The sequence below is a fragment of the Thalassobius sp. Cn5-15 genome (assembly GCF_022347685.1).
GTDB lineage: Bacteria > Pseudomonadota > Alphaproteobacteria > Rhodobacterales > Rhodobacteraceae > Thalassobius.
This window is the reverse complement of the sequence record NZ_JAKRGF010000006.1, coordinates 110822-222913: the sequence shown is the minus strand read 5'-3', so window position 1 is coordinate 222913 and position 112092 is coordinate 110822. Positions and strand designations below refer to the sequence as shown.

Sequence of the window (112092 nt, the reverse complement as noted above, 5' to 3'; positions counted from 1 at the left end):
CGTATGCCTGAAAGTCACCAAAGTATTTGGTGATTGCTGCGGTCAGCGTGGTTTTGCCGTGGTCAACGTGGCCGATGGTGCCGATGTTAACGTGCGGTTTGGAACGCTCAAACTTTTCCTTTGCCATGATGGCCTCCTAGTCTGTCATGAAAGGCTGAACAACCAGCCTTCAAATCTGGAAAGGGGGGACCGAAACAGGCCGGTCCCCCAAATTTCTTAGGCGTATTTCGCCTGGATTTCTTCACTGATGTTCGACGGCACCGGATCGTAGTGCGAGAACTGCATGGTGAACTGGGCACGGCCGGACGACATCGAACGCAGGGTGTTGATGTAGCCGAACATGTTCGCCAGCGGCACGTTTGCGTCGATCGCAATTGCGTGGCCGCGCGGCTCTTGACCAGATACCTGGCCACGACGCGAAGTCAGATCGCCGATGATACCGCCGGTGTATTCTTCGGGGGTGATCACTTCGACCTTCATGATCGGTTCCAGCAGCTTAGCGCCTGCCTTCTTCATGCCTTCGCGCATACACATACGTGCTGCGATTTCAAAGGCCAGAACCGAGGAGTCAACATCGTGGAATTTACCGTCGATCAGGGCAACCTTGAAGTCGATTACGGGGAAGCCAGCCAGCGGGCCGCTATCCATAACCGAGGTAATGCCTTTTTCAACACCCGGGATGTATTCCTTGGGAACCGCACCACCAACGATGCGGGATTCGAAGGAGTAACCTTCGCCAGCTTCGGTTGGGGTGATGATCATCTTCACCTCACCGAACTGACCCGAACCACCGGACTGTTTCTTGTGCGTGTAGCTGTGCTCCACCTCGTGCGAGATGGTTTCACGGTAGGCCACCTGCGGCGCACCGATGTTTGCTTCAACTTTGAATTCACGCTTCAGACGGTCAACCAGGATGTCCAGGTGAAGTTCGCCCATGCCTTTCATGATGGTCTGGCCCGATTCCAGGTCAGTTTCCACACGGAAGGAGGGGTCTTCGGCTGCCAGACGTGCCAGACCTTGCGACATTTTTTCTTGGTCGCCTTTGGTCTTCGGCTCAACCGCGATCTCGATAACCGGATCGGGGAAGGTCATGGTTTCCAGAACAACCGGATCTTTGGCGTCGCAGAGGGTGTCACCGGTGGTGGTGTCTTTCAGACCCGCCAGCGCGATGATGTCGCCTGCAAATGCCTCTTCGATCTCCTCACGGTTGTTGGAGTGCATCATCATCATACGACCGACGCGCTCTTTCTTACCTTTGGTGGAGTTCTGGATGCTGTCGCCCTTGTTCAGAACGCCCGAGTAGATACGGGTGAAGGTCAGCGAGCCAACGAAGGGGTCGTTCATGATTTTGAACGCCAGGCCGGAGAACGCCATGTCGTCGTCTGCACGACGGGCAATGTTACGCTCTTCGTTTTCGTCACCAGGTGCGAAGCCCATGTAATCAACAACGTCCAGCGGGCTGGGCAGGTAGTCGATTACAGCGTTCAGCAGCGGCTGAACACCTTTGTTTTTGAACGCCGAACCGCCCAGTACCGGAACGAAGTCCAGTGCCAGAGTACCCTTACGCAGCAGTTTACGCAGGGTTGCGACGTCGGGCTCTTCACCTTCCAGGTAGGCTTCCATGGCAGCTTCGTCTTGCTCAACGGCCGCTTCGACCATCTTTTCGCGCCACTCGTTCGCCATGTCCTGCAGCTCAGGACGGATCTCAGCGTGGATCCAGGATGCACCCAGATCTTCGCCCTGCCACAGCCACTCTTTCATGGTGACCAGGTCCAGCAGACCTTCCAACTCGGTTTCTGCACCGATCGGAATGCCAACCGGAACAGCACGTGCGCCGGTGCGTTCTTCGATCATGTTAACGCAGTTGAAGAAGTCTGCGCCGATCTTGTCCATTTTGTTGACGAAAACCATCCGCGGAACCTTGTAGCGGTCAGCCTGACGCCACACGGTTTCGGTTTGGGGTTCAACGCCAGCGTTGGCGTCCAGAACACAGACAGCACCGTCGAGAACCGCCAGCGAACGCTCAACTTCGATGGTGAAGTCAACGTGGCCGGGGGTGTCGATGATGTTCATCCGGTGCTTGGGCGAGTCAGCAGTCTGACCATCTTCGGTGCGTTCCCAGAAAGTGGTGGTCGCAGCCGAGGTGATGGTGATGCCGCGTTCCTGCTCCTGCTCCATCCAGTCCATGGTGGCTGCACCATCGTGCACCTCACCAATGTTGTGGGATTTACCAGTGTAATACAGGATACGCTCCGAGCAGGTGGTCTTACCTGCGTCGATGTGCGCCATGATACCGAAGTTACGGTATAGGTCGAGCGAATATTCGCGTGCCATTGGTCTAAAGCCTCTGTGGAATTACCAGCGATAATGGCTGAACGCTTTGTTCGCGTCTGCCATCTTGTGAGTATCTTCGCGCTTTTTAACAGCGGCACCACGGGATTGAACGGCATCCAGCAATTCGCCGGCCAGACGTTCTTCCATGGTGTTTTCGTTGCGGGCGCGGCTCGCGGAGATCAGCCAGCGGATGGCCAGAGCTTCGCGGCGCTCGGGGCGCACTTCAACGGGAACCTGGTAGGTTGCACCACCAACACGACGCGAACGAACTTCGACGGCCGGTTTGATGTTGTCCAGTGCTTCGTGGAACACTTCGACGGGGGCGCGTTTGATCTTACCTTCAACGCGGTCCAGCGCGTTGTAGACGATCTTTTCCGCAACCGACTTTTTACCGTCGATCATCAGGTTGTTCATGAATTTGGACAGTACGCGATCGCCATACTTGGCGTCGGGCAATACTTCGCGCTTCTCAGCAGCGTGACGACGAGACATTCTTCGATCTCCTTACTTCGGACGCTTGGCGCCGTATTTCGAACGACGTTGCTTACGGTCTTTAACGCCCTGGGTATCCAGAACACCACGCAGGATGTGGTAACGCACACCCGGAAGGTCTTTTACACGGCCGCCGCGGATCAGAACCACGGAGTGTTCCTGAAGGTTGTGGCTTTCACCGGGGATGTAAGAGATCACTTCGAAGCCGTTGGTCAGGCGAACCTTCGCAACTTTACGCATAGCCGAGTTCGGCTTCTTCGGAGTGGTGGTATATACACGGGTGCAGACGCCACGTTTTTGCGGGCACTGCTCCAGGTGCATAGATTTGGAGCGCTTGACTTTGGGCTGACGCGGTTTGCGGATCAGCTGTTGAATCGTTGGCATAGGGTCACTTTCCCGTTTGCTTCACAATGTTTATCCAAGGCGACTGCCCTGAACGATGACTGCTTGCGCAACACAAGAGTTGCATAGCGCAAAATCCGCGATGTTCCCGTACCGAGGCGAACAACGCGGTGAGTTTTCCAGAGGTCGCAAGCTTCAAAATAGCTCAGGACTTGGCCTTCTCAGTTGTGGATTCGGCATTAGGGTCTTGCCCAGATCAGCCGGATAATGGGGCGTATAGGGGGAGTCGCGCCCTTTGTCAACAAGGGCCCGGTGCCCGCGCCAGCGTGGCAAGCTTCAACGCCGGGTCCGTGCGATTTTGCCCTCGCGGTAAAGCATGAATACACCGCTCATAACCACGATTGTTGCCCCCATCAGCGTCAGCGCATCCGGCCATTCACCAAACAGCACCCAACCAAGGATCAGCGCCCATATCAAGCTGGTATAACGAAACGGCGCAACAAAGGAAATCTCCCCCACCCGCATCACCATGACCGAAAAACTATACCCGCCAAGGATCATCAAAGCCGCCATTGCGGTGATCCCCCAACTGGCAGACCCCATCGGTACCCATGCAGTCGGCAGGCTGGCCAAACCGAAAAACGCCATCACTCCTGCCGCGCTGAGGAAGGTGACCAACATCGAAGGTACCGCCGGCGACAAGCGCCGTGTCACCAGATCGCGCACGGTCACGCAGCCTACAGCGGCCAGAACATAGAGGGAGCTTTGGTCAAATCCGTCGGTGCCCGGCTGCACGATCAGCAGTACACCAACAAAGCCGATCAGAATAGCGCCCAGCCGCTGCCAGCCGATGGGCTCGCGCAGAAAGACAGCCGCCGCGAGTGTCACCGTCAGTGGCAGCGACTGCAGGATCGCGGTCACATTGGCGATCGGCGCTGCGAAGAGTGCGGTGAGGAAGAAATAGGCCGCCGCCACCTCAGCCGCGACACGCGACGCGATCAACGCCCAGTCCCCTGCCCCAAGGCGCGCCCGAAAAGCACCGACACGACCTGCCCAGATGCCGGTCATCACCGACACCATCAGCCCGCGCAGGAACAACAACTGGAACAGCGGCACCGAACCAGCCAGCGACTTCATCAGCGCATCATTGAAGGTAAAGCCGGCCATCGCCGCCATCATCAACAGCGCACCACGGGTGTTATCAGACAGAGGGTTATTCGCTTGGCTCATCCCGCGACCCTGCGCCAGCCCCCCGCGCAAGTCAAACCCGCAAAGCTACGGGCGCACACGCCTTTCAATGATCCTGCACATCGTCCCGCCAGCAGTGGTCCTTACATATCTCGGGCCGCAGCGTCGGCCAGAAACAGATCCGCAATCATAAAGGTCGCCGCCGTCCCACGCACCAACACCCTGTCGCCAGTATCGGTGCAGTCCAGCCAGCCACCACGCTCTGACGCCTGATAAGCCAGCAGATCATTGCGGCCCAACTCCCCTGCCCAGTAAGGCACCAGTGTGGAATGGTTCGATCCTGTCACCGGATCCTCGGGGATGCCAGCGCCGGGCACAAAGTAGCGCGATACAAAGTCTGCCTTTGATCCCGCTGCCGCGCGTGCTGTGATCACCACACCGATATGCCCCAATTTGGCGATGGCATTCAGATCCGGCTCGAAGGCGGTCACAGCCTCCGCGCTCTCCAGCACAAAGAACAGGTTTTCAAAATTACGGAACATCAGCTGCGGTGGCGCTTCAAAAATCTCCGCAATCTCCTCTGGCAGTTGATCGAGAGGTTCTGGCGCAAAACGAGGCAGATCCAGCTGATAGCCATTATCTGCCTCGATCACCGTGATCTCGCCCACTGCGGTCTGAAACCGCAGTGGGCCAGTTACATCCCGATGTGCGAACAACACATGCGCTGCCGCCAGCGTGGCATGACCGCAAAAATCCACCTCTTGCGTGGGCGTAAACCAGCGCAGCGCCCACAGGACACTCCCGTCCCCGGCCGCTTTCGGATAGGCAAACGCGGTTTCAGCCAGATTGTTCTCTGCCGCGATGTTCTGCATCAGGGGCACACTCATCGGGGCGTCCAACAACAGAACCGCCGCTGGATTGCCCGCAAAGAGCTGATCGGCGAAGGCATCCACCTGATACATTTTCATGACTAACGTCCTTTTCAACGTTCAAAACTTGCGGCCACCCAAACAAAAAGCCCCCCGCAATGCGAGGGGCTTTCTGTGTTTCATCAGACCCGTCGGGTCCACGACTTATTCGTCGCGGCTCTCGGGGGTGTTGAAGGCATCTGCCGCGCCCATATCGTCGATGGTCGGCGCAGCCAGTGCAGCGGCGGCTTCGGCCTCTTCACGACGGGCTTCCAGCACCACGTTGTCACGCGAACGCGCGATGCGACGGACACGATCGGTGGCGCCACCAGTACCGGCCGGGATCAGACGACCGACAAGGATGTTCTCCTTGAGGCCAACCAGACGGTCGCGTTTGCCCTGAACCGAAGCTTCGGTCAGCACGCGGGTGGTTTCCTGGAACGAGGCTGCCGACATGAACGAACGAGTCTGCAGCGACGCTTTGGTGATACCCAAAAGGATCGGACCACCGGATGCCGGACGACCGCCGCGGGCGATGGCCTTTTCGTTGGCCTCGTCCAGTTCAGTCTTTTCGACGTGTTCGCCTTTCAGCAGGGTGGTGTCACCGCTGTCCGAAATTTCCCACTTCTTCAGCATCTGGCGCACAATCACTTCGATGTGCTTGTCGTTGATCTTCACGCCCTGCAGTCGGTAAACCTCCTGCACCTCGTTGATCATGTAGTCAGCAAGTGCGCCAACGCCCATGATCGCGAGGATGTCGTGCGGCGCCGGGTTGCCGTCCATGATGTAGTCACCCTTCTGAACGAAGTCACCTTCCTGAACAGGAATGTGCTTGCCCTTGGGCACCATGTATTCGACGGGCTCACGACCCTCTTCGGCAGCTTCGATGGTGATACGACGCTTGTTCTTGTAGTCGCGGCCAAAGCGCACGTAACCATCGATTTCGGCGATGATTGCGTGATCTTTCGGACGACGGGCTTCAAACAGTTCCGCAACGCGCGGCAGACCACCGGTAATATCCTTGGTCTTGGCGCCTTCACGCGGGATACGCGCAACAACGTCACCTGCTTTGATCTCTTGACCGTCGTCGACCGACAGAATGGCGTCAACCGACATCGGGTGGGTCAGCGGGTGGCCCTGTGCGTTACGCACCGGATCGCCGTCACCGTCCACCAGAATGATTTCCGGCTTCAGCTCATTGCCTTTTGGTGCCGCACGCCAGTCGATCACGATCTTCTGGGTCATACCGGTGGCCTCATCCGTTACATCGCGAACTGCGATGCCGCTGACGAGGTCCACATACTTGGCGGTACCGTCTTTCTCGGCGATGATCGGCAGGGTGAAGGGGTCCCATTCGAACAGTTTGTCACCGCGGGCAACTTTCTGGCCTTCGGCCACGAACAGTTTGGTGCCGTAGCCCAGCTTGTGGCTGGCGCGCTCTTCACCGTTGTCCATGATCTTCAGCTTCATGTTCCGGCCGATGACCAGAACTTCGCCGTTGACGTTGGTCAGGATCTGCGGGTTCTCAAACTCGATCTCGCCTTCTTGGCTTGCCTCCAGGAAGGACTGCTGACCACCCTGTGCCACGCCGCCGATGTGGAAGGTCCGCATCGTCAGCTGTGTACCAGGTTCACCGATCGACTGTGCCGCGATGATGCCGACGGCCTCGCCCACGTTCACAGATGTACCACGCGCAAGGTCACGACCGTAGCAGGTGGCACAGACACCGTCGTCGCTTTCACAGGTCAGCGGGCTACGGATCTGAGCAGTCTGCACACCGGCCTCTTCGATGGCGTCTGCCATACGTTCGTCGACCAGAACACCACGGGCTGCAATCACTTCGTCGGTGCCCGGCTTCATCACGTCTTCAGCGACGATCCGGCCCAGCATACGCTCGCCGATGGAAGAGACAACTTCACCGTCATTCACTGCCGGTTCAACAGTGATGGCGTTTTCAGTGCCACAGTCTTTGTCACGAACGATACAGTCCTGTGCCACGTCAACCAGACGACGGGTCAGATAACCCGAGTTTGCCGTCTTAAGCGCGGTATCAGACAGACCCTTACGAGCACCGTGAGTCGAGTTGAAGTACTCAAGAACGGTCAGGCCTTCTTTAAAGTTCGAGATAACAGGCGTTTCAATAATGTCGCCGTTCGGCTTGGCCATCAGGCCGCGCATCCCACCCAGCTGACGCATCTGCGTCACCGAGCCACGCGCACCGGAGTGTGCCATCATGTAAACCGAGTTCGGTTCCATTTCAGCACCCGCGTCATCGTGACGAGTGGCGGAGATGGTCGACATCATCGCTTCGGTCAGCTTGTCGTTACACTTCGACCAGCTATCGACAACTTTGTTGTACTTTTCGCCCTGCGTGATCAGACCGTCCATGTACTGCTGTTCAAAGTCTTTTACCTGATCGCGTGTCTCATCAACGATGGTCCACTTGTTTTCAGGGATAACCATGTCGTCCTTACCGAACGAAATACCAGCCTTGAACGCTTCTTTGAAGCCGATCGACATGATCTGGTCACAGAAGATGACCGACTCTTTCTGACCGCAGTAACGGTAGACGGTGTCGATGACCTGCTGCACTTCTTTCTTACGCAGCAGACGGTTCACCAGTTCGAACGGTGCTTTGGCATTCTGCGGCAGCAGAGCACCCAGACGCACACGACCCGGAGTGGTTTCAAAGATCTGTTGCACTTCCATGCCGTTTTCGTCGATCTGAGGCACACGGGCCTTGATCTTGGTGTGCAAGTGAACTTCACCGGCGTCCAGCGCATACTGCACCTCATCAATCGAGGAGAAGACCATGCCTTCGCCCTTCATGCCATCACGCGCGATGGTGAGGTAGTAGAGACCCAAAATCATATCCTGCGAAGGAACGATGATCGGGGCGCCGTTTGCAGGCGACAGAACGTTGTTGGTGGACATCATCAGGACGCGCGCTTCCAGCTGCGCTTCCAGCGACAGCGGTACGTGAACCGCCATCTGGTCACCGTCAAAGTCCGCGTTAAACGCCGAACACACAAGCGGGTGCAGCTGGATCGCTTTACCTTCGATCAGCGTGGGTTCAAACGCCTGAATGCCAAGACGGTGAAGCGTCGGGGCGCGGTTCAGCAGCACGGGGTGTTCGCGGATCACCTCATCGAGGATATCCCACACCTCAGGACGCTCTTTCTCCACCAGCTTTTTAGCCTGTTTCACGGTCGAGGACAAACCACGCGCCTCAAGGCGCGAATAGATGAAGGGCTTGAACAGTTCCAGCGCCATCTTCTTGGGCAGACCACACTGGTGCAGCTTCAGTTCAGGACCGGTCACAATCACCGAACGGCCGGAGAAGTCGACGCGCTTACCCAAAAGGTTCTGACGGAAGCGACCCTGCTTACCTTTCAGCATGTCGCTGAGCGATTTCAGCGGACGCTTGTTGGCACCGGTAATGACACGACCACGACGGCCGTTGTCGAACAGCGCGTCTACAGATTCCTGCAGCATACGCTTTTCGTTACGCACGATGATGTCCGGCGCACGCAGTTCGATCAGACGTTTCAGACGGTTGTTCCGGTTGATCACACGACGATAAAGGTCGTTGAGGTCGGAGGTCGCAAAACGGCCGCCATCCAGCGGAACAAGCGGACGCAATTCCGGCGGAATCACTGGTACAACTGTCATGATCATCCACTCAGGACGGTTGCCCGACTCGAGGAATGCTTCGACAACCTTCAGACGCTTGATGATCTTCTTGGGCTTCAGTTCACCGGTCGCTTCGGCCAGTTCGGCGCGCAGCGTTTCGGCTTCAGATTCCAGATCAATCGCGGACAGCATCTCGCGGATGGCTTCAGCACCGATGTTGGCGGTGAAGGCGTCCATACCGTATGCGTCCTGCGCATCCATGTACTCTTCTTCGGACATCATCTGACCGTATTGCAGGTCAGTCAGACCCGGTTCGATGACGACGTAGTTTTCAAAGTACAGAACACGTTCCAGATCACGCAGCGTCATATCCAGCATCAGACCGATGCGGGACGGCAGCGATTTCAGGAACCAGATATGTGCAACAGGCGCGGCCAGTTCGATGTGGCCCATACGCTCGCGGCGCACTTTCTGGAGGGTAACTTCAACACCACATTTTTCGCAGACAACGCCGCGATACTTCATGCGCTTATATTTGCCGCACAGGCATTCGTAGTCTTTGATCGGGCCAAAGATACGCGCGCAGAACAGACCGTCGCGCTCAGGCTTGAAGGTCCGGTAGTTGATGGTTTCGGGTTTTTTGATCTCACCGTAGGACCACGACAGGATACGTTCGGGCGAAGCCAGCGAAACGCGGATCTCGTCAAAGACCTTGGACGGGGTCAGCGGGTTGAACGGGTTGTTCGTCAGTTCCTGGTTCATTTTGATACCTCAAATCTTGCGGAAGGGGGGGATGGGGGAGAAGGGCGCGCGGCCCTTACTCCTCTTCCTCCGCATCCAGGAGTTCCATATTCAGGCCGAGGCCACGGACTTCTTTCACCAGAACGTTGAACGATTCCGGGATGCCCGCCTCAAAGTTATCCTCGCCCTTGACGATGCTTTCGTAGACCTTGGTCCGGCCTGCCACGTCATCCGACTTCACAGTCAGCATTTCCTGCAGGGTGTAAGCCGCGCCGTACGCTTCCAGCGCCCAAACTTCCATCTCACCGAAACGCTGACCACCGAACTGCGCCTTACCACCCAGCGGCTGCTGCGTAACAAGCGAGTACGGACCAGTCGAACGTGCGTGGATTTTGTCATCCACAAGGTGGTGCAGTTTCAGCAGGTATTTCACACCTACAGTCACCGGACGGGCGAACTGTTCACCGGTGCGACCGTCGAACAGGATCGACTGACCCGATTCCGAGAAGCCAGCACGCAGCAGCGCGTCGTTCACGTCCAGTTCCTTGGCGCCGTCGAAGACCGGGGTGGCGATCGGCACACCGCGGGTCACGTTACCGGCTGCTTCCAGCAGATCGGTTTCGTCCAGGTCGGCCAGGCCTTCCTGATAGACGTTGTCGCCATAGGCGTGCTGCATCGCTTCGCGTACGGGGGTCAGATCGCCAGTGCGGCGGTAGTCCTGCAGAGCGTCGTCGATTTTCAGACCCAGACCGCGTGCGGCCCAACCCATGTGGGTTTCAAGGATCTGACCAACGTTCATACGCGAAGGCACACCCAGCGGGTTCAGACAGAAATCAACCGGCGTACCGTCGGCGAGGAAGGGCATGTCTTCCATCGGAACAACGCGCGAAATCACACCTTTGTTCCCGTGGCGACCCGCCATCTTATCGCCCGGCTGCAGCTTACGCTTCACCGCGATGAAGACTTTGACCATCTTCATCACACCCGGCGGCAGGTCGTCACCACGACGGACCTTCTCGACCTTGTCCTCAAAACGGGCGTCCAGCGCACGTTTCTGGGCTTCGTACTGTTCGTGCAGGGCCTCAACGATCTGCGCGTCACCCTCTTCTTCGAGGGCCAGCTGCCACCACTGACCACGGGTCAGCATTTCCAGCGTGTCTTCGGAGATGACGGAGGATGCTTTGACGCCTTTCGGACCCTTCACGGCAACCTTGCCGATCAGCATATCGCGCAGACGGGCGTAGATGTTGCGATCCAGGATCGCCAGCTCGTCGTCGCGGTCACGGGCCAGACGCTCAACCTCTTCACGCTCGATCTGAAGGGCACGTTCGTCCTTCTCTACGCCGTGACGGTTGAACACACGCACTTCAACAACGGTACCAAAGTCACCCGGTTTCACGCGCAGCGAAGTGTCGCGCACGTCGGATGCTTTTTCACCAAAGATGGCGCGCAGCAGTTTCTCTTCCGGAGTCATCGGCGATTCACCTTTGGGGGTGATCTTACCGACCAGAATATCGCCCGGTTCAACGTCCGCACCAATGTAAACGATGCCAGCCTCGTCGAGGTTGCGCAGCGCTTCTTCACCGACGTTGGGGATGTCGCGGGTGATCTCTTCCGGACCCAGTTTGGTGTCACGGGCGGCAACTTCGAATTCCTCGATGTGGATCGAGGTAAAGACGTCGTCACGCGCGATACGTTCGGAAATCAGGATCGAGTCTTCGTAGTTGTAGCCGTTCCAAGGCATGAACGCGACGATCACGTTTTTACCCAGCGCCAGCTCACCGATATCGGTGGACGGGCCGTCTGCCACAACTTCGCCTTTGGTGACACGCTGACCTACTTTCACCAGCGGACGCTGGTTGATGCAGGTGTTCTGGTTCGAACGCTGGAATTTGCGCATGCGGTAGATGTCTACGCCTGCGTCGCCCAGCTCCAGATCCTCGGTTGCGCGGATAACGATACGCTGGGCATCGACCTGATCGATGATACCGGCACGTTTCGCCATGATCGCAGCGCCAGAGTCACGGGCCACAACTTCCTCAATACCGGTACCAACCAGCGGCGCCTCAGCGCGCAGCAGCGGAACCGCCTGACGTTGCATGTTCGAACCCATCAGTGCGCGGTTCGCGTCGTCGTTTTCAAGGAAGGGGATCAGCGATGCCGCGACCGAAACCAACTGTTTCGGGCTCACGTCGATCAGATCCACGTTGTCGCGCGGTGCGAGCGTGTAGTCACCCGCCTGACGGGTCGAAACCAGTTCATTCTGGAAACGGCCGTCTGCGTCGAGCGAGGCGTTCGCCTGCGCAACGGTGTGGCGCATTTCCTCGGTCGCGGACATGTAGTGAACCTCATCGGTCACGATGCCTTCGTTCACGACGCGGTACGGGGTTTCAATGAAACCGTATTTGTTCACACGTGCGAAAGTCGCCAGCGAGTTGATCAGACCAATGTTTGGACCTTCCGGCGTTTCAATTGGACACATACGACCGTAGTGCGTTGCGTGAACGTCGCGCACCTCAAAGCCGGCACGTTCGCGGGTCAGACCGCCCGGGCCAAGCGCCGAGAGACGGCGTTTGTGGGTCACTTCGGACAGCGGGTTGGTTTGGTCCATGAACTGCGACAGCTGCGAGGAGCCGAAGAATTCACGTACAGCTGCTGCTGCCGGTTTGGCGTTGATCAGATCCTGCGGCATCACAGTGTCGATCTCGACCGAGGACATACGCTCTTTGATTGCGCGTTCCATACGCAGCAGACCAACGCGGTACTGGTTTTCCATCAGTTCGCCGACCGAGCGCACACGACGGTTACCGAGGTGGTCGATATCGTCGATGTCGCCACGGCCATCGCGCAGGTCAACCAGCGCTTTGATGCAGGAGACGATGTCTTCTTTGCGCAGGGTGCGCTGGGTGTCTTCGGCATCCAAAGCCAGACGCATGTTCATCTTCACGCGACCAACGGCCGACAGGTCGTAACGCTCGCTGTCGAAGAACAGGGTATCGAACAGGTTCGACGCGGCCTCAACGGTCGGCGGCTCACCCGGACGCATAACGCGGTAGATGTCCATCAACGCGGTGTCGCGGGACATGTTTTTGTCCTGCGCCACAGTGTTGCGCATGTAGGGACCAACGTTGACGTTGTCGATGTCCAGAACCGGAATGTCGGTGATGCCCGCGTCCAGCAGTTCCTGCAGGGAGCCACCGGTCACTTCACCGTCTTTGTCGTAGTCCAGGGTCAGTTCATCACCGGCTTCGACGTAGATCGCGCCGGTTTCTTCGTTGATGATGTCCTTGGCGACAAATTTACCAACGATGTGGTTGAAGGGCACCAGCAGTTCGGTGATCTTACCTTCATCGATGATCTTCTTGACCGCGCGCGGGGTCACTTTCTTGCCTGCTTCGGCGATAACTTCGCCGGTCGCTGCGTCAACCAGATCATAGGTCGGGCGGGTGCCGCGCACACGCTCGGGGAAGAACTTGGTGACCCAGCCCTTCTGACCTTTTTCCAGTTTGAAATCAACAGTGTCGTAATAGGCATCCATGATGCCTTCCTGGTCCAGACCCAGCGCATATAGCAGGGTGGTCACAGGCAGCTTACGACGACGGTCGATCCGCGCAAACACGATATCCTTGGCGTCAAATTCAAAGTCCAGCCACGAGCCGCGGTAGGGAATGATGCGGCAGGCGAAGAGCAGCTTGCCCGAGCTGTGCGTCTTGCCTTTGTCGTGATCAAAGAACACGCCCGGCGAACGGTGCATCTGCGAAACGATCACGCGCTCGGTGCCGTTCACGATGAATGTGCCGTTCGGCGTCATCAAAGGCATATCGCCCATGAAGACATCCTGTTCTTTGATGTCCTTCACCGACTTCGCGCCGGTATCTTCATCGATATCAAACACGATCAGGCGCAGGGTTACCTTGAGCGGAGCGCTGTAGGTCATGTCGCGCTGCATGCACTCTTCGACATCGTATTTCGGGGTTTCCAGTTCGTACTTCACGAATTCCAGAATGGAGGTTTCGTTAAAGTCCTTGATCGGGAAAACCGACTGGAACACGCCCATGATGCCTTCGCCGTCAGTCGGCAGGTCGGCATCACCGGAGCGTAGGAAAAGATCATATGAGGATTTTTGAACCTCGATCAGGTTCGGCATCTCCAGCACTTCGCGGATTTTGCCGTAATATTTACGAAGACGTTTCTGGCCAAGAAAGCTTTGAGCCATGGTCTATGTCACCTTTCGAAATCTCGTCCACAATCTACCGTCGGGCCCCGGTAAATCGCGTCAGTGACGGCGTGGACCAGATCCATTCTCGACCGCCGTCCCACCGGGGTCTCTCGATCCGAAATCCTGCCTTGGGAAACCTCTTGCAGCGCGCAGTCGCGGCCAGAAGAGGCTTGCCAAGCCGGGGCTTCATCTGTGTCAGATGTGTTTCCGTCCTATTTTGCTGTGAAATGTATGTGTTTTGAGCCTAGATACCCTGCCGCCTTATCTACCAAATCCACATAGGACAAAAAGCGGCCTCGAATCGCTCGAAACCGCATGAAGCTTCCGGATAGTCAAAATTGCCCACACTGACAACCCCATTGGACTTGACAAATATCATATAAATAAAATGCTCTGACCCACGTTACTCAAAAAACGTCTGATCCCCAAACAAAAACAGGCGCCCCAGAGGGACGCCTGTCAGCAATTGGGTCAGACCCGAATTACTTCAGTTCGATCTCAGCACCAGCTGCTTCCAGCTTGGCTTTGATGTCTTCTGCTTCAGCTTTGTCTACGCCTTCTTTGACGGCTTTGCCGCCGGCTTCAACCAGCTCTTTTGCTTCTTTGAGGCCCAGGCCGGTGATGCCGCGGACTTCTTTGATGACGTTGATCTTTTTGTCGCCAGCGGACTTCAGGATCACGTCAAATTCGGTTTTTTCTTCTGCTGCTGCGCCGCCTTCTGCGGGGCCAGCCATGACAACTGCGCCGCCAGCTGCGGGCTCGATGCCGTACTCATCCTTCAGGATGGTTTTCAGTTCTTGTGCTTCCAGCAGGGTCAGACCCACGATGCTTTCTGCAAGTGCTTTCAGATCAGCCATTGTACTGTTTCCGTATGTTTAAGTGTGTTCCAACGTGCGAGCTTTGCCCCACGCAGATCATTAGGTTGCTTACGCGGCTTCTGCCTTGTCTTCGATGGTAGACAGAATGCCCGCGATATCCGAGGCAGGTGCGCCAATCGCGCCAGCGATGTTCGAAGCAGGTGCGCCCAGCATGCCTGCGATGGTAGCAATAAGCTCCTCGCGGGACGGCATTTTGGACACGGCTTCAACGCCAGCAACGTCAAGAGCGTTCTCACCCATGGCGCCGCCGAGGATCTCGAATTTCGAGTTGTCCTTGGCGAACCCAGCGGCAACCTTAGCGGCTGCTACCGGATCTTCCGAGTAGGTCAGAACGGTCATACCCGTCAGGTATTCACCCATGCTTTCACAGGGCTTACCCTCAAGGGCGATCTTGGCGAGCCTGTTCTTGGCAACGCGGACCGAGGCATCTGCCTCACGTGCGCGTGCGCGCAAGTCCTGCATCTCAGCAACCGTGAGACCTGCGTAGTGGGCTACGACCACAACGCCAGAGCTGTCAAAGATCTGGCCGAGCTCTTCGACCAACTTCTCTTTTTGTGCTCTATCCACAGTTTCACTCCAAATTTGGGGGTTACCCCCCGGCTCTTTTCTGCCGAACAAAGTCCGACACTCAGGTCCTTTTTACGGGGCTGCGCCAACATCACCCGAAGGAAAGCCTTCGGCTAATCTTTGTCGTTTTCCCGTCTCAGGAGGGAAATTAAGACCTCAGTATTGAGGTCACCCACCGTCTTGGACGAAACGCACGAGGCGCACGACGAATCGCGCGCTATCAGCGTGAGTGCGGTTTAGTGGCAAAGCCCCTGCGGCGCAAGGGGCTAAAGCAGACGCGTCGCGACAGCGTGTCAAACCAGCGGCAACGGCGCGCAAGCGGCAGGTCAGTCGGCGAAGCTGAAGGTGTCTGGCAACCCCAATGCGCGCGCGTTTTGGGTGCGGATCACCGCGCGTTTCAGGTCAGTGGTAGAGATGTCTTCGGTGCGCGGCAGATAGACCACATCACACAGATCCGCCAGCTCATCAAACTTGCCAGCCCAGTCATCGCCCATCGCAAAGACATCAACGTTGTATTTCACCACATCATCACGTTTCTGCGCCCAGTCATATTCCGGGATCACCTGATCAACGTAACGGCACGCCTCCAGCACTTCGACGCGATGCTCATAGGGAACAACGGTTTTCTTGCCCTTGACCGCATTAAATTCATCGGTGGAACAAGCGACAATCAACCGGTCTCCCATCTTGGCCAGACGCTGCAACAGACGCACGTGCCCGAAATGGAACAAATCAAAAGTGCCGTAAGTTAGGATAGTGCGCAATTGCCGCTGATCGCTCATGTGACAGCTCCGAGAAAGGTTTTAAAACGCCGGGCAGCACCCGCCCATGGAAACTTGAGATAGGGGTCAGACTCACGCCAGCTGGCATCATAGTTCACGGCCAGCATCTTCTCTGGCTCAGCAGGCGCAGGTCGTCCGGAAATATCGCAGGTATGCAGGGGCAGCACATCTGCCGCTGTCAGATCGGCGCAGTTGTGCCACACATCGAACTGCCTAATCACCCCATTTACCCCATGCAGTGCAGCCATAGCCATCAACCGGATCTCTTCAATCCGGGCGACACGATCCCATTTTTTCAGGCCTTTGGCTCGCTCACGCAGCGCGACTGTATCCACCTGCGACACCTCTCACTCGGTTCTGTTGTATCAGAACTCTGCCTCACAATCGGTTAAGCTTACCGAAAAAATAACAAATTCTCAAAACTAATATCACGTAACAGTCGCTCATTCCCCTATGCAACAAACAAAAAGGGCGCGCCGTTAGGCACGCCCCCTAAATTTCAGTCCGATCAGAAAGATCAGTTGCTGTTCGCGCTGTCGATGTTCAGCGAAACGCCCGGACCCATGGTCGAAGAGATTGCGATCTTCTTCATGTAGGCGCCTTTGGCGCCTGCGGGTTTGGCTTTCTGAACCGCTTCAACGAAGGCACGGATGTTTTCCACCAGCTTGGCTTCGTCGAAGGATGCTTTGCCGACGCCTGCATGTACAACACCGGCCTTCTCGACCTTGAACTGTACTTCGCCGCCTTTGGCTGCTTCCACGGCCGCTTTCACGTCCATGGTCACGGTGCCAACCTTGGGGTTCGGCATCAGGTTGCGCGGGCCCAGGATTTTACCCAGACGACCCACAACCGGCATCATGTCCGGGGTTGCAATGCAGCGATCAAATTCGATGGTGCCGCCCTGAATGGTTTCCATCAGGTCTTCGGCGCCAACGATGTCTGCGCCAGCGGCCTGAGCTTCTTCAGCTTTCGGACCACGTGCGAAAACAGCGACGCGAACGGATTTACCGGTGCCGTTGGGCAGGCCAACAACGCCACGAACCATCTGGTCTGCGTGACGGGGGTCAACACCCAGGTTAACGGCGATTTCAACGGTCTCGTCGAATTTGGCGTTTGCGTTGGATTTAACCAGTGCAACAGCTTCTTCAACGGTCAGGTCGGATTTGCCAGCGAAGGCTTCACGCGCAGCGGCGGTACGTTTTCCCAGCTTTGCCATCTTACTTCACCTCGATGCCCATGGAGCGGGCGGAGCCCAGGATGATCTGCATTGCCGCGTCGATGTCGTTGGCGTTCAGATCTTTCATCTTGGCTTCGGCGATTTCTTTCACCTGAGCCACGGTTACCGAACCTACGGTCTCACGACCGGGGTTGTTGGCGCCGGATTTCAGCTTGGCAGCTTTTTTCAGGTAGTAAGACGCAGGCGGCGTCTTGATGTCCATGGTGAAGGACTTGTCCTGATAGTAGCTGATCACGGTCGGGCAAGGCGCGCCAGGATCCATTTCCTGGGTCTTTGCGTTGAACGCTTTACAGAATTCCATGATGTTGATGCCGCGCTGACCCAGTGCCGGACCTACCGGCGGGGACGGGTTAGCTTGACCAGCAGGCACCTGCAGTTTCAGGGTGCCGACGAGCTTCTTAGCCATTGTCTTTTCCTTATCAAACAGCTGTGGGACGCGTCCCGCAGCCTACGTTGCCGTGGTTGGGTCGGACCATCGCGATGGACGCACCTCCCACGAGGGATTCGCCGCGATACACGGCGATAAGCCGCGCTGATAGACCTGTTCCGTTCAGATTGCAAGCTGCGTTGCCCGCGTTTCAGCGCAAAATCCGCCAATAAAAAAGGGGGCAGCACCGATGCACCGCCCCTTTTCCAATACCTGTCAAAAACAGCCGGCCTTAGCCCTGTTTCGTCACCTGAGTGAAGTCCAGCTCCACCGGGGTTTCGCGACCGAAGATCGAAACCGAAACCTTCAACTTCTGCGCTTCGTCGTCCACTTCTTCGATCATGCCGTCGAAATCTTCGAACGGGCCGTCGTTTACTTTGACCTTTTCACCAACCTCGAAGCGGATCAGAGTGCGCGGCTGCTCTTCGCCTTCCTGAACGCGGTTGAGGATCTGGTTCACCTCAGCGTCGCGCATCGGCATCGGACGCCCCTGCGGGCCGAGGAAACCGGTCACGCGGTTGATGGTCGAAACCAGATGATAACCACGATCGCTCATTTCCATGCGCACCAAAACGTAACCGGGCATGAAGCGGCGTTCTGTGGTGACCTTTTTACCGCGGCGCACCTCAATGACCTCTTCGGTCGGCACCAGCACCTCTACGATCTCATCTTCCAGACCGTTTTCTTCCGCCGAGGTGCGGATCTGTTCGGCCACTTTCTTCTCGAAGTTTGAGAGAACGCTCACCGAATACCAACGCTTCGCCATCTTCTGTGTCTCCGCACCTATGACCCGCGTAGGAGGTTTGATCCCTGACCGGCGGGTCGAAATTAAAACTGACGGTGTGGATCATACCACACCTTTCCGGAACAAAAATACGGCGTGCAACTCGAATCGCCGCACGCCCTAACCGGTTAGGATTTTCACCTACGCCGCAGCAGGTAGGATTTCAAGAGAAAAGGCGCATCAAGACAGGCCGACACGACAGTTCAGATCAGCCGAAGATCGACAGGATGCCGCTCAGGCCGCCTTTGATCGCCAGATCCACAAGCGCAAAGAACAACGCGGTGACGGTCGCCATGATGAACACCATAACGGTGGTCAGCAGAACTTCACGACGGGTCGGCCAGACAACCTTGCCCACTTCGCCGCGGACTTGTTGAATGAACTGTAGCGGATTTGTACGTGCCATATTTCTGTCTTTTCTCTCAAGCTAGGGCGCAGATACGCCGAACTGCGCCCGAATTCAAGGGGCATCGCCCGCTGAAGACCTCTCGCCCCGCTTACCGCGGCAACACGCCCGCCAGAACATATCGCAGCATCTCAACAACCTGTGCAGGCTCTTCGGCCACAGCTAGGGCGGCAGCATCCACCTCTTTCAGCGCGTGCTGGTGTTCGGTGGGATGCAACACAATCAAGGACTTACCCAATGCAGCCGCATATCCGGCGTCAAAAGCTGCGTTCCACTGTTTGTATTTTTCGCCAAAGCGTACAACAACAACGTCCGCTTCGCCAATCAGAGTACGGGTGCGGATGGCATTCAGTTTCGCACCCTTGTGATCATGCCAGAACTTGTTCGGTTCCGCCCCCAGAATCGCCACACCGCAGTCATCACTGCTGTCGTGATCGGTGTTCGGCGCGGAAAAGTCGATATCCAACCCCTTCGCGCCCTCAATGATTTGTTCACGCCAGTCGGTGTGAATCTCACCGGACAGATAAACCTTTAGTGTCATGTCGCAGCCTCCTTGTTCCTTTGCCCCTATCTAAGGGGCGCGCCGACGCTTGCCCAGAGGCAAGGCGTGATGAGGGGGCACGTTAGCCACCAATCCGGCGCGCCACCAGATAGCGCACCGGCGGGGCGCCATGCGGGTCGTTGCCTGTTTCGATGATCTCGAACCCTGCTGCGGTCACCAAATCCTCCAGCCTCGCGATGGACAGGCTATTCACATAAGGTGCCTTGCCCAACAACTGCATCAGCGGCAGTACCGCACGGATCGCCAGTGATTTCGGCGACAGCCCCTCGCCCAGGCAGCCAGTTTTAGAGATGAACAGCCCGCCTGGCTTCACCAGCTTAGCGATGTCGTCCAACCGCAAGTCCAGATCCGGCAACAAGTGCAGCAGCGAATGCGCCATCACCACATCAAACTGCCGCCCCTCAAAGGTCTGATCTCCCACCATCGCCTGCGTGAAACTGAGGTTATCCAACCCTGCCTCCGCCGCGCGCATACGGCAATGGGACAGCATCCCTTCCGACACATCCGAACCGATAAAATGCCCAGCATGAGGCGCCAGCCGCACCGCAGTCATGCCGGTGCCACAGCCCAGTTCCAACACCTCATCCTCTGCGCGAATATAAGAGGACGAGCGGTCCAGCGTATATTCATAGGCCGCCATATCCGCGATGTCGGACTTGGCATAGCCGTCTGCGATCTTGTCCCAAAATCGGGCAGTCTGTTGTGCCGTCATGGTCCGGCCCTTTCTGTCATGGTCTTGCCATGATGAAGATACCCATACAAAAATGCGATATAAATTGCCGAAATTTGCAGTATATCCATACAAAAACGTATAGTTCACAACATATCATTCGCACCGATCGGAGCACATTCATGCCCGCCAACAGCACTGATTTTGACTGGAACCACATGCGCGCCTTCCTCGCCACAGCAGAGGAGGGATCGCTGTCCGCCGCCGCCCGCCGCCTTGGGCTGACGCAGCCAACGCTGGGCCGTCAGGTCAGCACACTTGAGGAAGAGCTGAAGCTGATGCTGTTTGAGCGGGTCGGCCGCAATCTGCAACTGACCACCGCAGGCACAGAACTGCTGCAGCATGTGCAGGCGATGCAACGCGCTGCTGATCAGGTATCGCTGGTGGCCACAGGTCAATCCAAAACCATCGAAGGGCTGGTGCGCATCACCGCGAGCGAGGTGTTTTCCGCCTACCTGCTGCCCCCGATCCTAGAGGACCTACGCAACCGCGCCCCGCAGTTGGAGATTGAGATCGTCGCCGCCAACGACCTGCGCGATCTGATGCGGCGAGAGGCAGACATTGCCATTCGCCATGTGCGCCCTGACCAGCCCGACCTGATCGCGCGACTGGTCAATGAAACCGACGCCCATTTCTACGCCGCCACCCGCTATCTGGACCATAAAGGCCGCCCAAACAGCGTTGAGGATCTGGCAGATCATGAGTTCCTGAATTTCAGCACACCGGCAAACATGGTGGGGTTCTACAAACCCCTCGGCTTCCCCGTGACCGAGAAGCATTTCCTCATGGGATCAGAAAACGGCGTCGTGGCGTGGGAACTGCTGCGTCAGGGGTTCGGCATCGCCGCCATGATGGCCGAGGTGGGCCGCGTCACACCGGGGGTCGAGCAAGTCCTCCCGCAACTGGACCCGATCAAAGTGCCGATCTGGCTGACCACCCATAGGGAATTGCACACCAGCCCAAAGATCCGGCTGGTGTTTGATGTGTTGGCGGAGCATTTGGGGAAGAAGAAGGCGAGGTAACTGGCGCACACTGACCGCGCCTAAACCTCCTCTTTTGCGGGGATCAGCCGATACAATCCACGCAGCACAAGCGCCGACAGGTATGCGACGCAGACGATAAGCAAAGACAAGACAAAAATAGACCCAGTGAGATGCGCCAACTGCATATCCGACCACCGCTGAAAGGCACCTGCCAATACAGCGTATGAGGGGCCAACCTCAGCTGCTGGCAGCATAAATAAATTATCTGCATCTGTGAGTCTTGCAAAAGCATAAGCTTTGATCAGGTAAGGACCAGCGAAGCATGACAGGACCGAAAGCCCCCAAATCACGACAAGCTGTTGGAACGGAAAAACACGCTGGGTTCGAGTGATCGACCAAAAACATAAGATCACGATCACAATAAACCCAACGGCCAAAACTGCCTCAACCGGCAGGCCCAGAAGTAGAATTTCCAACTTTGATTGATACATCTTTGTCTAACATCCAAAGGAAAAAATCACCAGACCACTCACATCTTAAGCGCGATAGTACAAGATCAATCTAAATCTGCGCCCCCCTCATTGATAGAAGCTGGCCAGCCCCCTCAACTACAAAAAAGGCCCAGCAAAACGCCGGGCCTTCTTTACATCTCTCAGATCAGCTTAGCCCCGCAGGGTGCCGCCGGTGGCTTTACTGACTTTTTCGACGATCTTGGCGGCGACCGCTTCGATGTCTTTTTCCTTCAGCGTTTTGTCTTTCGGCTGCAGGCGCACGGTGATGGCGATGGATTTCTTCCCCTCCCCCAAGGACCCGCCGATGAACTGGTCAAAGACGCGCACATCCTCGATCAGCGCCTTGTCGGCACCGGCGGCGGCGTTGACCAGCGTCAGCGCCTCAACCTCGGCATCCACAACGAAGGCAAAGTCACGCTCCACCGCTTGCAGATCGCTGATGTCCAGCGCGGCGCGGGTTGCGGTTTTCTTCTTCGGTTGCGGGATTTCCTCAGGGAACAGGGTGAAGGCCACAGCCGGCCCTTTGACACCCATTTCCTGCAGGGTTTTCGGGTGCAGTTCGCCAAAGATGCCCAGCACCTTTTTCGGACCCAGACAGATCTTGCCCGAACGACCCGGATGCCACCAACCCTGCACCCCGCGCAGGATCTGCACCTTGGCCGGCGCGCCGATGGCGGCCAGCACCGCCTCAGCATCCGCCTTGGCGTCATAGACATCTACAGGGCGCGACGCACCATGCACATCCTTCGGACCCGTCTGACCGATCAGCAGGCCGGTGACCAGCAGATGCTGTTCACCCGGCTCGCCACCGTGGAAGGCGGGTCCGCATTCAAACAGCGCCATGTCGTTGAACCCACGCGCCTGATTACGGGCTGCAGCTTGCAACAGACCCGGAAGCAGCGCGGGGCGCATATGGCTCATCTCTGATGAAATCGGGTTGTCCAGCATGGTTGCATCGGCGCCACCACCGAACAGCTCCGCCGATTTACGGTCGATGAAGCTGTAGGTCACACATTCGTTGTAGCCGAGTGCGGCCGTGGTGCGGCGGGCGATCTGTTCGCGGCGCTGGATCGGCGATTGCGTCGGGCGCGGCACACCAGCCGACGGGCGCGCCAACGGGATCGGCTGCAATTTCGTCAGCGAGGCAACGCGCGCCACCTCTTCCACCAGATCGGCAGAACCCTGCACGTCCGGACGCCAGCTGGGTACATGGGCCATGTCGCCGTCCATCACGAAACCCAGTTTGGTCAGGGTGTCGCGCTGAGTGTCGGCGGGGATTTCCATGCCAACGAGCGACTGCACACGGTCCGTGTCCAGTTTGTATGCGCGCGACACATCGGGCACCTCACCGGCAACCACAACCTCAGACGCTTCACCACCGCAAAGGTCGATGATCATCTGCGTCGCATCTTCCATCGCCTGCATGTTGTAGGCGGGATCAATGCCGCGTTCGTTGCGGTAGCGCGCATCGGTATTGATCTTCAGCGCGCGGCCAGTTTTGGCGATCTGAATGGTGTCCCAAACAGCGGCTTCGAGGAAGACATTCACGGTGTCCTCGGTACAGCCAGACACCTCACCGCCCATGATGCCACCAATGGATTCCACACCGTTGCCATCAGAGATCACAACGCAACCGGCGGGGAAGGTATAGTCCTTCTCATCCAGTCCCAGCATAGTTTCACCGCCTACAGTGCGGTGCACACGCAGGTCGCCCTTGACCTTATCCGCGTCAAAGACATGCAGCGGGCGGTTGCGGTCATAGGTGAAGAAGTTGGTGATATCCACAAGGGCCGAGATCGGACGCAGGCCAATCGCGGTCAGGCGCTGCTGCAGCCATGCTGGGGAGGGGCCGTTTTTCACGCCTTTGATCAGACGCCCGGCAAAGACCTCACAGCCACCTTCACGGGTGTCTTCGTCAATGGTGATGTTGATGGTGGAGGTGAAGCTGCCGGCAACGGATGCGGTCTTGGCCGGTTTCATCTGACCCAGACCACGGGCCGCCAGATCCAGCGCGATACCGCGCACGCCCAGTGCATCGGGGCGGTTCGGGGTGATGGCAATCTCGATCACTGGATCGACCTTTTCCGGCATATTCGCGGCCAGCCAGTCAGCGAAGTGATCGCCAACCTCACCGGAGGGCAGTTCGATGATGCCGTCGTGATCGTCGCCCAGTTCCAGCTCACGCATGGAGGCCATCATGCCGTGGCTTTCAACACCGCGGATGTTGCCGACTTTGATGGTGATATCCAGACCGGGGATGTACATGCCCGGCTTGCACAGCACCACGGTGATACCCGCACGGGCGTTAGGGGCACCGCAGACGATCTGTTTTTCGCCTTCGTCGGTCGCCACCTTACAAACGCGCAGCTTGTCGGCGTCGGGGTGTTTTTCGGCCGCTTCGATCTTGGCAAGGGTGAAACCCTGCAAAGTCGCCGCCGGATCGGTGACCTCTTCGACTTCCAGACCCAGATCGGTCAGCGCGTAGAGGATGTCATCAAGGCTTGCCTGGGTGTCCAGGTGCTCTTTCAGCCAGGAGAGGGTGAATTTCATGTCTCAGCGCCCTTTTGGCAATAGTTTCATCAGTTGCGGCAATACAAATTGCCGCCAGCATCTCTTCCAGAACTTTGCCCAAAGGGCAGCGCCCGTCCCGGGGTGGGCGTGAAGCGCCCGCCCATGGGGGCGGGTCGGGCGCTGCCCGGCCTATCGGCCGGGCTATATGCGTTTTGAGTTCCGGCTTATTTACCTGCCAAACCCAAGTAGTTCATGACAATAACCGTCAAAACTGCTGCGATTACCGGAAGAACGACAGAAGAAAACACCTTGTCGGTCTGCCGACCAAGCCATCTCACGAATTTACTCAGAAGCTCATCCGACCTCATATCTGCAAGGTAGTCATGCCCATCAAGCGTCAACTTGACCGCCAACGCTCCATCCTTCGTAAACCGACCTGATATGAGATCCCTCTGACGAAGTAGACGTAGGCCCTCCCGAACCTCAGAATAAGGGAACGAAGCTCCCTCATCACGGTCATCAAAACTAGCACCATAATCATCAGCACTTTCGATATGAATCAAAAGTGCTTTGAATTTATGGCCCTCCAGCTTCACCGCGACAGCCCGCCATGCAGGGTCGGCACGTCCAGCGAGGCAAAGCCATAATGGCGCAGCCAGCGCAGGTCGCTGTCAAAGAAGGCGCGCAGGTCAGGGATACCGTATTTCAGCATCGCCAGACGGTCGATCCCCATGCCAAAGGCAAAGCCCTGCCATTCATCGGGGTTCACACCGGCGGCTTCCAGAACCTTCGGGTGCACCATGCCAGAGCCCAGAACCTCCATCCAGTCGTCGCCTTCACCGATTTTCAGCTGGCCATCGACCCAGGAACACTGAATATCCACCTCTGCCGACGGCTCAGTGAACGGGAAGTGTGAGGCACGGAAGCGGGTTTTGATGCCGTCAATCTCAAAGAAGGCGGCAAAGAACTCTTCCAGAACCCACTTGAGGTTCGCCATCGACACATCTTTGTCGATACACAGACCTTCAACCTGATGGAACATCGGCGTGTGGGTCTGATCATAGTCGGAACGGTACACGCGGCCCGGCGCAATCACGCGGATCGGGGCGCCCTGCTTTTCCATCGCGCGGGTTTGTACCGGCGAGGTGTGGGTGCGCAGCACATGCGGCGGGCGGTCATCGCCTTCGGCACGGTTCATGTAGAAAGTGTCAAACTCCTGCCGCGCGGGGTGGTGCGGTGGGATGTTGAGGCTGTCGAAATTGTACCAGTCTGTTTCGATCTGCGGGCCTTCGGCCACCGCAAAACCAAGGTTGGCAAAGATCGCAGCAATCTCTTCGCTGACCTGCGAAATCGGGTGGATGGAGCCACGACGTTCGTTGCGACCGGGCAGGGTCACGTCCAGCCATTCGGTGCGCAGGCGTTCGTCCAGCGCGGCGTCAGCCAGCGCGGATTTCTTCGCCGCGAGGGCCGCGTTGATCTCATCTTTCAGCGCGTTCAGCGCGGGGCCAGCCACCTGACGTTCCTCGGGCGTCATTTTGCCCAACTCACGCATTTTCAGGGACACCTCGCCCTTTTTGCCCACTGCCTGCAGTCGCAGGTCTTCCAGCGTTGCCTCATCGCCAGCATCCGCAATGGCGCTAAGGTATTTCTGTTTCAGATCGTCCATCCGACCCCTCCAATTCCGTTAAGGTTCTGCTAGCGAGAAGAGCCATAAAACGCAAGTGTTGGGCCAAGAATGTCTATGTCCTGCCACACGCGGGAACCGCAAAACTAACGTTCACACCAAGATTAACACCTGAGCCCAGCGCCGCTCCGAGGGGGCGGCTCGTGCCGGAGGCACGCCTTTGGCGTGACGCGGCCCAACAGTGCCTGCTGGACGGGCAGTGATCATAGGAAATTCAAAACAAAAAAGGCGGCGCCTTGCGGCACCGCCTTTCTTTTCAAACCATAATCTCAGGCTTACGCCAGAGCGGCCTTTGCTTTTTCGACGATTGCGCCGAACGCTTCGGGCTCATGTACGGCCAGATCGGCCAGTACTTTACGGTCAACTTCGATGCCAGCCAGGCCCAGACCATTGATGAAGCGCGAGTAGGTCAGCGCTTCGTCATGCGAGCGGACGGCAGCGTTGATACGCTGGATCCACAGCGAGCGGAAATTCCGCTTGCGGTTCTTGCGGTCGCGGGTTGCGTACTGGTTCGCCTTGTCAACGGCCTGACGGGCGACCTTGAAGGTGTTCTTGCGGCGGCCGTAATAGCCTTTTGCTGCCTTAATGACCTTCTTGTGGCGGGCGTGAGTCGTGGTACCACCTTTAACGCGGGACATATCAGCTCTCCTCTACTTAGCGGTCGTAGGGCATGTAGCCCTTGACGGTTTTGGCGTCGGGAGCCGACAGCGTGGTGGTGCCGCGGGCGTCGCGGATGAATTTCTTGGTGCGTTTGATCATGCCGTGGCGTTTGCCGGCTTGACCTGCGATCACTTTACCGGTCGCAGTCACCTTGAAGCGCTTTTTAGCGCTCGACTTGGTCTTCATCTTAGGCATTTTCGTCTCCTAGTCTTTGTACGATTACACGCGACTCGGCATGCCATATAGCCGGCCGCGCAGACAGGAGGCTTCTTTAGGGGGGATTCGGTCATCTGGCAAGAGGGAAAACGCAGCCCCTGCTGCAAGGCATACCCAAGAAAACAAGGCCTGCCGCGCATGTGAGAGGCGCGCTAGTTCAGGAAACCACCCGCCACCGTGATAAAGGCCAGCGGAATGTCTAACAGGTCATAGCCACCGGGCTTCACCGTGGTCGCATAAAAGCTGAGCGCAAAACCAATCAGCATGCTCAGAGCGGGCGTGCGTGGCGCATCACCCTCACTCCAGGCGTAGACAAAGGCAGGGATTGCGAAAAACATGATCGTCATACCGATCACCATGATCAGATCAGCCTGCATTGCCTGCCCTTTCACTACCACGCTAAGCCAGAGCCCGGACGGCATACCGCCCGGCCCTTGATGACAGATCTTACTCTGGATCAGTGGCGTAGATCAAACGCTCCGCACAGGGGGCGACGCGCAGGATATTAGTCGATCCTGTGACGTTGAAAGGCACCCCTGCGGTGACGAGGATCTGATCCTCTTCCTTCGCATAGCCGCCCATACGGGCCGCGCGGGCCGCATTGACCACCGCTTGTTTGAAGCGGTTCACATCCCCGCTGATCACAACACAGTCGGTGCCCCAGCTGAGCGCCAGACGTCGCGCCGTGCCGCGCAAGGGCGTCAGCGCGATGATCGGCACGCGGGGTCGTTCGCGCGACACCAGTAGCGCCGTAGTGCCCGATTGGGTAAAGCAGCAGATCGCCTTGATATCCGTGGTTTCAGCGATTTCACGCGCGGCGGCAACAATGCCGTCGGCAATGGTTTTACGGTCTGCCCGACGGCTGGCTGCGATAATTTCGCTGTAAGTACTATCTGCCTCCACCTCAATGGCGACGTTGTTCATTGTCGTCACTGCTTCAATCGGGAAGGAACCGGCGGCGGATTCCGCACTTAGCATAATCGCGTCAGACCCCTCATAGATCGCGGTGGCCACGTCCGACACCTCTGCCCGTGTGGGCATGGGCGAATCGATCATAGATTCGAGCATCTGCGTGGCCACAATCACCGGTTTCGCAGCCTTGCGACATTTACGGATCAGGCGCTTCTGGATCGGCGGGACGTTCTGCACTGGCAGTTCAACGCCCAGATCGCCACGGGCCACCATGATCCCGTCAGAGACATCAAGGATTTCATCAAAAGCTTTTACAGCGGCGGGTTTTTCAATCTTGGACAGGAGCGCGGCGCGGCCATTGGCCAGCGTGCGCGCTTCCCATACATCCTCGGGGCGCTGAACAAAGCTCAGCGCCAGCCAATCAACACCCAAATCGCAGACGAATTCCAAATCCGCCTTGTCCTTGTCCGACAGCGCCGCCAGCGGCAACACCACGTCGGGCACATTCACGCCCTTTCGGTTGGAAATCGTGCCGCCAGCAATTACCTCAGTTTCGGCAAAGTCGGGACCGCAAGCGGTCACTTTCAGGCGGATTTTGCCATCGTTGACCAGAACGGTTGTGCCCACTTCCAGTGCAGCAAAAATTTCAGGGTGCGGCAGGCAAACACGGGTCGCATCACCTGGTGTTTCGTCCAGATCCATACGGAAGACAGCGCCATTGACCAGCTCTTCGGCGTCATTGGCAAACACACCCACCCGCAACTTCGGCCCCTGCAGATCCGCCAGAATGGCGATCGGGTTGTTCAGATCGGCCTCAACCTGACGGATCATCGCGTGACGCTCGCGGATTTCTTCATGGCTGCCGTGGCTCATATTCAGGCGAAACACATCCGCCCCCGCCTCATGCAGCGCCCGAATGGTTGCATAATCATTCGAAGCCGGGCCCAGTGTGGCCACGATTTTCACGTTGCGAAAGCGTCTCATCCTCGGTTTTCCTTCCTTCGCGGCTGGTGCATCACAACACCCGCGTTACCGCTAACATTTTCTGCGTTATACGCAGACTTCGCCGCAGAAACAATTCCATTCGGTCACAAAGTGGCATAGAGCGTTTTTAAGCCAAGTGAAAGTTTCATGACCTATAAACCCTTCCATATTCACGGCGGCACTCGCGACAGCCGCTTTCTGATCACCTGCGACCACGCTGCCAATACCGTGCCAGAGTTTATCAATGGCGGCGATCTGGGCCTTGCTGAGGCGGATATGTCACGCCACATCGCCTATGACGTGGGCGCCGCAGGTGTCACCCGCGCCTTAGCTGATGCCCTCGGGTGTGCGGCCGTGCTGTCTAATTTTTCCCGCCTTGTGATTGATCCCAACCGTGGCGCCGATGACCCCACCCTGCTGATGAAGCTTTCTGATGGTGCGATCATTCCCGCCAACCGCCACGCAGATGATGCAGAGGTCAGCCGCCGCCGCAGCGCGCTTTATGATCCATATCATGAAGCACTGGCCGCACTGGCCGCGCGGCGTGAAGATACGGTTATCATCGCCATGCACTCTTTCACCCCGCAAATGCAGGGGCGCGCACCGCGTCCGTGGCATGTTGGCGTCCTGTGGGCCGAGGATGGGCGCTATGCCCACCCCCTGATCCAACGCCTGAAGGAAGAGGCCGACCTGTGCATCGGCGACAACGAACCCTACACCGGCTACCTGCCTGGCGACGCAATCGACACCCACGCCACTGCCCACGGCCGCCCCAACGCATTGATCGAAATCCGCAATGACCTCATCGAAACCGACCAACAACAACGTGGCTGGGCCACCCGTCTGGCCCCGATCCTGCTGGATGCGCTAAGCCGCAGTGGCGTTTAATCAAAGGAGCGCAAGTCATGCCCCATCTCGTTCTGGAGTTTTCGCAAGGCCTGGAAGACAGCCACGACATTCCTGCCCTGCAGCAGCTCCTGTTTGACACGCTGGCTGCCAACCCCACAATACCGACTGCCGCAAACCTAAAGATCCGTGCCAGTGCTGCCAGCTATAGTCTGATCGGATCAGAACCACAAAGTTTCGTGCACGCCACCCTGCGCCTCTTGCCGGGGCGTGACGATGATACCAAATCCCAACTGACGGGCGCTGTCCTGGAGGTTCTGCAATCGCACCTGCCGACCGTGGGCAGCCTGACCGTCGAAGCCGTGGAAATGCACGGCGCCTCATACGCCAAACGTGTTCTGTAATCCCAGCACACGCGCCAAGGAGACCACAAATGGACGACCAAACCCGCATCGAACTGGAAGCTGCAGCATTCCGCACCCTGCGTGACCACCTGATGGAAAAGCGCACCGATGTGCAAAACATCGACATGATGAACCTAGCCGGATTCTGCCGGAACTGTCTCAGTCGCTGGTACCAAGAAGCCGCCAACGAGCGCGGCATCGAAATGGATAAGAACGAGGCACGAGAGATTTTTTACGGCATGACCATGGATGAATGGAAAGCCAACTATCAAACCGACGCCAGCGCCGAGAAAAAGGCGGACTTCCAGAAGGCATTTGCTGAAAACGTCGGCACAGACAAGGCTTGAGCTGGCAAGTCAAAGGCGTTCACCGCGCTGTCCCAGATTGCTTCTGCCCGCCCCCCGGCGGACAGAAGCTTGGAACAACTCTCGCTAAATAGCGCCACTCACATGAGTTGCCCCGGCTGTGCTTATCGGGAATTTACGGTATATTTCAACTGAAAAGCGCAACCGGCACCACGTATTATCGTGAGTCGTGGATATTGTTTTAAGTCTGCACTTATTCGCACACGGGCGATCGCGCCCATGATCGCCGCGAAGATTGTGTGCGGAAACCAGCTCGCTCGGCAGGGACACCTGCAACTGGTCTTCACTTGAGCAGCACGCACACCTCAGTCAGCAAATCCTCTGCTGCGGTATCGATCGGTGAATTCAAGTAAACCTCAAACGGCGCCAAATCCGCCGCCTCTTCCCCACTTTCCGGCAACCAGCGGCCATAGAGATAGTGGTAAGCCTCTGACATATTAGAATAAGGCCCCTTGTAGGTCAGCTTGGCCACTCGTCCGGCAGGATAGGTCTGCACTTCCAACCCTTCGGGCACTTCTGCACCTTCAGTCAGGATCAACGCTGCGAAACTGCGCAGGTCTGCCTCTGGCGTTTCACTGGGATCATCGCAGTAAATCCCGGCCATCCCCTGCGTTGTGGGCCACAGCCCCCGCGTTGTTGCAAGAGCGGCCAGCTCCTCAAATTTAGCGGCAATCCCATTATACGATCCCTTGTGACTCACCCCCGCGAAACGCAGTGCATCACAGTCTTCAACAACAACATCAAACATTCTGAACTCCTCTGGTTTCATCTGGCGCAGCGCCACCAGCGGCACGCCCTGTTTGCGAAACGTCAAAGGGGTCACGCCATAGGCGGCGCGGAAGGCCCGACCAAAGCTTTGCGGGGTGGGATAGCCCACCTGTCGCGCCACCTCGGCCACCGGTAGGTCACCACGCGCCAACATTAACGAGGCCTGATGCAACCGCACCCGCCGCACCATATCGGCGCAGGTCTCACCCATCATCGCATGAAACACCCGATGCCAATGAAACCGCGACATCGCCGCCACATCCGCCAGCCGGTCCAACGACAGATCGCCAGCGGGATTATCGTGGATATATCGCACCACACGGCGGATCCGGTCCTCATAATTCTGGCTCATCACGCCCTCTTGTCATTTCGCATCGTCTGAATGCCTCATCCCGAATGAACAAGTCTTGCTGAACTGCCCTCCCCGTGCCCTTTTCAATGTTCCGATAAATCCTCTAGGGGAATACGCCAAAGGCGCAGGGCCAAGCCCCCGGTCAAATCAGGCCCGCTCATCCTTCGGCGATTCCAGAACCACAAAGGTGGTGATCGAGTTTACCTGATCCAGTGTCCCCAAAACATCCGTGTGAAAACGTTTGTAATCCGCAAGATCCCGCGCCTCGACGCGCAACAGGTATTCAACATTGCCCGTGATATTATGACACTCGCGCACCTCTGGCGCGCGCGCGATCGACCGCTCAAACGCCCCCTGGGCCTGTTTGGTATGCAGATTCAATCCCACAGTCATATAGGCCACAAACCCCACATCCCGCGCCGTCGGGTTGATCACCGCACGGTATCCCTGAATCACGCCACTACGCTCCAGTTCCTGCACGCGACGCAAACAGGCAGAGGGCGACAGGCCCACACGATCGGCCAGTTCCAGATTGGACAGACGACCGTCGCGAAACAGCTCATGCAATATGTTGTCGTTTATGCTGTCTTTTTTGGCCATTTATTGCATCCTTTTTCCAATCACACCATCAATCGCAATTTAATGAGGATATCAACAGCATAATATTGCCCAATGACTTACGAATTAATCCCCGCCCTCTCTGCCTTTGCTTTTGTTACCTCGGTTACACCGGGACCGAACAACCTGATGCTGATGACATCCGGCGCGAACTACGGCTTCCGTCGCACCATCCCGCATATGCTGGGCGTCGCTATTGGTTTCACCATTATGGTCGTTTTAGTGGGGATCGGCTTGATGGGACTCTTTGATGCCTACCCTGCCAGCCACACCGTGCTGAAGGTCGCCGGAATCACCTACCTCTTGTGGCTGGCATGGAAAATTGCCAATTCTGGCATGCCCGAAACCAGCGGGCGCGATGGCAAGCCGATGACCTTGTTTCAGGGTGCAGCCTTTCAGTGGGTGAACCCAAAGGCATGGCAAATGGCACTCTCAGCAATCACGCTCTATGCGCCTGACCGAACCATGTGGTCCGTGTTGATGGTGGCCGTGATCTTTGGTGCAATTAACCTGCCGACAGTCAGCAGTTGGACTGTGCTTGGCCAACAAATGAACCGCGTTCTGTCATCCCCGAAACGCTTGCGTATATTCAACGTGACGATGGCACTTTTGCTGGTCGGCTCCTTACTCGCGGTTCTTTGAGCAAGCGCACGACTGCTTTTTTGCATGGAAACTCCGGATGCAACCGCCGTAACGTCACATGCGATATTGCATCTGGGGCCATGGAACGCCATATATCCTGCGTTCCAATATTGGAGAGTGACAGAACATGACCAACTACCTCGACTTTGAACGCCCGCTTGCCGAGATCGAAGGCAAAGCCGAAGAGCTGCGCGCCATGGCCCGCCAGAACGAGGAGATGGACATCGAAGAGGAAGCCGCCGCGCTGGACAAGAAAGCGTCCGACATGCTGGCCGATCTCTACAAGTCGCTGACCCCGTGGCGCAAATGTCAGGTCGCCCGTCACCCCGACCGACCGCATTGCAAAGACTACATCGAAGCACTGTTCACCGAATACACCCCGCTGGCCGGGGATCGTAATTTTGCCGATGACCACGCCGTCATGGGCGGTTTGGCGCGTTTTGGAGACACCCCTGTGGTGGTGATCGGCCATGAAAAGGGCAACGACACCAAAAGCCGGATCGAACGCAACTTCGGCATGGCGCGCCCTGAGGGCTACCGCAAAGCTGTACGCCTTTTGGAAATGGCAGATAAGTTCAACCTGCCCGTCGTGACGCTGGTCGACACGCCCGGCGCCTACCCCGGCAAAGGCGCAGAAGAGCGCGGCCAGTCCGAGGCAATTGCCCGTTCCACTGAAAAATGCTTGCAAATCGGCGTTCCGCTGATCTCGATCGTCATTGGCGAAGGTGGCTCTGGCGGCGCGGTCGCCTTTGCCACAGCAAACCGCGTGGCGATGCTGGAACATTCGGTTTATTCGGTAATCAGCCCCGAAGGCTGCGCGTCAATCCTGTGGAAAGACGCCGAAAAAATGCGCGAAGCAGCAGAAGCCCTGCGCCTGACTGCGCAGGATCTGAACAATCTGGGCGTGGCTGACCGTGTGATCGGCGAGCCGCTGGGTGGTGCGCATCGTGACGCGGACGCTTCGATCAAGGCCGTGGGTGACGCGATCCAGACCATGCTGAACGAACTGTCCGGCCAGTCGCGTGAGAAGCTGGTGAAAGATCGTCGCCAGAAATTCCTCGACATGGGCAGCAAAGGTCTGGCGGCGTAACGCCCCTTTTCCCCGAAATACAAAAGGCCGCGCCGCAAACAGCGACGCGGCCTTTTTATTTTTTTGGGATCTTTCAGATCAAACCCATTTAGCCATTGGCGGCAGACTCATCAGAACGGCGTTGGCGTCGTGACCGGTTTCCAGACCGAACTTGGTCCCGCGATCATAGACAAGGTTATATTCCGCATAGAGGCCGCGGTGCTGCAGCTGCTGATCCTTATCCGCATCCGACCAGTCCTGCGTCCGGCGTTTTTCCGTCACCGGCAGGAAGGCAGGCAGGAAGGCGCGGCCAACGTCCTGAATGAAGGCGAAATCCTTCTCCCAGTCGCCGGAGTTGTGATCATCAAGAAAGATCCCACCAACACCGCGTGCACGGCCCCGATGCGGCACAAAGAAATATTCGTCCGCCCATTCCTTCAGCCGCGGATAAAAAGCGGTGTCGTGCTTGTCACAGTATTCCTGCTGCACTGCATGGAAATGCGTGGTGTCTTCATCATATTCGATGCAGGGGTTCAGGTCCGATCCCCCACCGAACCACCACGCATGCGGGGTCCAGAACATACGCGTGTTCATATGCACCGCAGGGGTATGCGGGTTCTGCATATGCGCAACCAGCGAAATGCCAGAGGCCCAGAAGCGCGGATCCTCTTTCATCCCTGGAATGCCTTTACGCGCAGCCATCGCGTTTTGGGCACGTTCGCCCAATTCGCCGTAAACAGTAGAGATGTTGACGCCGACCTTTTCAAACACGCGCCCGCCGCGCATCACGCTCATCAACCCGCCACCCGCGTCTGACCCATCAGCAGAGGCGCGTTTCGTTTCCGTCACCTCAAACCGGCCCGCAGGTTGGTCTGCGAAGGGCCCCGTGGTCTGGCTGTCTTCCAGCGCCTCAAAGGCGGTGACGATCTGATCCCGCAATTCATGGAACCACGCACTGGCGCTTTGCTTTTCCTGTGCAAACTCTTCCGACATCTCGGCGCTCCTTCATCCTGTTGACAGGGGTTTAGCAGGTGCGGCGAAAGGCGGAAAGCGTGCGATAGGTCGCGTGGAGAGAAGAGAGCCACAAGAGGTTCGCACCCGAGCCGAAGGCGAACGATACTTAGCGCGACCGCTTATCCCAACCAAACGTTTGCGCATTGCACAGTGGTTGGAAATTTGCGCCCGCCTTGTGGGCAGGGCGGGCCTGAACCGTCTCACTGCGTGATCCGGAAAATGAATTAAGTTAGTGCGCGGGTGCTGTTACCGGATCCATCAAGGTGCGGCCACCGTCCACGGTCATGATCTGGCCGGTCATGAAGCCTGAAGCGTCAGAGGCAAGGAATTGCGCCGCCTCTGTCAATTCGGTCGGGGCCGCAATACGGCCCAGCGGGGTGCGGTTTTCGATCTCATCGCGGAACTCGCCGTTTTCGCGCAGGATTTCCTTCAGGCTGTTCGACATAACAGACCCAAAGGCCAGACCATTCACCCGAATGCGGTTCGGTGCCAATGCCACAGCCATCGAACGGGTCATCTGATCCAAAGCGGCGGTTGAAACCGAATAGGCCAAGAGATCTGGACTGGTGCGACGCGACGCGATGCAGGAGATGTTGACGATGGTGCCCACTGTCCCCTCACCGCCCTCTTCGGCCTGTTTGATCATACGCTTGGCCACCAGCTGCGACAGCTTGAGAGAGGTCAGCAGGTTCTGCTGCAGCATCATCTCCATCGCGTCATCGCTGTTCAGCGGATCGGCGGCGATGATCTGACGCGAGGCGTTGACCAGAATGTCGACACTGTCAAACGCATCCAGCGTCGCGGACAGCAAGTTCGCCAGCGTCAGCTTTTCGCGCAAGTCACCGGCGAAGTAGCGATGCGCATTGCCTTCCTCGTTCGGGCCCAATTCGCGGATCAGGTTTTCCTCATCCATATCGGCGAAGATGACATTGGCACCCTTGTCCAAGAAATGGCGGCCAATCGCCAGGCCGATGCCGTTGGCCCCGCCAGTGACGATGGCCGTTTTGCCTGAAATCGCAAATGACATGGATATCTCCTAAACGAAGCCTGAACTAGAGTGGCGCCTTACGCGTTGCCCGCACGACGCTTGCGCGCTGCATGTAGAACCTTGAATCGATTATCGCCAGCTATTTCTTCCACATCCAGAAACAGCTGGGCAAGTGTTGCCTCATAGGGCAATTGGCGGTTTGCCACCAACCACAGCTGGCCTGACAACGCCAGATTACGCGCCGCATTGACGATAAACGCCTGACCCAATTGCGGTTCTGCCGCCCGTCCAGTGTGAAACGGCGGATTCATGATCACCCCGTCCAGCAAGCGGTCTGACCGCCAGTTGGTTGCATCTGCCCAATAAAACGACGCCCGTTCATCTCTGACATTCTCACGCGCACAAGACAGGCTGGTATGCTCCGCCTCGACCAAGGCCAGCGATTTCACCGTGTCACGGCTGAGGATCGCGCGGGACAGATAGCCCCAACCTGCGCCGAGGTCTGCCAGATGCTTCCCCAGTTTCACAGGCAGCGCGTCGACCAAAAGGCGCGATGCAGGATCAATACCGTCGGCGGAAAACACACCAGGGGCCGTGATCAGCCCCTCATCAATCTCTTGCCGCGCAGGGGCCGCCCAAGCGGTGAGCGCATCGCCCAGATCATCCGCCGCGACCCAGAACAGTTTGCCATGCGCCTTGGCGATGGAATTTTGCAGCGGCGCTGCCTTGCGCATTTCTTTCAACAGGCTGTCGATGCCTTCGGTTTTCAGCCCGTCGACCACCAGCGTCTGCACGCCTAACGCCAGCGCCTCGGCCACCATCGCCTTGGCCAGCTTTTTGGCCCGTGGCAGAAAGATCAGGCCGGTTGCAAACTTACCCTCCGCTGCAGTGACAACATCCCAGCCTGCTGCGGCGAAACGATCGTGGTCGGGCTTATATCCCACCACCAGTTGGCACTGGGCCTGCGGCAGGTCGCGCAGGTCCACATCGCTGCGAGCGCCAAAAACTACTGTGCGCCCTTCTGACAGGAACAAACCGCCCCCATTCAGAGCCAGCGACAAACGCGGATGAGACATCAGATTATCCGGCGATCCGTAAACGGATCACTCCTTTTCCATGGTGCATTGCAACGGGTGTTGATGGCGGCGGGCGAAATCCATCACCTGCGTCACCTTGGTTTCGGCGATCTCATGGCTGAACACGCCCACAATCGCCACGCCTTTTTTATGCACGGTCAGCATAATCTCAAACGCCTGCGAGTGGTTCATACCAAAGAAGCGCTCAAGAATGTGGACCACAAACTCCATCGGGGTGTAGTCGTCATTCAGCAACATCACTTTGTAAAGCGGCGGGCGCTTCGTCTTGGGACGGGTTTCCAGCGCGACAGAACTGTCGCCACCGAAGTCATCATCGTTGTCAGATGTCATCACAATCATCGGTACGGCAGGGTCAATCATGGAACGTGTCTTCAGTGTAATGCGGTGGGCTATAGAACGGTCTATATAACCTGTGTTGTAGGTTAGAAAAGAGGTCTGCTATCCGCAGACCTGTCTATCAGCGCGATTCGGGGGCAAAATTGGCCAGTAAACTTACAACAATTGGCTTTGATGCGGATGATACGCTTTGGCACAACGAACGATTTTTCCGCATCACGCAGGATCGATTCGCGGAATTGTTGCGTGATCACGCAGATGATCACCACCTGAGCGAGCGCTTGCTGGCCGCTGAACGGCGCAATCTGGGCCACTACGGGTTCGGGGTGAAAGGATTCGTTCTGTCGATGATCGAAACCGCGTTGGAGGTGACGGACAATCGAGTCCCCGGTGAGGTACTTCGTGAGTTGATTGATGCCGGGCAAGAGATGTTGCAGCACCCGATCGAACTGTTGCCTCATGCGCATACTGCGGTGGAGGCCATAGCCAGCACTCACCGTGTTTTGCTGATCACAAAGGGCGACCTCTTGGATCAGGAACGCAAGCTGGCCCAATCGGGGCTGGGCGATCTGTTCGATGGGGTCGAAATTGTCAGCGACAAAAATCCCGCCGTCTACACCCGCATCTTTGCCAAGCATGGTGACGGGGCCAAACGCGGCCTGATGGTGGGCAATTCGATGAAGTCCGACGTGGTCCCGATGGTCGAGGCTGGTGGCTGGGGCATCTACGTACCCCATGGTGAGATCTGGGAGTTTGAAAAGGCCCCTGCCCCCGAAACATCGCCCAAATATCAGGCACTGGATCATCTGGGACAGCTGCCAGCGCTGATCGAGCGGATCGAAAAGAGTTAAAAGTTTTCACTCTCTTTTGTGGTCATTATTCTCACTTATGAGAATCAGCAAGAGAACAGCCCATGGATACCCTCCTTGCCCAACAGCTTTGTAAGCTGCGCAACCAATCGGGGTGGACGCTGGACCAACTGGTGCAGAAAACTGGCGTCAGTCGCGCCACGCTCGCCCGTCTGGAAAAGGCACAGGTCAGCCCGACCACCGACACCCTTGCCAAACTGTGCCGCGCCTATGGCATCTCTATGTCGCGGCTCTTGGCCCTGGTGGAGGATCAGGCGACCCCTGTTATCACCGCCACTTCGCGCAAGTCATGGTCAGATCCTGCGACCGGTTTCAAGCGCAGTGTTATTTCCCCACCCAGTGCTGATCTGGCGGGCGAATGGCTGAACTGTCACCTGCCTGCGAACCAACGCATAAACTATGACACGCCACCGCGTGCGGGGCTGGAGCACCACCTGCTGCTGCTGTCAGGACAGTTGACGGTCACAGTCGACGAAACCGCGCACCTGCTGAACACAGGCGACTGTCTGCGTTACCGGCTTTACGGCGCAAGCTGTTTTGAAACCGGCCCAGAAGACGCGCATTACCACCTGTTTTTACTGTGAGAGGGACAATGATCACCGAATGGACCGCTGAAGAAATGCGCACAGGCCTTGATGATCTCTCAGGCATCTTACACGCCTGCGTGCTGGATGGTGCCAGCGTCGGCTTCATCCTGCCCCATGACCTGAGCGATGCCCGCGCGTTCTGGCAGGGACTGTTAGCACAGGTACAATCCGGCGCCCGACGTCTGTTTGTAGCAGTGGAGGAAGGGCATGCCGTCGGCGTGGCCACCCTGATCACAGCCATGCCCGACAACCAGCCCCATCGTGGCGAGGTGTCCAAGCTGCTGGTGCACCCTGACCATCGCCGCAAAGGTCTGGCGCGGCAGTTGATGCAACATCTGGAGATGACTGCACGGGACATGGGCAAGGGTCTGCTGACCCTCGACACCCGCACTGGCGACAATGCCGAACCGCTTTACCGTGATCTGGGATATCAGACCGCGGGGGTGATTCCCGGCTACTGTCTGGATGCCGGCGGCCAGCACCTCGATTCGACAACCTATATGTTCAAACCACTGAGTGCCTGAGCCAACACAATTGCGTTGCCTCCTTGCGGTCACAGCAGGATTGGACACCACATCTGCCTAATTCTATGACGTTTACAGCCCCACTACACCCAAAAGCGGTAACGCGGATACAACAATGCGCGCTTTATTCAAAGGCCTCTCTATGTTAGCCTGATCGAAAGCAGATTTAGCCAGACCGGACTTAATCCGGCAGTGCAGAGGCAGATATGGCAGTTACCGAACGACTCCGTCAGGGGCAGCGTGTTCTATTTAGCATGCTGATACTCACCCTCATTACGATGTTTGCGGCCCTCCCGCAGCAACTTTGCGCCGCGCCCTATGCGGCAATGGTTGTTGATGCGCGTGACGGTCGCGTCATCCATTCGCGCAACGCTGACACGCGGCTGCACCCTGCCTCGTTGACCAAGATGATGACGCTTTACATTGCGTTTGAGGCGGTGGAGCGTGGTGAAATCAGCCTCGACACCAAGGTGCGGATTTCGAAACATGCAGCGTCTGAGCCGCCCTCGAAACTGGGTTTGGTCGCGGGTCAACGCATCAAACTGCGCTATCTTATTCGCGCCGCTGCGGTGAAATCCGCCAATGACGCGGCAACCGCGATTGGCGAGGCGATCTCAGGCTCTGAAAAGAAGTTTGCACAGCGGATGAACCGCACTGCTAAGGCATTGGGGATGTCGCGCACCAACTTCAAGAACGCCCATGGTCTGACCCAAAGCGGCCATCTGTCCACCGCACGCGATATGACCACGCTGGGACGCCACATCTTTTATGACTACCCCGAATACTACAACCTATTCTCGCGCCAATCGACCCATGCGGGGATCAAGACAGTGCGTAACACCAACCGCCGCTTGCTGGCCAACTACCGCGGCGCGGATGGGATCAAAACGGGCTATACCAACGCCGCTGGCTTCAATCTGGTCGCCTCTGCTGAACGTGGCAGCGAGCGCATCATTGCGACTGTGTTTGGCGGCCGTTCCACCGCGACACGCAACAAACGTGTCGCGGAACTGCTGGACATGGGATTCCGCAAGGCACCCACGCGGGTGGCCACCCGTAAACCGGCGCGGCCTGTTTATGGCGCAGTGCCCGGCACCGGCAAAACCATCCGCACCGTCACAACCGTGAAGAAGAGCCTGCGTCCGCAGGCCCGTCCGGGTGCGGCGGCAAAGCCGCCCGTGCTGCTGGCTCTGAGTGATGAAATCAATCAAGCCGTCGCCGAAGCGACCAGCGTTGAGGCCCCCAAATCCACGACAAAAATAGCCACGAAACCCAAAGCAAAGCCCGCGACACCGAAAGACGTTGTTCTGGCCAGCACAGTCGCTGCCGAACCCTCGGCGCCTGCCGCGCCAATTTCTGCCACCCTTGACACGTCTGAGCCGCTACAAGAAGACGGTCAGGAAGTGGTGGCGCGCCTCTCGACATCCGGCGGCAATCACTGGGGCATCAACGTGGGCCGCTTCCCCAGCCGCTACGCTGCGCAGCGCATGCTGCTGAAGACGGCATTGGCCGAAATGAACACCTTGGACGGATCGCTGCGCAAGGTGGTGAAGCGCAAAGCAGGCTATGATGCGCAGTTCATGGGCATGCCACGGGAGAAAGCCGATCTGGCCTGCCGCCGTCTGCAGGCCCGGCAAGTGACCTGTTTCATGGTCGGACCAGGTTGACGAAGTCAGGTCGGGTTAAGCCCTCTCTGCAAAACAGAAACAAAGCCCCCGCTGTGCATCCACCAGCGGGGGCTTTGTTTTGAATGGTACGACGACCGGTTAGCCCTTCGGCTTGTCGTCATACTCATCACTGAGGATCCGCTGGCTGTTGCCTTCGGGATCATCATACTGATTGCTGCGCACCGTGTAGACAAATGCGCCAAGCCCTACGCCCCCAAGAAGGAGGGAAATCGGGATCAGATAGGCGATGATTTCCATCGAAAGCTTTCCTTTGGCGCAGACGCATATGCGACGATAACAGACGCGCACTCTAGCGGCAGTCGCACACGCCCACTTTGAGGTAGCGCAAGTTTTGCCGCCAAATGATTAGCGCAGGCGCAGCGCGTTCAGGGACACTGTAATCGAACTGGACGACATGGCCAAGGCCGCAACCAAGGGCGTGGCCAGACCAATCACGGCAATCGGTACAGCGATTACATTGTAGAGCGTCGCAATCTGGAAGTTTTCGCGGATCCGCTTCGTCGCCGATTGTGCTGTGTCCAGCGCATCCGCGATAGGCGACAGATCGCCCCCCAGAAGCACGATATCCGACGCCACACGCGCCGCATCCAGTGCCGATGCAGGCGAAATGGACACATGCGCCGCCGACAGCGCAGCCGTGTCGTTCAGACCGTCGCCGACCATCAGCACCTTGTTGCCGTTCTGGGTCAGCGTATCGACCCGTGCGGCTTTATCGGCGGGCAGCGCCTCGGCCATCCAGTTTTTGATACCCAGTCGATGTGCCAGCGCCTCTACCGCGCCGGTGGTGTCGCCAGAAATCAGCAGCACATCCTTCCCCGCCGCCTGCAATTCAGACACGGCCTGTTCTGCGCCATCGCGCAAACGGTCGGTAAAGGTGAAGGCAACAGGCGCCTCGCCCTCAATGGCCAGCCAGCTGACGGTTAATGCGGCGCTCATACTGACGTTTTCGGCACCCACCCATGCCGCACGGCCCAGACGGACCTGTTTATCGTTCCAAACCGCCTCTGTCCCGTAACCGGGAACTTCACGCAGAACCGTGACCTCTGCCGCTTCTGCGCCGTCAGCTGCGGCGACCAGCGCGCGGGATAGCGGGTGCGACGATCCCGCTGCCAGTGCCAGTGCCACGGAAACATGCGCGGGCGTATGGTCTGAAAGGTTGGTTAATTCCGGCGTGCCAGCGGTCAGCGTGCCGGTTTTGTCAAACACCACAGTATCCACCTGCGCCAGTCGTTCCAGCGCGGTGGAATGTTTGATCAGCATGCCCTTGCGGAACAACCGGCCAGAGGCCGCCGTTGTCACCGCTGGCACAGCCAGACCCAGCGCACAGGGGCAGGTGATGATCAGCACTGCAGCCGCAATGTTAAGTGATGTGCGCATGTCACCGGAATAGATCAACCAGCCCAGGAAACTGAGCGCCGACAAGATATGCACACCCGGCGCATAAAGTTTCGCAGCACTATCCGCCAGCGAGGTGTAACGCGACCGCCCTGATTCCGCGATGGCGACCAGTTCGGCCATCTGGTGCAGCGACGTATCCTTGCCCACAGCGGTGGCACGTACCACAAGCGGACCGGTCAGGTTAACCTCACCGCTGGACACCACCTGCCCTGCGGCTGCGAAAACCGGAAGCGTCTCCCCCGTCAGCAGCGAACGATCCAGTTCCGAGGTACCTTCAACAATTTCACCGTCCACCGGCATCCGCCCACCAGGGCGCACCAGCACCAGATCACAAACCGCAACATCTGCCACGGGCACAGTGACCTCTTCACCGTCGCGCAGCAGGATGGCACGGGGAACCTCAAGCGCGGCCAGCTCTTCGGCGGCAGAACGGGCCACGGCACGGGTGCGATGATCTAGGTAACGGCCAGCCAGCAGAAAAAACACCAGTGTGAGAGCCGCATCAAAATAGGCGTGTTCCCCTGACAGCGAGGTTTCCCAAAGCGATGTGACGACCGCCAGCACAATGGCAAGCACAATCGGCACATCCATATTCAGACGCCCCGCTTTCAGCGCGGCCCATGCGTTGCGGAAAAACGGCTGACCTGAAAAGACGATGGTAGGCAGCGCAATCGCCGCAGAGATCCAGTGGAACATGTCCCGTGTCGCAGCCTCAGCGCCTGACCAGACAGACACTGACAACAGCATCACGTTCATCGAGGCAAAGCCAGCGACCGCTAGCCGCATCAACAATTCGCGCCCAGCTTTATCAGTCTCTGTCGCGCTGAGTGCGCCCGCGTCCAACTCATGGGCCTGATACCCAACCTCCTCCAACGCGGCGATCAGTGGTGCGGGCGTCACGTCTGGATCGGCCTCCACCAAAGCCCGCTTCAGCGTCAGATTGACCCGCGCCTCACGCACCCCTGGCACGGCTGACAGCGCCTTTTCCACCGTGGTGATACAGGCGGCGCAATGCACAGCCGGCACCGATAGGGCCAGCCGTGCCTCTGTCGGGGCGCTCGCGTCAGCAATCGCTTCGGCCGACGGGGCGGCGACACAGGCGGGGCAAGCGGCCAGTTGGGGGCGCAGGGTTTCGGCCATGAGATCAACGCACCACGTTTACAATCACACGCTGGTTGAATGGCGTGCCATCCACGGACTCAGCACGCATGCGCAGGTGCCAGTTGCCATCAGCCAGTTCCATAGAGGCAACATAATCCGAGCCATCAAAGGTGAAGGCAGGCTCCACATCATCGGCCACATGGGTCGCGCGCCCCAGCACCGCGTAAAGCGACGCCGCCTCAACGGGGGTTCCGTCAGCGTTGCGGATAGACAGGCGCAGAACGCCTGCCTCATGGGTGCCGGCCACGTCCCAGCCAAGGGCCTCTTGTGCCGCTTTGCGTTCATCGAACTGCTGCGACGCGACATAAGAGTTCTTTACCTCCAGCCCGGGGAAGGTTTTCACCGCGTTCACCGCCAGGGTGATGTTCACCGCGATAATGATCCCGAAGGCCACGACAAAGATTGCCAGAACATGTTTACCGGTCAGTTCCTTGGTCACGGTCAGTTTCCTTTTCCGTTAAAGATGGTGTCTTTGGACGCGCGATCGCCATTGCTGGTGTCCTCCACCCAGATGCGGAAGTTGACACGTTCGGCCAGCGACGCCTCTGTGCCTTTGGGCGCAGTCACATAGACACGCTGCAGGCTCATTGTATCAGCCGGAACGATCACAGTCTGCCCTTCAACACCTTCCAGACGAACCGCCAGATCATCATTGCCTGCAATGGTAATTTTAAACGGGCGCTCATCGCCGTTCTTGTTCCGCAGGCGCACATCATAGGTGTTGCGGATGGTGCCATCGGACAACAGCACGTAGGTAGGGTTCCGCACCGGGGCGACAGTCAGTTCAATCACCGGACGAATAAACAGCGCCACCAAAAGCGCCAAACCCACGGACGCCCAAAGCGTTGTATAAAGGATGGTGCGTGGGCGGAAAATATGTTTCCACACCGATTTCGGCGGTTTGCCTGCCTGCTCGGCGGTTTCATCGGTCAGCGCCAGATAGTCGATCAGGCCACGCGGCTTGCCGATCTTGGCCATCACATCATCACAGGCGTCAATGCACAGGCCACATGTGATGCATTCCATCTGCTGGCCATCGCGAATGTCGATGCCCATCGGGCAGACATTCACACAGGCCATACAGTCGATACAATCACCCTGCGGCGCTGCATCGGCGGCCTGCGCCTTCTTGCCCCTCAGCTTACCGCGCGGCTCGCCACGCCAATGACGGTAGCCGATGGTCAGGGTGTCCTCATCCATCATCGCGGCCTGAATACGCGGCCAGGGGCAAGCATAGATACAGATCTGTTCACGCGCGATCCCACCGAAGAAGAAGGTGGTCGCGGTGAGGATCAGCATGGTCGAATAAGCAACCGGATGGGCATTCAGCGTCACCAAATCCATCGCGAGCTGCGGCGCATCGGTGAAGTAGAAGACCCAAGCGCCGCCCGTGGCCAGCGCGATCAGAAACCACAAAACAAATTTGATCGCCCGCAGACGGACCTTGCGCGCATCCCATTTTTTCTGGCGGTGCAGACGCAGGCGGGCGTTACGGTCACCCTCCACCCAGCGTTCGACCAGAATAAAAAGATCCGTCCACACAGTCTGCGGACATGCATAGCCGCACCATACGCGCCCCAATGCCGAAGTGAACAGAAACAAACCCAATCCCGCCATCACCAAGAGACCGGCAACGAAATAAAACTCGTGCGGCCAGATCTCGATCCAGAAGAAGTAGAAACGACGATGCGCCAGATCGACCAGAACCGCTTGATCAGGCAAGTTCGGGCCGCGATCCCAGCGGATCCAGGGCGTCAGGTAATAAATCCCCAAGGTGATCGCCATGATCACCCATTTCATGTTGCGGAAAGCACCGCTCACTCGGCGAGGAAAGACAGGCTCGCGGGCGGCATAAAGACTCGGGGGGGTATCAGGTTGGGTTTGCGACACGGACTCGCTCCGTTGGCTAGAGAATTCGGTATCTTTTCACAGACTCGGCCCCATTCGTACTTTGACCTGTATCAAACTCACATCTTGAATTCACCTATTGGCCGCTTTGTCGCACCAACCAGTTCGAAAATACCTTTAGTGATGTCCGTTTTACGCCCGGGCGCGTGACCATGTGGTAACCTTTGGGTCGCTCCGCGGCGTCTTCCTCCTCAAATAGAACCCGCAGGCGCCCCGCCTGAATGTCAGATTCGATCAAGGCACGCGCACAGACCCCGACGCCCTGCCCTGATCGCAGCGCTTCCAGCATCAGGTTGCCCGGCATCGACGACATGCCCAACGCCGGATCCCCGATCACCCCGCGCTGGCGCAACCATTTGCTGGCTTCATGGGTGCCCAGTTCTTGTAACCACGGCAGGGTTAGCAGATCTTCCGGCTGCAGATCAGGCGTTTCCGGCACCAATGCAGGCGCCACGACAAGCACCACGGGCGAAAGTACCAGCAGGCGTGCCTCCAATCCCGGCCAGTGGCCATCACCGTAGCGCAACGCCACATCAATACCTCCCGGCTCCAGCGCCTTTACCTCGGCAGAGGGGTCGATCATCAGGGCCACATCAGGGTGTTTGCTACGAAATTCAGCCAATCGCGGCATCAGCCATGCCGCAGCAAATGACGGCGTGGCAGAGATTTGCACCGGACGGCTGGCAGCGCCGCCTGTCAGATCCTCCACTACACGTTCAACCTCGCCAAATCCGCGTGCTGTCGCTTCGGCCAGTTGCAGCCCCGCAGCTGTCAGGTGTGTCTGACGGCCGCGCCGATCCAGAAGCATCAGGCCCAGCTCTCCCTCCAGCGCCTTGATCTGCTGCGAAATAGCGGCGTGACTGACATTCAACGATCGGCCAGCGGCAGCCATGTTGCCGGTTTCATAAAAGGCCAGAAAGGCCCGCAATGCCGTCATCGGTGGAAGAGAACGCCAACCCATTTGTAAGGCCACCTTACATGAGGAAATCCGAAGTGCAGTCGCCAAACTCATAAAGCAGGGGCAGAATGAGATCAAACAGCCGACAGGAGTATTAGATCATGTTTAACATCTTCGCGCAAAGCTTCCTCACTGCAACCCGCCAAGACGCAGCGCGGCCCGCCCCTGAGGTGGCCAACAGGGCCAACAGGGCCAACAGGGCCAACAGGGCCAACAGAATACAGCCGGATCATCGGGCTGCAAAACCACGCATGAAACTACGAGAGAAACAGGGCCCCGCAAACCACCCGCCAAAACGCAATCCGTAAGCGGGCAAGAAAAAAGCCCCGACAAAACTGCGGGGCGGAACCAAGAACCAAACAAAAGCGGCACCGGCCTTCCAGGAAACGCGCGAACAGGACGGAAGAGCCGGTGCCAGCCCCTGGGGCGTCGGGAAACGCCCCGGGGTATTTCGGTGTTACTGACCACCACCACGGGTGTGGACGTAGGTGGCTACCGCACGGATCTCTGCCTCGGAGAGGCGGTTCGCCCAAGCAGGCATTGCGCCATAACGGGCATTGTAGACCGACTCGCGGATGGCGTCGTAACTGCCGCCATAGAGCCAGATTGCATCAGCCAGCGCCGGTGCACCTTGATCTATGTCACCTTCACCACTTTCGCCGTGGCAGGATGCGCAGTTTTCTTCGAAAACAACCGCACCCTCTGCAATCATGGTGGCATCCTTGGGCTCACCCGACAGCGACATCACATAGTTAACGACCTGATCGATCTGCTCTGACTCCAGCAGTTCGTCCTTGCCGAAAGCCGGCATTTCCGACTGACGCAGGTAGTCATCATCGGTGGGCTGACGCACGCCGACAGTGATGGTGGTGTGGATCGATTCGATATCCCCCCCCCAGAGCCAGTCATCGTCGATCAGGCTGGGATAGCCCACCGCACCGTCCGCACCGGAGCCGTGACACTGGGCACACCAGGTTTTGAACACCGCCGCACCAGCCGAATTTGCATAGCCTACCAGCTCTGCATCATCCGCGATTGCAGTCAGTTCGGCCGAAACCAGCTTGGTATTCATCGGTGCCTGACGCGCTTCGAACTCGGCAATGTCTTGAGCGACTTCACCGCGGGTCGAAAATCCCAGCAAGCCGGGTGTGGCTTCTTTCAGCAGTGGCCATGCAGGGTAAGCGACCACATAGTAGAGGCCCCAGACGATACAGGCGTAGAAGGTCCACAGCCACCAGCGTGGCAGCGGCGTGTTCAGTTCCTCGATGCCGTCCCAGGAATGGCCCGTGGTGCCGACGTCTTGGTGTTGCGTTGGTTTTTTAGCCATTTCTCACGCCTCCTTGGCGTCGCCGCTGCGCGCAGCGGGCTTGTCTTCGTGCCGGAAGGGGATATCCGCGACGTTGCTATAAGTTTTGGTGCTTCCGGGGCGCATTACGAAGAACACGACCCCTACGAAGAACCCAAACAGCGTCAAGAGCATCCAGCTATCCGCAAACTCTCTAAGCAGGGAATAGGTTTCCATGTCCTGATCCCTCCTTAGCGGCTTGCGTCAGGGGTGAAGGTCGAGAAATCAACCAGAGTGCCCAGCATCTGCAGATAGGCGATCAGCGCATCCGCTTCGGTCAGGTCAGCCGTGCCATCAAAGTTACGCACCTGAACCGACTCTTCACCATAACGTTCCAATAGACCGTCATAGTCGCTGTCAGGGTCTGCCTGCGCCGCAAAATCGGTCTGAGCGTTGGCGATCATATCGTCGGTATAAGGCACACCTACGATACGGTTGGTCGCCATCAGATCACCGATGTAGCGGCTGTCCAGCTTCACATGCTCAAGGTAGCCATATTTCGGCATCACCGATTCCGGCACCACCGATTGCGGATCGCGCAGGTGATCAGCATGCCATTCATCCGAATAGCGACCGCCAACACGGGCCAGATCAGGGCCGGTCCGTTTGGACCCCCACTGGTGCGGGTGATCGTATTTCGATTCCGCAGCCAGCGAGTAGTGGCCGTACCGCTCATGTTCGTCGCGCATCGGGCGGATCATCTGACTGTGGCAGACATAGCAGCCTTCGCGCAGGTAGATTTCACGGCCAGCCAGTTCCAGCGGGGTGTAAGGGCGCATGCCCTCGACATCCTCGATGGTGTTTTCCAGCCAGAACAGCGGTGCGATTTGCACGATGCCGCCGATGGTTACCACCAGAAAGGCAAAGATTGCCAATAGGGTAACGTTTTTCTCGAGGATCGCGTGTTTATCAAGAATTGCCATCTGTCCGGCCCTCCTTATTCAGCCGGGACTGCAACGGGGCCCTGAGCCTCAGCGGCCGGGGCGCGTTTCGCAGTCATCCAGAGGTTGTAGCACATGATGATGGCACCAGCGAGGAACATAACCCCACCCAGACCGCGCACCACATACATTGGGAACTTGGCGCTTACGGTGTCGGCGAAAGAGTTCACCAAGAAGCCATTAGCGTCAACTTCACGCCACATCAGGCCTTCCATGATGCCGGTCACCCACATGGAGGCGGCGTAGAAGATGATGCCGATTGTGGCCAGCCAGAAGTGCCAAGATACCAGACGCAGACTGTACAGACCTGTGCGGTTCCACAGTTTGGGCACCAGGAAGTACAGCGCACCAAAGGTGATCATACCGTTCCAGCCCAATGCGCCAGAGTGTACGTGGCCAATGGTCCAGTCCGTGTAGTGCGACAGCGAGTTCACAGCGCGGATCGACATCATCGGACCTTCGAAGGTCGACATGCCGTAAAAGCCGATCGAGATCACCATCATACGGATCACAGGGTCGGTGCGCAGTTTGTCCCATGCACCCGACAGGGTCATCAGACCGTTGATCATGCCGCCCCAGCTGGGCATCCACAGAACAACCGAGAACACCATGCCAAGGGTCGAAGCCCAGTCAGGCAGCGCGGTGTAGTGCAGGTGGTGCGGACCGGCCCAGATGTACAGGAAGATCAGCGCCCAGAAGTGGATGATCGACAGTTTATAGGAATAAACCGGACGCTCAGCCTGTTTCGGAACAAAGTAGTACATCATGCCGAGGAAGCCCGCGGTCAGGAAGAAACCCACAGCGTTGTGACCGTACCACCACTGAACCATCGCGTCCTGAACACCAGCGAAGACCTGAACCGACTTGGAGCCGAAGATCGAAACCGGGATCGCCAGGTTGTTGACGATGTGCAGCATGGCGATAGTGATGATGAAGGCCAGGAAGAACCAGTTGGCCACGTAGATGTGGGGTTCTTTCCGCTTCATGATGGTGCCAGCGAAGACCAACAGGTAGCAAACCCATACGACGGTCAGCCACAGGTCGATGTGCCATTCGGGTTCAGCGTATTCCTTGCCGTTGGTTGCGCCCAGCAGGTAGCCGGTTGCCGCCATCAGGATGAACAGCTGGTAGCCCCAGAAAACGAACCACGCCAGATTGCCGCCCCAAAGACGCGCAGCAGAGGTCCGCTGTACGATGTAGAAAGAGGTGGCCAGCAGTGCGTTCCCGCCGAATGCGAAAATCACCGCCGAGGTGTGCAGCGGGCGCAGACGACCAAAGTTGGTGTAGCCCTGCATGAATTCGAGGTTGAGTACCGGGAAAGCCAGCTGGAATGCGATGACCACACCCACAAGGAAGCCCACCACTCCCCAGAAGGCGGTCGCGATCACGCCGAAGCGGATCACGCCATCCAGATATTCACCCGATACATCAGCGCCAACCGGCTCATCGGTCCGGCGCAGTGTATAAATAAAGGCCACGATCGCGAACGACGCTGCAATCAGCATATTCACGGTGTAGGCCAGATCGCGACCATAGTTGGCTGCAATCAGCGCCCCAAGCGCAGCCAAACCAAGCACGATCAGCTTGATGTAGTTAACCATTTTGCGTCCCTTCGTCTCTGAACCCGCGTGATTCTTTTTCGCGCGGGCGGTTCCAGACTGGCGGTTTTGTGCGTTTCCATGCGTTTCGGCGCCTTGATCTGCATCAAGACTCTGCTCGGTAAATATCTTCTATCATACACCATACGCGCTTTGATGCGTGTCAAAGCGGGCTCAGGGGGATGACCGTACGCATTACCCCAATCAACCGGTCAGGAGATCACGCCAAATGGCTTTCAAATCACTGTTTTCTGTGCTGTCCGATCCGGACCTACTGCCCGGACTGCTTGATCAGTCCACCGTTCTGGCCCGGAAATATGACGCCCATCTGGAAACCTTGTGCCTTGGCGTCGATCGCACGCAGGCTGGCTATTACTACGGCAGCGGCAACGCGCTGGTGATTCAACAAACGATCGAACGCGCTCGCGAAACCGCCGAGAGCCTGAATAAGGCTGCGGAACAACATCTGGCCGGGCAGGACTGCCTCTGGGGTGTGACCAGTGGTGCGACGCAGCTTGCTGACCTGGGCCGTCATGTGGGCAATCACGCCCGTTTCTGCGATCTGGCGATCGCAGCCAAACCCTATGGGGAGGGCTGTGGTATCGAACTGGAAGCGATTGTCGAGGCAATGCTGTTCGATGGTCGCGTGCCAGTTCTGCTGACACCAGCAAACACGGCCCCTTTGCGGGATCCGAAAACAATTACCCTTGCCTGGAACGAAAGCCCGGAAGCGCTCTCCGCTGCCCGTGCTGCCCTGCCCCTCCTGAAAGAAGCCGAGCGCGTACGCGTTGCAGTGATCGACCCGCCCCAGCACGGGCCGGAGCGGTCCGACCCCGGTGGGCGGCTGTCACAGTTTCTGGCCCGCCACGGCGTGCGCACCGAAATTGACGTTCTGTCCAAAACCATGCCGCGCGTTGCAGATGTGATCCTGCGCCACGTGACCGATGGGGCCTCTGACATGGTGGTGATGGGCGCCTACGGGCATTCGCGCTTCCGCGAGGCTATCTTGGGCGGGGCAACCCGCGACATGCTGGAGCTGTCGCCGGTTCCTGTTTTCATGGCGCACTGATCATCAGCCAAATAAAAGGCGGACCACAAGGCCCGCCTGACTGAAGGCCAGCGCGATCTGCGATCAGATCCAGAAATTAGGCAAAGACACCGCCGTCGCTGTCATCGCCCGCCTCGATCAACAGCCGGTCCAGATCGGGCACGGTCACGTGACGCTTTCCCTCCAGATGGATGACACCGTCACGTTTCAACGCCGAGATCTGGCGGCTAACCGTTTCCAGCGTCAGACCCAGATAATCCGCCATAGCCTCACGGGTTAGTGGCAGATCAAACACCAGCTTGCCCTTCGCAGGCCGCAGATGCAGCGTCGCGTCGCGTCGCGCGATGATCGACAATAGACTGGCGATCTTCTCACGCGCGGTTTTCCGACCCAGAACCAACATCCATTCTCGCGCCGCGTCCAATTCATCCAGCGTCATTTCCAAGAGCCGCTGCGCGATATGGGGAGTATCCACCATCATCTTCTCAAACGGTTTTTTGCGGAAGCAGCACATCACCAGATCCGTGGTCGCAACCACATCGTAGGCCGAACCATCACGCCCCGGACGCCCGACAAAGTCACTGGGCAGCAGCAAACCCACCATCTGGGTGCGCCCATCCTCCATGGTTTGGGTCAGGGTGGCGATGCCGGATACAACCGACCCGACAAAATCCATCTGATCACCGGACCACACAACGGTCTGTCCCGCCTGAAAGCTGCGGTAGTATTTGATATCGTCCAACAGCTCCAATTCATCGGCGTCACAGCGGGCGCATACAGCCCTGTGACGAATCGGACAGTCCGCACAATCGTGCGGCGTGGAGAGGGATAGCTCTTTTAACATTGGACCATTCGCGCTTGATCTGGGTCAAGGAGGGGGTGCCTCCCTTTCCATAAAGGCTATTAGCATGGAAACGAAAACGCAACTTGCCAAACTGGGACTGTTTGACGCGAAAGTCCCGCGTTACACATCTTACCCTACGGCCCCGCACTTCTCGCCTGAGATTACAGGCTCGGATTATGCCAGCTGGATCAGTGCCTTAACGCCTGGATCCAGTGTCTCGCTATACGTGCATGTGCCATTTTGTCGCCGGTTGTGCTGGTTCTGTGCCTGCCGCACTCAAGGCACCCAAAGCGATTCTCCTGTTGCCGCTTATCTGGAGACGCTGAAGGCGGAGCTAAAGCTGTTGAAACAGCAATTGCCCGAAGGCATCACCCTGTCGCGGCTGCATTGGGGCGGTGGGACGCCCACGTTGCTAAGCCCGGAGATGATGAACGATCTGGCAGAGGCAATTGCCGATGTGGCGCCCTTCGCGCCCAATGCGGAGTTTTCGGTAGAAATTGATCCCAATGAGATTGACGATGCCCGCCTGAAGGTGCTGGCCGCTGCAGGGATGAACCGCGCGTCGATCGGGGTGCAGGATTTCGACGATGAAATCCAGCAAACTATCGGCCGTATTCAGGGCTATGACGTCACCCGCGATGCGGTTGAGGCGATCCGCGCCCATGGCGTCTACAGCCTGAATGCCGATATCCTGTTCGGCCTGCCGCATCAGAGTCAGGAACGCATCACCGAAAGCGTGCAGAAACTGCTGTCGTTGGAACCCGATCGCGTCGCGCTTTATGGCTATGCGCATGTGCCGTGGATGGCCAAGCGTCAGCAGATGATCCCGTCAGATGCCCTGCCCACCCCAGAAGAGCGACTGGAACTGTTTGAAACCGCGCGCCGCCTGTTTGTCTGGGACAACTATGCAGAGATCGGGATTGATCACTTTGCCACGCAGGACGATGGGCTGACCATCGCACAGAAAACAGGCCGCCTGCGCCGAAACTTCCAAGGCTACACCGACGACACCGCCGAGGTGCTGATCGGGGTTGGTGCTTCTTCCATCTCGCGCTTTCCACAGGGGTTCACGCAGAACGCGCCCGCAACCGGTGCACATACCAGTGCGATCCGCGAAGGGCGTTTTTCGGTCTCCAAAGGGCACCGCTTTACCGATGAAGACCGCCTACGCAGCCGGATGATCGAAATGATCATGTGCGATTTCAAAATCGACAGTGCGGAGCTGATGGAGACATTCGACGTCTCCCGACTACGCCTGCAAAGCATGCTGGATGAGGCAGATCGCGCCTTCGCCGGATTGCTGGACCGCCGCAATGGCGACCTGTTCATCCCAGAGGCCGCGCGCCCGCTGACCCGAATGATTGCCCGCGCCTTTGACGCCTATGATCTGTCCAAAGCTGGACACAGCTCGGCGATTTAAGAAAAAGCAAAATGCCAAATCAAAGATTTGGCAGCGCCCGAACCGCCCCATTTTGTCGAAGGCAAACCTCCGATTTGAAGGGGCGGGCGCGGGCCGCGCTTCCAATTACATCGTCGCTGCCAACAGCGTTTGCGCATATTCCGTCTGCGGATTGGTGAACAGCGCCTCGGCCTCTCCGGCCTCCACCACATCACCGTGTTGCATCACGATCATCTGGTGGCTCATCGCGCGCACCACATGCAGGTCGTGGCTGATGAACAGATAGGCCAGCCCATAGCGCTGTTGCAGATCACGCAGCAGATCAACGATCTGTACCTGTACCGTCATATCAAGCGCAGATGTCGGTTCATCCAGCACCACCAGACGCGGGTTCAAGATCATTGCGCGGGCAATGGCGATCCGTTGACGTTGACCGCCGGAAAACTCATGCGGGTAGCGGTCCATCGTGGCGGGATCCAGCCCCACCTCTTCCATAACAGCCGCCACCTTATCACGAGTATCACCGCCGCCTGTGCCATGCACACCCAGTCCTTCGGCAATGATCTGGACGCAACTCATGCGGGGTGACAGGCTGCCGAAGGGATCCTGAAACACGATCTGCATATCCTTGCGCAGGGCCCGGAGTGCCTTGGTCGACAGATCGCGGACATCGCGCCCTTCAAAGTTGATTCCGCCCTCTGAGGCGATCAATCGCATGATTGCCAGCGCCAGCGTGGTCTTGCCTGACCCCGATTCACCTACGATACCCAGCGTTTCACCGGCACGTAGAGACAAAGACGCCTCATTCACCGCCTTCACATGGCCCACCGTGCGCTTGAAAAATCCGCGTTGGATCGGGAACCAAACGCGCAGCTGCTCCGTGGTAAGAATCGTCTCTGCCTTCTCAGACACAGGTGTTGGAATACCGCTTGCACGGGCTGACAGAAGTGTTTGGGTGTATTCGTGCTGAGGGTTGGCAAAAATTTCAGCCGTCGGGCCAGCCTCTACTATCTCTCCGTCTTTCATCACACAAACCCGATCGGCCAGCTTCTGCACGATTCCAAGGTCATGGGTAATGAACAGCAGGCCCATGTTTTCGCTTTCTTTCAGCTCCACCAGCAAATCAAGGATCTGCGCCTGAATAGTCACATCCAGCGCGGTGGTTGGTTCATCGGCGATCAGCACGTCAGGCTTATTGGCCAGCGCCATCGCAATCATCACCCGCTGGCGTTGCCCGCCGGACAGTTGGTGGGGATAGCTGCTGAGGCGGCTTTCAGCGTCGCGAATGCCCACCTTTTCAAGCAACTCCAAAACCCGCCCCCGCGCTGCATCCGCTGCAATCGCCTGATGCAGCATCAATGATTCCGCCAACTGCTTTTCGATCGTGTGCAGCGGGTTCAGGGACGTCATCGGCTCCTGAAAGATAAAGGAGATATCGTTGCCACGCACACGCTGCAGCTCTGCCTCGGACGCGCCAATCATCTGGGCACCATCATATGTAACCGATCCACCGACAGTGGCGTTTTCACCAAGGAGCGACACGGTCGACATCGCCGTCACCGATTTACCGGATCCGCTTTCGCCCACCAGCGCGACGGTTTCGCCCCGATCCACGGTGAAAGAAACGCCTTTCACGGCCATGTTGACCTTGCCTTCCTGACGGAAGCTGACGGTCAGATCTTTGACCTCAAGAATGCTCATTGAAAGGTTTTCCTTGGGTCGAAGGCATCGCGCACACCTTCAAAGATGAAGACGAGGAGCGACAGCATAATAGCAAAGACAAAAAACGCGGTGAAGCCAAGCCACGGCGCTTGCAGGTTCTGCTTCGCCTGCAGCGTCAGTTCCCCCAGCGACGGCGCCGAAGAGGGCAGCCCGAAGCCAAGGAAATCGAGACCAGCAAGCGTCGCCAGCGTACCCGTGACGATGAACGGCAGCAACGTGACCGTGGCGACCATCGCGTTGGGCAGCATGTGGCGGAACATAATGGTGACATTTGACACCCCAAGCGCCTTGGCCGCACGGACATATTCCAAATTGCGGGCGCGCAGGAATTCAGCGCGGACAACGCCTACCAGGCTGATCCATCCAAAGAGCACAGTAATAAAGACCAGTAGCCAGAAACTTCGCCCGATGATCGCGAACAAAATGATAATCACGTATAGTGTCGGGGTGCCGGACCAAATCTCGATTATCCGCTGAAAGATCAAATCCACCCAGCCGCCAAAATAGCCCTGCACTGCACCCGCGATGATGCCGATGATGCTAGAGAGTGTGGTGACGATCAGCGCAAATAGGATCGACAGGCGGAAACCATAGATCACCCGTGCCAGCACATCACGTTTGGTGTCATCGGTGCCCAACAGGTTGTCACCATTCGGCGGCAGCGGCGCTGCGCCGGGACGATCGGCCTGTGTAGTGTAGCTGTAACGGATCGGTGGCCAGATGGTCCAACCCTTATGGAATCCTTCGGCCTGATAGGTGCCTGCGTCGATCTGTTCCACGATCCCCTCTGGATCATCCCAACAGTCCTGCACACCGCCAGTCTGGATCAGGCATTCAATCTCTGGGTCGGTATATTTCGCCTCGGTCCGGAAATCGCCGCCAAATGTGGTTTCGGGATAGAACTTCGCCACCGGCGTGAACAGTTCACCTCGATAATTGACAAGGATCGGTTTTTCATTCGCCACCAGCTCTGCAAAGAGCGACACCGTGAATAGCACGGCGAAAATGATCAGCGACCAGTAAGCACGGCGGTTCGCCTTGAAGTTTGACCAGCGGCGGCGGTTGAGTGGCGACAGGGTAAAGAAACGCACCATGATTTCAGCCCTCTCGTTTTTCAAAGTCGATGCGCGGATCGACCAGCACATACATCAGGTCCGAAATAATCCCGACCACCAGACCGATTAGGCCAAAGACAAAGAGCGAGCCGAACACGATCGGATAATCCCGCTGCACAGCCGCCTGAAACCCCATACGCCCCAGACCATCGAGGCTAAACAGCGTTTCAATAATCAGCGATCCGCCAAAGAAGACGCCAATAAACACCGCAGGGAAGCCCGCGATCACAATCAGCATCGCATTGCGGAATACGTGACCATAGAGAACGCGATGTTCGCTCAACCCCTTGGCGCGGGCGGTGATGACGTATTGCTTCTTGATTTCATCAAGGAAGCTGTTCTTGGTCAGCAGGGTCAATGTGGCAAAGGCCGAAATGGTCGACGCAAGCACAGGCAACGTGATGTGCCACAGATAGTCAACGATTTTGCCCCAAAGGCTGAGCTGATCCCAATTGTCGGACGTCAGCCCCCGCAGTGGGAAGATTTGCCAGTAGGACCCACCTGCAAACAGCACCAGCAAAAGGATCGCGAACAGAAAGCCGGGGATCGCATAGGCCACGATGATCAAACCAGAGGTCCATGTGTCAAAGCGCGATCCGTCCCGCACCGCCTTGCGGATGCCCAGCGGGATCGACACCAGATAGGCAATCACCGTGGACCACAGGCCCAACGTGATCGACACCGGCAGTTTTTCGATCACCAGATCAATGACCGAAGCAGAACGGAAGTAGCTTTCACCAAAATCAAACCGGATATAGTTCCACATCATATTAAGGAACCGTTCCAACGGTGGTTTGTCGAAACCGAACTCTTTTTCCAGCTCGGCAATATATTCAGGCGGCAGGCCGCGGGCGCCTTGATAGGTATCATTTCCACTGCCGACGTCAGTGGCCGACACCTCGGAGCCAGATCCATCAAAGCTTTCAAACACGTTACCTTCGCCCTGCTGCTGGGCAATGATCTGTTCAATCGGGCCACCGGGCACGAACTGCACGAGGGCAAAGTTGATAATCATCACCCCCAGCAGCGTCGGGATCACCAGCAACAGCCGGCGCAGGATATAAGCACCCATTTTCTTTGTTACCTCAGCGCACCGGCCGCTTTCAGCGCCGCGTGTTTGTCTGCATTATACCACCAAAAATCCAGCTCCCCGCGTGCAAAAGGGGTCAGGGGATCGGGGTATTCGAACATATCGTAATAGGCGACGGTGTGCACGTTTTTGAACCACTGCGGCACCCAGAACCGTTTGGCCCGCAACACGCGATCCAGCGCGTGAACAGCGGTCTGCAGCTCGGCCTTGCTGGTCGCAGAGGTAACATGGTCAATCAGCGCATCCACCGCCGGATCAGCAACGCCCATCAGATTACGAGAGCTTTCGTTTACACCTTCGGACCCGAACCACTGTTTCAAGTTGGTCGAAGGTTCACGCGCCATGCGGCCATTATGGGTCGTCATGTCGAAATCATACTTGCGCGACCGCTCCGCTGCCTGCGCGGGGTCCACACGGTTCAACTCTGCCTGAACCCCCAGACGTTTCAGGTTTTCTACAAACGGCAAAGTAATACGGTCAAAGGCAGGAGAATCGTCTAGGAATTCAATCTGCAACAGCTGACCGTCCTTGCGGCGCATCCCATCGTCGCCGACCATCCAGCCCGCCTCATCCAACAGTGCAGAGGCACGGCGCAGGTTCTTGCGATCCAACTGGCGGCTGCCCGATACCGGCGGAATCACCACCTCATCTGTCAGGATCGACGCGTCCAGCAGGCCCTGATCGACCAGCGGCTGCAACAGCGCCAACTCTCCTGCATCTGGTGCACCGATAGCTTGTAGGTCCGAATTACCCCAGAAACTGGTCACACGATCATAGAGGCCATAAAATAGCGACTCGTTCGACCATTCGAAGTTGAACATCAGCCCGATCGCTTCGCGGACGCGAGGGTCTTTGAACTTCTCCCGACGCAGGTTGAACACATAACTCTGCATCAGCGACAGCGACCCATCGGCCAGCTCCTCACGCTTCACATGCCCATCGTTAAGGCCGGGAAAATCATAACCCGTCGCCCATGTTTTTGAGCTGTTCTCCGACCGGAAAGTATAAGCACCCGCTTTGAACGCCTCAAAGGCCGCAACAGAATCGCCAAAGTATTCCACGCGGATCGTATCGAAGTTATTGCGACCCTTATTCACTGGCAGATCCGCCGCCCAGTAGTTCGGGTTGCGCCCATAGGTGATCCGACTGGGGATATCGTAGCTGTCCAGCATATAGGCACCAGTGCCCATGATCGGCAGCGCATTGGCGTCCTGAAGCTTGTAATCGTTAGCCTCAAACCACTTCTGCGAAAAGGCGGGCATGCCACCGGCCAGACCGATCCGATCCCGTTCCGGGCTGTCGGGGGAGAAGTGGAAGCGCACTTTGTAGGTGTCCAGCACCTCAACCTCCTCCACGAAGGCGCCGAATGCCGCGCGGAAGGACGGCAAGCCGTCAGTCATAAACAGATCAAAGGTGAATTTCAGGTCATTCCCCGTCCACGGTGTGCCGTCTGCCATCGTCACGTCATCGCGCAGGTTAAAATCCACCCATGCAATCCCTTCGGGGTATTCCATCGTGGTGCAGAGGAAGCAGTACACGGCAGTGGGATCATCAGCGTAGGTGGTCAGAACATTTTCATGACCGATCGTGGCCAAAGCACCAGAATTTCCCTTGCGCGTATAAGAATTAAAACTGTCGAAGGTGCCCGGCGCCCATGTCGAAATCTCGCCCCCCTTTGGGGCATCTGGGTTCACATAGCGCAAATGGTCAAAATCGGCCGGATATTCCAATTCACCAAAGAAGTTATACCCATGGGTGGTGATCAGCTCTTCGGCCGCTGCCTGTTGAGCCATTCCGACAAGCGCCAGCGCCGTCAAACCACCCCCCAGCCAGTATAGTGCACCCCATTGGGGGGGCTGTGCATCCGTATGGTTCGGGTTGGCAGCTAGGGCGTTGGCTTTGGCGTGCGATTTGGGTGATGCCATTCGGGAAATCCTCCAGCTGATGGACGCGGTGTGCGCATCTTGTTGAAGTTCAAGCTAAAGCGCCCACACGGGCACATCAAGACGCCCATCACCGGATAGTGAAGCAATGCCAGCCCCTTGACGCGGTTTTATGCTGACGGCTGTGGCACGCACCCGCCCAAAACGCAAAAGACCGCTGCCCTTGGCAACGGTCCTTTACACGATTTGTTGCGTGATGCGCGCTTACTGCAGGCTTTGCAGATAGGCGATCAGGTTGGCGCGGTCTTTCTCTTTCTTCAGACCGGCGAAAGACATTTTGGTGCCCGGCGCGAATTTCTTGGGGTTTTCAACAAAACCATTCAGGTTGTCGATCGACCAGCTGTCCGCAACAGCAACCAAGCTACCCGAGTAGCCAAAACCATCTGCAGCACCCACAGCACGATCTACGATCGCAAACAGGTGCGGGCCGGTGCCATTTGCGCCGTCTTCCAGCTTGTGGCAGGCTTTACACTTGCCAAAAACCTTCGCACCTTTCGCAACGTCCGCCTCGGCCAGCAGAGTGGCGAAGTCGGGGCCTTCTTCGGCTGCGCCGCCGTGGCTGTCATCTGCACCTGTGTCGATCACATACGCCTGCGCATGGTGATCCCCATGACCGCCCGCTTCGGTGTTATAGAGTGCCTCAGCCGCCCAGCTGCCAAGCAGAAATACCAGAAGTGCACCGCAAAGCGCGGCGCCGGTTTTGGTAAAAGTCATCGTATCTAGCATGGGTCGCTCGTCTGTTACCTGTGTTGGGCCGTATCTACCTGCTTCCCCTATCGTTGCGCAAGGTATAGTTTGCGCGACCAAACGCCCTAGGGCAGGCTATTTGACAGGAAAACAACAGTTATGACCAATCGCATCGCCTTTCAGGGGGAATTGGGCGCCTATTCACATGAGGCCTGCCACAACATCTACCCAGAGATGGAGCCTCTGCCCTGCCGCACATTTGAAGATGTAATCAACGCTGTGCGCACTGGCGATGCCGATCTGGCCATGCTGCCGATCGAGAACTCGACCTATGGCCGGGTGGCCGACATTCACCGCCTACTGCCAGAAAGCGGCCTGCACGTCATCGGCGAAACCTTCGTTCGAGTGCGCATCGCGCTGATGGCTCATCAGGGTGTCAAGATCGCCGATCTTGACAAGGTTCAGGCCCACCTTGTGCTACTACCGCAATCAGCGAAGTTCCTGCAGCGACACGGGATTCGCGGTGAAGCCGCCGCTGACAGCGCTGGTGCAGCTGCTGATTTGTCAAAGACTGAGGATCGCAAAACCGGTGTTCTCGCCTCGGAACTCGCGGCAGAAATTTACGGGCTGAACGTGCTGGCCACGGATATCGAAGATCACGGCCACAACACCACCCGTTTCGTCATCATGTCGCGCGAACCCAATCACGCGCGGCGTGGTGACAGCGGTATGATCACGACCTTCGTATTCGAGGTCCGCAACATCCCCGCCGCGCTCTACAAGGCGATGGGTGGTTTCGCCACCAACGGCGTCAACATGACCAAGCTGGAAAGCTACATGAAGAATGGGTCGTTCACCGCAACGCAGTTTTATGCGGACATCGAAGGACATCCGGAGGATGCCAACGTACAACTGGCGCTGGATGAGTTGAGCTACTTCACCAATGAGGTGAAGATCGTTGGCGTCTACCCTGCCGCCCGACCACATCACGACAGCTGAGGTAGACGATCAGCGTTTTCCCCGCCAGAAAATGCTGCGCCCCACGCTTGAGAGGCAGAGATCATGCGCGTCCGTCCCTTTCGCACTGCAGATGCTGCTACGCTGGTACAGATCTTCCACCGCGCGGTGCAGGCCACAGCGCGCGCAGACTACTCTGAGGATCAGCTCAACGCATGGAGCCCGGCGCCTGCGGCCCCTGAACGCTACCTCGCCCGGATCACCCGTGGTGGCCATAAGGTTTGGGTGGCCGTCGATGACACCGACACGCCCATCGGCTTTATTGAGCTGCAAGAGGATGGCCATATCGACTGCTTCTATCGCGACCCCGACCATCGCGCTGCGCATGTGGGGCAGGCACTTTATAAGACGCTAGAGAAAGAGGCCCGCACCAGGCGCCTCACGCGGCTTTATGTTGAGGCCAGTGAGGTCGCGAAACGGTTTTTTCTGCGCCACGACTTCACTACGCTGGAACGTAATGAGTTCGAGCGGACTGGCGTGATGATGCACAACACCCGCATGGAAAAGCACCTGCAGTAGACAACCATACCCCAAAACCAAAACACCCCGCAGCGAGGCCACGGGGTGTTTTGAATTTCGATGTCACAAAAACCGCTTAGTGCAGCTTTGCATCAACTTCACTGATGGCAGCGTCGATCAGCTTGTTCGCGGCAGTTGCGTTCATCTGCTTGGCGACAACGTCACCAGCAGCGGCCACAGCCACGGATATTGCTGCGTTACGCACATCGCGCACAGCCGAAGCTTCGGCAGATGCGATCTGATCCTTTGCAGAGGTCAGACGACGTTCGATCGACTTTTCCAGATCCGCTTTCGCTTGCTCAGCAAAGGCGGCTGCATCAGCTTTGGCTTGCGCCACGATGCGATCTGCCTGTTCCTGAACTTCCTTCGACTTACGCTCGTAAGACGCCAGGATACCCTGTGCCTCCTCACGCAGAGCGCGGGCTTCATCCAGTTCGTTTTTGATGTCATCCGCGCGTTTGTCCAACAGACCGGCGATGGTGGCCGGAACTTTGAACTTCAGCAGGATGGCAACAAACAGGATAAATGCCAGCAACACGATAAAATCGGTGTTGCGCAGCGAGAAGAACGGGCCAGAAGCAGCAAAGGCGGGGCTGGCCGCGGTCAGAGCGACGAGAGTTGCAAGTTTACGCATTCCCTTACCCTTTCATGCGGGCAGCCACAGCTGCGTCTACGTCTTTGGCATCGGCTTCACCGCCCAGGGCAGTGATGAGTTCCGCTGCAGTGTCCTTGGCAACCGCTTCGACGGAGGCCACGGCATTCGCACGGATCTCGGCGATAGCTTTTTCACTTTCGGCCAGTTTGCCGGCGATCTCTGCATCGGCCTTAGCGGTCGCTGCGTCGAGGTCGGCCTGCATTGCAGCCTTGGTTTCGGCGGCGATGCGCTGTGCTTCTGCACGGGCGTCGGCCAGAGCCTTGTTGTAGGCTTCTTCCGCTTCAACCGCTTTCGCTTTCAGCTCTTCAGCTTTGGCGATGTCGTTTGTGATGGTCCCCTGACGCTCGGCCAGAACCGCAGCAATGCGCGGCAGCGCGATGCGCGACAGGACGAAATAGATCACGACCAGCGTGACCAGAAGCCAAAACACCTGGTTGCCCCAAAACGAGGGTTCCAGCTGTGGCATAGGGTGTACCGAATAAGCAGATTCGGCGGCGTTGGTATTGGTCGCCATAACGTCCTCCTTCGGGAACTTCCTGGTTACACGGGGTGGATGCGAAACCGCACCCACCCCGCCGTAAGGATGTGTTCCGTAAGGCTTAGACGGCGAACATCAGCAGCAGAGCAACCAGGAACGAGAAAATGCCCAGTGCTTCTGCGAATGCGATGCCGATGAACAGAGTCGCGGTCTGCGACGCTGCTGCCGACGGGTTGCGCAGTGCGCCTGCCAGGAAGTTGGCTGCAACGTTGCCAACACCCAGAGCTGCAAGACCAGTACCCAGACCTGCCAGACCGGCGCCGATGTGTGCGAGTTCACCTTCCATTGTGTATCTCCTTACGATTGGAAGTTAGAATAAGTAGTGTTCAGTGTTCAGACCGTGACGCGCCGATTAGTGCGACGGGTGCAGTGCGTCCTTCAGGTACACACAGGTCAGAATGGTAAAGACGTAGGCCTGAATGAAGGCCACAAGAACCTCAAGACCGTACATGGCGGTGATGGCGACGATCGACAGCGGGCTGACAACAGCCAGCGCAGCGAAGCCTGCGAACACCTTGATAACCGCGTGGCCCGCCATCACGTTGCCTGCCAGACGAATGCTGTGGCTCACGGGGCGGACGAAGTAGGAAATCACCTCAATGATTGCCAGAATAGGACGCAGTGCAAGAGGTGCGGAACTGACCCAAAACAGGCCAAGGAATGCTGTACCATTTTTGACAAAACCCACAACCGTCACAGTGACAAACACCAAAAGGGCCAGTGTGATAGTCACGGCGAAATGCGAGGTGGTGGTGAAGCTCATCGGAATCAGGCCAAGGAAGTTAGCGAAGACGATGAACAAGAACAGGGTCATGATGTAGGGGAAGAACTTGACCGCGTCTTTACCGGCAACGTCCTCGACCATCTTGTAGATGAACCCATAAGCCAGTTCGCCGATCGACTGGCTGCGCGACGGGATAATGGCGCGGCGCGACGTACCGATAACCATCATTGCGATAATACCGGCCACAGCCAGCGCCATCCACAGGGTCACGTTGGTGATCGTGTACCATGCAATCTCATCACCACCGAACAGCGGCTTAACGATGAACTGATCCATCGGGTGAAATTCGAGACCACCCTCTTTGGCGCCTTGTGCTTCGCTTGCCACGTTTATGCCCTCTCGTCGTTCTCGGCCTCTTCGGCCAATTTCTTCGTTTCGATCTCACGCGCGGTTCGGATCATCGTCTGTATCCCGGCCGCAAGACCCAACAATGTGAATATGACAAGGAAAATCGGGATCGTTCCCAACAGGCTGTCCAGCCCGTATCCTATGCCAAACCCGATCCCAAGACCGGAAACCATTTCGACCACCATCCGCCAGGCCTGATTGGCCATCGAATAATGTTCATCCACGCGCGGCTTGGGTGAGTTTGCTTCTTTGGCTGCCTCGATCTTGGCTTCCAGCGCTTCTAGTCGCTGTTTTTGCTCAGGATCGGTCACGCGCAAAGCCCCTATGGATGACTGGCGTCTTGCTAAGGCGCTGGAAGCACAGAGTCAACAGTGCTGGACGCAACAGAAAATACAATATAAGCCATTGAAATAAAATATAAAAAAATACATCGCTCAAACGCAGAAAAACCCTGATAGCGCCAACGGTGCGCACTTAGGGGCGAATTTTCATATTCAACTATTCGGTTGATCTTTCTCTGCGGCGTAAAAACAGCCGCGATCACACTGCTGCCACCGCGCCCCATTGACCGCCCCCGCCCTCACCCGCTAGGCAAAGGCATGGCTCAACACTCCACCCTCGACACCGTCTTTGCAGCCCTTGCCGATCCGACCCGCCGTCAGATCCTGTCGATGCTACTAGAAGACGACATGGCCGTCACCGATGTGGCGGACCCGTTCGAGATGTCGCTGGCCGCGATTTCAAAGCATCTGGTGATCCTCGCCAACGCAGGCTTGATCAGCCAGGAAAAGCGGGGCCGGGTGAAATGGTGCAAACTGGAACCGGACGCTCTGCGCGAAGCCAGCATCTGGATGCAGAGCTTCGGCCAGTTTGAAGCGATCAATCTGGATGCGTTTGAACGATTTCTGGAGGTTGAGCTGTCCGCCGGTGGCGCTCGGGCTCCCGAGGACTAAGTCCCAGCCCGGTCTCACAGAGCACTGCCCGTTACGCTGTTTCCAAGCAGTGGCGGCGGAAGGCACGCTTCAGCATATCCAGCTCTTCGCGCAGCAGTTCCACCTCAGCGCGGATATCATCTGCCAGTGCTTCGCCTGCGAGGATGGCAAAACTGTTCAGTGTCTCACCGCTATCGGCGTCACTGATCACAAAGGTCTGCATGCCATCGGACAACAGTTCAATTGGGATCGGCACCCGCAACACCCAAGTGCCTGCGGCCTCGCCCTCTGTCAGGCTATGATCGCTCACCGGACGGTCCAGATGGGTTACCGTGACCTTGGGCTGACCGGCATTGTCGCGGTCAGCAGTCAGCATGCCCTCCCAGACTCCTTCAAACAGGCGGGTTTTGGTCAATTGCATCGCAGACATTGCGATCTCCTTCACAGCTCGGCGCGTGGGCGGCGAGAAAAGGTCAGATCGCGTAATACGATCTGGTTCATATCCGGCCCCTCGAAAATCAGGTCAAGCCAGGCTTTTTCCACCCGCTTTTCGTTCAATTTGGTGTAGGCTAAATCAAACTCCACCATCACGTCCTCTGCATGAAGCGGCAGTTCGCGCACGATCTGTTCGGTGTTCGGCCCGTGTTTAATGTTCAGCCGCGCAAAAATTTCCAACGGCTTTTCCATTTCCACAATCGTGTCCATGCGCAACAAATGGCGGCGTTGCAGGCCCTGCACTGCCTCAGGCGGGAGCTCAACGACCAAGGATAGGAAAGAACCGTCGAATTTGAACACGTCCATGCGCAATCCATAGGGGGCCAGATCGGCCTCCCGCGTGTTGCGCAGCTGGCGCAGAGTCAGCTCAGAGAAGGCGCAATCGTGAAACAGCGTCACCTCTTCACCCAGACGGCTTTTGTTTTTCACACTCGACAGGCCCGGCACTGGCAAGGGACCACGCCACAAGGCCGGGCGCCAACCCCAGTCCGACCCTTGCGGCTTGCGAAACTGGTTCGATCCAATCGCTGGCAGCGCCAAACGTTCGTCGGCCACATAGATCAGCTCATTCAAATGGGTGCGCAGGTCGCGGGCCTGCGTGCGTTGGCGACGCAAAGACTCCACACTGGCCTTTTTGGCAGACCGAGCCGCCTTCGCCCAACGGCGTTGCACCCTTTCGGAGATGAAACTTTTGAACAGATCGCCTGCGCGCGTGCCTGCCATACCCTGGCGTCCCCTTTGCTCTTGCCTGTGCGTTGCCGTGCCGGCGACAATCGGCCACCCGTCGGTTTATTGACCCTATATACGACACAAATCGTTTAAGAGTATAGGCTTGGCTTTCGTCGGCAGCCGCTTTTCTAGCGTAGACGCCCGTTAGCGACTGCCGGGACGTGCAACGGGGCGTAGAACTGCCTTGGTGGACGCGCCCCCCGATAAGGCGCCAGATCCGGCAACAGCCACAGCGCCTTCAGGGCTTTGACTGCGCAGGCGCTCTGCCAGCCACATCAACTGCGTTTGGCCGCGACTGCCCGCATCGGCACTGCCTTTTGCCCCGTAAAGGGCAAGGCCAACGGTATAGTCATTGACCACCATAATGCCCCGCCAATGGGTTACATCGCTTTCTGGTATCATCGGTGTCGGAGATTTAACCTGAACCAGCGTTAGCCCATCACCGTTCATGTGGCGCAAAACCTGCTGCCCCTGCAAAGCGGCGGCCACTTCTGCACCGCTGGGCTCCACACTCTCACCTTCATGCGGCACCGCAGTGACGGTCATCACCACCGGCGGCACCTGATAGCCACTGGCAAATCCGGTCAACTGGGAACATGACGCGATCAAAGCAAAGCCACCGCGCTGGCCAGACTGCAAACTGTCGCGCTGGATGCAATAACCCTGCGGTGCGCTAACCGTCACAGCACCGGCGACCAGACTTGCCTGTTGCAATACAGGCTCCCCCAAGTCCGCCTGCCCCTGTTCCAGAGGTGTGGCCAGACAGCCCGCCAGTAATACTGTGCCCAATACGCCAAGACCACAACGCAATCCGCGTCCTGCGCCCCTTTCGACGATATGCTGAAACAGCTGTCCCATCGTTACCAATACCCATCATTTCCCCGCGATCCACTGGCTGGATCAGCCCCCTGCCGCGCAGCGTTAACCATTTTATGGCCAAAACTCAACCTGCTAGCGGGATCGCCCCATTCCCGACCCATTGCAAACCGCACCCGCTATCTGCCGCAGTTGACCCCAGGCGATTTTCTGCCACGCTACAAGCATGTCCGCCTATGCCTTACACAAAACCTATTGCGATGCAGCCCGCGTCACGCCGGATCTGCCGCGCCTGATCCTCGGTCTGATCCTGATCGAGCTGGGCTTTAAAGTCGGGCTGGCCCTAATGGACGCGATGCTGGCAGAGGCCCCGCCCCAATTCGTCAGCGACCTGCATTTTGGCATCAGCCGTATCGGTCTGCTGCTGCAACTGTGCAGCTTTGCAGCTCTAGCGCTTTCCGCTCTCTTTGTGACCCGCAACCTGCACAACAGGCCCGTGGCAACTCTGATCGGCCCGCCTCAGCAGGCGTGGCGCGACCTGTGGCGGGTGACTTGGGCCGGGTTGGCGGCCTTTGCCGCAATTGAGGTGCTGCCGCCTTATTACTCCCTCGCAGGGGCGGAATGGAACACACCACTGCTTTGGCTGACCACACTGCCGCTGGCGATGATCGCCCTGTTGATCCAAACTGGTGCCGAAGAGGTTGTATATCGCGGTTACCTGCAACAGCAGCTAGCAGCACGGTTCGACCATCCGGCGATCTGGCTGATGGTGCCCAACCTGCTGTTCGCCGCCGCCCACTGGGATCCCACAGGCGATCTGGGCGCAGCACAGGCCTATGTAATCTGGGCGTTTTTCTTCGGCCTTGCGGCATCGGATCTGACCGCGCGCAGCGGCACCCTTGGCGCCGCTATCGGGTTTCATCTGGCCAACAACACCTTTGCTTTCCTGTTCTTCGGCACTTCGGGCGCACCTGATTCTGGCTTGGCGCTGCTCCTGTTTCCTGCATCTGACACCCTGCTGCCCCCCTCTGCACAAGACAGCGTATTTGACGCCGCACGCCTGACTGTAGAACTGCTGATCATCGCAATCCTTTGGCTTGCAGCCCGAATTGCCATTAAGCGTTGATTGCATTTCCGTTACGTCGGGCTTATTTGACAAGCTGATAAACGCATCAAGCAGGGCAAACGCTCATGAACTGGATCACCAACTATGTCCGTCCGCGGATCAATTCGATCTTCTCCCGCCGTGAAGTGCCGGAGAATTTGTGGACGAAGTGTAGCGAATGCGGAACCATGCTGTTCCACCGCGAACTGAGCGATAACCTCAACGTCTGCACCGGCTGCGGTCACCACATGGCGATCACCCCGCGCGAACGCTTTGCCAACCTGTTCGATGGCGGCATCTTCACTGAGGTGGACGTCCCCGCACCCACCGCCGACCCGCTGCAATTCCGCGATCAGAAGAAATACCCCGATCGCATGAAGGGCGCCCAGAAAAAGACCGGTGAGAAAGAAGCCATGCTGGTCGCCGCCGGTGAAATGGGCCACACCCCAATCGTCGCCGCCTGTCAGGACTTCTCGTTCATGGGTGGGTCTATGGGCATGTATGTGGGCAACGCCATCATCGCCGCCGCTGAAAAAGCGGTTGAGCTGCAGCGCCCGCTGATCCTGTTCTCCGCCGCGGGTGGCGCCCGGATGCAGGAAGGTATCCTGTCGCTGATGCAGATGCCACGCACAACCGTGGCCGTGCAAATGCTGAAAGAGGCTGGTTTACCCTATATCGTGGTCCTGACCCACCCCACCACCGGCGGCGTTACCGCGTCTTACGCGATGCTGGGCGACGTGCAAATCTCGGAACCGAACGCGCTGATCTGCTTTGCCGGCCCCCGTGTGATTGAGCAGACCATCCGCGAAAAGCTGCCCGAAGGCTTCCAGCGCGCAGAATATCTGCTGGACCACGGCATGCTGGACCGCGTGACCAAACGCACCGAAATGCGCGATGAACTGATCACCATCATCCGCATGTTGATGGGCATGCCCCCCGCTATCAAAGGCGACCTGCCCGCCCCAGAAGCGCAAGAAGCCGACGCAGAAGGCGAAAGCCTGTCTGAGGCCCTGACCGGTGAAGAGGCTGACGCAAAATGACCATCGACAATTCGGCGCACGGCTCTGACGCCGTGCTTGCACGGATGATGGCGCTGCACCCCAAGATCATTGATCTGACGCTGGACCGTGTCTGGCGTCTGCTGGAAGCGCTCGACAATCCGCAACAAAAAATGCCGCCAGTGATCCATATCGCGGGCACCAACGGCAAGGGTTCGACGCAGGCAATGATCCGTGCGGGGCTTGAGGCTGCGGGTAACACAGTACATGCCTACACCTCGCCGCATCTGGCGCGCTTCCATGAACGCATCCGCCTGGCGGGTGACCTGATTTCCGAAGATCACCTGACCGACATTCTGGATGAGTGCTACGCCAAGAACAACGGCGACAACATCACGTATTTCGAGATCACCACCTGTGCAGGTCTCCTGGCCTTTGCCCGTACGCCAGCAGATTATACACTGCTGGAGGTGGGCCTTGGTGGTCGTCTGGATGCAACCAACGTAATTGATCAGCCCGCACTGACCATCATCACCCCGATTTCCATCGACCACGAACAATTCCTTGGCGACACGCTGACCAAGATCGCCGGCGAAAAAGCCGGCATCATCAAACGTGGTGTGCCCTGCATCGTCGGCCCACAACCCGACGAGGCGATGGACGTGATCGAAGCAACCGCCGCCCGCCTCGGCGCACCGCTGATCGCCTATGGTCAGCACTGGCACGTCTGGGAAGAGCGCGGTCGCCTGATCTATCAGGACGAACAGGGCTTGTTGGATCTACCACTGCCGAACCTGCCCGGCGCCCACCAGATCCAGAACGCCGGCGCAGCGATTGCGGCTCTGCGTCACCTGAAGAAAGGCGATGTCGCGGCCGAGGCCGCTGTCAGCGATGCCTTCTGGCCCGCACGGATGCAACGCCTGACCACCGGCCCGCTGATCGACGCCGCACCAGAGGCAGAACTATGGCTGGATGGCGGCCACAACCCCGCCGCCGGTCAGGCTATTGGCGATCATCTGGCAACCTTGGCAAAACGTCCGACGCATCTGATCTGTGGCATGCTGAACACCAAGGACATCTCGGGCTATCTGAACCCGATGGTGCCTCATGTGGCCAGCCTGAGCGCGGTGTCCATTCCAGGGGAACCGAACACCCTGCCCGCCTCAGAAACTGCCCGCATGGCGCGTTCTGCTGGCATGCAGGCGCATGAGGCCGCAGATGTGCAAACCGCACTGGACCAGATCGTCGCGTCTGAGCCGAACGCCCGCATTCTGATCTGTGGTTCGCTCTATCTCGCGGGGGCTATCCTGCGGGAGAATGGCTAACGAATCACCCTGTTGACTGATTCGCATCGATTCGCCTAAGCTACCTCTACGGTTTTCAGGTGCGCGGCTGGGACACAACGCGCACCGTGGTGAGTTGTTCGGGTTTTAACAGGCAAGATTACCATCAAACGTGCCACAGTCGGCAAAGTTACGATAGGCAGGACAAGAAAGAGGGGTCGGCGCAACGGCCCCCTTTTTTGTTTGCAATATGCCTGCTAACGCCAATTTATGCTTGATGTCTTTCTACAAACACTGCCGTTTTTTCTGCTGATCGCCTTTGGCTTCGGCGCTGGCCGCAGCGGCTTCTTTCCGGCGGAGGCCACCACGTGGCTGACGCGGTTTGTATTCTACTTCGCCCTTTCGGCGATGTTATTTCGCTTTGCTGCATCTCTCAGCCTGTCAGAGGTGTTCGAGATCAACGCGGTCGCGGCCTATGCCGCAGGGTCACTCGTTGTTTATGGCATTGCAACCTCTTTGGCCCTGATCCGCCAGCGCGGAATAGAGGAGGCCGCCATCGAAGCCCAATGCGCTGTTGTCGGAAACGTCGGGTTTTTGGGTGTACCAATGCTGGCCATGCTGCTGGGACCAGAGGCGATCGGTCCAGTGATGCTGGTACTGGCCTGCGATCTGATCCTGTTCGGCAGCCTGATTGTCATCGTGATCACCGCACGGCGGGATGGCCGCCTGTCACCAGCGGTGCTGATCAGCATCGGGCGTGGTCTGATGGCAAACCCGATGATCGTGTCGATCACTCTCGGCCTGATCTGGGCCGCACTGAACCTACCCATGCCACAGCCGATGGACGATTTCCTAACTCTCCTTGGCGCGGCGGCGACACCTGGTGCCTTGTTTGCCATTGGTGCATCTCTCGCAGGAAAATCGGCAGAGCGTCTGACCGTCGCCTCTTGGCTAAGTTTCGCGAAACTCGTGCTGCACCCGCTGGCAGTGGCCGTCACGGCATTAATTCTGTTTCAGGTCGATGCCCTCACCGCCAAAGTCATGATCGCGGCCGCTGCCCTACCGGTTGCCGGCAACGTCTACATTTTGGCGCAACACTATGGCGTGGCACCTCAACGCGCTTCTGCAGCGATATTGGTTTCAACCACCCTGTCGATCGTGACCCTCTCCGCTATTATCGCCGCGCTCTAGCGCTGGATCATTTAGTGTCGCAAATGGTGCGACAACCGGATCGCTGAATGGTGTAAAACCCGCGCCGAACACCTCCGCCCTGGTGCGCGTCTGCGGCTGCGCATGACCCGCCCAACTCGCCACCGAAGGATCCACCGCCCAGAGATTAAAGGACAGATAGCCGGGGTAACGCGGCAGCGGTCCCTCTGTGACCTGATAGATCAACCGGCCATCCACAAACCACCGCACCCCCTCAGGCATCCAATCAAAGGCATAGTGATGCATCCCCGCTGCCGCATCGAACCCCAAAGGCACAACATGGCTGCGCAACACCCCATCGACCCACCAAGACAGCTGCACCTTACGAGTGTCTTGACCCAGAAACTCCATATCAATCTCATCATGGCGGGTGCCATAGTAAGGACCGGTATAGGCGAAGAACCCCGTCACCACCCCCGCGCCACGCCCGGCACGCATCCAGGCTTCGTAGCGGCCATAACCTGTGGGCTGCGTCCGCCGAAACGCCGCGCCGAGGAAACGGTTGCTCCCGGCGACTTCATCCTCACGTGGCTGCAAAGATAGCACCGCGCGATCCGTGATCTGCACCAGATCGCGCCGCCAGTCTGTATCGAAAATAGGGTGGGTGAAATCATACTCTGCAATTTGCCACTCTGATCCAATTTGGTCACGAAACCTATCCACAAAGTCTGGCAATGCAGTGCGGATCACATCTGTTTGCATAGACGTCTCCATCACCGCGTCTAACCGACCCGCCGCCTGCGCGGGTTTCGCAGACCCGTCCGCGAACATAGTCGCCAGAAACAGCCCCACCGACAGCCCCAATGCCCTGATCAACACATCCCACCCCGTGGTTAAGGTTAACGATTGTTAACCTTAACCACGATTGACGGGCGCAGTAGGATCCGAAAATTAATAACTGGTTAACAGATCCCACTAGCGTGCGGCGGTCTGCTGGGTACAGCTTCGCACCCAGAACGCAACGCGCCGATTTTCGCGGGCTGCGGGATCGAAATCCGACAAAGCCTCCTCCTCCCCCACGCCCATCACTTCTTGTACGCGGGTCGGATCTGGCAGTAAGCCACGCAGCTGATCCGCCACACGTTGCGCCCGCGCCAGCGACAGCGTTTGATTTGCCTGAGCGGCACCCACGCTATCGGAATGGCCGACCAGACGCAGGCACGCCCCCTGCATCACCGGCGTTTGCAAAACCTGCGCAATCCGCGCAATTTGCGCCTCCGCGGTGGAATCCAACTGCTGACCACCAGATGGAAAAAACACATGAGATTCTTGTTGGCGGTCCGTCAACAGCGCAGCAGACCCCGCACTTGCCGGCGGCCCCGCGCGCTGAGCGCCGTGTGCGCGCGCTTTGACTGTACGCACCGGTTGCCTCTGCGTACTGGCAGCCGGAGCACCCTCAGCCACGCCAGAAACCACCAACTGTTTCGTCATCGCAGAACAGCCAGCAGCCAACACCGATGTCTGTTCATATATCTGCTCACACAGCGCCTGCGACGGCCCAGCCGCCTCAGCCGGTGGCGCGTAGAACACCACAAAAACCACGCCGAACAGTGCTGCTTTACGAATCATATGCATCGCAACCTCCTGCCCAAGCAATACCGTTGAAGGGTTAAAGGAAACTGAAGACTGACCTGCGCCGACGCATAGATTTTTTGAAAATTACATCCCGACGTTAACCGGTTATTTCGATTCTATGCCGCACCTTACCCGCGAACTGATCGCTCTTTGCGTTCACAACATTGGAGGGCGGCATGCCGCAAGACACCCAATCCAGATCCCGCCCGGGCGCTCTGCCAGCAGCCCCAAAGGGGGATGCGCGCACGCGACAGGCGTGGATTGACGGGCTGCGGTTGATGGCTGGATTGTCGATGTTAGGCCTGCATGCCACCGCTGATCGGCACGGGCTGCCCTTCCCCTCAGCCACTGCAGAGGATCGACTGTGGCCGATGATACTACGCACGCTATTTTACAGCGCGCGAACCGAACTTTTTGTCATGTTGTCGATTTTCCTGCTGACACTGTCACTCAAGCTGCGCCCACGTGGATATTCGCAAACAATACGACAGCAGGCCCAGCGCCTGTTGCCCCCGTTTTTGTTCTGGACGGCCTTCTACAGCCTCTTCTCCCTATTGAAGGCGGGGCACATGGGCTATCTGGGCGCGGCTTTTACGACCCTCGGCGCCCCTGAAACATGGCTCTCCTACCTCTTGTTGGGCACAGCAAAATACCACCTGCATTTCATTCCGACATTGCTGGGGCTGCTACTATTTTATCCATTGTTTCTTGCTGCTTACACCCGTCCTTGGATGGTTTTAGGCGCCTGTTTAGCAGTGTGGATGAAATGGTCTCTGGAACGCTGGGCATACCCAGTGTTTTGGGGCAATGACGCGCTGCCCTACATCATCCGCGCGATCAAGATACTCAGCTATCTGGGCTACGGGCTAGCGGCCGCGGCGATTGCTGGGCTGTGGATGCGCCACGGCCCCTCTTTGCGCCGCAGCATCCCATGGGCTGTAACACTGACGCTGCTATTGTGCGGGGCGCTGCTCCTAAACTTCAAGGCACAAACAATCGCAAAGGTGATTGCCACCGGGCGTTGGGTCTTTGACGATCCGGTTGGCTATTGGGCAGACTTCCTTATGCCCGTGGTCCTATTGTTGCTGGCGATGGTATTGACCAGTGCCAAATGGCCGAAACAATTGCCTAAATGGGCGCCCTATTCGCTGGGCATCTATCTGTGCCATCCGATATTTTTGGATATCGCCGAAGTGTTGCTACCAGAAGACATTGCCCCCATCCTTCAGGTGATCTTCAAAATCGCTTTTGCCCTTCCGCTGACACTAGGGCTGGTCCAACTGCTGAAACGGACCAAAGCACTGGCCTGGACAATCGGCCTGGGGCCGCCCCCACAGATCGCATTCCTTACCCCGTTTACCAGTAAAACGCCCGCCCCCCAAAAGGAGGAGACTTCATGCTGACCAATCAATACGATGAAGGTGGCATCACCATCTTGCAACTTGTCAGCCACCGCCTGACCGCCTCTGCGCTACCGCATCTGATGCAAGCGCGCGATCAGATGGTCGGTCGTGGGCGTCATGCGATGCTGGTCGATCTCAGCAAAACGCGCAGCCTGACCAACGCAGGCCTTGGCGCGTTGATTGAATTTTCAGCTGATTTTGGGACCGGGCGCACTTTGGCGTTCTGCAATGCCCTGCCAAGTGTTGTCGACAGGATCCAAGGCAGCGGTGCGACCGCCCTGATATCTTATTATACCTCGAAGTCCGATGCGCTGCGCGACAAGCGTTTTCAGTCACAGCGACTTGCAGGCAGCAAAGCGCTGATCTTGTGTGCGGGAACGGGCAGCCGGATGGCACCGCTGACTGATGCCAGCCCCAAGCCGATGCTGGATTTGTTCGGTGCGCCCCTCATTAGTCATCTGATCCGCCATCTCTCCCAGTTTGGGCTGAACGATATCCTGCTTAACCCTGGCTACAAGGGCGACCAAATCCACGACATACGTACCAGCCATCCCGCGCAACGGCTGCACTTCTTTGCCGAAGGTCGTGATGATGGCGAAGGTTGGCACGGCGCGCCAGTCGGGTCGGCCAGCACGCTGGCGCAACTACAACAGCGCCACCGGGTTTTTGACACGGACAGTTTCGTCCTCTGCGGGGATGCGCTGATCGATATTGATCTGGCCGACATGATGCAGGCACACCGTGAATGCGGGGCTGCGGTGACCATAGCCACCGCAACTGTGCCGCTGGCGGACACATCAAAATACGGGATCTTACGCACCAACCGGACAGGGCGTGTTCTGGCATTTCAGGAAAAACCGCAACCAGATCACGCGCTAAGCACCCTCGCCAACACGGGCATTTACATCTTCCATCCCAGCGTCCTGACCAATTTACCCTGTCATGACGGACAGGACATCGCCACCCATCTGTTGCCTGCGATACTCGCGCGCGGGGGGCACATACAGTCCTACACCAAACCGTTTGAATGGGTGGATATGGGATGTCCCCGTGACTACGTTAGGGCCCATTTCAACGCAATTCGTGGCCACCTCAAAACGCTTTGCCCAGCCGATCAAATACACCACTGCGCGGCGCTCTCTCCATCAAGCAGTGGCAAAACTATATGGCTCGCCAGCGATGCCAAAGTTTCGCGGCGCGCAGCACTCAATGGGCCCTGCTATATTGGTCCGGGAACCTCCATCGCGCCTGGTGTGACGATCAACGGGCCATGCGTGATTGGGGCTGGTTGCCGTGTTGAGGCTGGATGCCTCATCTCGGACAGCCTACTCCTGCCAAATACATGGGTCCGATCCGGCGCTTGGATCGACGGCCAGCTTGCAGGCCCTGATTGGGCCATACCCTATACCAACGCGGATGGCGGCTTCACCAACTTTGCCAAAGTGCCTTTGGATCGCACCGGCCCTTTGCCAGAAAACGAGCGCAAGGTCAGCCTGCCGCAAATCGCGGGGTCTAGCGCATGATGCGGCATCTCCTGCTCTTACTGTGTCTGATCGCAACTCCCACCTTCGCCGAGGATCGGTTCTGGATCCTTTGGGAACGCTACCATCGCGTCGGTCCCAATTGTCCGAACGGCGCCAGTTGCCTCACCAAGCGAGAGTTCTCTAGCCGCCCCCTGCCCATGGACTATTCGTCCGAAATCTACCGTCTATTCGGCGTCATGGACCCACGTGGTTTCGGCACGGCAAAAGGGCGTAACGATCCTAACGCGCCTGCAGTTTGCTCGGCGCAGGATGCAGAATTGTCCGTTGGTTTTGACCCCCTCGCAGTACCGCAATCGCTGAAAATCGAGGCGCTGCGCGGGATCACGGCCCTGCATGTGGATCTGACACGTCTGAAACCTGCCCCCGGCCACCCGGACGAATTCGGACAGCGTGTACACAATGCCTTTGTAGCCAAACTCACCGCAGCAGGCCTGCGCGTGGTTGATCGGGACACTGTCAAAACCATTCCCGGGCAACCAACTCTGAACATCTTCTTTTCGTTCAACGAGCCTCACGGAGACTGCCACTATGAATATTCGGTTTTCGCGTCACTTACACAGGATGTGATGTTGGCCCGTGATATCCGGATCAAGATCAATGCAGGCGTCTGGGCATTTTCCACAGGCTCCAAGGATACGACCCACAACGGGGACGAGCGCGCTGCCATCCTTCGCGTTGCAGATGCCCTGATCCGTGACCACCGACAGGTGAATCCCCGTTAATTTCCTCACCGAAAGCAACCCATGTCCCGTCCTTATTATCGCAGCTACCACCACCGCCAGCCGCCGCACTTTGCGCCTATGTCGGCACGGCGGCGGATGGTCTGGCATCTCAGCGCTGGAATTGCCATCGGGTTTAGCATTATCTACCTGCATTGGCGCTGGACGGCCTCGCTGAACCCAGATGCGCTGTTTTTTTCAGTACTCGTCGCCGGGGCAGAAACCCTTTTCGCCATCGGCACAACGCTGTTCTTCTACGACATCTGGCAAGAAGGCGACACACCGAAGGCCACACCGCCAGCGACACGAAAAGAAGCCGCACTACAAGATGGAACCGAACTACAGCACATTCTGATCGACATCTTTATAACCACCTACGATGAACCTTGCCACATCGTCGCGGAAACGATCCGGGCCGCCAAACAGGTTCGTGTGCCCAAGGGCAACAAAGTGCAAATCTATGTTCTGGACGACGGGAACCGCGCCGCGATGGCTGCGCTCTGTCAGGCGGATGATGTGGTCTATCTTTCGCGCAGTACAAACACCGGTTTCAAGGCGGGAAATCTGCGCAACGGGCTGTTCCATTCCGATGGCGACTTTGTGCTGATCTGCGACGCCGACACGTTACTTCTGCCAAGCTTTCTCAACAACACAATGGGATACTTCCGCGATAAACGCGTTGCTTGGGTCCAAACACCCCATTGGTTTTACGACATCCCCGAAGGCCCCTCCCTGATCAGAATACTGCACCGGATCTGGCCCCAATGCCCCCGCCCCCTGCGTCGGACTGTGTGGCGCAGCATAGGTCGGCTGCGCCTTAGCGGGGATCCGTTCCTTAGCAGTCCCACAATTTTCTTTGATGTCATCCAACGCCGCCGAAATCGCAACAACGCTTCATTCTGCTGCGGGGCGGCGTCAATCCACCGGCGCGAGGCTGTATTCAAGGTGGCGATAAGCGAAAAATGCATCGCGCAAACTCAGTTGCACAAAAAACTACGTCTCACACAGTCATTGAGTGCAGTAGCACCCACATTGCAACCCTATCGCTTCCATGTGTCGGAGGATCTTTATACCTCCATTGATATGCATGCCGCGCCAAATTCATGGCGATCCGTTTTCCACCCACAGGTGGAAGCCAAGATGCTCTCCCCCCGCAGTCTGGAAGCGTTTTGCACCCAGCGCCTGAAATACGCTGGTGGCAGCATAGACCTAATGTTGCGCGATCCGGCGATATTCCGCCCCCACATGCCGCTGCGCCACCGACTGCATTATGCCGCCACGTTCTACGCATACCTGTCGATCCTGTGGGCGCCAATCCTATTGCTGGCGCCCGCCTATTCTTTACTAACGGCCACTGCACCGGTCAGCACATACTCCATTGCCTTTTTCCTGCATTTCCTACCGATGCTTCTGTCACATGAACTGGCAATGCTCATCGCCTGCAAGGGACACTCACTCACCAACGGCCGCTATCTGTCCGTGGCGATCCTGCCACTGCAACTGCGCGCATTTGCCATGGTGCTGCGCGGCAAACGGCCCCAATTCCCTCCGACCCCCAAAACCGAGGGGGCTGGGCGCGAAATGCTCTTCGCCCGTCCCTCTTTTGTCCTGGCCGGCTTGCTGTTGATCGCCGGCCTCTACGGCGCACTCCAATGGGCCCGCGAGGTGGACGGCTACAGCGGGGGGTTTCTTATAATAAATCTGTTCTGGCTGGGCTGGAACACAATGATGTTGCTGCGCCTACCAATGGCCGCGCTGCTGCATTTCGCCAGTCGCAAACGTCCACCATCCCCTTCACCAGAATCTTCTCGCCGGAGTGCCCGCTATGATGCTGTTTCGCAATAACCTTTCCAGTCTTGTCTTCCTTACAGGTCTATCGATCACAGCGGCCTCAACCCTGTTGATAGATGGGTTCCCATTACCCCTTCAGACACAGGAGGCATCCCTGCCCAACTCCGGCAACACCCTGCCGCTTTACCCGGGGCGCGGATTATCTTTGCAGGATTTGGCGACCGCCAAAACCGCCTGGTCCTATTTCCAAGCCAACACACGGCATGAAACAGGGCTGGTCGATGCTGTCGCGGGTTTTCCGTCAGGAACGCTTTGGGATCAGGGGTCATACCTCTTGGCGCTAGTTGCTGCAGAACGCTTAGCCTTGTTATCCTCTACAGAGTTTACTGCCCGCACAGATCAATTTCTGACCGCGATGGCACGTTTGCCGCTTTATCAGGGACATCTCCCTAACAAAGTTTATGACACCCGCACCCTCGCTATGGTGGACTATGAAAACCAAACGGCACCAGAGGGGGTCGGCTGGTCAGCATTGGATGTCACCCGCATGCTGGCCGCCTTTCGGGTGCTGGAACATCACCACCCGATCTATGGCTCACGCATACGGCACGTCTTGGCGCAATGGGACCTGTCGGTAATGACCGGCCAAGGTCGACTCATCGGGGCTGCGCACATCGATGGTCAAACCGTGCTTCAGCAAGAGGGGCGGCTAGGCTACGAACAATATGGCGCACGCTCAGCTGCCCTTTGGGGATTGGATGTTCTGGACGCAGCCACCGCCAAACCAATCCTGACATGGCGTGATATCGAAGGCGTAGAGGTGCCCACAGACCAACGCCGCGCCAACGTTTACAAGGCGGTGACACCAATCCTGAGTGAGCCGTTTCTGCTGCAAGCGCTAGAAATGGGGCTGACCGCAGAAAGCAGGACGCTGGCCGAACGGGTCTATAAGGCACAGGAAAACAGATTTCACCGTACCGGCATCGCGACCATGGTGTCCGAAGGCCACATCGATCGGGCGCCACATTTCCTTTACACTTCGGTCTATAGCAATGGACAAGACTGGGCCGTAGTCGCAGAAGACGGCAGCCATCACCCCGATCTGCGCAGCGTCAGCCTCAAGGCAGTCATTGGCTGGGACGCGTTGTATAACAGTGAATATACGAACACCCTGCGCGAAGATTTGGCTGATCTGGCCGGTGAAACGGGGTGGGCGTCCGGCAAATACGAGGCGACAGGCGAAACCAACGCAGTTCACACAGCCAACACCAATGCTGTGATTCTGGAGGCGCTTCACTACATCGCTTTCGGCCCGCTGATGCAGGTCGCCCTCTAAAGATTGAAAACAAGATTCATTCCGCAAGTGTATGCGATACGATCAGCGCAAGAGCGATGAAAACAAGTCAGCTTTGCAACGGCCGTCGATCTACGAACCAGATATCCAGCTTGCATCGATTATCGTCAAAGATTGTTCCCCCGTCATGCAAAGCGCAGGACACGAACGGTCCTGCGGTCTTCTTTCACGACGCTGTTCTGTGAAAAATCTCTCTGACGCCCCTAGCGTGGCGGATTGGCCAACAGCACGGGCAATGCGGCAGACCGGAAATAGTCTGACAGCAACAAATAATCAGTGACTGTGGTTGAGGCAGCTGTCCGGACGCCTGGCGGCAAAGAAGATTCCGCGAAACCACCCGCTTCAAACTGCGGTATTTCCGCGTTGAGCAAGCTGTCCACACCTTGCGCTGCAAGACCTGGCGATAAGTTTAACCGCTCAAGCATACCATCCGCGGGAGGTGACGCATCCCGTTGTCCGCCAGCTTCGGCGAGCTCAAGCACTGCCACCGCCGAACGCAGGTCTAACCCCAATTCTTCCACCAGATAGGCGAGTTTATCTGTCGCGCTATTTGTGGTCTGTGGTGCAAGCAGCATCGGATCGCTGCCCATCGTTGCGACGGTCAGGTCCGGCTGCGCGGCAAGATCGGGCACAGGCACAATCGTCTTGGCCTCCTGCAGGCCTTGCACCTGAGCTGACAGATCCAGCAACAATTCCTCAACTCGGGCAGTCTGGTGCTGAGTCTCTGCATCAACTGCCCCGACGCCCCTGTATTGGTCATCGCCTGATCGCAATTGTTGCAGCAGGTCGCGCAGGTCCTGCAGCTGGGCGTCTATGCGATCTGCCTCCAACCCCATGACAGGATTGGGCGTGGCGATTGATGGAGTAATTGCAATAACCTGCGGCTGTGGCATGGGCGATTGCCAATTGGCATTCTGTGTCGCGCGCTGACCTGCGGTGACCTGACGGCCATTGGGTACCGGCCAGTCACGAGGCAACACAGCGTAATCCTGATTGTTGGTAATCCAGCGCAAGTAAGCCGTTGCTGCGAGAAACCCGCGCAGGGAATGTCGGCTCACTTCTTCACCACCGCGGCGCACAACCAGTTCAAGGGACGATGCCAGCAGATTTTCCATCTGGACGTCCAGCGGTTGCAGTACCCGTTCGGGCACCTGAATTTCGCTCACCCCTTCAGAAAGGAAAAATGAATCACCGCCGATCACCCCTTCCAGAGTGATCTGTAACTGACCACGCGGTGTCAGAATAACGGTCAGCCCGGCCTTTCGTGCATGGCATTCTTTGGTACGAGCTTTGCACAGGACCTCAAACACATCCACGTCCAGCCGTGGATTGGGCGAAAATCGAGCATAACCGTCAGGGTCGAAACGAAAATAGACTCCTTCGACCAAGCCTTCCTGAAAGGTTGGCCAGCCAAAAGCGCCGCGCAGGGACTGGCGCGCCTCGCTCGCGCCAATGGCGAACGGAATCGCGGTATCGACAATTGCGCTTTCGGCGGTGAATTCTGCTGTTCGGGCACCGCCATCTCCTGTTTGAGCCATGGCTGGAGCTGCGTTCATAACATTCAAGGCGATCAAGCCAACTCCAAGGAATTTTGTTGTAAAGCTAAGATGTATCATCAGAAGTCCGCCTTTTCCTGAACCGAATGTCGTAACGCTGGCAGCCAATCCCGTTTCTGTGGCGGATCCGGATAGTTCCGTCGCAGCCGGATATCCTGATCACGGAAGGCTGTGTACCAAACCTCAGTCTCGCCCAGATAAGGGGTCAAGATGGTGCCCTGCACCTTGTGCAGCAGCGCTGTCAGAATGATGCCGTTGTTGTTGGCTGTGAAAATTTCTACCCTGCCCTGACCGCGTTCATACAGCCCCTCATACATCCCGTTTTCCGGGTCATAGAGTTCGATGATCGCCTCAAACAGGACGTCAGTGTACTCACTTTCCCACAAGGCCCAGAGGCCCAGCGCCGCTTTGGCCGAAACGGCCGCATGATCAGGCACATAGTCGCCGCGCGGTGTGACCGTGTTCCACGGATAGCCATCCGAAAAAATGGTATCGTAGGTGAAATAAGGTGGTCCCTTCACGTTGTGTTCGGAGCGTGCGGTCATGAAACCGGTGCGTCGCCAGCGGTTTTCCTGCACCTGATAAATGCGATCGGCAAATTCAGCGCGCCAGCCGTCGCTGTGTACCCAATCCGGCGTTGCGTCATCATGGGGCAGGTCAAATCCCAGTTCCATCCCATCCTGCAGGTAAGATTCCGTCACCACATAGTTCTGCGAATGAAACACCCGAGGGTCACGCCCGTCATATGGCACCTGCACACCAAAAATCGACGCGGTTAAAAACGGCTCCGCGCGATGCGCCAATAAGGGTCGGAACCCCCAGAGGGCAAAGCCCTTGGCCGCGTACTCCTCATATCCCAGCCGCCCTTCTTGCGCGTAGACGGTTTCGCCGGTGTCCTTGTCGACATAAGCGCCAAACAAAAGGCCTTCCTCATCGATAGCGTTGCGAAAGTCCCACTTCAAAAGAACAGAATCGATCGTGTTGGCCAGATAGGGATAACGGTTCTTGCAGATCCGCAGCCAAACGAGAAACCGCCCAATATCCAATGCCGAGAAGCCGATTTCACCGGGCTTGTTGGTATAATCAACCTTGGCCCCTGTTTTGGTGTGATATACTTTGTTGGGCAGCTCCATCCGAAACAGCTCCAACCCCTTGATCGTGGTCAGCAAACGGGTCATCCGCTGATCAAACTCAGGCTTTTCGATTAGGCATAACTCATAAGCGGCAACCAAACCCGCCATGTAAGATGCCGTATCCCACAGGGTTGTTGACGGATAATTCCCAACTGAATTTGCCAACCCTGTGGTTTCCTGCGTGAATTGTTCAAAGTAGTGCCAAGCCACCTTGGCCGCGCGCAGTTCACGGTCCGTCAGGAACCCACGACGAGCCCGATATTTACGCACGTAGGCGTTGTGGGGCGAATAGCCGGCAGGCACCGATGTACCACGTTCCAGACGTTCGAAAAAATCGGCGGGCATTTCGCACATCCGCGGAGGCTTGACCCGCTTTGGTCGCCCTTCCACCAAACTAAGCGTCGCGCTAGGCAGGTTGCCTCGCATCAGAGCGGGAATGTCATCTAATGCTCCCCCCGCGATGATCGGCACGATTTCCTCTTCCTGTTGCAAGAACACCTGTCGTGCTGTGATGCCAACAGAATAACTGGCCCCGCTCAGCAGCAAGATCGCCGAGCACAGCAAAATCCCCCCAATAAGCGGGGATCGACCTTTGGACCTTTTTGATTGCTGAGGCATCGGACACTCCAACCTGATTCCCCAGCATCAAACACAAAACACCTTAACAAAAAGCGACCAGAGCGGATGTTTTCCCAGACAGATCCCGTTCCTGGAAAAATCGACCGTGTCGTGGCGAAGAAAACCTAAAATTAAGAACTTTGCCCTAGACCAGATCGCAAGCAAAGGAATCTGGCCAAGGGAACAAGCGATGTCTGACACTATGTTTTCACCGGATTGGGCCCCCAAATCACGGCCCGTACAGGGGAAAGAAGCGCGTTCTGAAACCGCCCAGCCACCCGCTGCTGCAAAAGTTACGCCGGCTCAGTTGATGACGCGGGATCGCAGCACGCCTGCCTGGGCCGCGGCCCTGTCTGCAATGTTCACCTTCGGCACGGCGCTCTGCTACGGGGCACTCGTCATCTTCGCTCTGTTCCTGCATCAACTGGTCGCGCTCGAAGGGATTGAGATATATGCACCTGTTCTGGGCTTTAGTGCGCTTGTGCCTGTTCTAGGCATTTTGGTTTTTGAAATGGGTCACGCGCAAGCGCTGATAGGCTATCCCGATCTGCGCCGTCGCTGTGGGCCCATTGGGGGATTGATTGCAGCGTGCCTGGCCACCGGTGGCCTTTTCATGCTGCATCCTCTTCTGGCGTTGGCGCCCATGGGCGGTGCGCTACTGGGTTGGGTGGTCACACGGCCTCTTGCACGGGCGCTTCCTCATGAACACGCCTGGAAAAACCTACCGGAAGAAGCTGCTTCGGTCCTCAGCGGACGTGATCAACGTGGTCTGGACCTCCTATGGCAGGCAACACGCCGACCGCCCGCTGTCGATGCCCTGATGAAGGCCGTGGTGGCGTCTACTTTCATTGCCGGTTTTACCCTTGCCAGCTGGCTGACAATGCGCGAGGTCCTGACCCCCGCTGCGATTACACCGGTCGCCTTGATAACCTTGGGCATTACTGTGGCCCTCATGCGGTTCTGGCAGATCAGGTCCTATGCGGATCCGGAACAGACCGGACGCGCGCGATCCATAACCCTCCTGCCCGAACGGCAAGATTTGACGGTAACACCGGACAGCGGGCTTTGGGTGGACCGCCTGTCAGTCAGTACTGCAGATGGCCAGCGACTGTTGCATGATCTGTCCTTCCATCTGCCCGTCGGCAGTATGGTCGCGCTTGTCGGGGACAGTTTTTCCGGAAAATCACTATTGATGAAAGCGCTTTCAGCCCCTCATGATCTGACAGACCTAGAGGTACAGGGGCTGGTACAGCTCAACGGTCTGCAGCCTTGGGATCGTAACACGGAAGTGCAGGCAGCAGCGGCGGTGTACCTCCCCCCCCGCCCGTTGATAATCCCGGACAGTGGACAGGCAAATCTGATGCACCCGACCGGCGAAATGGCGCGGCGGGCAGAGTACCTATTGAAATCACTGCTGCACAACGCAGACACCACGCAACGCATTCTGAACTGCCGCAATGCAACGCAACTGTCACATAGCGAACAAAAGGCACTGGGGTTTGTGCGCGCGGTTTGCCTCCGGCCCTCTCTGTACCTCTTGGATCGCCCTGAGGATGGCTGCCCCGAAATGCTGCGCAGCACCCTCCTCACCCGATTGCGAGATGAGGTTCGCCGCGGTGCAACCGTTCTGGTTGCCACCGAAGATCGCGCCATGCTTGAAGCCTGCGATCAGTTGATTAACCTGCAGAACGGGCGGTTGGTGGAAATGGCACCCGCTGCGGAAATGCGCGCCCGCGCCTCAGCCGGCTGGCAACGTTTCGTCGCGCCCTGCGAATTAGAAAGCGAAGATGCATTAGACAGCTGGATCAATGCCCAATTCCGCCGTGACGGCGACGGCGCAAATCGACGCGCGGTTTGTATGGTTGCAAATGAAATGCTGACTCTCGCCTGTCGCACCGACATGCCCAGCGCAATTCAATCTGTCTGCTTTGAAATCAAACTGTTCGCCGGACAATGTGTCCTACGCATGCGGCAGGCACAACCCCTGTCCAGTGGCGCTCTGGAACGGGCCGCAACGCAGGCTCGGGGGGACGCCCCTCTGACCGATACGCCCCTTGCCCGCATAGTGCGTGACAGCCTGAGTGTGGAGAACACACGCCCTGACAATCAGCATTGGCTAGAAGTGGCAATCGCAATCTACGACCCACGCAAGGCCAATAACACCCCCCCGTCTGCTGAGGCAAAGCCAGATGCACAGACCGCAGATTGATACGAAGGTTCCGCAACGGTTTAGACCGCAGCGTATGTTGTTGTTAGCCCTGTGCTGGACAACACTGGCCGGTGTCATCTGGCTGATGGCGCTCGCTGCAGAAAGGGAACAAATCGCCCCGCCACTCACCCTCAAAGGATCGCTGGAACAGGAAACCGCTCAGCAGGATTTGACATTAGGCGCGCACATTCCTGTATCAGAGGTCTTGGTCCAAAATGGCGATCTGCTCTCACGTGGCCAAGCAGTACTGCACTATGACACTGACATTCTGCAAGCAGAGCTGGTAGAGCTTCACACCACGATACAGACCAACCAACGTGAACGCCAATGCCTGCTGACGCCGCGCCCGAAAAAGCCCGCGACACCAGAAATCTCACCTCTTGCCCCCGACGCATCGGCTGAGGGGGAAATACGACTGACCAACGCGCTCAATCGTTGTCAGACAATACAAACGACACAGGCCCTTGCCCGAAGCGAATTAGAGCATCACATTGCCTCCCTGCATCAACGCTTGCGGCTGCAGCAGCACCGTGCGGGCACTACACTGGCGCACCTTTCTGGTCAGGATCTGATCTCCAGCCAGATGGCGCAGGAAATCGCAGAACGGACCCTCTTAATCGAGGTTGAGCATCACAAGATTGAGTTGCAAAAATTGATCAGCACACAGAAACGCGTAATAGCAGATCAGATCAGGGGCCTGACACATGAGTACGACACCCTAAAAACCCGCCGTGCAGCGATTGAGGCCTTGCTAAACGACCCTTTCCTGCGCAGCCCGCAGGCAGGCACACTGACGCGGCAACGCACCTTGCACCCTGGCAGCCGGTTCGACATGGACATCACTGTCGCGCAGGTTATCAGCGAGGGCGATGACTACACCGCCACCGCACAGGTAGATGCGGAAATCGCCGAAGCGCTCTCCGAAGGTGACACAGCGTTCTTCCGGATCTCGGGCCTGCCACTAAGAGCACCTGCAGTGCCCGCAAAGATCGCCAAAATCACCTTGGATAAAGGTCACCTTTCGCCCGTTCGCCGATATAATATCCGTTTCCAATTGACCCCGCACAATATCGTGGATCCGCATTGGAAAGCACGGGTCATCCGGTATTTCAGTGTCATGGACGGCAAAGCAAGCGCGCAAATCACCCTGACGGCCGCCCCGATACGCATCGACCTGCAGCGTCGCATCGGCCAACTGTTCCGCAGCCCCCGCAATGTTGCAGCAGACGCGCCAACATCGCAGGCCGGTGCCCACCGATCTAAAGACACCGCTCAAAGAACAGATGCGGCGGGTTTTCAGCCTGCTTGGCTGGAAATCACCCCCTTGCCAACAAAACCTGCAAACGGATCCTGAACGCGCCAACAACACCAGACCGATATTTTTACAACTCTCCCTTGCCCCCATATGACGGTGCGATGTAGCCATATCCGCAACAAGACTTGCATCAGGCATCCGGCCGAGCCGGTGCCCACCAGCCAAAGGACGCGCCGGTATGGAAACACTCTCTGAAAACCGCTGCTTTGGGGGCACCCAAGGCGTCTATTCCCACAAATCCGAAGTCACTGGCTGCACCATGACCTTCGGCCTGTTCCTGCCCGAAGAGGCACAGGATGGTCCGGTGCCAGCCCTGTGGTATCTGTCGGGCCTTACCTGCACTCATGAAAACGCCATGGTGAAGGCCGGCGCACAATCTTGGGCCGCGGAACAGGGTATCGCACTAATCTTTCCCGACACGTCGCCGCGCGGCGAAGGGGTGGCCAATGATGATGCCTACGATCTGGGTCAGGGCGCCGGTTTCTACGTCGACGCAACAGAGACACCTTGGGCCCCGCATTTCAACATGTGGTCCTATGTGGCCGATGAACTACCGCGGCTGATCACCGCCAACTTCCCCGTCGACGAAGATCGTCAGTCGATCACCGGTCACTCTATGGGCGGCCACGGTGCACTGACGCTGGCAATGAACCTGCCAGGACGGTTCAAATCTGTCTCGGCCTTCGCGCCGATCTGCAACCCCACCGCCGGTGACTGGGGCCGCAAGCAATTGCAGGCATACCTTGGTGATGCGCCAGAAGCTTGGGCAAAACATGACGCCACGCTGTTGATGCGCGACAAGGGTTTGGACATTCCCCTGTTGGTCGACACCGGCAGCAGCGATCAATTCATCGATCTATTGATGCCCGAAGCGCTGGCAGAAGCGGTAACCGCAGCCCGTGTTCCCGCCCAGCTGCGCCTGCAAAAAGGCTATGATCACAGCTACTTCTTCGTGTCGACCTTCATGGAAGACCACATCGCCTTCCATGCGGAGGCGCTGTATTCATGACCACCCTCTTCGTCGATGCGGATGCCTGCCCGGTAAAGGCCGAGGCCGAGCGTGTGGCAACCCGTCACCGCATCGCGATGAAAGTGGTCAGCAACGGGGGGCTGCGCCCGTCCCCAAATCCATTTGTCGAAAACATCATCGTGCCTGAGGGGCCGGATGTGGCCGACATGTGGATCGCGGATCGTGCCAAAACGGGCGATGTGGTGATCACCAGTGATATTCCATTGGCGGCCAAGGTCGTCGCCAATGGCGCACAGGTGCTGAAACCAAATGGCGAGGCGCTAACCGCCGCGAACGTTGGCAACGCCTTGGCCACCCGCGATCTGATGACCGACCTGCGCGCCGCCGATCCCTTCCGTCAGGGCGGCGGGCGTCCATTTTCAAAGGCAGACCGGTCCCACTTCCTCGACGCGCTGGAACGCTGCCTGCGCAAGGCCCTGAAGGAGAGACCATGACAACCATCCCCATCATCGATTTTGAGGCCGGCGAAGCATCGCTAAACTGGCTCAGTTTTATCGAGGCGTTGGCGGCGGGGCACGAACTGCCGAAGGCAGAGATTGCCGATAATTTCCTCTATCGTGGGGATGACACACTGCTCAATCGGGCGGCGTGGATTGACGGATTGGGACTGGCGGTAAAATCGGCGACGATCTTTCCGGGCAATCCGATGGCCGGGCAGCCGATGGTGAATGGCGGTGTCTCGCTTTATGATGATAAAAACGGGCTGCTTTCGGCACTGGTTGATTTCCACCTGGTCACCAAATGGAAAACCGCCGGCGACAGCCTGTTGGCCGCAACCCGTCTGGCGCGCCCTGACAGCCGCGACATCCTGATCGTGGGCGCCGGAACCGTAGGTCGGTCACTGCGACAAGCCTATGGTGCAGCCTTCCCTAACGCACGCTTTACCATCTGGAACCGAACAGTGGCAAAAGCGCATAAGTTTGCAGCGGAGTTTCCCGGCATGCAGGTGGCGGAGGATCTGGAAACTGCGGTGCGCGCGTCCGACATTGTGACCAGCGCCACTATGGTCACTGAACCGCTGATCAAAGGCGCGTGGCTAAAGCCCGGCCAACACATCGACCTGATTGGCGCTTACCGCCCTGATATGCGCGAAGCAGATGATGAGGCGCTGCAACGCGCCCGTGTTTTTGTTGACAGTTTTGACACCACCCTTGGCCATATCGGCGAGGTGGAAATCCCACTGAAATCTGGCGCAATCGAGCGCGATCACCTGATTGCGGATTACTATGATCTGGCCGCCTTCCAACGCCGCAATAACGATGAAATCACCCTGTTCAAAAACGGCGGCGGCGCGCATCTGGATCTGATGACCAGTCGCCATATTTTAGACAGTTGGCGTGCTGCGAACGGCTAAGCTGCTAAAGGCGCCTGTCGGTTTTCACGAACTGGCAGGTGAATCAGCGCTGAAAACGCGCCAACACCAACGCCCACCCACCATACGGCATCGTATGTTCCATAGGTATCATACATCCGTCCGCCCAGCCAAACTCCCAAGAAGCTGCCGACCTGATGGCTAAAAAACACGATACCATAAAGCGTGCCCATATATTGCAGCCCGTATAGATGCGCGACAAGGCCGGATGTCAACGGTACGGTCGCCAACCACAGCGCCCCCATGCTGACCGCAAACAGCAGAACCGTTTCAGGTGTCATCGGCACCAGAATGAAGACACAAGAGATCACCGTGCGCAGCGCGTATATCAGCGCCAGCAGGTTCTTTTTGGCAAACCTATTGCTCAACCAGCCTGCCAGAATAGTGCCGCCGATATTGCTCAGACCAATCAGCGAAATGGCCACTGCCCCCAGCGCCGATGTGGTGGTGATGCCCACCGTGTGCAGCAAGCTACCGGCCAGAATAGGACCACAGATTTCGGTCACAAAGGCAGGAAAATGCGCGGTCATGAAGCCCAGTTGATAGCCACAGCTGAAAAACCCGAGAAAGATCATCGTGTAGCTGGGATCCCGGAAAGCGCGGGCCAGGATCACGCTCATCTTCTCCGCCGCTTCGACCTGTTTTGCCGCCTCCGGCGCGCGCATCATCGGCAGGGTCAGCAGCACCGCGAGGATCAGCGCGGCGAAGGTCAGGAACACACCCTGCCACGACATCACACCCAGCAACCATTCTGCCAAAGGTGCACCGATGACCTGCCCTGCTGATCCCGCCGCGGTGGCGATCGCCATCGCCATGGCGCGGTGTTCATCCGTTGCGGCACGACCGACGACGGCCAAAATCACCCCGAAACCGGTTCCTGCGATGCCAAAACCCACCAGCACCTCATAGGCCTGCATCGCCCCCGGCGTCACTGCCGCCGACGATGCAACCAGTCCCAGCGCATAAAGGATAGCGCCGAAGAAGATCGCCTTGCGGTCACCCATCTTTTCCGAAATCGCCCCAAAAATCGGCTGCCCGAAGCCCCACGCAAGGTTCTGAATTGCAATCGCCAGACTGAATTCTGCTCGCATCCAGCCGAGTTCCTCCGCGATGGGGATCTGGAACACACCGAAGGAGGCACGGATTGCAAAGCTGATCATGATGATCAGACAGCCCGCGATCAGAACGGGTGTGAACAAGGGGCTGGATTTGGTCATTGGATCCTCAACATCAGGCGTGACGGGCTACGCCGCGCACGACTCCACTACACGATAGATTGTATGCGGTCGAACACCAAACGCACGGCGCAGGTGCGCCGCCCCTTTTCCGGCGCGGCTCAATTCGCTATCAGCGATAGTATGAGCAGTTTAATCGACCTTTACACCCAACGTGTCGCCACAGGTGACATTACCCCCGACCCTGCGCAAGAAGCTGTGCTGCCGGAATTTGAACGCATCCGTACAGAACTGGCTCAGCCGGTGAAGAAAAGCTTCTTCCGCAAGGCGCCACCGCCGCCAATGGGGCTGTACCTGTGGGGCGGTGTTGGGCGTGGCAAGTCTATGCTGATGGATATGTTCGTTGATCAGCTGGACGTGCCTGCGCGGCGGGTGCATTTTCATGCCTTCATGCAGGAAATCCACACCGCCATGCACAAAGCACGGCAAGACGGAGTCGAAGACAGCCTGGCCCCCGTGGCTACGCAGGTCGCCAAAGAGGTGAAGGTACTGGCCTTTGACGAAATGCAGATTACCGACATCACCGATGCAATGATTGTGGGTCGGTTGTTTGAAATTCTGTTCAACGCCGGTGTGGTCGTCGTGACAACCTCAAACCGCGTGCCTGATGACCTGTATAAAAACGGGCTGAACCGCCAGCTGTTTCTGCCTTTCATCGAAATACTGAAGGAAAAGATGTGTGTTTGGGAATTGGTCAGCCCAAATGACTACCGCCAGAACCGTTTGGCCGGCGAAGAGGTGTATTTCGCCCCTATCAATGACACCAGCCGCCAGAAAATCCGCGAGGTTTGGGAGCATCTGACCGGCGGACCAGCTGGGCCGCTGATCCTGACCGTGAAGGGGCGCGAGGTGGAAATTCCGCAGTTCCGCAATGGTGTGGCGCGCGCCAGCTTCTATGACCTCTGTGGCAAGATGTTGGGCGCGGGCGATTATCTGGCGTTAGCGGAAAACGTGAAGGTCTTGATCCTGGAGGATATTCCGCGCCTTGGTCGATCAAACTTCAATGAGGCGAAACGGTTCGTAACCTTGATTGATGCCCTCTATGAAGCGGGCACCAAACTGATCGTATCCGCCGCCGATGAGCCAGAGAGCCTGTATATCGAGGGCGAAGGCGTTTTTGAATTTGAACGTACCGCCAGCCGGTTGCGCGAAATGCAATCTGCCAGTTGGGGGCAGCAAGACTGACCTCAGCGCACATTCTTGAAACGCAAAAGGGCGCCGCAATGGGCGCCCTTTTCTATTTGGTCAGACTGCAAGTCAGCCTTTCTTCAAAACCTCACGGCCCAGCAATTCGGCGATCTGCACCGCGTTCAGCGCCGCGCCTTTGCGCAGGTTGTCGCTGACACACCACAGGTTCAGGCCATTTTCAACGGTGACGTCCTGACGGATACGGCTGACGAAAGTGGCGAAATCACCAACACATTCGATCGGGGTGACGTAGCCGCCATCCTCACGCTTGTCGATCACCATCAGGCCCGGGCTTTCACGCAGGATGTCGCGAGCTTCATCCTCGTCCAGGAAGTCTTCGGTTTCGATGTTGATCGATTCCGAATGGCCGACGAAGACAGGCACGCGCACACAAGTGGCGGTAACTTTAATCGACGGATCGACGATTTTCTTCGTCTCGGCGATCATTTTCCACTCTTCTTTGGTATCGCCACTGTCGAGGAAGACATCGATATGCGGGATCACGTTGAAGGCGATCTGTTTGGTGTAGACCTTGGGGTCCACTTCCTGACCGGGGACATACATGCCCTTGGTCTGGTTCCACAGTTCATCAATTGCATCCTTGCCTGAGCCGGACACAGATTGGTAGGTCGACACAACAACGCGCTTGATCTTCGCACGGTCGTGCAGCGGCTTCAGCGCCACAACCATCTGTGCAGTCGAACAGTTCGGGTTCGCGATGATGTTCTTGTTCTTGTACTCGTGCACCGCCTGCGGGTTCACCTCAGGCACGATCAGCGGAATGTCCGGATCGTAGCGATAGAGGGACGAGTTATCGATGACCACACAGCCGGACGCAGCCGCTTTGGGCGCGTATTCTTTGGTCGCGGTGGAGCCGACGGCAAACAATGCGATATCCCAGCCGGTGAAGTCAAAGGTGTCCAGGTCTTTGGTCTTCAGGGTGGTATCGCCGAAGCTCACTTCGGTGCCTTGAGATTTGCGGCTAGCCAGCGCAACGATCTCGTCAACAGGGAACTGGCGTTCGGCCAGAATGTTCAGCATTTCGCGGCCCACGTTGCCCGTGGCGCCGACAACGGCGATTTTGTAGCCCATTGGGACTCTCCTTTGGTTTGGACAGGCCGCTGTTACCTGAACAAACACAAGTAAAAAAGGGGATTCGCGCGGATGTGATCAACTATATTGTATCGAAACATCCACGCGCGTGCGGGCGTTTGGGGGTGCAGGACGCTAGATGCAGCGCCCGCCGTCCACCTCCATTGCCACACCTGTGACCATCCCTGCCTCATCCGAACACAGGAAACAGGCAGCATTGCCCATATCCTCGGGCGTGGAAAAACGGCCGATCGGGATGGTGGACAGGAACTTGGCCCGCACCTCTGGCGTATCCTCCCCCATAAAACTGGCAAGCAGCGGTGTTTCCCCCGCCACCGGGCAGATTGCATTGACGCGGATGCCTGCTGGGGCCAATTCCACAGCCATGGTTTTGGTCGCGGTGATCATCCAACCCTTGGAACTGTTGTACCAGTTGAGGTTCGGGCGCGGGCTAAGGCCGGCGGTCGAGGCGACGTTCAACACCGCACCTTTGCCTGCAGCTTTCATCACCGGCATGACGTGTTTGGCGGTCAGGTAAACGGATTTACAATTGACGGCAAAGACGCGGTCAAATTCATCCTCGCTGACCTCTTCCATCGGGGTAGGCAGATGGGTGATGCCTGCGTTATTGACCAGAATGTCGATACCGCCCAGCTGGGCCTTAGCGGTGGCGACCATCGCGGCGACGTCTTTATCGCGCGAGACATCCACCTGCACGGCGATGCCGCCGACCTCTGCCGCCACATCACGGGCCAGATCCATGTTCAGATCGGCGACTATGACCTTTGCACCCTCTTGTGCAAATTTGCGTACGATCCCTGCACCAAAGCCCGAGGCGCCGCCGGTCACAATCGCGGTTTTTCCTGCCAGTCTCATCCTACTGCTCCTCTTTCTCTGTTTAGCCGTGATAGGCGGCGACTGTTTTCAGAGTGCTGAAGCCGTAAAGCGCCTCAAACCCCTTTTCGCGGCCATGACCGGATTTGCCGATACCACCAAAGGGAAGCTCCACCCCGCCGCCCGCGCCGTAATTGTTCAGAAACACTTGACCGCTGCGAATGGCCCGCGCCAACCGCATCTGACGCGCCCCGTTCTGCGTCCAGACAGATGCGACCAGGCCATAGTCCGTGCCATTGGCAATCGCGACAGCCTCTTCTTCTGTGCCGAACGGAATAATCACCTGCACGGGGCCAAACACCTCATCCTGTGCAAGGCTGTGATCAGGCGCTACACCGCAGAAGAGCGTCGGCGGCACGTAGTTCCCGCCGCTGGGCGCATCCTGCAACACACCCTGCGCGGCCATTTCCAGATCTGCACCTTGGGACAGGAACCCCTCGACCAGCCGCTTCTGTTTGGCAGAGATCAACGGCCCTACGTCCAGATCCGCCATCGCCGGGCCGACACGTAACTCGCCGTAGCGAGCGGCCATTCGGTCCACCACCTGATCATAGACGGCGCGTTGAACAAGGATACGAGAAGAAGCCGAACAAGTCTGGCCCGCGTTCTGAATGCCTGCGTTAACAAGAAACGGCAGTGCAGCATCCAGGTCGGCATCATCAAACACCAGTTGCGGGGATTTCCCGCCCAATTCCAGCGTCACCGGCACCACGTTTTGCGCCGCTGCTGTTTGGACCTGCACGCCCGTGTCCACCGACCCGGTAAAACTGACGTGATGCACACCGCTGTGGCCGCTCAGCGCCGCGCCCGCCTCTGCCCCCAGGCCCGGCACCACGTTCAGCGCACCATCCGGCAGGCCAGCAGCCTTCGCCAGATCGGCAAAGGCCAAGGCGGTCAGACAGGCATCCTCTGCCGGCTTCAATACACACGCGTTACCAGTTGCCAGAGCGGCGCCGACAGAACGGCCAATGATCTGCATTGGATAATTCCACGGCACGATATGGGCGGTAACGCCATGCGCCTCCCGCAGGGTATAGACGGTGTAGCCATCCTGATAGGGGATCGTCGCCCCATGCAGCTTGTCCGCAGCACCAGCGTAAAACTCCAGATAGCGGGCAAGCGCGATGGCATCGGCGCGTGCCTGTTTCAACGGCTTGCCCACATCCAGAGCCTCGATCCGCGCCAGATCCTCCACCCGTTCCAGCACCAGCTGACTGAGGCGGTGCAGAATGCGGCCCCGTTCCACCGCTGCAACACGCCCCCAATCGCCCTGCCATGCACGCGTGGCAGCTTCAACTGCGATATCAATATCAGCAGCAGTGCCACGCGCAATCGCGCCAATCTCCTCCCCTGTAGAGGGGTTCGACAATGGCAAGGTCTGCCCAGACGCAGGCGTCACCCACGCGCCATTAATCAGGCATTTTGTTGGGTCAAACCACAAGTTCAGCGCATCCGTCATAGCGTATCCTTTATGTCGTCAGGAGGGTAAGTCCGCCGAGGGGTCTGTGGCTGGCAAAGCTGGCGCAGCGGCGATCAGTTGTTGGGTGTAGGGATGTTGGGGTGCATCAAAAACAGTCTCTGTATCGCCCTGTTCGACGATTTCGCCGGCCTGCATCACCAGCACCCGATCGGTGATCGAGCGCACCACCGACAGGTCGTGACTGATAAAGAGATACGTCAGCCCATAGCGATCCGACAGATCCGCCAACAGATCGAGCACCTGCGCACGCACCGACACATCGAGGGCAGAGACCGCTTCGTCCAAAACGATCAGGTCGGGCTTGATGATCAGCGCGCGCGCGATGGCGATCCTCTGTCGCTGACCGCCGGAGAATTCGTGGATGTATTTGTCCAGATCATCGGCAGAGAGGCCGACGTTTTCCATCGCCTCCAGTAACGCGTCCTGCAATGCCTGCCCTTGCGGCGGCTGATCCAACAGATACATCGGCTCGGCGATCAGGCGGCGCACCCTCCAACGGGGATTGAAGCTGCCGTAGGGATCCTGAAACACCACCTGCATACGCCTCCGTATGGATCGATTGGTGCCCTTAGCGGCAAACACCGGTTCGCCGCCCAGCAGGATCTGCCCCCCCTGCACCTGCTCCAGCCCCAAAATGGCCCGTGTTAGGGTCGATTTTCCACAACCGGATTCACCTACCAACCCCAGACTTTCGCCGCGTTTGATGTCGAAACTGACGCCCTTCACCGCCCGCAGGGCCGTGGTGCCGCCCAACCATCCATTACTGTGCAGTCGGTATTCCCGCACCACATCGCGCACGGTCAGTAATGGCTGTTCCTGCGGTTCTGCTAGACGATCGGGATGATGACTGGAGGCCGCAAGCAGCGCCTTGGAATAGGGGTGCTGCATCGTCTGAAACAGCGTGGCCGCTGGCCCTGCCTCTACCACGCGGCCCTTTTGCATGATGGCAATGTCATCGGCCAAATTCGCCACCACCGCCAGATCATGGCTGATCAACATCAGACCCATCTGATCCTCAACCACCAGCCGTTTCAACAGCGACAGGATCTGCGCCTGCGTGGTCACATCCAGCGCGGTTGTCGGCTCATCCGCGATCAGCAGTTTGGGGCGCAGGGCAATGGCCATAGCGATCACCACCCGCTGCCGCTGACCACCAGAGAGTTCAAACGGATACCGACTGAGGGGGAAGCGATCCTGCGGCAGTTCTGCCCGCGTCAGCGCCTCTGCCGCGCGGGACATCGCCTCTTTCTTGCTGACCCGTTCGTGGATCAGAATGGTTTCCGCCACCTGATCACCGATGGTGCGGATCGGGTTAAGCGCGGTCATCGGTTCCTGAAACACCATACCCACATCCCGGCCACGCATCTGGCACAGCTGTGGTTCACTCAGGCGTAGCATGTCCTGTCCCGCCAGCGTGATCCGCCCCGAACATACGGCACCGTTTGGTAGCAGTTGCATCGTGGCAAAGGCGGTCATAGATTTACCCGATCCACTTTCCCCGATCACACCCAGAATCCGCCCCGGCGCGATCCGCAACGACACGTCGCGCAGGATCGGCAAGCCGTGGATGGTGAGGTTCAGGTTCTCAATCTGCAGCAGGCTCATGACCGCGCCCTCCGCAGTTTGGGATCAAATAGATCGCGCAGGCCGTCACCCATCAGGTTCAGGCCAAGGACAGTTAGAAGGATCGCCAGCCCCGGAAACATCGCCATGTGCGGCGCGAAGGAAATCATCGTCTGACTGTCCGCCAGCATCCGCCCCCAACTGGCCGTCGGCGGCTGCGCGCCAAGGCCAACGTAGCTGAGCCCTGCCTCTGCCAGAATGCCCAGCGAGAACTGGATCGTGCCTTGCACTATCAACAGGTTGGCCACGTTGGGCAGGATATGTTCCACCGAAATGCGCGCTGCGCCCTTACCCGCCACACGGGCTGCCATGACATACTCACGACTCCACAGGCTGAGGGCGCCGGAACGGGTCAGGCGGGCAAAAACAGGGATGTTGAAAATGCCAATCGCGATGATCGCGTTCAGCGCCGAGGCGCCGAAAACCGCGGTGATCATGATGGCGATCAACAGCGACGGGAAAGCAAAGATCAGATCGTTGCCGCGCATGATCACCTCATCCCACAGGCTACCCTTGCGCGCTGCTGCCATCAGGCCCAGCGGCACGCCCAGCACGATGCCGAGGCCTACAGCCACCAGCGCCACGGCGATAGAGGTGCGGGCGCCGACCATGATCATGCTCAGGATGTCGCGGCCAAAATGATCGGTGCCAAGAGGATGGGCCAGGGTCGGCGCTTTGATCTTGTTGGCGATGTCCAGCACCGTCGGGTCATAGGGCGTCCAGACGAAGCTCAGCATCGCCATACCGGCGAAGATCACGGTCAACAGCCCGCCCAGCCAAAGGTTCCGCATCAACGCCGCCCCCGCAGTCGGGGATCGACAATCGCATAGGTCAGATCCACCAGAAAATTCACTACAATGACGGCAAAGACCAAGAGCATCACCACGCTTTCCACCACGATCAGATCACGCGCAGAAATCGACTGAAACACCAGCCGCCCCAGCCCCGGCAGGAAGAAGACGTTTTCAATAATGATCGCCCCTGCCAACAGGAAGGAAAACTGCATCCCAATGATGGTCAGCACTGGTATCAGCGCATTCCGCAATGCGTGACGGCGCAGCGCCTGACCACGGCTCAGCCCCTTGGCCCGCGCGGTGCGCATAAAATCCTCTGACAAGGTATCCAGCAGCGAGGATCGCATAACCCGCGCCAGAATGCTGGCCTGCGGCAGCGCCAAGGCCACGGCAGGCAGCGTCAAGGATTTCAACGCCGCGCCAAGTCCCGCGTTCCAGCCGACGAAACCACCGGCGGAAAACCAGCGCAGATTGATGGCAAAAATCAGCACCATCAGCATCGCGAACCAGAAATTCGGGATCGCCACCCCCAATTGCGTGATCCCCATCACCCCCACATCCGCCGCCGATCCGCGCCGTGATGCGGCCCAGATGCCGGCGGGGAAGGCAATCAGTGTCGACAGCGCCAGAGCATAAAGCGCCAATGGCAGGGAGATCCACAGCCTCTCACCGATCATTTCAGCCACGGAGGTGCGATAGGTGTAGGAGGTGCCGAAATCACCGACCAGCAATCCGCCGACCCAGCTCAGATACCGCTCCACCACCGACCCATTCAGGCCCAGCTCTTCGCGCAGTGCAGCCAGCGTATCCTCTTGGGCATTGATCCCCAGCATGTAGGCGGCAGGGTCGCCCGGCACCACCTCCAGAGTGAGGAAGATCACCAAGGACGCTACCACAAGGCTCAGGCCGAGAGAGGCCAGACGTTTTAACAGATAGTGCAGCATCGGCGCCGCCACCCCCGGATGGGGCACGATGCCCCGCTCTTCCAATGTTCCCTAAATACTCAAGTATCCTCCAGCGACCACGAACACAGCCGCCGAAGGCGTCAGATCATTGCCAGTATACGGCAGTCAGGTCGGTGGCCTGCGTCGGCGCATCCTTCCACAGGCCTTGCACCTTGGCGTTGGCGACCGTCGGATAAGCCAGCTGGAACAGGTAGCCGTTCACATAGTCACCGGAGATGGTTTCCTGCGCCGTTGTCAGCAGGGCCGAGCGTTTGGCAGGATCCGCCTCCGCGCCCAAATCAGTCATCAACTGCTGGAAGCTGGGGTTGTCGTACTGGAAATAGTAATCAGGCCGCGCATAGATCCCGATATCAAACGGTTCCGTATGGCTGACGATAGTCAGGCCGTAATCCTTGCCGCGGAACACCTGTTCCAGCCACTGCGCCCATTCCAGATTGCTGATCTCTGCCTCGATTCCGACAGCGCGCAACTGAGCGGCGATGATTTCACCGCCGCGACGTGCATAAGAGGGCGGCGGCAGTTTCAGCGTGGTTGTGAACCCGTCGGCATAGCCTGCCTCTGCCAACAGTGCCTTGGCCATTTCGGGATCATAGGCGCTGTTCGCGGTCAGATCCACGTAATCAGGATTGTGCGGGGCAAAGTGCGTGCCAATGGGGGTGCCATAGCCGAACATCGCACCATTAATGATCGCCTGACGGTCAATCGCATGCGCCAGCGCCTTGCGGACCTTCACGTTGTCAAAGGGCGGCATTTTATTGTTGGTGGACAGGATCGTTTCCCCCTCGGTCGAGCCGACAAGGACCTGAAACCGCGGATCGGCCTCAAACTGGGGCAGGTTTTCCGGCGCGGGGAACCCAACGAAGGCATCCACATCCTCGGCCATCACAGCAGCAAAGGCAGCGGTGGGGTCCGAAATGAACTTGAAACTCACCTTGTCCAGCTTCGCCGGTGTGCCCCAATAGGCGGCGTTCTTTTCCAGATCGATCTTGTCGCCCTGCACCCAGTTCTTGAACATGAAGGCGCCGGTGCCGATGGGGGTGGTTTTGATGTCTGCAATGGTTTCCGGTGCAACGATCACCGCGTCACCCCAGGCCATGTTGAAAAGGAAACTGCCGTTCGGCGCGGCCAGCGTAACCTTGACGGTCAGCGGATCCATGACCTCAACACTTTCGATGCCCTCAAACAGCGTCTTTTGCGCGTTTGCACTGTCCTCAGCCCGTGCGCGATCGAGGGAGAACTTCACATCCTCCGCATCCATTGCACTGCCATCGTGGAAGGTCACGCCTTCGCGCAGCATGAAGGTGTAGGTTTTGCCGTCCTCGGAAATGTCCCAGCCCTTGGCCAGACCAGGGTTCACTGATCCATCAGGGCCAAAGCGTGTGAGACCCTCAAAAACATTGGAATAGAGAACTGAGTCGATCGCCCCAGCCGCAGCCGAGGTTGGATCCAAATGCGGCGGCTCCAGCTGCATCGCCACCACGATGTCGGATTTTGCCAGCGCGACGCCAGCAGTTGCGGCCAAAGCGGCGGTACTGATCAGGCCAAATTTCAAATATCGGCCCGCCTTCTGGTAGTCCATTATCATTGCCTTCTCCCTGTTTTCAGGCCGTCGCCTCTGGTTTTACCAGCAGATCAATCAATGAGCGGCCCATTACATTCGCAGAATCGAGCATATCCTCGACCCCGACATATTCGTCTGGCTTGTGGGCCAGATCCAAAATGCCCGGCCCATAAGCAATACAGTTGTGCAATTTGCCGATGCGATCAATGTGCTTTTGATCATACGTCCCCGGCGACACGACATATTCTGCATCTTTTCCAAGGGTTTGTGCAATTGCTTTTGCCACCGTTTCAACAACTGGTGCCGTTTTCTGCGTCATGGTCGGCAGAACGCGGTGCAGTTCTTTGACCTCATAACGAAAACTGTCACGCTGAGCCTCAACGGTGCGCAACACCTGCATAACCTCTTCTTGTACTGCGTCTATATCCTCTTCGATGAGGAAGCGTCGATCTATAACCATACGGCAGCTGTCAGGTACAACCGGACTGGGCAATCCGGTGAACCCTTCGGGCAGCTCTGCCTGTCCACCGTGCAGAGAGTTAATGTTGAGCGTAGATTGCTTCGCCCCTTCGGGCACCACAGGCATATCCGTGCGTTTCTGGGCAAGCGCTGGGAACAGACTTGCCTCCATTTCCTGCACCACAGCGCCCATGTGGCGCACCGCGCAATCACCAAGGAACGGCATAGAGCCATGGGCGATTTCGCCAAAGGTCTCAATCTCCGCCCACCAGACCCCACGATGACCCAGACAGATGCGGTCTTTATTCAACGGTTCGGGGATGATTACGTGCTGCACACGGGTCGGGGCGAAATACCCCTGCTGCGCCAGATAGGCGACGCCGCCGAAGCCGCCTGATTCCTCATCCGCAGTACCGCTGATTTCAATCGCGCCATGAAATTCGGGACAAATCGCCAAAAATGCCTCGACCGCAACAATTGAGGCGGCCAGTCCGCCCTTCATGTCACAGGCCCCACGGCCATAAATCTTGCCGTCCTTCAATTCGCCACCAAAGGGATCCGTGGTCCAGCCACGCCCAACATCCACCACATCAATATGGCTGTTGAAATGCACACATTCGCCAGGTGCACCGCCCTCACGACGGGCGACAACGTTCCAGCGCGGGTATTGTTCGCAATCACCGGGGGTGCCGTGGGCGCGGATCATTTCCACCGAAAAGCCACTATTTTTCAATCTCTTCGCCAGATAGTCACAAATATCGCGGTAGCAATCTCCGGGAGGATTGAGCGTCGGGATACGGATCAGATCCTGCGTCAGGAGGATCAGTTCATCACGACGCTGTTCCAGTTCACGGGCCAGTTGATGTGCCAAGTCTGCACATTCCGCAGCGGCTGATTTTGCGACAGGCAGGTGGGTTGTAGAGTCGTTTTCAGACATTTTTTGGCCCTCGTTAATAAAACTGGGTGGAAAAACTATGCTTTACAGAATATTACGGTGCCAATACCGTATCATTGCGGTGACTCGAGACTCTGAACATGGTGACTTATGCAAGACCTTGAAAAACTCGCCTTTGAGCAGGCGCCGATGGGATTGGCCCTGACCGAACAGCGGGTCATCCGCAGCTGTAACCAGACCTTTGCCGATATGTTCGGCTACACCAAAGAGCAGCTGATCGGCCAAAGCTTCCGCTTGCTGTATGGCACCGATCAGGAGTTTCATCAGGTGCGTGATATCGGTCTGGGCCCACTGCGTCAGTCGCACCCTTATACTGATGAGCGTATTATGCGCTGCGCCGATGGCAACCGCATTTGGGTCCGTTTCCGTGCCCGTACCCTGACGCCACAGGATCCGCTGTCGCAGATCGTGCTGAGCTTTTCGCCGATTGACCAAAAACCCACCGGTCCCAGCCTGACACCGCGCGAACGTGAGGTTCTGATGTGGCTGAGCCGTGGCCGCACCAGCAAGGAGATTGCACAGGTTCTGGAACTGTCGCCGCGCACCATTGAGGATGTGCGCGCCCGGCTGTTAAAGAAGTTTGAAGTGAAGAACGTCGCGGTTCTTCTCGCCCGTCTGTCCGGTTTCAACGGCGAAAGCGAACCGCGCCAAGGGGGTTAATTCTCTGCGCAGCAGAACAGCCACCACACAAGAAAAGAGGCCCGCAGGCCTCTTTTTCGTTAGTGCTATATCACCGGCCCGCTTTTTTACGCAGATCACTGCACCAGTTGGCGACATACTCAGGCACCTCATCTGGCAGACTGTCAGGCACAGAAGGGCGCAGGATTTCCAGATGTTCTTTCACCTCTTTAGGGTTCGCGGCGTCGGCGTAACCGTTGTCAAACTCATAGGCGCTCCGCTCAATCATCTTCTGCTCAAAATGCGGATAGAGGGACATATCTCCTTCATAAGTCAGGCAAGTGCGGGCCAGCCCCAAATTCTGCCCTGCCTGAGAGTATTCATCACTAAGGGCAAAAGCGGTGGCGGGCAGGCAGCAAGCGGCGATCAGAGCAGCCTTCAAAAATGGTGTCATAAATGTCTCCTGTCATGCCACAAAGCTACTACACTCAGAGGGAGAGCAACAGGCAAGTTATCGTGTGGTTTCACCGCATTCCTGCGCAAGCACGCCATCTTCTGTGATTGCACGGCGACAGTGTTCGCACTGTCCCCGCCACAAGCGCCGCTGGGGGTTGCGATCTAACCACCCCCTTATATAAGCGGCCCAAACGCGATTTTGGGCCGAATGCGCCCCTATCCTGCGAACAGGACAACATATGCACCCCGGCCACCGCAGCGGTGGCCCGGCACCGGAGGCTGATGATGCTGCTATCCAATTACAAACACGAATGGTTCGGAAACATCCGCGCCGACCTCTTGTCAGGTCTGGTGGTGGCGCTGGCGCTGATCCCCGAGGCGATTGCCTTTTCGATCATCGCAGGCGTGGACCCCAAGGTGGGGCTGTATGCGTCCTTCTCGATTGCGGTGATCACCGCGCTTGTCGGCGGACGCCCGGGCATGATCTCTGCCGCCACGGCAGCGACTGCGGTACTTATGGTGACGCTGGTGAAAGATCACGGGCTACAGTACCTCTTGGCCGCAACGGTTCTGGCTGGTGTCCTGCAGGTGGGCGCTGGTCTGTTGAAGCTGGGCTATGTCATGCGCTTTGTCAGCCGGTCGGTGATGACCGGTTTTGTAAACGCGTTGGCGATCCTGATCTTTATGGCGCAGTTGCCAGAGCTGATCGACGTGCCGCAGCTGACCTATGTGATGGTCGCCGCCGGTCTGTTGATCATCTATACCTTCCCGCTGCTGACAAAATCCATTCCCTCGCCGCTGGTCTGTATCGTGGTCCTGACCGCGATTTCGCTGTGGCTGGGTCTGGACCTGCGCACCGTAAGCGACATGGGGGAGCTGCCCGACACCCTGCCGATGTTCCTGATCCCGGATATCCCGCTTAACCTTGAAACCCTGATGATCATCCTGCCCTATTCCGCAGCTGTGGCCGCGGTTGGCCTGCTGGAAAGCTTGATGACACAGAACCTTGTTGATGATCTGACCGACACCACCTCGGACAAGAACCAAGAATGCATCGGCCAGGGCGTCGCCAACGTAGCGACCGGTTTCATCGGTGGCATGGCGGGCTGCGCGATGATCGGCCAGTCTATGATCAACGTAAAGTCCGGCGGTCGTGGTCGCCTGTCCTGCTTCATCGCGGGCGTGGTTCTATTGATCCTTGTTGTGTTCCTTGACGACATCGTGGGCCTCATCCCGATGGCCGCACTGGTGGCGATCATGATTATGGTGTCTGTCGGCACCTTCAGCTGGTCGTCGATCACTAATCTGCGTGAACATCCTGCATCGTCGTCCATCGTGATGGTGGCCACGGTGGTCTTCGTTGTCTTCACCCACAACCTTGCCATTGGTGTTCTGGTCGGCGTTCTGTTGTCAGGCCTGTTCTTTGCGTGGAAGATCGCGCAGCTGTTTGCCGTCAGCACTGAACTGTCAGAGGATGGCCGTATCCGCACCTATATCATTCACGGCCAACTGTTCTTTGCCTCGTCTGAGGATTTCATGAAGGCGTTTGATTTCAAGGAAGCGCTGGAAAAGGTCGTCATCGACGTCAGCCGCGCCCACATCTGGGACATTTCGTCGGTTGCCGCGCTGGACATGGCGGTGCTGAAGTTCCGTCGTGATGGCGCCGAGGTTGAAATTATCGGCATGAACGAAGCCTCTAAAACCATCGTTGACCGCTTGGGCGAACATGACAAGCCCGGCGCGATGGACAAACTGATGGCCCACTAAGGATGAGTGACATGAGCAAGAAAATCTTCGCACTGGTGGATGGCTCTGCCTATTCTGAATCGGTCTGCCACCACATCGCATGGATTGCCGGACGCATTGGCGCCTCTGTCGATCTATACCACGTTCTGGGCCGCCGCGATGGCGGGTCCGAGGATCTAAGCGGCAACCTGCGTCTGGGCGCACGGTCCAAGATCATGGGCGAACTGGCAGAGCTGGACGCGCAACGCGCCAAGCTGGCGCAGGCGCAGGGTCGCGCGATCCTAGAGGATGCGCAGGCCCTGATCGCAAAAGACGGCGTAGCCGAAGTGCATCCGCATCTGCGCCTTGGTGATATGGTAGAGACCGTCGAAACCATGGAAGGTAACGCCGATCTGGTGGTTATCGGCAAGCGTGGAGAGAAGGCGGATTTTGCTAAGAAGCACCTTGGATCCAATCTGGAACGTGTGGCGCGTGCGACGACCAAACCAGTGTTTGTGGCAAACCGCGAGTTTCAGCCGATCGAGAAAGTACTGATCGCCTTTGATGGTGGCAGCAGCGCAATGAAGGCGGTGGACTACGTAGCGCGCCATCCGCTATTTGCCGGTTTGGCCTGCACCGTTGTCACTGTAGGTAAACCTTCTGATGTAGTTGCCAAAGGTCTGGAAGATGCCAAGGCCACGCTGGCCGCGGGCGGGCACGCAGCAGAGGTGAAAGTGGTCGAAGGCCAGCCCGAGGTCGCACTGGCCGATCTGATTGAAGCGGACGGTCACGACATGCTGGTGATGGGCGCATACGGCCATTCGCGCATCCGCGCGATGATCATCGGATCGACCACTACGGCGATGATCCGCACCTGCAAGGTGCCGGTGCTGCTGATGAAATAAACTGGCGCTATTGCTGGGATGGAAAGGGGGCGCGTGGCCCCTTTTTTGTGGGAAACGGTAGGTTCGTGCCCGAGCCCGAGGGCAGAGTTGAATTAGGCAATACCCTCGACACACTCGAAACATCGCCTCAATCGCAACGTTGCAAGATCGTGCCCGCCCTTGGGGCGGGGTCGGCACGAACCGGATCACTTCGTGACCCGGTGGAATTAATTTTTCTTACCGCGCAACCGAAATGTCCCGACACCGCTGGCGATATCATTGCCCAGATCATCCCTGATCAACGCCTCGGCAAAATAGGTGGACCGCCCACCGCCCGTCCGCCGCGCGGTGGCGATTAGACGGTTGCCCTGCACCTGCCCCAGATAGTTCACCGTCATCGACAGGGTCATCACCAACTGACGGTTCGTCGGATCGCCAGTGTAGCTGCCGCAGAACCCCATCGCGGTATCAATCAGTGTCGCATGCAGCCCGCCGTGCGGGATTCCATAGCGGTTGCCGTGTTTCTCACCCAGCTCCAGTTCCACCTGCGCGAAACCCTCGGACCAACCGGTGACCTCAAAACCGACCAACTGCTGAAAGGCATATGGCTCTTCGCGCAGGGCCGCGGCAATGGAATACGCGTTATCAACCATGCTTACTCCGCTGCTTTCAGTCCGTTTTGGGCAAAAACTGTAACATAAGCGCCAAAAGTCTTGGCCCGTCCGGGGTCCGACGCATTGCCATCCAGCGCCCGTTTATAAACGCCCTGCAGGATCGCCGCCATCCGGAAGAAGGCGAAGGACAGATAGAACCCGAACCGATCAATCCCCGCCAATCCACGGCGCTGGCAATACATGTCGATAAAGGCCTGATCGCTGATCAGGCCTTCGGCATTGCGATCCACACCTGCCAGACCGCGCCCTTCACCGCCAGGGGGCATCTGCCATTGCATGATCACTGCGGCCAGATCGGCATAGGGGTGACCTGTTGTGCTCAACTCCCAGTCCAGCACGGCCAAGCAGCGCGCGCTGTCTGAATCAAACAGCATGTTGTCGATGCGATAGTCGCCATGCACCAGCGTGCGCTGGCCGTCCTCTGCCGGGATGTTCTGATCCAGCCATTTGATCAACTCTTCCATCGGGGCGATGACCTCGGTTTCCGAAGCGCGGTATTGTTTCACCCAGCGGTCAATCTGACGTCGGTAGTAATTACCATCCGGCCCATAGTCCTGCAGCCCCACTGCGCGAAGGTCGATCGAATGGATCGCCGCCAACACACGATTTATCTCTTCAAAGAAGGCCATACGGTCGGGTATAGCGATGCCTTTCAGGCGGGGGTCATCAAAATGACGCCCCTTGATCTCTTCCATCACGTAGAAAGCAGACCCAATCACGCTGTCGTCTTCGCAGAGGTGATACATCGCTGGCACCGGCACATCGCTGCTGGCAAGGGCGCGCTGCACGCGAAATTCGCGATCCACCGCATGGGCGGATTTCAACAACACCCCCGGCGGTTTGCGCCGCAAGACCCATGATCTCTCACCACTGCTGAGGCGGAAGGTTGGGTTTGACTGCCCTACCGCGAACTTCTCCGCGCTCAGCGGCAGGGTGAGGCCCTCGATGCGATCCGCCAGATAGCGGCCAACAGCATCAATATCCAAGTCAGGGTTGCTCATTCGCGCGTCCTTTCAACAGAGGTTCGTCATTCCACGGCAGAGGCAGGCCCCGCGCCGCCGCCGCCATGCGGACGAATTTACGGGTTTGGGCGAAGGCATGTTCGACAGGGGCTGCGCCGTCGGGATCGCGGATCTGATCCATCGCCGCCAGCACCGCCTCTGGCGTCATCTGTTCATCACCCAAGGCCACGCCAGTGGTTTCACGCACCTGCACCTCAGCAAAACACCCTGCACCTGCGCCAAGGATCATCTTGGTCGGCGCATCCGCACTGACCAGCGCCAGCACACCGGGAGTGATAGTTTCCGGCTGCATCAGGGCCAGCACATCCGCCGACAACAGATTTTCCGTCATCCGCGTGGCAGCCGAAGGCGCCAGCATATTGGCGCGAATATTGAACTTTGCCCCCTCAATCGACAGGGCGTTCATCAATCCCAGCATCGCGGACTTCGCCGCACCATAGTTCGACTGACCGAAGTTGCCATAAAGGCCCGAGGCTGAGGTGGTGAACAAAATACGGCCGTAGCCCTGATTCACCATATGCGGCCAAACCGCGTGAGAGCAGTTGGCGCTGCCAATCAGATGGACATCCACCACTGTCTGGAAATCGGCCATCGCCATTTTGGAGAATGTTTTGTCGCGCAGAATGCCAGCGTTGTTCACCAAGATATCGATACGGCCGTAGGCGTCGATTACCCCATCGACCATCGCGCGCACCTGCACCTCGTCCGATACATCAGCACCGTTCGCCATTGCGGTACCGCCTAGAGCCTCAATCTCAGACACGACAGCTTGTGCCGCCTCTGACCCTGCGTCGCTGCCATCCAAACTGCCACCCAAATCATTCACCACCACTGTGGCGCCGCGCGCTGCCAGACCCAGCGCATGGCTGCGTCCCAAACCTGCTCCGGCGCCGCTTACAATGGCCACCTGGCCGTCATACCTTACATCACTCATCTGTCTTCTCCGAATTCATGCAACGCAGCGGGAGGGGTGCTACACCTCGGCCCTGATCGTTTATGCGGTTGGAAGGGGGGCGAAGCATTTACATGATCGCAGGCACAGGATTTATCGCGATGCAGCACGCTGGCAGAACACAACCCAACGGAGTTGCCGCACCACCTTTGGGCGTCGAATCCAGTGCGCCTCCTCCCTCTAGGACGCAACTTTTCACGGTTTTCGACCAGACGTTAGGCTGCGCATTTGACTCCAGCAAGGATTCCGCCAATAAGAGACGTAACGTCGCTTAAATTCGACGTTACGGTTTTATTGACGTCCCCATCGGACCGATTCCCGATAAATGCCCGCAAGAGGCGAGAAAATGCCGTAGCGCGGGAAAGGGACTAGGTAGTTTTGGGTATGTTAGGCTAAAGTCTAACTGCGAATCAAACATCCGCGACTCAGGGAAGGGAGGAGCCCTTTGTCGCGACCCCTTCCGATATTAGGGGTAGCACCCGGACAGCACGGCTGGCCGGGTGCTTTTGTTTCCGCAGGCCTTGTTCCTGCCTCACGCCCACACCTGCCGTAAGGTGAAACAACCACAGACCCGATCACACCTTGCGGAACGCCTGTCACTTGCGCCAGCCTGAGCGCGAGGAAAGGGAGGGATCCAAAAATGAAAGCTGTCACTTGCCATGCCTTCGGGGCGCTAGAAGATCTGCGCGTTGAAGAGCATGCAGATCCAACACCCACAAACCGTCAGGTGGTGATCGAGGTTGAAGCCGCAGGTATCAACTACCCCGACGGATTGCTGGTGCAGGGACTTTATCAGATGAAACCACCCTGCCCTTTCATTCCCGGCATGGAAGTGGTGGGCAAGGTGACCGCGGTCGGTTCAGAGGTGAAAGGCATAAAAGTCGGTGACCGCCTAGGCGCGATCCCGCAGTTGGGCGGTTATGCTTCTCAGGTTGCAGTGGATGCGCGCGCAACCTTCCCGATCGGCGATGCAGATGCGGCAGAAATGTGTGCGCTGATGGTGGCCTATGGCACCTCTCATCACGCGCTGAAACAGCGAGCGCAATTGCAGGCAGGTGAAACATTGCTGGTGCTGGGTGCGGCGGGGGCAACAGGCCTGGCGGCCGTGCAGATCGGCAAGCTGATGGGCGCGCGGGTCATCGCTGTCGCCTCGAGCGAGGCAAAGCAACAGATCGCCCGTGATGCCGGTGCCGATGAGGTGATAGGCTATGACGCCTTACGCGATGATGTAAAACGGCTGACCGATGGCAACGGCGTTGACGTCACCTTTGACGTGGTCGGCGGCGAGGTGTTTGACACCTGCGCACGGCTAATGGCGCGCAATGGACGATTGTTGGTCATAGGCTTTGCCAGTGGCGAGATCCCACAGTTTCCGGTTAATCTGGCATTGGTGAAAGAATTTGCCGTCGTTGGTGTGTTCTGGGGCAATTTCACCAAGGCGGAGCCACAGGTTTACGTCGCCAATATGATGGAACTGATGGGCTGGTACCGCAAAGGGCAGATCAAACCTCTGATCGAAGGGCGCTATCCGCTGGTAGAGGCAGCAGATGTTCTGGCGCGCATCCTCAATCGCGGCGCGGTGGGCAAACTCGTTTTGGTGCCGTGACAGGATGACGTTTACCCGTTGCGCTGTTGCAATGACATTGCAGGTCTTGCGCAGTGGCGCTGCCTGCGGCGGGGATATTTTGGAACAATGAATGCAGGGCGCGGTGGGATCCCCCCCTGCCAAGAGGGGCCAGCAAGGGGGAAACACCGTTGGCGGCCATCGGCGTCCCCGCCTGTACCGCTCTATTGGTCTATCGCAGAGCGGTTAATAAACTCTTACCCATTAGCCGGATCCAATCAGGACACCGGCAGCAAACACCAGCGCGCCGCCCAGCACCACCTGCAGCGCGGCGCGGAAAAACGGGGTTTCCATGTATTTGTTCTGGATCCACGCTATGGCCCACAGTTCCACAAACACCACGATGATCGCGATCACGGTGGCAGTCCAGAAATCGGTGATCAAATAGGGCAGCGCATGGCCCAAGCCCCCAAGCGTGGTCATGATGCCTGAGGCAAAGCCGCGTTTCGTTGGCGAACCGCGCCCCGAAAGTTCGCCATCATCTGACGCCGCCTCAGTAAAGCCCATGGAAATCCCCGCCCCAACCGAGGCGGCAAGTCCGACAAGGAAAGTGGTCCATGTATCCTGCGTTGCAAAGGCCGTGGCAAAAATCGGTGCGAGCGTCGAGACAGACCCATCCATCAACCCCGCCAGACCCGGCTGCACCCATGTCAGAACAAACTGACGGTGCGCTTTGCGGTCTTCGTCCGCGCGCGCATCATCGGTGAGATGGTTCGCTGTGAGCGTGGCGGCGTTGTCCACATGTCCGGCCTCTGCTGCGGCCAGATCCCCTAGAAGGGCGCGCGTATCCGCATCCTGCGACTGAGCGGCCGCCTTTTGGTAAAACACTTCTGCCGCGCGTTCCATCGCGGCTGCCTCTGCACGGATCTGGTCGAGGCTGAGGTTTTCAGTCAACCACACAGGCTTGCGGGAATAAAACCCCGCAACGTGTTCGCGGCGGATCAAAGGAAGATGGTCGCCAAACCGCGTCTTGTGCAGTTCCAGCAGGCGGCGGCGATGGTCGTCCTCCTCTACTGCCATGCCGTCGAACACAGCTGCAGAATCGGGGTATTCGGCGCGCAGATGATGAGCGAAGCTGCGATAGATCCTTGCATCATCCTCCTCGGATGCGATGGCAAGGGCCAACACCTCTTGTTCTGTCAGGTCTTTGAAACGGCGGCGGTTCAGGGTGTAACGCATTTGGCCCTCTTTAGAATAATTCTAATCTATGACTGAAAGCAGCACCAGACAAGGTGGCGGCGTGGAAAAAACCGATAGATCGCCGGTGCCGGAGCGGATGCGCAGACGCATGGTGCAGGACATATGCCATATTGTCACCACCGCCCGGAAATCCTGGCAAATCAAGCACGCGCGCAAGACGCTGGCCGGCCACTGATCCCAGCTCAGGGAGCTTCAAACAAAAAGGGCGCCACAATTGGGCGCCCTTTGGAAAACTGAATAGATCACCGTTTAGATCGCGGTTTTCAGGCTCTCTTCCAGATAGATTTCACGCAGGCGCTTAGCCACAGGACCAACCTGACCACCGCCAACGGCGGCGCCGTCAATTTCCACAACCGGCATCACGAAGGTCGAGGCCGAGGTCACAAACGCCTCATCCGCAGCCTGCGCTTCCTCAATTGTGTAAGCACGTTCAACCACCTCCATCTGTGCCTCCTGGGCAAAGCGCAGAACAGCCGCGCGGGTGATGCCGTGCAAAATGTCGTTGCTAAGGCCGCGGGTGATGATCTTGCCATCCTTGACGATATAGGCGTTGTTCGAGGTGCCTTCGGTCACATAACCGTCCTCAACCATCCACGCGTCATCACAACCTGCCTTCTTGGCCATCATCTTGCCCATCGAAGGGTAGAGAAGCTGCACGGTTTTGATGTCACGGCGGCCCCAGCGGATATCCTCGACCGAGATCACTTTGATGCCTCTTTCAGCAACAGGGTTTGCGGCCAGACCGGGTTTGTTCTGGGTGAACAGAACCAGCGTCGGGCGAGTCGTTTCAGGATCAGGGAAGACAAAGTCGCGGTCATCAGGCGCGCCACGGGTGATCTGCAGATAGATCATACCCTCTTCGATGCCGTTCAGTTCCACCAGCTTGCGGTGAATTTCCAACAGGTCGTCAAACTCCGCCGGCTTTTGCATGTCCAACTCGTTCAGCGAGCGTTCCAAACGTTTGGCGTGGCCGTCAAAGTCAATCAGCTTTCCGCCCAGCACGCTGGTCACCTCATAGACACCGTCCGCCATCAGGAACCCACGGTCAAAGATCGAGACTTTGGCCTCGGTTTCGGGCAAATACTCTCCGTTTACGAATACGGTGCGGGTCATGTCATGGCTCCTGAAGTTGGTCGATGTTGTTTTTTGGGCGCAATGGCCTGTGTGTCAAGCACAACGACAGCTTCGCCTCCGGCAAAGGCGATGAGGGCGTTGTAATCCTGTGGGTCCCGTGGTTCAGCGTTAGCCCCAGAGGGCGGCGTCCGGACCGTGCACCCCCGCCTCGTCAAAGCGCAGCGCGCAGTCGCGATCTTCGGCCAGCAACAACGGGCCATCCAGATCGGTGACCATCGCGCCCTGCGCCACGAGAGTCGCGGGTGCCATCGCCAGCGACGATCCGACCATACATCCGACCATCACCTTGTAGCCTTCGGCCAATGCTGTCTCGCGCAGCTTCAACGCCTCGGTCAGACCGCCGGTTTTGTCCAGTTTGATATTCACCACGTCATATTTGCCCTTAAGCTTGGGCAGAGATGTGCGGTCATGGCAGCTTTCATCCGCGCAGACAGGCACAGGGCGTTCCATACCGATCAGTGCATCGTCTTCACCTGCGGGCAACGGTTGTTCCA

The 112092-nt window shown here is 57.8% G+C and carries 110 protein-coding genes (1 of these 110 running past the window's edge); 35 read left to right on the top strand and 75 right to left on the bottom strand.

Features of this window, described 5'->3' with window-relative positions:
- The 18 genes from MHM86_RS14190 to MHM86_RS14105 all read right to left on the bottom strand — a co-directional run.
- Nucleotides 1-127: GTP-binding protein (locus MHM86_RS14190; protein ID WP_239199675.1), on the bottom strand; the 127-nt coding region annotated here is incomplete at its 3' end.
- A gap of 89 nt (nt 128-216) precedes the next feature.
- Complete coding sequence (gene fusA, locus MHM86_RS14185; RefSeq protein ID WP_239200697.1) at nt 217-2334, bottom strand: elongation factor G; 2118 nt, start codon at nt 2332-2334, stop codon at nt 217-219.
- Nucleotides 2335-2355: 21 nt separating this feature from the next.
- Nucleotides 2356-2826, bottom strand: a complete 471-nt coding sequence (gene rpsG, locus MHM86_RS14180; protein WP_058317647.1) for a 30S ribosomal protein S7 — start codon at nt 2824-2826, stop codon at nt 2356-2358.
- 12 nt (nt 2827-2838) lie between these two features.
- Nucleotides 2839-3210 (bottom strand): 30S ribosomal protein S12, encoded by a 372-nt coding sequence (gene rpsL, locus MHM86_RS14175; RefSeq protein WP_005621086.1) that lies wholly within the window; start codon nt 3208-3210, stop codon nt 2839-2841.
- Between the two features lie 294 nt (nt 3211-3504).
- A complete protein-coding gene (locus tag MHM86_RS14170) occupies nt 3505-4398 on the bottom strand; it encodes a DMT family transporter (RefSeq protein WP_239200696.1) in 894 nt (297 codons plus the stop codon).
- A 101-nt stretch (nt 4399-4499) separates the two neighbouring features.
- Nucleotides 4500-5324: a PhzF family phenazine biosynthesis protein gene (locus MHM86_RS14165; RefSeq protein WP_239200695.1), complete on the bottom strand. Its 825-nt coding sequence runs from the start codon at nt 5322-5324 to the stop codon at nt 4500-4502.
- 105 nt (nt 5325-5429) lie between these two features.
- Nucleotides 5430-9659 carry a DNA-directed RNA polymerase subunit beta' gene (gene rpoC, locus MHM86_RS14160; protein ID WP_239200694.1) on the bottom strand — a complete coding sequence of 1410 codons (4230 nt, stop codon included), beginning with the start codon at nt 9657-9659 and terminating at the stop codon, nt 5430-5432.
- A gap of 55 nt (nt 9660-9714) precedes the next feature.
- The gene (gene rpoB / locus MHM86_RS14155; RefSeq protein ID WP_239200693.1) at nt 9715-13854 is read right to left on the bottom strand and encodes a DNA-directed RNA polymerase subunit beta; all 4140 of its coding nucleotides are present in this window, start codon (nt 13852-13854) and stop codon (nt 9715-9717) included.
- A 485-nt stretch (nt 13855-14339) separates the two neighbouring features.
- Complete coding sequence (gene rplL / locus MHM86_RS14150) at nt 14340-14714, bottom strand: 50S ribosomal protein L7/L12 (RefSeq protein ID WP_058317651.1); 375 nt, start codon at nt 14712-14714, stop codon at nt 14340-14342.
- A 69-nt stretch (nt 14715-14783) separates the two neighbouring features.
- Complete coding sequence (gene rplJ, locus MHM86_RS14145) at nt 14784-15302, bottom strand: 50S ribosomal protein L10 (protein ID WP_058245467.1); 519 nt, start codon at nt 15300-15302, stop codon at nt 14784-14786.
- 326 nt (nt 15303-15628) lie between these two features.
- Nucleotides 15629-16084 carry a glycerol-3-phosphate cytidylyltransferase gene (gene tagD / locus MHM86_RS14140; protein WP_370644158.1) on the bottom strand — a complete coding sequence of 152 codons (456 nt, stop codon included), beginning with the start codon at nt 16082-16084 and terminating at the stop codon, nt 15629-15631.
- The gene (locus MHM86_RS14135; protein WP_239200692.1) at nt 16081-16419 is read right to left on the bottom strand and encodes a hypothetical protein; all 339 of its coding nucleotides are present in this window, start codon (nt 16417-16419) and stop codon (nt 16081-16083) included. Before MHM86_RS14135 ends, tagD begins: the two co-directional genes overlap by 4 nt.
- A 182-nt stretch (nt 16420-16601) precedes the next feature.
- Nucleotides 16602-17300 (bottom strand): 50S ribosomal protein L1, encoded by a 699-nt coding sequence (gene rplA / locus MHM86_RS14130; protein WP_239200691.1) that lies wholly within the window; start codon nt 17298-17300, stop codon nt 16602-16604.
- A 1-nt stretch (nt 17301) separates the two neighbouring features.
- Entirely contained in the window at nt 17302-17727 is a 426-nt protein-coding gene (gene rplK, locus MHM86_RS14125; protein WP_058317656.1) for a 50S ribosomal protein L11, read from the bottom strand.
- A 253-nt stretch (nt 17728-17980) separates the two neighbouring features.
- On the bottom strand, nt 17981-18514 hold the full coding sequence (gene nusG / locus MHM86_RS14120; protein WP_239200689.1) for a transcription termination/antitermination protein NusG: 534 nt from the start codon (nt 18512-18514) through the stop codon (nt 17981-17983).
- A 226-nt stretch (nt 18515-18740) separates the two neighbouring features.
- On the bottom strand, nt 18741-18938 hold the full coding sequence (gene secE, locus MHM86_RS14115) for a preprotein translocase subunit SecE (protein WP_239200688.1): 198 nt from the start codon (nt 18936-18938) through the stop codon (nt 18741-18743).
- Between the two features lie 91 nt (nt 18939-19029).
- On the bottom strand, nt 19030-19479 hold the full coding sequence (locus MHM86_RS14110) for a YtoQ family protein (RefSeq protein ID WP_239200687.1): 450 nt from the start codon (nt 19477-19479) through the stop codon (nt 19030-19032).
- Between the two features lie 82 nt (nt 19480-19561).
- Nucleotides 19562-20212 carry a class I SAM-dependent methyltransferase gene (locus MHM86_RS14105; RefSeq protein ID WP_239200686.1) on the bottom strand — a complete coding sequence of 217 codons (651 nt, stop codon included), beginning with the start codon at nt 20210-20212 and terminating at the stop codon, nt 19562-19564.
- Nucleotides 20213-20352: 140 nt separating this feature from the next.
- On the opposite strand from MHM86_RS14105, the gene MHM86_RS14100 reads away from it, so the two are divergent.
- Nucleotides 20353-21252: a LysR family transcriptional regulator gene (locus MHM86_RS14100; RefSeq protein ID WP_239200685.1), complete on the top strand. Its 900-nt coding sequence runs from the start codon at nt 20353-20355 to the stop codon at nt 21250-21252.
- Between the two features lie 20 nt (nt 21253-21272).
- Here MHM86_RS14100 and MHM86_RS14095 read toward each other — a convergent pair whose 3' ends face one another.
- The 8 genes from MHM86_RS14095 to pyk form a co-directional block, all read right to left on the bottom strand.
- Nucleotides 21273-21704, bottom strand: a complete 432-nt coding sequence (locus tag MHM86_RS14095; RefSeq protein ID WP_239200684.1) for a hypothetical protein — start codon at nt 21702-21704, stop codon at nt 21273-21275.
- A 171-nt stretch (nt 21705-21875) separates the two neighbouring features.
- On the bottom strand, nt 21876-24275 hold the full coding sequence (gene pheT / locus MHM86_RS14090; protein ID WP_239200683.1) for a phenylalanine--tRNA ligase subunit beta: 2400 nt from the start codon (nt 24273-24275) through the stop codon (nt 21876-21878).
- A gap of 185 nt (nt 24276-24460) precedes the next feature.
- Complete coding sequence (locus MHM86_RS14085; RefSeq protein ID WP_239200682.1) at nt 24461-24832, bottom strand: DUF2513 domain-containing protein; 372 nt, start codon at nt 24830-24832, stop codon at nt 24461-24463.
- Nucleotides 24829-25902 carry a phenylalanine--tRNA ligase subunit alpha gene (gene pheS / locus MHM86_RS14080; RefSeq protein ID WP_239200681.1) on the bottom strand — a complete coding sequence of 358 codons (1074 nt, stop codon included), beginning with the start codon at nt 25900-25902 and terminating at the stop codon, nt 24829-24831. The genes MHM86_RS14085 and pheS overlap by 4 nt, the downstream gene beginning before the upstream one ends.
- A 293-nt stretch (nt 25903-26195) precedes the next feature.
- A complete protein-coding gene (gene rplT / locus MHM86_RS14075) occupies nt 26196-26558 on the bottom strand; it encodes a 50S ribosomal protein L20 (RefSeq protein ID WP_239200679.1) in 363 nt (120 codons plus the stop codon).
- Between the two features lie 16 nt (nt 26559-26574).
- On the bottom strand, nt 26575-26775 hold the full coding sequence (gene rpmI / locus MHM86_RS14070; protein ID WP_058317667.1) for a 50S ribosomal protein L35: 201 nt from the start codon (nt 26773-26775) through the stop codon (nt 26575-26577).
- Between the two features lie 173 nt (nt 26776-26948).
- A complete protein-coding gene (locus MHM86_RS14065) occupies nt 26949-27173 on the bottom strand; it encodes a hypothetical protein (RefSeq protein ID WP_239200677.1) in 225 nt (74 codons plus the stop codon).
- Nucleotides 27174-27243: 70 nt separating this feature from the next.
- A complete protein-coding gene (pyk, locus tag MHM86_RS14060; RefSeq protein WP_239200675.1) occupies nt 27244-28692 on the bottom strand; it encodes a pyruvate kinase in 1449 nt (482 codons plus the stop codon).
- Between the two features lie 147 nt (nt 28693-28839).
- Between pyk and MHM86_RS14055 the strand changes: the two genes are divergently transcribed.
- Genes MHM86_RS14055 through MHM86_RS14045 form a run of 3 tightly spaced genes read left to right on the top strand, consistent with a single transcriptional unit; the run spans nt 28840 to nt 30289 of the window.
- Nucleotides 28840-29580: an N-formylglutamate amidohydrolase gene (locus MHM86_RS14055; protein ID WP_239200674.1), complete on the top strand. Its 741-nt coding sequence runs from the start codon at nt 28840-28842 to the stop codon at nt 29578-29580.
- A gap of 17 nt (nt 29581-29597) precedes the next feature.
- Nucleotides 29598-29942 carry a 5-carboxymethyl-2-hydroxymuconate Delta-isomerase gene (locus MHM86_RS14050; protein WP_239200673.1) on the top strand — a complete coding sequence of 115 codons (345 nt, stop codon included), beginning with the start codon at nt 29598-29600 and terminating at the stop codon, nt 29940-29942.
- Between the two features lie 29 nt (nt 29943-29971).
- The gene (locus MHM86_RS14045; protein ID WP_239200672.1) at nt 29972-30289 is read left to right on the top strand and encodes a DUF1244 domain-containing protein; all 318 of its coding nucleotides are present in this window, start codon (nt 29972-29974) and stop codon (nt 30287-30289) included.
- A gap of 301 nt (nt 30290-30590) precedes the next feature.
- Here MHM86_RS14045 and MHM86_RS14040 read toward each other — a convergent pair whose 3' ends face one another.
- Entirely contained in the window at nt 30591-31427 is an 837-nt protein-coding gene (locus MHM86_RS14040; protein WP_239200671.1) for a GyrI-like domain-containing protein, read from the bottom strand.
- 147 nt (nt 31428-31574) lie between these two features.
- A complete protein-coding gene (locus MHM86_RS14035) occupies nt 31575-32027 on the bottom strand; it encodes an Lrp/AsnC family transcriptional regulator (RefSeq protein ID WP_239200670.1) in 453 nt (150 codons plus the stop codon).
- Nucleotides 32028-32099: 72 nt separating this feature from the next.
- Between MHM86_RS14035 and MHM86_RS14030 the strand changes: the two genes are divergently transcribed.
- Both MHM86_RS14030 and MHM86_RS14025 read left to right on the top strand, forming a co-directional pair.
- The gene (locus tag MHM86_RS14030; protein WP_239200669.1) at nt 32100-32687 is read left to right on the top strand and encodes a LysE family translocator; all 588 of its coding nucleotides are present in this window, start codon (nt 32100-32102) and stop codon (nt 32685-32687) included.
- Nucleotides 32688-32814: 127 nt separating this feature from the next.
- Nucleotides 32815-33777, top strand: coding sequence for an acetyl-CoA carboxylase carboxyltransferase subunit alpha (locus tag MHM86_RS14025; protein WP_239200668.1), 963 nt, complete (start codon nt 32815-32817; stop codon nt 33775-33777).
- Nucleotides 33778-33855: 78 nt separating this feature from the next.
- Here MHM86_RS14025 and hemF read toward each other — a convergent pair whose 3' ends face one another.
- From hemF to clpS, 4 genes are all read right to left on the bottom strand, one after another.
- Complete coding sequence (hemF, locus tag MHM86_RS14020) at nt 33856-34749, bottom strand: oxygen-dependent coproporphyrinogen oxidase (RefSeq protein WP_239200666.1); 894 nt, start codon at nt 34747-34749, stop codon at nt 33856-33858.
- 250 nt (nt 34750-34999) lie between these two features.
- Nucleotides 35000-35797 (bottom strand): SDR family NAD(P)-dependent oxidoreductase, encoded by a 798-nt coding sequence (locus MHM86_RS14015; RefSeq protein ID WP_239200664.1) that lies wholly within the window; start codon nt 35795-35797, stop codon nt 35000-35002.
- A gap of 38 nt (nt 35798-35835) precedes the next feature.
- Nucleotides 35836-36834 (bottom strand): class I SAM-dependent methyltransferase, encoded by a 999-nt coding sequence (locus MHM86_RS14010; protein ID WP_239200662.1) that lies wholly within the window; start codon nt 36832-36834, stop codon nt 35836-35838.
- 27 nt (nt 36835-36861) lie between these two features.
- The gene (gene clpS, locus MHM86_RS14005; protein WP_370644162.1) at nt 36862-37194 is read right to left on the bottom strand and encodes an ATP-dependent Clp protease adapter ClpS; all 333 of its coding nucleotides are present in this window, start codon (nt 37192-37194) and stop codon (nt 36862-36864) included.
- A gap of 140 nt (nt 37195-37334) precedes the next feature.
- On the opposite strand from clpS, the gene MHM86_RS14000 reads away from it, so the two are divergent.
- The 4 genes from MHM86_RS14000 to MHM86_RS13985 all read left to right on the top strand — a co-directional run bounded on the left by MHM86_RS14000 (nt 37335) and on the right by MHM86_RS13985 (nt 40838).
- Entirely contained in the window at nt 37335-38042 is a 708-nt protein-coding gene (locus tag MHM86_RS14000) for an HAD family hydrolase (protein WP_239200660.1), read from the top strand.
- 62 nt (nt 38043-38104) lie between these two features.
- Nucleotides 38105-38644, top strand: coding sequence for a helix-turn-helix domain-containing protein (locus tag MHM86_RS13995; RefSeq protein WP_239200658.1), 540 nt, complete (start codon nt 38105-38107; stop codon nt 38642-38644).
- Nucleotides 38645-38652: 8 nt separating this feature from the next.
- Complete coding sequence (locus tag MHM86_RS13990) at nt 38653-39171, top strand: GNAT family N-acetyltransferase (RefSeq protein ID WP_239200656.1); 519 nt, start codon at nt 38653-38655, stop codon at nt 39169-39171.
- 278 nt (nt 39172-39449) lie between these two features.
- Nucleotides 39450-40838 (top strand): D-alanyl-D-alanine carboxypeptidase family protein, encoded by a 1389-nt coding sequence (locus MHM86_RS13985; RefSeq protein WP_239200707.1) that lies wholly within the window; start codon nt 39450-39452, stop codon nt 40836-40838.
- Nucleotides 40839-40937: 99 nt separating this feature from the next.
- Here the strand turns inward: MHM86_RS13985 and ccoS are convergent, their stop codons facing one another.
- The 9 genes from ccoS to ccoN form a co-directional block, all read right to left on the bottom strand.
- A complete protein-coding gene (gene ccoS, locus MHM86_RS13980; protein WP_058317690.1) occupies nt 40938-41096 on the bottom strand; it encodes a cbb3-type cytochrome oxidase assembly protein CcoS in 159 nt (52 codons plus the stop codon).
- Nucleotides 41097-41204: 108 nt separating this feature from the next.
- Nucleotides 41205-43397 carry a heavy metal translocating P-type ATPase gene (locus MHM86_RS13975; RefSeq protein WP_239200655.1) on the bottom strand — a complete coding sequence of 731 codons (2193 nt, stop codon included), beginning with the start codon at nt 43395-43397 and terminating at the stop codon, nt 41205-41207.
- A 4-nt stretch (nt 43398-43401) separates the two neighbouring features.
- A complete protein-coding gene (locus tag MHM86_RS13970) occupies nt 43402-43857 on the bottom strand; it encodes a FixH family protein (RefSeq protein WP_370644157.1) in 456 nt (151 codons plus the stop codon).
- A 2-nt stretch (nt 43858-43859) separates the two neighbouring features.
- Nucleotides 43860-45308: a cytochrome c oxidase accessory protein CcoG gene (gene ccoG, locus MHM86_RS13965; RefSeq protein ID WP_239200654.1), complete on the bottom strand. Its 1449-nt coding sequence runs from the start codon at nt 45306-45308 to the stop codon at nt 43860-43862.
- A 94-nt stretch (nt 45309-45402) separates the two neighbouring features.
- On the bottom strand, nt 45403-46287 hold the full coding sequence (locus tag MHM86_RS13960) for a LysR substrate-binding domain-containing protein (RefSeq protein WP_239200653.1): 885 nt from the start codon (nt 46285-46287) through the stop codon (nt 45403-45405).
- A 454-nt stretch (nt 46288-46741) separates the two neighbouring features.
- Entirely contained in the window at nt 46742-47611 is an 870-nt protein-coding gene (gene ccoP, locus MHM86_RS13955) for a cytochrome-c oxidase, cbb3-type subunit III (RefSeq protein ID WP_239200651.1), read from the bottom strand.
- A 3-nt stretch (nt 47612-47614) separates the two neighbouring features.
- Nucleotides 47615-47806: a cbb3-type cytochrome c oxidase subunit 3 gene (locus MHM86_RS13950; RefSeq protein ID WP_239200649.1), complete on the bottom strand. Its 192-nt coding sequence runs from the start codon at nt 47804-47806 to the stop codon at nt 47615-47617.
- Between the two features lie 14 nt (nt 47807-47820).
- Nucleotides 47821-48552: a cytochrome-c oxidase, cbb3-type subunit II gene (gene ccoO, locus MHM86_RS13945; protein WP_239200647.1), complete on the bottom strand. Its 732-nt coding sequence runs from the start codon at nt 48550-48552 to the stop codon at nt 47821-47823.
- A gap of 14 nt (nt 48553-48566) precedes the next feature.
- On the bottom strand, nt 48567-50171 hold the full coding sequence (gene ccoN, locus MHM86_RS13940; RefSeq protein ID WP_239200646.1) for a cytochrome-c oxidase, cbb3-type subunit I: 1605 nt from the start codon (nt 50169-50171) through the stop codon (nt 48567-48569).
- Between the two features lie 226 nt (nt 50172-50397).
- Here ccoN and MHM86_RS13935 point away from each other — a divergent pair, with 226 nt between their 5' ends.
- Entirely contained in the window at nt 50398-51237 is an 840-nt protein-coding gene (locus MHM86_RS13935) for a universal stress protein (protein ID WP_239200645.1), read from the top strand.
- Between the two features lie 76 nt (nt 51238-51313).
- Here the strand turns inward: MHM86_RS13935 and fnrL are convergent, their stop codons facing one another.
- Nucleotides 51314-52060 (bottom strand): transcriptional regulator FnrL, encoded by a 747-nt coding sequence (gene fnrL, locus MHM86_RS13930; protein WP_239200644.1) that lies wholly within the window; start codon nt 52058-52060, stop codon nt 51314-51316.
- Nucleotides 52061-52124: 64 nt separating this feature from the next.
- Between fnrL and hemN the strand changes: the two genes are divergently transcribed.
- On the top strand, nt 52125-53480 hold the full coding sequence (gene hemN, locus MHM86_RS13925) for an oxygen-independent coproporphyrinogen III oxidase (RefSeq protein WP_239200643.1): 1356 nt from the start codon (nt 52125-52127) through the stop codon (nt 53478-53480).
- 105 nt (nt 53481-53585) lie between these two features.
- Here hemN and MHM86_RS13920 read toward each other — a convergent pair whose 3' ends face one another.
- The 5 genes from MHM86_RS13920 to MHM86_RS13900 all read right to left on the bottom strand — a co-directional run bounded on the left by MHM86_RS13920 (nt 53586) and on the right by MHM86_RS13900 (nt 60055).
- Entirely contained in the window at nt 53586-55160 is a 1575-nt protein-coding gene (locus tag MHM86_RS13920; protein ID WP_239200642.1) for an ABC transporter ATP-binding protein, read from the bottom strand.
- A complete protein-coding gene (locus MHM86_RS13915; protein ID WP_239200641.1) occupies nt 55157-56275 on the bottom strand; it encodes an ABC transporter permease in 1119 nt (372 codons plus the stop codon). The genes MHM86_RS13920 and MHM86_RS13915 overlap by 4 nt, the downstream gene beginning before the upstream one ends.
- Nucleotides 56276-56279: 4 nt before the next feature.
- Nucleotides 56280-57368, bottom strand: a complete 1089-nt coding sequence (locus MHM86_RS13910; protein WP_239200640.1) for a microcin C ABC transporter permease YejB — start codon at nt 57366-57368, stop codon at nt 56280-56282.
- An 8-nt stretch (nt 57369-57376) separates the two neighbouring features.
- On the bottom strand, nt 57377-59311 hold the full coding sequence (locus tag MHM86_RS13905; protein ID WP_239200639.1) for an extracellular solute-binding protein: 1935 nt from the start codon (nt 59309-59311) through the stop codon (nt 57377-57379).
- Nucleotides 59312-59533: 222 nt separating this feature from the next.
- Nucleotides 59534-60055: a cytochrome c family protein gene (locus tag MHM86_RS13900; RefSeq protein ID WP_239200637.1), complete on the bottom strand. Its 522-nt coding sequence runs from the start codon at nt 60053-60055 to the stop codon at nt 59534-59536.
- Between the two features lie 120 nt (nt 60056-60175).
- On the opposite strand from MHM86_RS13900, the gene MHM86_RS13895 reads away from it, so the two are divergent.
- Together MHM86_RS13895 and MHM86_RS13890 are read left to right on the top strand one after the other, a co-directional pair.
- Nucleotides 60176-61015 carry a prephenate dehydratase gene (locus MHM86_RS13895; protein ID WP_239200635.1) on the top strand — a complete coding sequence of 280 codons (840 nt, stop codon included), beginning with the start codon at nt 60176-60178 and terminating at the stop codon, nt 61013-61015.
- 63 nt (nt 61016-61078) lie between these two features.
- A complete protein-coding gene (locus MHM86_RS13890) occupies nt 61079-61552 on the top strand; it encodes a GNAT family N-acetyltransferase (RefSeq protein WP_239200633.1) in 474 nt (157 codons plus the stop codon).
- Nucleotides 61553-61628: 76 nt separating this feature from the next.
- Here MHM86_RS13890 and MHM86_RS13885 read toward each other — a convergent pair whose 3' ends face one another.
- From MHM86_RS13885 to MHM86_RS13865, 5 genes are all read right to left on the bottom strand, one after another.
- The gene (locus tag MHM86_RS13885) at nt 61629-62186 is read right to left on the bottom strand and encodes a F0F1 ATP synthase subunit B (protein WP_239200631.1); all 558 of its coding nucleotides are present in this window, start codon (nt 62184-62186) and stop codon (nt 61629-61631) included.
- Nucleotides 62187-62190: 4 nt separating this feature from the next.
- Complete coding sequence (locus MHM86_RS13880; protein WP_239200629.1) at nt 62191-62721, bottom strand: F0F1 ATP synthase subunit B'; 531 nt, start codon at nt 62719-62721, stop codon at nt 62191-62193.
- 85 nt (nt 62722-62806) lie between these two features.
- A complete protein-coding gene (locus MHM86_RS13875; protein WP_058245531.1) occupies nt 62807-63031 on the bottom strand; it encodes a F0F1 ATP synthase subunit C in 225 nt (74 codons plus the stop codon).
- 66 nt (nt 63032-63097) lie between these two features.
- Nucleotides 63098-63856, bottom strand: coding sequence for a F0F1 ATP synthase subunit A (locus MHM86_RS13870; protein ID WP_239200627.1), 759 nt, complete (start codon nt 63854-63856; stop codon nt 63098-63100).
- A gap of 2 nt (nt 63857-63858) precedes the next feature.
- Entirely contained in the window at nt 63859-64188 is a 330-nt protein-coding gene (locus MHM86_RS13865; protein ID WP_239200625.1) for an AtpZ/AtpI family protein, read from the bottom strand.
- A gap of 288 nt (nt 64189-64476) precedes the next feature.
- Between MHM86_RS13865 and MHM86_RS13860 the strand changes: the two genes are divergently transcribed.
- Nucleotides 64477-64830, top strand: a complete 354-nt coding sequence (locus MHM86_RS13860) for a metalloregulator ArsR/SmtB family transcription factor (protein ID WP_239200623.1) — start codon at nt 64477-64479, stop codon at nt 64828-64830.
- Between the two features lie 31 nt (nt 64831-64861).
- Here the strand turns inward: MHM86_RS13860 and MHM86_RS13855 are convergent, their stop codons facing one another.
- From MHM86_RS13855 to MHM86_RS13845, 3 genes are all read right to left on the bottom strand, one after another.
- Complete coding sequence (locus MHM86_RS13855) at nt 64862-65239, bottom strand: hypothetical protein (RefSeq protein ID WP_239200621.1); 378 nt, start codon at nt 65237-65239, stop codon at nt 64862-64864.
- 11 nt (nt 65240-65250) lie between these two features.
- Complete coding sequence (locus tag MHM86_RS13850) at nt 65251-66027, bottom strand: DUF6478 family protein (RefSeq protein WP_239200619.1); 777 nt, start codon at nt 66025-66027, stop codon at nt 65251-65253.
- Between the two features lie 150 nt (nt 66028-66177).
- Entirely contained in the window at nt 66178-66891 is a 714-nt protein-coding gene (locus tag MHM86_RS13845; RefSeq protein WP_239200617.1) for a hypothetical protein, read from the bottom strand.
- 184 nt (nt 66892-67075) lie between these two features.
- Here MHM86_RS13845 and MHM86_RS13840 point away from each other — a divergent pair, with 184 nt between their 5' ends.
- From MHM86_RS13840 to MHM86_RS13825, 4 genes are all read left to right on the top strand, one after another.
- Entirely contained in the window at nt 67076-67975 is a 900-nt protein-coding gene (locus MHM86_RS13840; RefSeq protein ID WP_239200615.1) for a CPBP family intramembrane glutamic endopeptidase, read from the top strand.
- Nucleotides 67976-68040: 65 nt separating this feature from the next.
- A complete protein-coding gene (gene accD / locus MHM86_RS13835) occupies nt 68041-68994 on the top strand; it encodes an acetyl-CoA carboxylase, carboxyltransferase subunit beta (RefSeq protein WP_239200613.1) in 954 nt (317 codons plus the stop codon).
- Nucleotides 68991-70277: a folylpolyglutamate synthase/dihydrofolate synthase family protein gene (locus MHM86_RS13830; protein WP_239200611.1), complete on the top strand. Its 1287-nt coding sequence runs from the start codon at nt 68991-68993 to the stop codon at nt 70275-70277. The genes accD and MHM86_RS13830 overlap by 4 nt, the downstream gene beginning before the upstream one ends.
- Before the next feature lie 228 nt (nt 70278-70505).
- Complete coding sequence (locus tag MHM86_RS13825; RefSeq protein WP_239200609.1) at nt 70506-71426, top strand: AEC family transporter; 921 nt, start codon at nt 70506-70508, stop codon at nt 71424-71426.
- Here MHM86_RS13825 and MHM86_RS13820 read toward each other — a convergent pair.
- Together MHM86_RS13820 and MHM86_RS13815 are read right to left on the bottom strand one after the other, a co-directional pair.
- A complete protein-coding gene (locus MHM86_RS13820; protein ID WP_239200607.1) occupies nt 71376-72263 on the bottom strand; it encodes a family 16 glycosylhydrolase in 888 nt (295 codons plus the stop codon). The genes MHM86_RS13825 and MHM86_RS13820 overlap by 51 nt on opposite strands.
- Before the next feature lie 96 nt (nt 72264-72359).
- Complete coding sequence (locus tag MHM86_RS13815; RefSeq protein ID WP_239200605.1) at nt 72360-73019, bottom strand: OmpA family protein; 660 nt, start codon at nt 73017-73019, stop codon at nt 72360-72362.
- Between the two features lie 176 nt (nt 73020-73195).
- On the opposite strand from MHM86_RS13815, the gene MHM86_RS13810 reads away from it, so the two are divergent.
- The 5 genes from MHM86_RS13810 to MHM86_RS13790 are packed head-to-tail and all read left to right on the top strand — an operon-like array spanning nt 73196 to nt 79812.
- A complete protein-coding gene (locus tag MHM86_RS13810; protein WP_239200603.1) occupies nt 73196-74422 on the top strand; it encodes an acyltransferase in 1227 nt (408 codons plus the stop codon).
- The gene (locus tag MHM86_RS13805) at nt 74416-75945 is read left to right on the top strand and encodes a sugar phosphate nucleotidyltransferase (protein WP_239200601.1); all 1530 of its coding nucleotides are present in this window, start codon (nt 74416-74418) and stop codon (nt 75943-75945) included. The genes MHM86_RS13810 and MHM86_RS13805 overlap by 7 nt, the downstream gene beginning before the upstream one ends.
- Nucleotides 75942-76688 (top strand): hypothetical protein, encoded by a 747-nt coding sequence (locus tag MHM86_RS13800; RefSeq protein WP_239200599.1) that lies wholly within the window; start codon nt 75942-75944, stop codon nt 76686-76688. Before MHM86_RS13805 ends, MHM86_RS13800 begins: the two co-directional genes overlap by 4 nt.
- 21 nt (nt 76689-76709) lie before the next feature.
- Nucleotides 76710-78530 carry a glycosyltransferase gene (locus tag MHM86_RS13795; RefSeq protein ID WP_239200597.1) on the top strand — a complete coding sequence of 607 codons (1821 nt, stop codon included), beginning with the start codon at nt 76710-76712 and terminating at the stop codon, nt 78528-78530.
- Nucleotides 78511-79812, top strand: coding sequence for a DUF3131 domain-containing protein (locus tag MHM86_RS13790; protein ID WP_239200595.1), 1302 nt, complete (start codon nt 78511-78513; stop codon nt 79810-79812). Before MHM86_RS13795 ends, MHM86_RS13790 begins: the two co-directional genes overlap by 20 nt.
- A gap of 221 nt (nt 79813-80033) precedes the next feature.
- Here the strand turns inward: MHM86_RS13790 and MHM86_RS13785 are convergent, their stop codons facing one another.
- Nucleotides 80034-81494 carry a hypothetical protein gene (locus MHM86_RS13785; RefSeq protein ID WP_239200593.1) on the bottom strand — a complete coding sequence of 487 codons (1461 nt, stop codon included), beginning with the start codon at nt 81492-81494 and terminating at the stop codon, nt 80034-80036.
- The gene (locus MHM86_RS13780; RefSeq protein ID WP_239200592.1) at nt 81446-82864 is read right to left on the bottom strand and encodes a DUF3131 domain-containing protein; all 1419 of its coding nucleotides are present in this window, start codon (nt 82862-82864) and stop codon (nt 81446-81448) included. The genes MHM86_RS13785 and MHM86_RS13780 overlap by 49 nt, the downstream gene beginning before the upstream one ends.
- 463 nt (nt 82865-83327) lie before the next feature.
- On the opposite strand from MHM86_RS13780, the gene MHM86_RS13775 reads away from it, so the two are divergent.
- The 5 genes from MHM86_RS13775 (at nt 83328) to MHM86_RS13755 (ending at nt 89045) form a co-directional block, all read left to right on the top strand.
- Entirely contained in the window at nt 83328-85346 is a 2019-nt protein-coding gene (locus MHM86_RS13775) for an ATP-binding cassette domain-containing protein (RefSeq protein ID WP_239200591.1), read from the top strand.
- Nucleotides 85347-85380: 34 nt separating this feature from the next.
- Nucleotides 85381-86700, top strand: a complete 1320-nt coding sequence (locus MHM86_RS13770; RefSeq protein ID WP_239200590.1) for a hypothetical protein — start codon at nt 85381-85383, stop codon at nt 86698-86700.
- A 139-nt stretch (nt 86701-86839) separates the two neighbouring features.
- On the top strand, nt 86840-87670 hold the full coding sequence (gene fghA / locus MHM86_RS13765; protein ID WP_239200589.1) for an S-formylglutathione hydrolase: 831 nt from the start codon (nt 86840-86842) through the stop codon (nt 87668-87670).
- Entirely contained in the window at nt 87667-88125 is a 459-nt protein-coding gene (locus tag MHM86_RS13760) for a YaiI/YqxD family protein (protein WP_239200588.1), read from the top strand. The genes fghA and MHM86_RS13760 overlap by 4 nt, the downstream gene beginning before the upstream one ends.
- Entirely contained in the window at nt 88122-89045 is a 924-nt protein-coding gene (locus MHM86_RS13755) for an ornithine cyclodeaminase family protein (protein ID WP_239200587.1), read from the top strand. The genes MHM86_RS13760 and MHM86_RS13755 overlap by 4 nt, the downstream gene beginning before the upstream one ends.
- Here MHM86_RS13755 and MHM86_RS13750 read toward each other — a convergent pair.
- Nucleotides 89042-90280, bottom strand: coding sequence for an MFS transporter (locus MHM86_RS13750; RefSeq protein ID WP_239200586.1), 1239 nt, complete (start codon nt 90278-90280; stop codon nt 89042-89044). The two genes, MHM86_RS13755 and MHM86_RS13750, sit on opposite strands and share 4 nt — an antisense overlap.
- 141 nt (nt 90281-90421) lie before the next feature.
- Between MHM86_RS13750 and zapE the strand changes: the two genes are divergently transcribed.
- The gene (zapE, locus tag MHM86_RS13745) at nt 90422-91483 is read left to right on the top strand and encodes a cell division protein ZapE (RefSeq protein ID WP_239200705.1); all 1062 of its coding nucleotides are present in this window, start codon (nt 90422-90424) and stop codon (nt 91481-91483) included.
- Between the two features lie 72 nt (nt 91484-91555).
- Here the strand turns inward: zapE and MHM86_RS13740 are convergent, their stop codons facing one another.
- From MHM86_RS13740 to MHM86_RS13705, 8 genes are all read right to left on the bottom strand, one after another.
- Nucleotides 91556-92578, bottom strand: a complete 1023-nt coding sequence (locus MHM86_RS13740; protein WP_239200584.1) for an aspartate-semialdehyde dehydrogenase — start codon at nt 92576-92578, stop codon at nt 91556-91558.
- A gap of 135 nt (nt 92579-92713) precedes the next feature.
- Nucleotides 92714-93454: an SDR family oxidoreductase gene (locus MHM86_RS13735; RefSeq protein WP_239200583.1), complete on the bottom strand. Its 741-nt coding sequence runs from the start codon at nt 93452-93454 to the stop codon at nt 92714-92716.
- 22 nt (nt 93455-93476) lie between these two features.
- Entirely contained in the window at nt 93477-94931 is a 1455-nt protein-coding gene (locus MHM86_RS13730; RefSeq protein ID WP_239200581.1) for an aldehyde dehydrogenase family protein, read from the bottom strand.
- An 18-nt stretch (nt 94932-94949) separates the two neighbouring features.
- A complete protein-coding gene (locus MHM86_RS13725; RefSeq protein ID WP_239200580.1) occupies nt 94950-96557 on the bottom strand; it encodes an ABC transporter ATP-binding protein in 1608 nt (535 codons plus the stop codon).
- Nucleotides 96554-97369, bottom strand: coding sequence for an ABC transporter permease (locus tag MHM86_RS13720; protein WP_239200579.1), 816 nt, complete (start codon nt 97367-97369; stop codon nt 96554-96556). Before MHM86_RS13720 ends, MHM86_RS13725 begins: the two co-directional genes overlap by 4 nt.
- On the bottom strand, nt 97366-98313 hold the full coding sequence (locus tag MHM86_RS13715; RefSeq protein ID WP_239200704.1) for an ABC transporter permease: 948 nt from the start codon (nt 98311-98313) through the stop codon (nt 97366-97368). Before MHM86_RS13715 ends, MHM86_RS13720 begins: the two co-directional genes overlap by 4 nt.
- A 106-nt stretch (nt 98314-98419) precedes the next feature.
- The gene (locus MHM86_RS13710) at nt 98420-99913 is read right to left on the bottom strand and encodes an ABC transporter substrate-binding protein (RefSeq protein ID WP_239200578.1); all 1494 of its coding nucleotides are present in this window, start codon (nt 99911-99913) and stop codon (nt 98420-98422) included.
- A 22-nt stretch (nt 99914-99935) separates the two neighbouring features.
- Nucleotides 99936-101291 carry an acetylornithine deacetylase/succinyl-diaminopimelate desuccinylase family protein gene (locus tag MHM86_RS13705; protein WP_239200577.1) on the bottom strand — a complete coding sequence of 452 codons (1356 nt, stop codon included), beginning with the start codon at nt 101289-101291 and terminating at the stop codon, nt 99936-99938.
- Between the two features lie 108 nt (nt 101292-101399).
- Here MHM86_RS13705 and MHM86_RS13700 point away from each other — a divergent pair, with 108 nt between their 5' ends.
- Nucleotides 101400-101969: a PAS and helix-turn-helix domain-containing protein gene (locus MHM86_RS13700; protein ID WP_239200576.1), complete on the top strand. Its 570-nt coding sequence runs from the start codon at nt 101400-101402 to the stop codon at nt 101967-101969.
- Between the two features lie 70 nt (nt 101970-102039).
- Here the strand turns inward: MHM86_RS13700 and MHM86_RS13695 are convergent, their stop codons facing one another.
- Nucleotides 102040-102381, bottom strand: a complete 342-nt coding sequence (locus MHM86_RS13695; protein WP_239200575.1) for a hypothetical protein — start codon at nt 102379-102381, stop codon at nt 102040-102042.
- A 284-nt stretch (nt 102382-102665) separates the two neighbouring features.
- On the opposite strand from MHM86_RS13695, the gene MHM86_RS13690 reads away from it, so the two are divergent.
- Together MHM86_RS13690 and MHM86_RS13685 are read left to right on the top strand one after the other, a co-directional pair.
- The gene (locus tag MHM86_RS13690) at nt 102666-104150 is read left to right on the top strand and encodes a SulP family inorganic anion transporter (protein WP_239200574.1); all 1485 of its coding nucleotides are present in this window, start codon (nt 102666-102668) and stop codon (nt 104148-104150) included.
- A gap of 11 nt (nt 104151-104161) precedes the next feature.
- Nucleotides 104162-105013 carry a universal stress protein gene (locus tag MHM86_RS13685; RefSeq protein ID WP_239200573.1) on the top strand — a complete coding sequence of 284 codons (852 nt, stop codon included), beginning with the start codon at nt 104162-104164 and terminating at the stop codon, nt 105011-105013.
- A 206-nt stretch (nt 105014-105219) separates the two neighbouring features.
- On the opposite strand, the gene MHM86_RS13680 is transcribed toward MHM86_RS13685, so the two are convergent.
- From MHM86_RS13680 to MHM86_RS13670, 3 genes are read right to left on the bottom strand one after another with little or no spacing between them, the layout of a single operon-like run.
- Nucleotides 105220-105645 carry a PaaI family thioesterase gene (locus MHM86_RS13680; protein WP_239200570.1) on the bottom strand — a complete coding sequence of 142 codons (426 nt, stop codon included), beginning with the start codon at nt 105643-105645 and terminating at the stop codon, nt 105220-105222.
- Nucleotides 105646-105647: 2 nt separating this feature from the next.
- Entirely contained in the window at nt 105648-106667 is a 1020-nt protein-coding gene (locus MHM86_RS13675; RefSeq protein ID WP_239200568.1) for a phosphotransferase family protein, read from the bottom strand.
- On the bottom strand, nt 106654-107622 hold the full coding sequence (locus tag MHM86_RS13670) for an SDR family NAD(P)-dependent oxidoreductase (RefSeq protein WP_239200566.1): 969 nt from the start codon (nt 107620-107622) through the stop codon (nt 106654-106656). Before MHM86_RS13670 ends, MHM86_RS13675 begins: the two co-directional genes overlap by 14 nt.
- Nucleotides 107623-108280: 658 nt before the next feature.
- Between MHM86_RS13670 and MHM86_RS13665 the strand changes: the two genes are divergently transcribed.
- Nucleotides 108281-109246 (top strand): NADPH:quinone oxidoreductase family protein, encoded by a 966-nt coding sequence (locus MHM86_RS13665; protein WP_239200564.1) that lies wholly within the window; start codon nt 108281-108283, stop codon nt 109244-109246.
- A 222-nt stretch (nt 109247-109468) separates the two neighbouring features.
- On the opposite strand, the gene mbfA is transcribed toward MHM86_RS13665, so the two are convergent.
- Nucleotides 109469-110443, bottom strand: coding sequence for an iron exporter MbfA (gene mbfA / locus MHM86_RS13660; protein WP_239200562.1), 975 nt, complete (start codon nt 110441-110443; stop codon nt 109469-109471).
- Between the two features lie 28 nt (nt 110444-110471).
- Between mbfA and MHM86_RS13655 the strand changes: the two genes are divergently transcribed.
- Nucleotides 110472-110639, top strand: coding sequence for a hypothetical protein (locus tag MHM86_RS13655; protein WP_239200561.1), 168 nt, complete (start codon nt 110472-110474; stop codon nt 110637-110639).
- Nucleotides 110640-110713: 74 nt separating this feature from the next.
- Here MHM86_RS13655 and MHM86_RS13650 read toward each other — a convergent pair whose 3' ends face one another.
- Nucleotides 110714-111577, bottom strand: coding sequence for a D-amino-acid transaminase (locus MHM86_RS13650; RefSeq protein WP_239200560.1), 864 nt, complete (start codon nt 111575-111577; stop codon nt 110714-110716).
- 129 nt (nt 111578-111706) lie between these two features.
- Nucleotides 111707-112092 carry the 3' end of an N-acetyl-D-Glu racemase DgcA gene (gene dgcA / locus MHM86_RS13645; protein WP_239200559.1) on the bottom strand. Its footprint extends 580 nt past the window's final position, so the window shows 386 of its 966 coding nt (coding positions 581-966); the start codon falls outside the window, past its right edge; it ends in the stop codon at nt 111707-111709.

What these genes read in the sequence shown, in the direction of transcription:
- fusA (WP_239200697.1), bottom strand. Translation starts at nt 2,334, where the DNA reads ATGGCACGCGAATATTCGCTCGACCTATACCGTAACTTCGGTATCATG.
- rpsG (WP_058317647.1), bottom strand. Translation starts at nt 2,826, where the DNA reads ATGTCTCGTCGTCACGCTGCTGAGAAGCGCGAAGTATTGCCCGACGCC.
- rpsL (WP_005621086.1), bottom strand. Translation starts at nt 3,210, where the DNA reads ATGCCAACGATTCAACAGCTGATCCGCAAACCGCGTCAGCCCAAAGTC.
- MHM86_RS14170 (WP_239200696.1), bottom strand. Translation starts at nt 4,398, where the DNA reads ATGAGCCAAGCGAATAACCCTCTGTCTGATAACACCCGTGGTGCGCTG.
- MHM86_RS14165 (WP_239200695.1), bottom strand. Translation starts at nt 5,324, where the DNA reads ATGAAAATGTATCAGGTGGATGCCTTCGCCGATCAGCTCTTTGCGGGC.
- rpoC (WP_239200694.1), bottom strand. Translation starts at nt 9,659, where the DNA reads ATGAACCAGGAACTGACGAACAACCCGTTCAACCCGCTGACCCCGTCC.
- rpoB (WP_239200693.1), bottom strand. Translation starts at nt 13,854, where the DNA reads ATGGCTCAAAGCTTTCTTGGCCAGAAACGTCTTCGTAAATATTACGGC.
- rplL (WP_058317651.1), bottom strand. Translation starts at nt 14,714, where the DNA reads ATGGCTGATCTGAAAGCACTTGCAGAAAGCATCGTGGGTCTGACCCTG.
- tagD (WP_370644158.1), bottom strand. Translation starts at nt 16,084, where the DNA reads ATGAGCGATCAGCGGCAATTGCGCACTATCCTAACTTACGGCACTTTT.
- rplA (WP_239200691.1), bottom strand. Translation starts at nt 17,300, where the DNA reads ATGGCAAAGCTGGGAAAACGTACCGCCGCTGCGCGTGAAGCCTTCGCT.
- rplK (WP_058317656.1), bottom strand. Translation starts at nt 17,727, where the DNA reads ATGGCTAAGAAGCTCGTCGGCACCCTGAAACTGCAGGTGCCTGCTGGT.
- nusG (WP_239200689.1), bottom strand. Translation starts at nt 18,514, where the DNA reads ATGGCGAAGCGTTGGTATTCGGTGAGCGTTCTCTCAAACTTCGAGAAG.
- secE (WP_239200688.1), bottom strand. Translation starts at nt 18,938, where the DNA reads ATGGCACGTACAAATCCGCTACAGTTCATTCAACAAGTCCGCGGCGAA.
- MHM86_RS14110 (WP_239200687.1), bottom strand. Translation starts at nt 19,479, where the DNA reads ATGACACTAAAGGTTTATCTGTCCGGTGAGATTCACACCGACTGGCGT.
- MHM86_RS14105 (WP_239200686.1), bottom strand. Translation starts at nt 20,212, where the DNA reads ATGACGGCACAACAGACTGCCCGATTTTGGGACAAGATCGCAGACGGC.
- MHM86_RS14100 (WP_239200685.1), top strand. Translation starts at nt 20,353, where the DNA reads ATGCCCGCCAACAGCACTGATTTTGACTGGAACCACATGCGCGCCTTC.
- MHM86_RS14095 (WP_239200684.1), bottom strand. Translation starts at nt 21,704, where the DNA reads ATGTATCAATCAAAGTTGGAAATTCTACTTCTGGGCCTGCCGGTTGAG.
- pheT (WP_239200683.1), bottom strand. Translation starts at nt 24,275, where the DNA reads ATGAAATTCACCCTCTCCTGGCTGAAAGAGCACCTGGACACCCAGGCA.
- pheS (WP_239200681.1), bottom strand. Translation starts at nt 25,902, where the DNA reads ATGGACGATCTGAAACAGAAATACCTTAGCGCCATTGCGGATGCTGGC.
- rplT (WP_239200679.1), bottom strand. Translation starts at nt 26,558, where the DNA reads ATGTCCCGCGTTAAAGGTGGTACCACGACTCACGCCCGCCACAAGAAG.
- rpmI (WP_058317667.1), bottom strand. Translation starts at nt 26,775, where the DNA reads ATGCCTAAGATGAAGACCAAGTCGAGCGCTAAAAAGCGCTTCAAGGTG.
- MHM86_RS14065 (WP_239200677.1), bottom strand. Translation starts at nt 27,173, where the DNA reads ATGCAGGCTGATCTGATCATGGTGATCGGTATGACGATCATGTTTTTC.
- pyk (WP_239200675.1), bottom strand. Translation starts at nt 28,692, where the DNA reads ATGAGACGCTTTCGCAACGTGAAAATCGTGGCCACACTGGGCCCGGCT.
- MHM86_RS14055 (WP_239200674.1), top strand. Translation starts at nt 28,840, where the DNA reads ATGACCTATAAACCCTTCCATATTCACGGCGGCACTCGCGACAGCCGC.
- MHM86_RS14050 (WP_239200673.1), top strand. Translation starts at nt 29,598, where the DNA reads ATGCCCCATCTCGTTCTGGAGTTTTCGCAAGGCCTGGAAGACAGCCAC.
- MHM86_RS14045 (WP_239200672.1), top strand. Translation starts at nt 29,972, where the DNA reads ATGGACGACCAAACCCGCATCGAACTGGAAGCTGCAGCATTCCGCACC.
- MHM86_RS14040 (WP_239200671.1), bottom strand. Translation starts at nt 31,427, where the DNA reads ATGAGCCAGAATTATGAGGACCGGATCCGCCGTGTGGTGCGATATATC.
- MHM86_RS14035 (WP_239200670.1), bottom strand. Translation starts at nt 32,027, where the DNA reads ATGGCCAAAAAAGACAGCATAAACGACAACATATTGCATGAGCTGTTT.
- MHM86_RS14030 (WP_239200669.1), top strand. Translation starts at nt 32,100, where the DNA reads ATGACTTACGAATTAATCCCCGCCCTCTCTGCCTTTGCTTTTGTTACC.
- MHM86_RS14025 (WP_239200668.1), top strand. Translation starts at nt 32,815, where the DNA reads ATGACCAACTACCTCGACTTTGAACGCCCGCTTGCCGAGATCGAAGGC.
- hemF (WP_239200666.1), bottom strand. Translation starts at nt 34,749, where the DNA reads ATGTCGGAAGAGTTTGCACAGGAAAAGCAAAGCGCCAGTGCGTGGTTC.
- MHM86_RS14015 (WP_239200664.1), bottom strand. Translation starts at nt 35,797, where the DNA reads ATGTCATTTGCGATTTCAGGCAAAACGGCCATCGTCACTGGCGGGGCC.
- MHM86_RS14010 (WP_239200662.1), bottom strand. Translation starts at nt 36,834, where the DNA reads ATGTCTCATCCGCGTTTGTCGCTGGCTCTGAATGGGGGCGGTTTGTTC.
- clpS (WP_370644162.1), bottom strand. Translation starts at nt 37,194, where the DNA reads ATGATTGTGATGACATCTGACAACGATGATGACTTCGGTGGCGACAGT.
- MHM86_RS13995 (WP_239200658.1), top strand. Translation starts at nt 38,105, where the DNA reads ATGGATACCCTCCTTGCCCAACAGCTTTGTAAGCTGCGCAACCAATCG.
- MHM86_RS13990 (WP_239200656.1), top strand. Translation starts at nt 38,653, where the DNA reads ATGATCACCGAATGGACCGCTGAAGAAATGCGCACAGGCCTTGATGAT.
- MHM86_RS13985 (WP_239200707.1), top strand. Translation starts at nt 39,450, where the DNA reads ATGTTTGCGGCCCTCCCGCAGCAACTTTGCGCCGCGCCCTATGCGGCA.
- ccoS (WP_058317690.1), bottom strand. Translation starts at nt 41,096, where the DNA reads ATGGAAATCATCGCCTATCTGATCCCGATTTCCCTCCTTCTTGGGGGC.
- MHM86_RS13975 (WP_239200655.1), bottom strand. Translation starts at nt 43,397, where the DNA reads ATGGCCGAAACCCTGCGCCCCCAACTGGCCGCTTGCCCCGCCTGTGTC.
- MHM86_RS13960 (WP_239200653.1), bottom strand. Translation starts at nt 46,287, where the DNA reads ATGGGTTGGCGTTCTCTTCCACCGATGACGGCATTGCGGGCCTTTCTG.
- ccoP (WP_239200651.1), bottom strand. Translation starts at nt 47,611, where the DNA reads ATGGCTAAAAAACCAACGCAACACCAAGACGTCGGCACCACGGGCCAT.
- MHM86_RS13950 (WP_239200649.1), bottom strand. Translation starts at nt 47,806, where the DNA reads ATGGAAACCTATTCCCTGCTTAGAGAGTTTGCGGATAGCTGGATGCTC.
- ccoO (WP_239200647.1), bottom strand. Translation starts at nt 48,552, where the DNA reads ATGGCAATTCTTGATAAACACGCGATCCTCGAGAAAAACGTTACCCTA.
- ccoN (WP_239200646.1), bottom strand. Translation starts at nt 50,171, where the DNA reads ATGGTTAACTACATCAAGCTGATCGTGCTTGGTTTGGCTGCGCTTGGG.
- MHM86_RS13935 (WP_239200645.1), top strand. Translation starts at nt 50,398, where the DNA reads ATGGCTTTCAAATCACTGTTTTCTGTGCTGTCCGATCCGGACCTACTG.
- fnrL (WP_239200644.1), bottom strand. Translation starts at nt 52,060, where the DNA reads ATGTTAAAAGAGCTATCCCTCTCCACGCCGCACGATTGTGCGGACTGT.
- hemN (WP_239200643.1), top strand. Translation starts at nt 52,125, where the DNA reads ATGGAAACGAAAACGCAACTTGCCAAACTGGGACTGTTTGACGCGAAA.
- MHM86_RS13920 (WP_239200642.1), bottom strand. Translation starts at nt 55,160, where the DNA reads ATGAGCATTCTTGAGGTCAAAGATCTGACCGTCAGCTTCCGTCAGGAA.
- MHM86_RS13915 (WP_239200641.1), bottom strand. Translation starts at nt 56,275, where the DNA reads ATGGTGCGTTTCTTTACCCTGTCGCCACTCAACCGCCGCCGCTGGTCA.
- MHM86_RS13910 (WP_239200640.1), bottom strand. Translation starts at nt 57,368, where the DNA reads ATGGGTGCTTATATCCTGCGCCGGCTGTTGCTGGTGATCCCGACGCTG.
- MHM86_RS13905 (WP_239200639.1), bottom strand. Translation starts at nt 59,311, where the DNA reads ATGGCATCACCCAAATCGCACGCCAAAGCCAACGCCCTAGCTGCCAAC.
- MHM86_RS13900 (WP_239200637.1), bottom strand. Translation starts at nt 60,055, where the DNA reads ATGCTAGATACGATGACTTTTACCAAAACCGGCGCCGCGCTTTGCGGT.
- MHM86_RS13895 (WP_239200635.1), top strand. Translation starts at nt 60,176, where the DNA reads ATGACCAATCGCATCGCCTTTCAGGGGGAATTGGGCGCCTATTCACAT.
- MHM86_RS13890 (WP_239200633.1), top strand. Translation starts at nt 61,079, where the DNA reads ATGCGCGTCCGTCCCTTTCGCACTGCAGATGCTGCTACGCTGGTACAG.
- MHM86_RS13885 (WP_239200631.1), bottom strand. Translation starts at nt 62,186, where the DNA reads ATGCGTAAACTTGCAACTCTCGTCGCTCTGACCGCGGCCAGCCCCGCC.
- MHM86_RS13880 (WP_239200629.1), bottom strand. Translation starts at nt 62,721, where the DNA reads ATGGCGACCAATACCAACGCCGCCGAATCTGCTTATTCGGTACACCCT.
- MHM86_RS13875 (WP_058245531.1), bottom strand. Translation starts at nt 63,031, where the DNA reads ATGGAAGGTGAACTCGCACACATCGGCGCCGGTCTGGCAGGTCTGGGT.
- MHM86_RS13860 (WP_239200623.1), top strand. Translation starts at nt 64,477, where the DNA reads ATGGCTCAACACTCCACCCTCGACACCGTCTTTGCAGCCCTTGCCGAT.
- MHM86_RS13855 (WP_239200621.1), bottom strand. Translation starts at nt 65,239, where the DNA reads ATGTCTGCGATGCAATTGACCAAAACCCGCCTGTTTGAAGGAGTCTGG.
- MHM86_RS13850 (WP_239200619.1), bottom strand. Translation starts at nt 66,027, where the DNA reads ATGGCAGGCACGCGCGCAGGCGATCTGTTCAAAAGTTTCATCTCCGAA.
- MHM86_RS13845 (WP_239200617.1), bottom strand. Translation starts at nt 66,891, where the DNA reads ATGGGACAGCTGTTTCAGCATATCGTCGAAAGGGGCGCAGGACGCGGA.
- MHM86_RS13840 (WP_239200615.1), top strand. Translation starts at nt 67,076, where the DNA reads ATGTCCGCCTATGCCTTACACAAAACCTATTGCGATGCAGCCCGCGTC.
- accD (WP_239200613.1), top strand. Translation starts at nt 68,041, where the DNA reads ATGAACTGGATCACCAACTATGTCCGTCCGCGGATCAATTCGATCTTC.
- MHM86_RS13830 (WP_239200611.1), top strand. Translation starts at nt 68,991, where the DNA reads ATGACCATCGACAATTCGGCGCACGGCTCTGACGCCGTGCTTGCACGG.
- MHM86_RS13825 (WP_239200609.1), top strand. Translation starts at nt 70,506, where the DNA reads ATGCTTGATGTCTTTCTACAAACACTGCCGTTTTTTCTGCTGATCGCC.
- MHM86_RS13815 (WP_239200605.1), bottom strand. Translation starts at nt 73,019, where the DNA reads ATGCATATGATTCGTAAAGCAGCACTGTTCGGCGTGGTTTTTGTGGTG.
- MHM86_RS13810 (WP_239200603.1), top strand. Translation starts at nt 73,196, where the DNA reads ATGCCGCAAGACACCCAATCCAGATCCCGCCCGGGCGCTCTGCCAGCA.
- MHM86_RS13805 (WP_239200601.1), top strand. Translation starts at nt 74,416, where the DNA reads ATGCTGACCAATCAATACGATGAAGGTGGCATCACCATCTTGCAACTT.
- MHM86_RS13800 (WP_239200599.1), top strand. Translation starts at nt 75,942, where the DNA reads ATGATGCGGCATCTCCTGCTCTTACTGTGTCTGATCGCAACTCCCACC.
- MHM86_RS13795 (WP_239200597.1), top strand. Translation starts at nt 76,710, where the DNA reads ATGTCCCGTCCTTATTATCGCAGCTACCACCACCGCCAGCCGCCGCAC.
- MHM86_RS13790 (WP_239200595.1), top strand. Translation starts at nt 78,511, where the DNA reads ATGATGCTGTTTCGCAATAACCTTTCCAGTCTTGTCTTCCTTACAGGT.
- MHM86_RS13780 (WP_239200592.1), bottom strand. Translation starts at nt 82,864, where the DNA reads ATGCCCGCCGATTTTTTCGAACGTCTGGAACGTGGTACATCGGTGCCT.
- MHM86_RS13775 (WP_239200591.1), top strand. Translation starts at nt 83,328, where the DNA reads ATGTCTGACACTATGTTTTCACCGGATTGGGCCCCCAAATCACGGCCC.
- MHM86_RS13770 (WP_239200590.1), top strand. Translation starts at nt 85,381, where the DNA reads ATGTTGTTGTTAGCCCTGTGCTGGACAACACTGGCCGGTGTCATCTGG.
- fghA (WP_239200589.1), top strand. Translation starts at nt 86,840, where the DNA reads ATGGAAACACTCTCTGAAAACCGCTGCTTTGGGGGCACCCAAGGCGTC.
- MHM86_RS13760 (WP_239200588.1), top strand. Translation starts at nt 87,667, where the DNA reads ATGACCACCCTCTTCGTCGATGCGGATGCCTGCCCGGTAAAGGCCGAG.
- MHM86_RS13755 (WP_239200587.1), top strand. Translation starts at nt 88,122, where the DNA reads ATGACAACCATCCCCATCATCGATTTTGAGGCCGGCGAAGCATCGCTA.
- MHM86_RS13750 (WP_239200586.1), bottom strand. Translation starts at nt 90,280, where the DNA reads ATGACCAAATCCAGCCCCTTGTTCACACCCGTTCTGATCGCGGGCTGT.
- zapE (WP_239200705.1), top strand. Translation starts at nt 90,422, where the DNA reads ATGAGCAGTTTAATCGACCTTTACACCCAACGTGTCGCCACAGGTGAC.
- MHM86_RS13740 (WP_239200584.1), bottom strand. Translation starts at nt 92,578, where the DNA reads ATGGGCTACAAAATCGCCGTTGTCGGCGCCACGGGCAACGTGGGCCGC.
- MHM86_RS13735 (WP_239200583.1), bottom strand. Translation starts at nt 93,454, where the DNA reads ATGAGACTGGCAGGAAAAACCGCGATTGTGACCGGCGGCGCCTCGGGC.
- MHM86_RS13730 (WP_239200581.1), bottom strand. Translation starts at nt 94,931, where the DNA reads ATGACGGATGCGCTGAACTTGTGGTTTGACCCAACAAAATGCCTGATT.
- MHM86_RS13725 (WP_239200580.1), bottom strand. Translation starts at nt 96,557, where the DNA reads ATGAGCCTGCTGCAGATTGAGAACCTGAACCTCACCATCCACGGCTTG.
- MHM86_RS13715 (WP_239200704.1), bottom strand. Translation starts at nt 98,313, where the DNA reads ATGCTGCACTATCTGTTAAAACGTCTGGCCTCTCTCGGCCTGAGCCTT.
- MHM86_RS13710 (WP_239200578.1), bottom strand. Translation starts at nt 99,913, where the DNA reads ATGGACTACCAGAAGGCGGGCCGATATTTGAAATTTGGCCTGATCAGT.
- MHM86_RS13705 (WP_239200577.1), bottom strand. Translation starts at nt 101,291, where the DNA reads ATGTCTGAAAACGACTCTACAACCCACCTGCCTGTCGCAAAATCAGCC.
- MHM86_RS13700 (WP_239200576.1), top strand. Translation starts at nt 101,400, where the DNA reads ATGCAAGACCTTGAAAAACTCGCCTTTGAGCAGGCGCCGATGGGATTG.
- MHM86_RS13695 (WP_239200575.1), bottom strand. Translation starts at nt 102,381, where the DNA reads ATGACACCATTTTTGAAGGCTGCTCTGATCGCCGCTTGCTGCCTGCCC.
- MHM86_RS13690 (WP_239200574.1), top strand. Translation starts at nt 102,666, where the DNA reads ATGATGCTGCTATCCAATTACAAACACGAATGGTTCGGAAACATCCGC.
- MHM86_RS13685 (WP_239200573.1), top strand. Translation starts at nt 104,162, where the DNA reads ATGAGCAAGAAAATCTTCGCACTGGTGGATGGCTCTGCCTATTCTGAA.
- MHM86_RS13680 (WP_239200570.1), bottom strand. Translation starts at nt 105,645, where the DNA reads ATGGTTGATAACGCGTATTCCATTGCCGCGGCCCTGCGCGAAGAGCCA.
- MHM86_RS13675 (WP_239200568.1), bottom strand. Translation starts at nt 106,667, where the DNA reads ATGAGCAACCCTGACTTGGATATTGATGCTGTTGGCCGCTATCTGGCG.
- MHM86_RS13670 (WP_239200566.1), bottom strand. Translation starts at nt 107,622, where the DNA reads ATGAGTGATGTAAGGTATGACGGCCAGGTGGCCATTGTAAGCGGCGCC.
- MHM86_RS13665 (WP_239200564.1), top strand. Translation starts at nt 108,281, where the DNA reads ATGAAAGCTGTCACTTGCCATGCCTTCGGGGCGCTAGAAGATCTGCGC.
- mbfA (WP_239200562.1), bottom strand. Translation starts at nt 110,443, where the DNA reads ATGCGTTACACCCTGAACCGCCGCCGTTTCAAAGACCTGACAGAACAA.
- MHM86_RS13655 (WP_239200561.1), top strand. Translation starts at nt 110,472, where the DNA reads ATGACTGAAAGCAGCACCAGACAAGGTGGCGGCGTGGAAAAAACCGAT.
- MHM86_RS13650 (WP_239200560.1), bottom strand. Translation starts at nt 111,577, where the DNA reads ATGACCCGCACCGTATTCGTAAACGGAGAGTATTTGCCCGAAACCGAG.